At 40.5% G+C, this 115,343-nt stretch carries 102 protein-coding genes (1 of these 102 running past the window's edge); 48 read left to right on the top strand and 54 right to left on the bottom strand.

Annotated elements, in window-relative coordinates; all coding sequences use genetic code 11:
* The 3 genes from PP181_RS10725 to PP181_RS10715 all read left to right on the top strand — a co-directional run.
* Positions 1-628 carry the 3' portion of an MBL fold metallo-hydrolase gene (locus PP181_RS10725; protein WP_154919929.1) on the top strand. Its footprint begins 191 nt before the window's first position, so 628 of the gene's 819 nt are visible here — the last part of the coding sequence; the start codon falls outside the window, past its left edge; the stop codon is at positions 626-628.
* A gap of 72 nt (positions 629-700) precedes the next feature.
* Positions 701-2,107: a M16 family metallopeptidase gene (locus tag PP181_RS10720; RefSeq protein ID WP_272637095.1), complete on the top strand. Its 1,407-nt coding sequence runs from the start codon at positions 701-703 to the stop codon at positions 2,105-2,107.
* The gene (locus PP181_RS10715) at positions 2,107-3,492 is read left to right on the top strand and encodes a M16 family metallopeptidase (RefSeq protein WP_154919936.1); all 1,386 of its coding nucleotides are present in this window, start codon (positions 2,107-2,109) and stop codon (positions 3,490-3,492) included. Before PP181_RS10720 ends, PP181_RS10715 begins: the two co-directional genes overlap by 1 nt.
* Positions 3,493-3,555: 63 nt before the next feature.
* Here PP181_RS10715 and ettA read toward each other — a convergent pair whose 3' ends face one another.
* From ettA to PP181_RS10700, 3 genes are all read right to left on the bottom strand, one after another.
* Positions 3,556-5,247: an energy-dependent translational throttle protein EttA gene (ettA, locus tag PP181_RS10710; RefSeq protein ID WP_272637094.1), complete on the bottom strand. Its 1,692-nt coding sequence runs from the start codon at positions 5,245-5,247 to the stop codon at positions 3,556-3,558.
* Positions 5,248-5,427: 180 nt separating this feature from the next.
* Positions 5,428-5,604 (bottom strand): CAL67264 family membrane protein, encoded by a 177-nt coding sequence (locus PP181_RS10705; protein ID WP_240042728.1) that lies wholly within the window; start codon positions 5,602-5,604, stop codon positions 5,428-5,430.
* A 78-nt stretch (positions 5,605-5,682) separates the two neighbouring features.
* The gene (locus tag PP181_RS10700; RefSeq protein WP_272637093.1) at positions 5,683-6,657 is read right to left on the bottom strand and encodes a Gfo/Idh/MocA family protein; all 975 of its coding nucleotides are present in this window, start codon (positions 6,655-6,657) and stop codon (positions 5,683-5,685) included.
* Positions 6,658-6,730: 73 nt separating this feature from the next.
* On the opposite strand from PP181_RS10700, the gene PP181_RS10695 reads away from it, so the two are divergent.
* Positions 6,731-8,359 carry an acyl-CoA carboxylase subunit beta gene (locus tag PP181_RS10695; RefSeq protein ID WP_272637208.1) on the top strand — a complete coding sequence of 543 codons (1,629 nt, stop codon included), beginning with the start codon at positions 6,731-6,733 and terminating at the stop codon, positions 8,357-8,359.
* Positions 8,360-8,369: 10 nt separating this feature from the next.
* Here the strand turns inward: PP181_RS10695 and PP181_RS10690 are convergent, their stop codons facing one another.
* The 7 genes from PP181_RS10690 to PP181_RS10660 form a co-directional block, all read right to left on the bottom strand.
* On the bottom strand, positions 8,370-9,497 hold the full coding sequence (locus PP181_RS10690; protein WP_272637092.1) for a carboxypeptidase-like regulatory domain-containing protein: 1,128 nt from the start codon (positions 9,495-9,497) through the stop codon (positions 8,370-8,372).
* A gap of 31 nt (positions 9,498-9,528) precedes the next feature.
* On the bottom strand, positions 9,529-11,286 hold the full coding sequence (locus PP181_RS10685) for a hypothetical protein (protein ID WP_272637091.1): 1,758 nt from the start codon (positions 11,284-11,286) through the stop codon (positions 9,529-9,531).
* Between the two features lie 86 nt (positions 11,287-11,372).
* The gene (locus tag PP181_RS10680; protein ID WP_272637090.1) at positions 11,373-13,109 is read right to left on the bottom strand and encodes a carboxypeptidase-like regulatory domain-containing protein; all 1,737 of its coding nucleotides are present in this window, start codon (positions 13,107-13,109) and stop codon (positions 11,373-11,375) included.
* A 171-nt stretch (positions 13,110-13,280) separates the two neighbouring features.
* A complete protein-coding gene (locus PP181_RS10675; protein WP_272637089.1) occupies positions 13,281-14,630 on the bottom strand; it encodes a M24 family metallopeptidase in 1,350 nt (449 codons plus the stop codon).
* A gap of 10 nt (positions 14,631-14,640) precedes the next feature.
* A complete protein-coding gene (locus PP181_RS10670) occupies positions 14,641-15,717 on the bottom strand; it encodes an AMP-binding protein (protein WP_272637088.1) in 1,077 nt (358 codons plus the stop codon).
* A 6-nt stretch (positions 15,718-15,723) separates the two neighbouring features.
* On the bottom strand, positions 15,724-16,671 hold the full coding sequence (locus tag PP181_RS10665; protein WP_272637087.1) for a CPBP family intramembrane glutamic endopeptidase: 948 nt from the start codon (positions 16,669-16,671) through the stop codon (positions 15,724-15,726).
* The gene (locus tag PP181_RS10660; RefSeq protein WP_272637086.1) at positions 16,662-17,714 is read right to left on the bottom strand and encodes an o-succinylbenzoate synthase; all 1,053 of its coding nucleotides are present in this window, start codon (positions 17,712-17,714) and stop codon (positions 16,662-16,664) included. The genes PP181_RS10665 and PP181_RS10660 overlap by 10 nt, the downstream gene beginning before the upstream one ends.
* A gap of 94 nt (positions 17,715-17,808) precedes the next feature.
* On the opposite strand from PP181_RS10660, the gene PP181_RS10655 reads away from it, so the two are divergent.
* On the top strand, positions 17,809-18,603 hold the full coding sequence (locus tag PP181_RS10655) for an SDR family oxidoreductase (protein WP_272637085.1): 795 nt from the start codon (positions 17,809-17,811) through the stop codon (positions 18,601-18,603).
* Between the two features lie 2 nt (positions 18,604-18,605).
* On the opposite strand, the gene PP181_RS10650 is transcribed toward PP181_RS10655, so the two are convergent.
* The 9 genes from PP181_RS10650 to PP181_RS10610 form a co-directional block, all read right to left on the bottom strand.
* Positions 18,606-20,558: a sensor histidine kinase gene (locus tag PP181_RS10650; RefSeq protein WP_272637084.1), complete on the bottom strand. Its 1,953-nt coding sequence runs from the start codon at positions 20,556-20,558 to the stop codon at positions 18,606-18,608.
* Between the two features lie 429 nt (positions 20,559-20,987).
* Positions 20,988-21,752, bottom strand: coding sequence for a LytR/AlgR family response regulator transcription factor (locus PP181_RS10645; protein WP_138258336.1), 765 nt, complete (start codon positions 21,750-21,752; stop codon positions 20,988-20,990).
* A 34-nt stretch (positions 21,753-21,786) separates the two neighbouring features.
* Positions 21,787-22,638 carry a 1,4-dihydroxy-2-naphthoate octaprenyltransferase gene (gene menA, locus PP181_RS10640; RefSeq protein ID WP_330072480.1) on the bottom strand — a complete coding sequence of 284 codons (852 nt, stop codon included), beginning with the start codon at positions 22,636-22,638 and terminating at the stop codon, positions 21,787-21,789.
* Positions 22,639-22,696: 58 nt separating this feature from the next.
* The gene (locus PP181_RS10635) at positions 22,697-23,299 is read right to left on the bottom strand and encodes an SPOR domain-containing protein (protein ID WP_272637082.1); all 603 of its coding nucleotides are present in this window, start codon (positions 23,297-23,299) and stop codon (positions 22,697-22,699) included.
* Between the two features lie 186 nt (positions 23,300-23,485).
* Positions 23,486-24,319: a CvfB family protein gene (locus tag PP181_RS10630; RefSeq protein ID WP_272637081.1), complete on the bottom strand. Its 834-nt coding sequence runs from the start codon at positions 24,317-24,319 to the stop codon at positions 23,486-23,488.
* A gap of 104 nt (positions 24,320-24,423) precedes the next feature.
* Positions 24,424-24,762 carry a DUF2853 family protein gene (locus tag PP181_RS10625; protein ID WP_138258332.1) on the bottom strand — a complete coding sequence of 113 codons (339 nt, stop codon included), beginning with the start codon at positions 24,760-24,762 and terminating at the stop codon, positions 24,424-24,426.
* Positions 24,763-24,789: 27 nt separating this feature from the next.
* Positions 24,790-26,550 (bottom strand): 2-succinyl-5-enolpyruvyl-6-hydroxy-3-cyclohexene-1-carboxylic-acid synthase, encoded by a 1,761-nt coding sequence (gene menD / locus PP181_RS10620; RefSeq protein WP_272637080.1) that lies wholly within the window; start codon positions 26,548-26,550, stop codon positions 24,790-24,792.
* 49 nt (positions 26,551-26,599) lie between these two features.
* Positions 26,600-27,706, bottom strand: a complete 1,107-nt coding sequence (locus tag PP181_RS10615; RefSeq protein ID WP_154919986.1) for a chorismate-binding protein — start codon at positions 27,704-27,706, stop codon at positions 26,600-26,602.
* 1 nt (position 27,707) lies between these two features.
* Positions 27,708-28,130, bottom strand: a complete 423-nt coding sequence (locus tag PP181_RS10610; protein WP_154919988.1) for a PaaI family thioesterase — start codon at positions 28,128-28,130, stop codon at positions 27,708-27,710.
* Positions 28,131-28,192: 62 nt separating this feature from the next.
* Here PP181_RS10610 and PP181_RS10605 point away from each other — a divergent pair, with 62 nt between their 5' ends.
* On the top strand, positions 28,193-28,840 hold the full coding sequence (locus PP181_RS10605) for an alpha/beta hydrolase (protein WP_272637079.1): 648 nt from the start codon (positions 28,193-28,195) through the stop codon (positions 28,838-28,840).
* A 1-nt stretch (position 28,841) separates the two neighbouring features.
* A complete protein-coding gene (locus PP181_RS10600) occupies positions 28,842-29,393 on the top strand; it encodes a GNAT family N-acetyltransferase (protein ID WP_272637078.1) in 552 nt (183 codons plus the stop codon).
* A 16-nt stretch (positions 29,394-29,409) separates the two neighbouring features.
* On the opposite strand, the gene PP181_RS10595 is transcribed toward PP181_RS10600, so the two are convergent.
* Together PP181_RS10595 and dnaK are read right to left on the bottom strand one after the other, a co-directional pair.
* A complete protein-coding gene (locus PP181_RS10595) occupies positions 29,410-30,312 on the bottom strand; it encodes a hypothetical protein (protein ID WP_272637077.1) in 903 nt (300 codons plus the stop codon).
* Positions 30,313-30,494: 182 nt separating this feature from the next.
* Complete coding sequence (gene dnaK, locus PP181_RS10590; protein WP_272637076.1) at positions 30,495-32,411, bottom strand: molecular chaperone DnaK; 1,917 nt, start codon at positions 32,409-32,411, stop codon at positions 30,495-30,497.
* Positions 32,412-32,798: 387 nt separating this feature from the next.
* Between dnaK and PP181_RS10585 the strand changes: the two genes are divergently transcribed.
* The 3 genes from PP181_RS10585 to PP181_RS10575 all read left to right on the top strand — a co-directional run bounded on the left by PP181_RS10585 (position 32,799) and on the right by PP181_RS10575 (position 37,000).
* Entirely contained in the window at positions 32,799-34,232 is a 1,434-nt protein-coding gene (locus tag PP181_RS10585) for an L-serine ammonia-lyase (protein WP_272637075.1), read from the top strand.
* Between the two features lie 201 nt (positions 34,233-34,433).
* Positions 34,434-36,350 (top strand): DUF294 nucleotidyltransferase-like domain-containing protein, encoded by a 1,917-nt coding sequence (locus PP181_RS10580; protein ID WP_272637074.1) that lies wholly within the window; start codon positions 34,434-34,436, stop codon positions 36,348-36,350.
* Positions 36,350-37,000: a 3'-5' exonuclease gene (locus PP181_RS10575; RefSeq protein WP_272637073.1), complete on the top strand. Its 651-nt coding sequence runs from the start codon at positions 36,350-36,352 to the stop codon at positions 36,998-37,000. Before PP181_RS10580 ends, PP181_RS10575 begins: the two co-directional genes overlap by 1 nt.
* On the opposite strand, the gene PP181_RS10570 is transcribed toward PP181_RS10575, so the two are convergent.
* Both PP181_RS10570 and PP181_RS10565 read right to left on the bottom strand, forming a co-directional pair.
* The gene (locus PP181_RS10570) at positions 37,001-37,954 is read right to left on the bottom strand and encodes a phosphoribosylaminoimidazolesuccinocarboxamide synthase (protein ID WP_272637072.1); all 954 of its coding nucleotides are present in this window, start codon (positions 37,952-37,954) and stop codon (positions 37,001-37,003) included.
* A gap of 5 nt (positions 37,955-37,959) precedes the next feature.
* Positions 37,960-38,913 (bottom strand): PhoH family protein, encoded by a 954-nt coding sequence (locus PP181_RS10565; protein ID WP_272637071.1) that lies wholly within the window; start codon positions 38,911-38,913, stop codon positions 37,960-37,962.
* A 129-nt stretch (positions 38,914-39,042) separates the two neighbouring features.
* Between PP181_RS10565 and PP181_RS10560 the strand changes: the two genes are divergently transcribed.
* Both PP181_RS10560 and dnaN read left to right on the top strand, forming a co-directional pair.
* Positions 39,043-39,873: an SAM hydrolase/SAM-dependent halogenase family protein gene (locus tag PP181_RS10560; RefSeq protein WP_272637070.1), complete on the top strand. Its 831-nt coding sequence runs from the start codon at positions 39,043-39,045 to the stop codon at positions 39,871-39,873.
* Positions 39,874-40,152: 279 nt separating this feature from the next.
* Positions 40,153-41,271 (top strand): DNA polymerase III subunit beta, encoded by a 1,119-nt coding sequence (dnaN, locus tag PP181_RS10555; protein ID WP_154920000.1) that lies wholly within the window; start codon positions 40,153-40,155, stop codon positions 41,269-41,271.
* 66 nt (positions 41,272-41,337) lie between these two features.
* Here dnaN and PP181_RS10550 read toward each other — a convergent pair whose 3' ends face one another.
* Positions 41,338-41,703 (bottom strand): DUF4870 domain-containing protein, encoded by a 366-nt coding sequence (locus PP181_RS10550; protein WP_272637069.1) that lies wholly within the window; start codon positions 41,701-41,703, stop codon positions 41,338-41,340.
* A 72-nt stretch (positions 41,704-41,775) separates the two neighbouring features.
* A complete protein-coding gene (locus PP181_RS10545; RefSeq protein ID WP_272637068.1) occupies positions 41,776-42,186 on the bottom strand; it encodes a hypothetical protein in 411 nt (136 codons plus the stop codon).
* A gap of 292 nt (positions 42,187-42,478) precedes the next feature.
* Here PP181_RS10545 and mnmE point away from each other — a divergent pair, with 292 nt between their 5' ends.
* A complete protein-coding gene (gene mnmE / locus PP181_RS10540; RefSeq protein ID WP_272637067.1) occupies positions 42,479-43,885 on the top strand; it encodes a tRNA uridine-5-carboxymethylaminomethyl(34) synthesis GTPase MnmE in 1,407 nt (468 codons plus the stop codon).
* A gap of 1,790 nt (positions 43,886-45,675) precedes the next feature.
* On the opposite strand, the gene PP181_RS10535 is transcribed toward mnmE, so the two are convergent.
* From PP181_RS10535 to PP181_RS10520, 4 genes are all read right to left on the bottom strand, one after another.
* Positions 45,676-46,335 (bottom strand): hydrolase, encoded by a 660-nt coding sequence (locus PP181_RS10535; protein WP_154920084.1) that lies wholly within the window; start codon positions 46,333-46,335, stop codon positions 45,676-45,678.
* Between the two features lie 110 nt (positions 46,336-46,445).
* Entirely contained in the window at positions 46,446-46,847 is a 402-nt protein-coding gene (locus tag PP181_RS10530; RefSeq protein ID WP_272637066.1) for a hypothetical protein, read from the bottom strand.
* Between the two features lie 479 nt (positions 46,848-47,326).
* Positions 47,327-48,163, bottom strand: coding sequence for an RMD1 family protein (locus tag PP181_RS10525; protein WP_272637065.1), 837 nt, complete (start codon positions 48,161-48,163; stop codon positions 47,327-47,329).
* Positions 48,164-48,313: 150 nt separating this feature from the next.
* Positions 48,314-48,604, bottom strand: coding sequence for a hypothetical protein (locus tag PP181_RS10520; protein WP_272637064.1), 291 nt, complete (start codon positions 48,602-48,604; stop codon positions 48,314-48,316).
* Positions 48,605-49,519: 915 nt separating this feature from the next.
* Between PP181_RS10520 and PP181_RS10515 the strand changes: the two genes are divergently transcribed.
* Positions 49,520-50,851 (top strand): phosphoribosylamine--glycine ligase, encoded by a 1,332-nt coding sequence (locus PP181_RS10515; protein ID WP_246160916.1) that lies wholly within the window; start codon positions 49,520-49,522, stop codon positions 50,849-50,851.
* Positions 50,836-51,348 (top strand): GNAT family N-acetyltransferase, encoded by a 513-nt coding sequence (locus tag PP181_RS10510; RefSeq protein ID WP_161598251.1) that lies wholly within the window; start codon positions 50,836-50,838, stop codon positions 51,346-51,348. Before PP181_RS10515 ends, PP181_RS10510 begins: the two co-directional genes overlap by 16 nt.
* 116 nt (positions 51,349-51,464) lie before the next feature.
* On the opposite strand, the gene PP181_RS10505 is transcribed toward PP181_RS10510, so the two are convergent.
* Complete coding sequence (locus tag PP181_RS10505) at positions 51,465-52,418, bottom strand: hypothetical protein (RefSeq protein ID WP_154920096.1); 954 nt, start codon at positions 52,416-52,418, stop codon at positions 51,465-51,467.
* 541 nt (positions 52,419-52,959) lie between these two features.
* Here PP181_RS10505 and PP181_RS10500 point away from each other — a divergent pair.
* From PP181_RS10500 to PP181_RS10475, 6 genes are all read left to right on the top strand, one after another.
* Positions 52,960-53,469 carry a hypothetical protein gene (locus PP181_RS10500; protein WP_154920098.1) on the top strand — a complete coding sequence of 170 codons (510 nt, stop codon included), beginning with the start codon at positions 52,960-52,962 and terminating at the stop codon, positions 53,467-53,469.
* 21 nt (positions 53,470-53,490) lie between these two features.
* Positions 53,491-54,756 carry a sodium:proton antiporter NhaD gene (nhaD, locus tag PP181_RS10495; RefSeq protein ID WP_272637063.1) on the top strand — a complete coding sequence of 422 codons (1,266 nt, stop codon included), beginning with the start codon at positions 53,491-53,493 and terminating at the stop codon, positions 54,754-54,756.
* A 102-nt stretch (positions 54,757-54,858) separates the two neighbouring features.
* Complete coding sequence (locus PP181_RS10490; RefSeq protein ID WP_272637062.1) at positions 54,859-55,149, top strand: amino acid permease; 291 nt, start codon at positions 54,859-54,861, stop codon at positions 55,147-55,149.
* A gap of 153 nt (positions 55,150-55,302) precedes the next feature.
* Positions 55,303-55,653 carry an amino acid permease gene (locus PP181_RS10485; protein WP_272637061.1) on the top strand — a complete coding sequence of 117 codons (351 nt, stop codon included), beginning with the start codon at positions 55,303-55,305 and terminating at the stop codon, positions 55,651-55,653.
* 28 nt (positions 55,654-55,681) lie between these two features.
* Positions 55,682-55,852 (top strand): hypothetical protein, encoded by a 171-nt coding sequence (locus PP181_RS10480; protein ID WP_161598252.1) that lies wholly within the window; start codon positions 55,682-55,684, stop codon positions 55,850-55,852.
* A gap of 12 nt (positions 55,853-55,864) precedes the next feature.
* Positions 55,865-56,320: a DUF6730 family protein gene (locus tag PP181_RS10475; RefSeq protein WP_272637060.1), complete on the top strand. Its 456-nt coding sequence runs from the start codon at positions 55,865-55,867 to the stop codon at positions 56,318-56,320.
* 32 nt (positions 56,321-56,352) lie between these two features.
* Here PP181_RS10475 and arsB read toward each other — a convergent pair whose 3' ends face one another.
* The 5 genes from arsB to PP181_RS10450 all read right to left on the bottom strand — a co-directional run bounded on the left by arsB (position 56,353) and on the right by PP181_RS10450 (position 59,561).
* Entirely contained in the window at positions 56,353-57,408 is a 1,056-nt protein-coding gene (gene arsB / locus PP181_RS10470; RefSeq protein ID WP_272637059.1) for an ACR3 family arsenite efflux transporter, read from the bottom strand.
* A 2-nt stretch (positions 57,409-57,410) separates the two neighbouring features.
* Complete coding sequence (locus PP181_RS10465) at positions 57,411-58,043, bottom strand: arsenate-mycothiol transferase ArsC (RefSeq protein WP_272637058.1); 633 nt, start codon at positions 58,041-58,043, stop codon at positions 57,411-57,413.
* A gap of 20 nt (positions 58,044-58,063) precedes the next feature.
* Positions 58,064-58,531, bottom strand: coding sequence for a DUF6428 family protein (locus tag PP181_RS10460; RefSeq protein WP_272637057.1), 468 nt, complete (start codon positions 58,529-58,531; stop codon positions 58,064-58,066).
* Positions 58,528-59,085: a hypothetical protein gene (locus tag PP181_RS10455; protein ID WP_272637056.1), complete on the bottom strand. Its 558-nt coding sequence runs from the start codon at positions 59,083-59,085 to the stop codon at positions 58,528-58,530. Before PP181_RS10455 ends, PP181_RS10460 begins: the two co-directional genes overlap by 4 nt.
* A gap of 143 nt (positions 59,086-59,228) precedes the next feature.
* A complete protein-coding gene (locus PP181_RS10450; RefSeq protein ID WP_154920116.1) occupies positions 59,229-59,561 on the bottom strand; it encodes an ArsR/SmtB family transcription factor in 333 nt (110 codons plus the stop codon).
* A 411-nt stretch (positions 59,562-59,972) separates the two neighbouring features.
* Here PP181_RS10450 and PP181_RS10445 point away from each other — a divergent pair, with 411 nt between their 5' ends.
* From PP181_RS10445 to PP181_RS10405, 9 genes are all read left to right on the top strand, one after another.
* On the top strand, positions 59,973-61,061 hold the full coding sequence (locus PP181_RS10445) for a sensor histidine kinase (RefSeq protein WP_272637055.1): 1,089 nt from the start codon (positions 59,973-59,975) through the stop codon (positions 61,059-61,061).
* 2 nt (positions 61,062-61,063) lie between these two features.
* Complete coding sequence (locus PP181_RS10440) at positions 61,064-62,389, top strand: sigma-54-dependent transcriptional regulator (RefSeq protein WP_272637054.1); 1,326 nt, start codon at positions 61,064-61,066, stop codon at positions 62,387-62,389.
* A 188-nt stretch (positions 62,390-62,577) separates the two neighbouring features.
* A complete protein-coding gene (locus PP181_RS10435; protein WP_154920123.1) occupies positions 62,578-62,940 on the top strand; it encodes a hypothetical protein in 363 nt (120 codons plus the stop codon).
* A gap of 131 nt (positions 62,941-63,071) precedes the next feature.
* Positions 63,072-63,677: a hypothetical protein gene (locus PP181_RS10430; protein WP_154920125.1), complete on the top strand. Its 606-nt coding sequence runs from the start codon at positions 63,072-63,074 to the stop codon at positions 63,675-63,677.
* Positions 63,678-63,709: 32 nt separating this feature from the next.
* Positions 63,710-64,129 (top strand): transcription elongation factor GreAB, encoded by a 420-nt coding sequence (locus PP181_RS10425; protein ID WP_272637053.1) that lies wholly within the window; start codon positions 63,710-63,712, stop codon positions 64,127-64,129.
* A 289-nt stretch (positions 64,130-64,418) separates the two neighbouring features.
* The gene (locus PP181_RS10420; RefSeq protein ID WP_272637052.1) at positions 64,419-65,231 is read left to right on the top strand and encodes an AraC family transcriptional regulator; all 813 of its coding nucleotides are present in this window, start codon (positions 64,419-64,421) and stop codon (positions 65,229-65,231) included.
* Between the two features lie 86 nt (positions 65,232-65,317).
* On the top strand, positions 65,318-67,792 hold the full coding sequence (locus tag PP181_RS10415) for a TonB-dependent receptor domain-containing protein (RefSeq protein ID WP_272637051.1): 2,475 nt from the start codon (positions 65,318-65,320) through the stop codon (positions 67,790-67,792).
* 797 nt (positions 67,793-68,589) lie between these two features.
* Positions 68,590-68,808, top strand: coding sequence for a type II toxin-antitoxin system ParD family antitoxin (locus tag PP181_RS10410; protein WP_154920133.1), 219 nt, complete (start codon positions 68,590-68,592; stop codon positions 68,806-68,808).
* 3 nt (positions 68,809-68,811) lie between these two features.
* Positions 68,812-69,105 (top strand): type II toxin-antitoxin system RelE/ParE family toxin, encoded by a 294-nt coding sequence (locus tag PP181_RS10405; protein WP_154920135.1) that lies wholly within the window; start codon positions 68,812-68,814, stop codon positions 69,103-69,105.
* A 143-nt stretch (positions 69,106-69,248) separates the two neighbouring features.
* On the opposite strand, the gene PP181_RS10400 is transcribed toward PP181_RS10405, so the two are convergent.
* The 11 genes from PP181_RS10400 to PP181_RS10350 form a co-directional block, all read right to left on the bottom strand.
* A complete protein-coding gene (locus tag PP181_RS10400) occupies positions 69,249-70,964 on the bottom strand; it encodes an efflux RND transporter periplasmic adaptor subunit (RefSeq protein ID WP_272637050.1) in 1,716 nt (571 codons plus the stop codon).
* Between the two features lie 103 nt (positions 70,965-71,067).
* The gene (locus PP181_RS10395) at positions 71,068-71,415 is read right to left on the bottom strand and encodes a four helix bundle protein (RefSeq protein WP_272637049.1); all 348 of its coding nucleotides are present in this window, start codon (positions 71,413-71,415) and stop codon (positions 71,068-71,070) included.
* A 406-nt stretch (positions 71,416-71,821) separates the two neighbouring features.
* A complete protein-coding gene (locus tag PP181_RS10390; protein ID WP_272637048.1) occupies positions 71,822-72,535 on the bottom strand; it encodes a heavy-metal-associated domain-containing protein in 714 nt (237 codons plus the stop codon).
* 33 nt (positions 72,536-72,568) lie between these two features.
* Positions 72,569-73,132 (bottom strand): DUF3347 domain-containing protein, encoded by a 564-nt coding sequence (locus tag PP181_RS10385; protein ID WP_272637047.1) that lies wholly within the window; start codon positions 73,130-73,132, stop codon positions 72,569-72,571.
* A 16-nt stretch (positions 73,133-73,148) separates the two neighbouring features.
* Positions 73,149-74,369, bottom strand: a complete 1,221-nt coding sequence (locus PP181_RS10380) for a TolC family protein (protein ID WP_272637046.1) — start codon at positions 74,367-74,369, stop codon at positions 73,149-73,151.
* Positions 74,366-78,199 carry an efflux RND transporter permease subunit gene (locus PP181_RS10375; protein ID WP_272637045.1) on the bottom strand — a complete coding sequence of 1,278 codons (3,834 nt, stop codon included), beginning with the start codon at positions 78,197-78,199 and terminating at the stop codon, positions 74,366-74,368. The genes PP181_RS10380 and PP181_RS10375 overlap by 4 nt, the downstream gene beginning before the upstream one ends.
* A 116-nt stretch (positions 78,200-78,315) precedes the next feature.
* Positions 78,316-78,738 (bottom strand): HYC_CC_PP family protein, encoded by a 423-nt coding sequence (locus PP181_RS10370; protein ID WP_272637044.1) that lies wholly within the window; start codon positions 78,736-78,738, stop codon positions 78,316-78,318.
* 111 nt (positions 78,739-78,849) lie between these two features.
* The gene (locus PP181_RS10365; RefSeq protein WP_240042723.1) at positions 78,850-79,059 is read right to left on the bottom strand and encodes a hypothetical protein; all 210 of its coding nucleotides are present in this window, start codon (positions 79,057-79,059) and stop codon (positions 78,850-78,852) included.
* 153 nt (positions 79,060-79,212) lie between these two features.
* Positions 79,213-79,716 (bottom strand): peptide-methionine (S)-S-oxide reductase MsrA, encoded by a 504-nt coding sequence (gene msrA, locus PP181_RS10360; protein WP_272637043.1) that lies wholly within the window; start codon positions 79,714-79,716, stop codon positions 79,213-79,215.
* 106 nt (positions 79,717-79,822) lie between these two features.
* On the bottom strand, positions 79,823-80,077 hold the full coding sequence (locus PP181_RS10355) for a peptide methionine sulfoxide reductase (protein ID WP_272637042.1): 255 nt from the start codon (positions 80,075-80,077) through the stop codon (positions 79,823-79,825).
* A 10-nt stretch (positions 80,078-80,087) separates the two neighbouring features.
* Positions 80,088-81,650: a protein adenylyltransferase SelO gene (locus PP181_RS10350; protein WP_419776382.1), complete on the bottom strand. Its 1,563-nt coding sequence runs from the start codon at positions 81,648-81,650 to the stop codon at positions 80,088-80,090.
* A gap of 868 nt (positions 81,651-82,518) precedes the next feature.
* On the opposite strand from PP181_RS10350, the gene PP181_RS10345 reads away from it, so the two are divergent.
* The gene (locus PP181_RS10345) at positions 82,519-83,259 is read left to right on the top strand and encodes a tyrosine-protein phosphatase (protein WP_272637040.1); all 741 of its coding nucleotides are present in this window, start codon (positions 82,519-82,521) and stop codon (positions 83,257-83,259) included.
* A 210-nt stretch (positions 83,260-83,469) separates the two neighbouring features.
* On the opposite strand, the gene PP181_RS10340 is transcribed toward PP181_RS10345, so the two are convergent.
* The 4 genes from PP181_RS10340 to PP181_RS10325 all read right to left on the bottom strand — a co-directional run bounded on the left by PP181_RS10340 (position 83,470) and on the right by PP181_RS10325 (position 89,785).
* Complete coding sequence (locus tag PP181_RS10340) at positions 83,470-85,761, bottom strand: GumC family protein (RefSeq protein WP_272637207.1); 2,292 nt, start codon at positions 85,759-85,761, stop codon at positions 83,470-83,472.
* A 113-nt stretch (positions 85,762-85,874) separates the two neighbouring features.
* Positions 85,875-86,678, bottom strand: coding sequence for a polysaccharide biosynthesis/export family protein (locus tag PP181_RS10335; RefSeq protein WP_272637039.1), 804 nt, complete (start codon positions 86,676-86,678; stop codon positions 85,875-85,877).
* A gap of 42 nt (positions 86,679-86,720) precedes the next feature.
* Positions 86,721-88,664, bottom strand: a complete 1,944-nt coding sequence (locus PP181_RS10330; RefSeq protein WP_272637038.1) for a polysaccharide biosynthesis protein — start codon at positions 88,662-88,664, stop codon at positions 86,721-86,723.
* Positions 88,661-89,785: a DegT/DnrJ/EryC1/StrS family aminotransferase gene (locus PP181_RS10325; protein WP_272637206.1), complete on the bottom strand. Its 1,125-nt coding sequence runs from the start codon at positions 89,783-89,785 to the stop codon at positions 88,661-88,663. The genes PP181_RS10330 and PP181_RS10325 overlap by 4 nt, the downstream gene beginning before the upstream one ends.
* Positions 89,786-90,025: 240 nt before the next feature.
* Here PP181_RS10325 and PP181_RS10320 point away from each other — a divergent pair, with 240 nt between their 5' ends.
* The 7 genes from PP181_RS10320 (at position 90,026) to PP181_RS10290 (ending at position 100,148) form a co-directional block, all read left to right on the top strand.
* A complete protein-coding gene (locus PP181_RS10320; RefSeq protein WP_272637037.1) occupies positions 90,026-91,420 on the top strand; it encodes a nucleotide sugar dehydrogenase in 1,395 nt (464 codons plus the stop codon).
* Positions 91,421-91,676: 256 nt separating this feature from the next.
* On the top strand, positions 91,677-92,711 hold the full coding sequence (locus PP181_RS10315) for an NAD-dependent epimerase (protein ID WP_272637036.1): 1,035 nt from the start codon (positions 91,677-91,679) through the stop codon (positions 92,709-92,711).
* 49 nt (positions 92,712-92,760) lie between these two features.
* Complete coding sequence (locus PP181_RS10310; RefSeq protein ID WP_272637035.1) at positions 92,761-94,182, top strand: MBOAT family O-acyltransferase; 1,422 nt, start codon at positions 92,761-92,763, stop codon at positions 94,180-94,182.
* Between the two features lie 68 nt (positions 94,183-94,250).
* Positions 94,251-95,132, top strand: a complete 882-nt coding sequence (locus tag PP181_RS10305; RefSeq protein ID WP_272637034.1) for a hypothetical protein — start codon at positions 94,251-94,253, stop codon at positions 95,130-95,132.
* Positions 95,129-96,124: an SDR family oxidoreductase gene (locus tag PP181_RS10300; protein WP_272637033.1), complete on the top strand. Its 996-nt coding sequence runs from the start codon at positions 95,129-95,131 to the stop codon at positions 96,122-96,124. Before PP181_RS10305 ends, PP181_RS10300 begins: the two co-directional genes overlap by 4 nt.
* A gap of 250 nt (positions 96,125-96,374) precedes the next feature.
* Positions 96,375-97,655 carry a nucleotide sugar dehydrogenase gene (locus tag PP181_RS10295; RefSeq protein WP_272637032.1) on the top strand — a complete coding sequence of 427 codons (1,281 nt, stop codon included), beginning with the start codon at positions 96,375-96,377 and terminating at the stop codon, positions 97,653-97,655.
* Between the two features lie 609 nt (positions 97,656-98,264).
* On the top strand, positions 98,265-100,148 hold the full coding sequence (locus tag PP181_RS10290; protein ID WP_272637031.1) for a hypothetical protein: 1,884 nt from the start codon (positions 98,265-98,267) through the stop codon (positions 100,146-100,148).
* 11 nt (positions 100,149-100,159) lie between these two features.
* Here the strand turns inward: PP181_RS10290 and PP181_RS10285 are convergent, their stop codons facing one another.
* On the bottom strand, positions 100,160-100,735 hold the full coding sequence (locus PP181_RS10285) for an acyltransferase (RefSeq protein WP_272637030.1): 576 nt from the start codon (positions 100,733-100,735) through the stop codon (positions 100,160-100,162).
* A 151-nt stretch (positions 100,736-100,886) separates the two neighbouring features.
* Between PP181_RS10285 and PP181_RS10280 the strand changes: the two genes are divergently transcribed.
* The 10 genes from PP181_RS10280 (at position 100,887) to PP181_RS10235 (ending at position 111,987) form a co-directional block, all read left to right on the top strand.
* Entirely contained in the window at positions 100,887-101,990 is a 1,104-nt protein-coding gene (locus PP181_RS10280; protein WP_272637029.1) for a glycosyltransferase family 4 protein, read from the top strand.
* A gap of 1 nt (position 101,991) precedes the next feature.
* Complete coding sequence (gene murJ / locus PP181_RS10275; protein WP_272637028.1) at positions 101,992-103,332, top strand: murein biosynthesis integral membrane protein MurJ; 1,341 nt, start codon at positions 101,992-101,994, stop codon at positions 103,330-103,332.
* Between the two features lie 8 nt (positions 103,333-103,340).
* A complete protein-coding gene (locus PP181_RS10270; RefSeq protein ID WP_272637027.1) occupies positions 103,341-104,294 on the top strand; it encodes an ATP-grasp fold amidoligase family protein in 954 nt (317 codons plus the stop codon).
* 8 nt (positions 104,295-104,302) lie between these two features.
* The gene (locus tag PP181_RS10265) at positions 104,303-105,460 is read left to right on the top strand and encodes an O-antigen ligase family protein (RefSeq protein WP_272637026.1); all 1,158 of its coding nucleotides are present in this window, start codon (positions 104,303-104,305) and stop codon (positions 105,458-105,460) included.
* 62 nt (positions 105,461-105,522) lie between these two features.
* The gene (locus PP181_RS10260; RefSeq protein WP_272637025.1) at positions 105,523-106,602 is read left to right on the top strand and encodes a glycosyltransferase family 4 protein; all 1,080 of its coding nucleotides are present in this window, start codon (positions 105,523-105,525) and stop codon (positions 106,600-106,602) included.
* A gap of 21 nt (positions 106,603-106,623) precedes the next feature.
* Complete coding sequence (locus tag PP181_RS10255) at positions 106,624-107,769, top strand: glycosyltransferase (protein ID WP_272637024.1); 1,146 nt, start codon at positions 106,624-106,626, stop codon at positions 107,767-107,769.
* An 8-nt stretch (positions 107,770-107,777) separates the two neighbouring features.
* Positions 107,778-108,953: a glycosyltransferase family 4 protein gene (locus PP181_RS10250; protein WP_272637023.1), complete on the top strand. Its 1,176-nt coding sequence runs from the start codon at positions 107,778-107,780 to the stop codon at positions 108,951-108,953.
* Between the two features lie 105 nt (positions 108,954-109,058).
* Positions 109,059-110,102 carry a hypothetical protein gene (locus PP181_RS10245; RefSeq protein ID WP_272637022.1) on the top strand — a complete coding sequence of 348 codons (1,044 nt, stop codon included), beginning with the start codon at positions 109,059-109,061 and terminating at the stop codon, positions 110,100-110,102.
* 16 nt (positions 110,103-110,118) lie between these two features.
* Positions 110,119-110,766, top strand: coding sequence for a sugar transferase (locus tag PP181_RS10240; RefSeq protein ID WP_272637021.1), 648 nt, complete (start codon positions 110,119-110,121; stop codon positions 110,764-110,766).
* A gap of 87 nt (positions 110,767-110,853) precedes the next feature.
* Positions 110,854-111,987 carry a glycosyltransferase family 4 protein gene (locus PP181_RS10235; RefSeq protein WP_272637020.1) on the top strand — a complete coding sequence of 378 codons (1,134 nt, stop codon included), beginning with the start codon at positions 110,854-110,856 and terminating at the stop codon, positions 111,985-111,987.
* Between the two features lie 18 nt (positions 111,988-112,005).
* Here PP181_RS10235 and PP181_RS10230 read toward each other — a convergent pair whose 3' ends face one another.
* The 3 genes from PP181_RS10230 to PP181_RS10220 form a co-directional block, all read right to left on the bottom strand.
* Positions 112,006-113,091, bottom strand: coding sequence for a GNAT family N-acetyltransferase (locus PP181_RS10230; RefSeq protein ID WP_272637019.1), 1,086 nt, complete (start codon positions 113,089-113,091; stop codon positions 112,006-112,008).
* Between the two features lie 71 nt (positions 113,092-113,162).
* Entirely contained in the window at positions 113,163-114,188 is a 1,026-nt protein-coding gene (locus PP181_RS10225) for a glycosyltransferase family 2 protein (protein WP_272637018.1), read from the bottom strand.
* 508 nt (positions 114,189-114,696) lie between these two features.
* Positions 114,697-115,343, bottom strand: a 647-nt coding sequence (locus tag PP181_RS10220; protein ID WP_272637017.1) for a malectin domain-containing carbohydrate-binding protein, incomplete at its 5' end; no start/stop codon positions are given.

Here is a 115,343-nt window from a genome sequence, read left to right as displayed (position 1 = left end):
CGAATGGAACGGTGTCACCATTTATGTGGACCCTACCGGAGGGGCGAAAGCTTTTGAAGGTCAAAATGAGCCTGATCTACTATTAATAACCGATATACATGGCGACCATCTCAATGTGGAAACCTTACAGGAACTGAATACGGACAATGTTGCCATCGTAGTCCCGCAAGCCGTAGCCGACCAACTTCCGGAAGCATTCCATCCACAGTTGAAAATTTTGAATAACGGTGAAACTGCAGCGCTGGAAGGTATAAAAATTGAGGCAATCCCCATGTACAACTTGCGAGAAGAGGCCAAGGATTTTCATGTAAAAGGTAGGGGCAACGGTTATGTCCTCACCTTGGGGGATGAACGCGTTTATTTTTCCGGGGACACTGAGGACATTCCTGAAATGCGAAACCTTCAAAATATAGATAAGGCCTTTGTTTGTATGAACCTGCCGTATACGATGACGGTGGAGAATGCCGCCTCGGCCGTTTTGGATTTTAAACCCGCAGAAGTTTACCCTTATCATTACAGGGGCAGACCAGATGTAAGCGATGTTTCAAAATTCAAGGAACTGGTAAACGCCGGCAATACCAATATTGAAGTGGTCCAATTGGATTGGTACCCAAATGAAGAATATTGATAAAATGTAACATCGCAGTAAGAAATGAGTCTTACTAAATGAAAATTGTTTAATCACCTAAAATAAAACTGTATGAAATTAAAATTCGGAATGTTTCTACTTCCTGTGTTATTTCTTTGCATACTTGGTTGTCAAAATCAAGAAGAAAAGAAGGATGCCGATAGTCAGAAAATGGCACAATTCAAGGTACCCGTAGAATATTACACCTTGGACAACGGACTCAAGGTAATCCTTTCGCAGGACAAAACCTCGCCAACGGCCATCGTGGCGGTGTACTACAACATCGGGTTTCGGATAGAACCGAAGGATAGGACCGGATTCGCCCACCTTTTTGAACACATGATGTTCCAAGGCTCCAAAAATTTGGGGAAAATGGAATTCATAAAACTCGTTCAGGAAAACGGAGGCGTCCTTAACGGTTCAACCAGATTTGACTTTACCAACTACTTTGAAATTGTCCCTTCCCATAAATTGGAGACCATGCTATGGGCAGAAGCGGACCGAATGCGAGGTTTGGACATCACCCAGGAAAACCTGACCAACCAACAAGGTGTGGTAAAAAACGAGGTGAAAGTAAACGTTCTAAATCAGCCGTATGGCGGATTCCCATGGTTGGATATGCCACAATATGCCAATTCCAATTGGTATAATGCACACAACTTTTATGGGGACCTGGAAGATTTGGACGCCGCCAATCTAGAAGATGTATCGAGTTTCTTTAAGACCTATTACGCTCCCAACAATGCGGCACTTTCCGTGGTGGGTGATTTTGAAATGGAAGAGACCAAGGCTTGGATTCAAAAATATTTTGGAGATATTCCTGCATCGGATCTACCAGCAAAACCAGATATTTCAGAGCCAAAACAAACGGAGGAAAAAACCTTTGTAAAGGATGATCCCTTGGCCAATAAACCGGCCATAGCCCTAGCCTATCATATGCCGGAAAGAAACTCGCCGGAATATTTTGCCATGGGCCTTTTGGACCAAATTTTGGTTCAGGGAGACAACAGCCTTTTGGCCCAAAAACTGGAAAAGGAAAAAGGGTTTACGTCAAACGTGAGCGGCGGCATCAACTACTTGGGCAATATGTTCAATTACCAAGGTCCCATGCTTTGGATGTACGACCTTACCTATGATACGGATACATCGGAAGAAGAAATTTTGATGTCCATTGATGAAGTCATGAACGGACTAAAGGATTCCATAGACCAACCCACAATAGATCGGGCCATCGTTAAAATCAGGTCACAACTCTATGATGACATTGGCGGAACTTTTGGTTTGGGCCGTGCAGACCTACTTGCTTCCTTTGCATTATTTGATGACAACCCTCAAAGGATAAATACCTTGGAGGATTCCTTTAAGGAAATTACCCCAGAAATCGTCAAGAAAACCATTGACGAATTTTTGACCAAAACAAATAGAACCGTGCTAAGGGTAAATCCCCTTTTGGCAGATAACGATAAAACACAATCCTAATGAAGCGTTCCATTTTATTTATTGTTGCATTAACATTCTCCATGGGAGTTTGGGCACAGGAAAAAGAGATGCCCCCAAAAGGAGGCGAACCTAAAAATTTCACCTTACCTAAAAAAGAAATTGTTTCCTTTGACAACGGACTAGAATTGGTAATGATTCCATACGGATCTATTCCAAAAGCTACGATCCGCTTCAGTATAAAGACTGGGAATATCGATGAGAACGAAAACCAGGTCTGGTTGAGCGATCTTTTGGCCGATTTGCTGGAGGAGGGAAGCATCACGAAAACGAGCAAGCAAATTGCCGACGAAATGGCTGGAATGGGTGGGAACCTGAACATTGGCGTTGGGTTACACACTTCGTCCATAAGCAGTTCCGTACTGTATGAATTCGCCCCGGAAGCGATAAAAGTAATGGCCGATGTCCTTCGAAACCCTAAATTCCCGGAAAGTGAACTGGACAGGTTAAAGGATAACATGAAACGGGACCTTTCGGTACAATTATCCCGACCCCAGGCACAGGCAAACAGGGACTTTTACGCTACAATTTACCCTAACCATCCGTACGGAAGGGTATATCCAACGGATGAATTGATAGATTCCTATACCGTTGCCGATATTAAGTCCTTTTATGACAACCATTTTGGTGCCTTGAGGACTACGGTCTATGTGGCCGGTAATTTTAACGCCGATGAAGTCAAAACAGCGGTGGAAAGTGCCTTGGGCGATTGGAAAAAAGGTACGGAGGCCCAATACAACGTGGCGGAACCCGTAACCGCCAATGAGATAAAAATCATTGACAGACCCGATGCTCCCCAATCTACCATATACTATGGACTCCCCACGGTTGGCCCTTCGGATGCCGATTTTGTGGCATTGGATGTTACCAATTCCATTCTGGGAGGTTCCTTTGCTTCCAGGATAACAAGCAATATCCGTGAGGACAAGGGATATACGTATTCACCTTATAGTAGTTTGGACACCAATTACAAGAGTGGCGTTTGGTACGAATCCGCGGATGTAACTACCGAACACACAGGTGCTTCCTTGGCCGAAATACAAAAAGAAATCAAACGCTTGCAGGATGAACCCCCAACCCAGGAAGAATTGGATGGTATCATTAATTATGAGTCCGGTATCTACGTACTTCAGAACTCAACCCCCAATGGTATCATTGGCCAATTGATATTTTTGGATACGCACGATCTTGACGAGTCCTTTTTGACCAATAAAGTTCAGAACATGCATGCCATTACCCCTGAAAAGGTACAGGAAATGACCCAAAAGTATATCAAGCCGGAAAATATGACCTTGATCGTCGTGGGAGATAAGGCCAAAATACAGGACCAAGTAATGGAAACGGTTCAAAAACCGTTGAAGCAATAACAAAATAGACCTGTCAGGTTTTGAAAACCTGACAGGTCTTAAATAGGTACCTCGATGAGGGTTCTACCGAATCAATTTTTTATACTTAATTCGCTTCGGCATTAAATCACCACCAAGTCGTTTCTTCTTATTTTCCTCATAGTCTGAGAAGGAACCTTCAAAGAAATAAACTTGTGAGTTCCCTTCAAAGGCCAGGATGTGGGTACAGATACGGTCTAGGAACCACCTATCGTGGGATATCACCACGGCACAACCTGCAAAGTTCTCCAAACCTTCTTCCAAGGCCCTTAAGGTATTTACATCCAAATCGTTCGTAGGTTCATCCAACAACAGCACGTTTCCTTCCTCTTTGAGGGTCATCGCCAAATGGAGTCGGTTTCGTTCCCCACCGGACAACATGTTTACCTTTTTGTTCTGTTCGCTTCCGGAAAAGTTGAACCGACTTAAATAGGCCCTGGAATTTACCTGTCTTCCCCCCATCATGATCAATTCCTGCTCGTCACTGAAATTTTGCCAGATAGTTTTTTCGGGGTCAATATTGGAATGGCTTTGGTCCACGTAGGCAATTTTTGCAGTATCGCCAACCACAAATTCACCTTTATCAGGGGTTTCCTCACCCATGATCATCCTAAAAATGGTGGTCTTACCTGCTCCGTTGGGACCTATGATTCCCACAATTCCGGCTTGCGGTAACTTAAAGTTTAAATCTTCATATAATAGTTTGTCGCCATAAGCCTTGCTAACACCTTTCGCTTCAATCACATTCGTTCCCAAGCGAGGGCCATTGGGAATATAGATTTCTAGTTTCTCGTCCAGTTGTTTTTGGTCCTGACTCATCAACTTATCGTAATTATTGAGTCGGGCCTTCTGTTTGGTCTGTCTGCCCTTTACACCTTGTCGTACCCATTCCAACTCTCGTTCCAGGGTCTTCTGGCGTTTGGAGGCCGTTTTGCTTTCTTGGGCCAAGCGTTTTGATTTTTGATCCAACCAAGAGGAATAGTTTCCTTTCCAAGGGATACCTTCCCCCCTATCCAATTCCAAGATCCAACCGGCCACATTGTCCAAGAAATATCGGTCGTGGGTCACGGCAATGACCGTACCCTTGTATTGGGCCAAATGATGTTCCAACCAGTGTACGGATTCTGCATCCAAATGGTTGGTAGGCTCATCCAACAAAAGAATTTCGGGTTCCTGAAGCAGCAATCGGCACAGCGCTACCCTTCTTCTTTCCCCTCCGGACAATATCCCTATTTTCTTATCACCTTCAGGGGTTCTGAGTGCATCCATGGCAATCTCCAGCTTGGTGTCCAATTCCCAAGCGTTGGAAGCATCTATCTTATCCTGAAGTGCCGCCTGCTTGTCCATCAACTTCTGCATTTTATCGGCGTCCTCATATACCTCTGGAAGGCCGAACATGTCGTTGATTTTATTATATTCATCCAGAATAGCCACCGTTTCCGCTACACCTTCCTTTACCACTTCCAAGACGGTTTTGTTATCGTCCAATTCAGGTTCCTGTTCCAAATAACCCACATTGTAACCTGGGGAAAAGACCACATCCCCCTGAAAATTCTTGTCCTTACCGGCGATAATTTTGAGCAACGTGGATTTTCCGGAACCATTGAGTCCCAAAATCCCGATTTTGGCACCGTAAAAGAAACTCAAGTAAATATCCTTTAAAACAGGAGTATTGGCCGTTTTGAACGTTTTGGTCACACCGGACATTGAGAAAATGACCTTCTTATCGTCAGACATAAAAATCTATAAGTTAGTTGTTAGTGAATAGTAAGTCGTTGTTGGTTGTTGGTTGTTGGTTGTTGGTTGTTGGTTGTTGGTTGTTGGTTGTTGGTTAAAGAAAAAACAGTTATATACAATAGCTTTTTGCTTTTTTCAAAAAAAATAAAACTCAGAACTCTTAACTCTTCACTTGTAAACCTAAACCCTTCCTTTTAGGGCATTAAAAACCCAGGCAATGGCAAAAAATCCTATGCCGACCGAAGCAAAGCCCCATCCTGCAACTTCATTATATCGAAAAGCTCCAAGAGCTATTAAAATCAACCCGACCAAAATCATGATAAAAGTGGCCCATGCCAACACAGTGTTCTTGTTCATTCCCATCTTTCCTTAAGTTTTAAGCGAACATCAAATATCGTAATTTTTAATATGCCTTTCCAATTTTAAATCTGATTATTATAATTCAAAAGGAAATTTAATGTCTGTTTTCTGTCGTATGGTATCCATCAAATAAATCAGGTCCAAACTATTTTGATGGCTCCATAAATCGCTTTCCAACTTGCCGGCTTGTAAACACTTATGTACTTCTTCGATTTCATGTGCATATCCCTTCCCTATTTTAGGTAATTCCAAGGTCTTTGTTTCCCCATCCTTGACCAACGTGTAACTGGTAGCTTCGTGCCACCTTGGATTGATAAAAACCGACCCTTTGTTTCCTGAAATTTCACTTTTCATTTCTGAGTCGGAAGTTAGTCCGCTATATAACATAGCGTGTGCATTGTGATAGTCGAAAATCATACTACATTGTTTTTCTACACCCGTTTCATGAAAATGAACTTTCGCCAAGATATCGGCAGGCATTCCAAGCATTAAATATGCTAAAAAAATTGGGTATAGGCCTATATCCAATAAAGAACCGCCGGCCAATTCAGGATTGAGCAATCGTCCCTTTTCATCGCGATCTAAGGCATAAAATGCAAAATCTGAATATAGGTATCCAACATCCCCTATCTCACCTGAGTCAACAAGTTCCTTAACGGCATTTATAGTGGGGTTGAATCGGGACCAAAGGGCCTCCATTAAGAATACCTTGTTCTTTTTGGCAGCTTCTATCATTCGCTCTACTTCCGACTTGTTAACACCCATAGGCTTTTCACAAAGTACATGTTTACCTGCCTCCATTGCACTGATGGCCACCTCGGCATGATACGTATGCGGCGTAGCGATATATATAACGTCAACCGTATCACTTTCAAAAAGAGCATCATAACTCCCAAATACATGGGGAGCCCCATATTCGTCAGCAAATTTCTTAGCCCTTTCAAGACTTCTAGAACCTACAGCTGTAAGTTTACCTCCGGAAACCAAGGCTAAATCCTTTGAAAACGAATGTGCTATTTTACCGGCACCTACAATACCCCATCTTACCATACTTTTATATTTTGTTTACAATTTACCCAAATTTAACTCCTTATCTTTAGCCTAAGAAATGAAAACGGACAGAATGGACCTTAAATTCAATCAAAACGAGGATAAAAATAAACTCCTATTATCCGAATTACGGAAAAAGCTTGCCCAGGTTCAACTTGGCGGCGGAAAGGCGAAAATTGCAAAACAACACGAACAGGGAAAATTAACCGCTCGAGAGCGAATTGCCTATTTATTAGATCCAAAATCCGAACAGATTGAAATTGGGGCATTTGCCGGGGAAGGCATGTACGAGGAACATGGAGGATGCCCGTCAGGCGGGGTCATAGTCACCATCGGATATATAAAGAAGATACTATGCATCGTGGTCGCCAATGATGCAACGGTAAAGGCCGGAGCATGGTTTCCCATTACTGCCAAGAAAAACCTTCGGGCTCAGGAAATAGCCATAGAGAATAAACTTCCTATTATTTATTTAGTAGATAGCGCAGGGGTTTATTTGCCCATGCAGGATGAAATTTTTCCCGATAAAGAACATTTTGGGCGCATCTTCCGGAACAATGCTATCATGAGCAGCATGGGTATTACCCAGATATCGGCCGTTATGGGCAGCTGTGTGGCCGGTGGCGCGTATTTGCCCATCATGAGCGATGAAGCCTTAATTGTTGACAAAACAGGAAGTATTTTTTTAGCCGGTAGCTACTTGGTAAAGGCGGCCATTGGGGAAAGTATCGATAACGAAACCCTTGGGGGTGCCACGACACATTGCGAAATTAGTGGGGTTACCGATTACAAATCCAAGGACGATAAGGATGCCTTGGATACCATCAGGAACATCATGGACAAAATTGGGGATTTTCCACTGGCCGGATTCAACCGTTCCAAAGCTATAAAACCAAAAGAAAACCCTGAAGATATTTATGGAATACTACCCGGTTCCAGAACCGAGCAATATGATATGATGGAAATCATCAAGCGATTGGTGGACGATTCTCAATTTGAACCTTACAAGGATAGCTACGGACAGACCATTATTACAGGCTATGCCAGAATCGACGGGTGGGCCGTGGGCATCGTTGCCAACCAACGCAAGGTGGTGAAAAACGGAAAGGGTGAAATGCAGTTTGGGGGCGTCATCTATTCCGATTCTGCAGATAAAGCCACCCGATTTATCGCCAATTGCAACCAGAAAAAAATACCCTTGGTGTTTCTACAGGATGTTACCGGATTTATGGTGGGCAGCAAGAGTGAGCACGGAGGCATTATAAAGGACGGGGCAAAAATGGTGAATGCGGTGAGCAATTCGGTGGTGCCAAAATTTACGGTCGTTATTGGAAACAGCTACGGTGCCGGTAATTATGCCATGTGCGGAAAAGCTTACGACCCCAGATTGATCGTAGCCTGGCCCAGTGCGGAATTGGCGGTAATGAGCGGTAATTCGGCAGCAAAGGTATTACTGCAAATTGAAACGGCCTCCTTAAAAAAGAAAGGCGAAACAATCACCGAGAAAAAGGAGAAAGCCCTATTCGACAAAATAAAGAAGCGCTATGATGATCAGGTGTCACCGTATTACGCTGCTTCACGTCTCTGGACCGATGCGGTCATCGATCCATTGGAAACGCGAAAATGGATTTCCATGGGAATTGAGGCCGCCAATCATGCGCCTATTGAAAAACCGTTTAATATGGGGGTGTTGCAGGTTTAGTAGTAAAGCTTCAATCAACTAAACGCATCAGTGCATTGGCAAATTGCTGGTCCCCAACTTCCAAAACCATTTTTTTATACCCTTGCTTTGAAAACATAATGACATCCTTTTTTTCTGCATGGATGACATATCTACCCGAATCATCCGTTTCTGTAGTTTCCCTGGTACGCTGGTTTTTAACGGTTACATCGGCAAGCATGGACCCATTGTGAATCGCAAAACCGGATAGCATGCGTAATTTTCTTCTAGCTTTCTCTACCTTGACTTCATATCGCTTCGCCTTTTCTTGGGAAACATATGGGGATGTTTCTAAATAATAGGCCATATTGACATCGCTTACCTTTTGCCACTTGTCCTGACTGGTGTATTTTCTATAGGAGCCATAATCACTGTCCGCAGCCGCCAAAACCAATTCAATTTCACTGTCGCCATATACTTTTAATAGTTCCAACGATATGTAAAAGTCATCGGTCGCATGGATATAATAAGGCTCTAAATCCACATCATTGAACCCCCTACCTTTTATAAGTGTCTTTAGGATATCCTTACCGGATTTGTTAAGGTTAGTAAGGGGTCTTCCTAAAGGACCGTCACTATCATATACGTTAATACGGATTAAGATACTATCAGATGGATTACTCCACACTTCAAATTCAAGGGAATTCAATTGCCTCGGTCCTTTTGAAGTTCTAATTTTAGTGGCCAATTCCCCTCCCAATGCCACATTATCCTTCCAATAACCCAAACTTGGAGAACCGTTGTTTTGATAGCCAATATATTCCTTTATTGGAACTAAAGTAGTATTTGTTACCTCAACCTCATCCAAACTAATTTCTGCTGGATTCAAGATTTGTTTTGGATATTCGTTGTATTCAAACTCAATTTTTGAAACTGGTATCCGAATTGTTTCATAACCCAAACAAGATATTTGGATGTAGTCCCCATTCCCATATTTTGAAGTCTCCAAAGGAAGATGAAAAATCCCATTTTCATCCGATACGGTACCTACGCCCTTATCCAAAATACCAATATTCACATAAGGAACGGGTTCTCCTGTTTTTGCATCAACCGTTTGTCCCTTGTAATCTCTTTGCGCAAAACCTGCATAAAACAGGGCGAAAAAAAGTACAAGGGACAATTTTTTAGAACAAATAATATCCAAATTTCAATTAATTTAGTGCAACGCCTATGGCTTTGGAAAAACTAAATAGTTTTTGATTTACCTCTTTTAACTGAAGGGGAAACAGTTTTACTTCCTTTTGCTGCTTATCACTACCATAATCACTGTAGATAGTTGCCTTCAAGTATGTTGGTGTCAAACTTTTATTTCCTAAATATTTAGCATTCACCACCAAAGTACCAGGCAAATCCTCATCTATAGTAACTTCCATGGTGGAAAAACCATATTTTTTCTCCCTTTCTATAAGGTCACCATTGTCCCGTAAAGTATGTTTCCAAACATGGGATTGTCCCACTGGACCAACAAATTGCAGTTCAAATTCAGCCTCACCATCGTTCCATTCAAATACCAGCCGAGTACCTTTTATTAGAGGTATTTCCAAATTAGACTCATTGTTTAATTGTCTCTCTACCAAAACATTTTCCATGGATATCAGATTATTGAATTCCGTGGACATAATCTCTTGTACACTTTGAATATCCGCTTCCATAAAACCTTCATCCAATAGGTAGTTGTATCTGGCATGAATGGCCGCCGCTTGATTAAATTGGCCCAAATCCCTATAACTCCTTGCCATATCCAAGTAGCTTTGTGCATAATGAGGTCTTAACAAGAAAATTTCCTTATAAATGTCATTTGCTTTCTTCCTTTCACCTTGCACTTCGTATTGATAAGCCAAAGCTTTTAATAAAACAGGATTATTTTGAAACTCAGAATAATGCTCTTCAACTATTTGTTGTGCAAATTCCGGATCATTCATTTCAGTTGCAAAAAAGTGTTGGGCATCTAGAATAAAATAAGGTGCACTACCATATTTTTGTGACCATTCTCCATACAAGGATTTTGCCATTCCCAATGATGTACTTGCGTACAATGATTTTTTATATTCTGGCCAATTGTTACGAATGACGTCCATTCCTACGGCATCCCCCTCATAAAACTCGCTATTACCCAAATATTTTTTTGAATGGGATTCAGGGGTCGGTGGTCCCGAAAATGTATTGATAACAACGACACCACCAGAGCCCAAAGACCCGTATTTAACGGTCATGGACAAACTTGTAATTATGGCAATACGTTTTATGTTTCCTATGTCAAGCCAATTGGGAAAATTTGTAAAAACTTGGCCATCAACATCAAATATCGCAGGCTGTGGCGCAGCGGTCATTGAGGCTCCTCTCATCAAAAATACGGGCACCCCGCTTGCAAGATTTTGTAAAATACCTGTTGAAACTCCTGGAAACCTGTTTTGCAAAAGATTTGCCAACCCAAGGTTTACCGGCATTATATCTTCTTGCCCCAAAAAAAGTATGTTTCCTGCGGTCCTATCCCCATCTATAAAGCCGTAGGCACTTTGGATACCATTTCTGCGCTCAAAATATCTTTGGGCCATCACATTTGCAGATATTCTGTTACTGCTTTCCACGATTACCTCATCCAATTGATTCACATATGGGTACATGATAGGATTAATAAAACGTGTAACATCCTCGATTTGAATAGAAACGGTCTTCATTCCTGCATATGTAAATAAGAGTATATCGCCAGTTTGAGCTTTTATGGTATAGCTCCCGTCCAAACTTGAAAATGTTTTGGAATCAACCTTATCCTTAATGCTTATCCTAACATCTTCCAAAGGGCCCGAACTATCTGATACTTTACCAGAAATTTCCCGAAGGTTTTGTGCCCAGCCCAATGGAAAGGACAATAATAACAGAAATAATGTAGTAAGCTTAGGGTTTTTCATGACCGTAGTTTTAAAATTATTCAAATGTTTTACATCTATGATAGTATTTGTAATTCAAAAAGGTTATTTAATGTTCAAATCAAATGTTACCTTGATACAATCCTGGAAGCAATATTCAAGGAGAACAGTTCCTGGTTTACTTCCCTAGTCGACAACTTGAACACCTTGATCTCCTTGCGTTGGGAGGCGCTTCCGTAATTATGGTAGACCGTTGCCTTCAGATAGGTAGGCGTAAGGCTTTTGTTGCCCAAATAGTTAAGATTCACTTTCCAGGTACCGGGCAGGGAATCGTCTATCAGGTATTCCGTAACGGAGTAGCCCACCTTCTTTTCGTCCTTTATGCGGTCGGCGTTATCCTTCAAGCTATGTTGCCACTTGAAATATTGGTTCTCCGGATTCACGAACTGGAGGTCAAACTCCGCCTCGCTATCCGCCCACTCGAAGACCAGGCGCGTTCCCTTAAAATCATCCTCCAGGGCATACTTCCTTAAGTTTTTCTTGGATATCAAATCTCCGCCCTTAAGGGCGATGAGATTGTTGAGCTCCCTGTCCATAAGACCCGTAAACTCCCCGCGCTCGTCGCTCATGAAGCCGTTCTCCAATAGATAACCATAACGGGAGTGCAGGCCTACCGCCTTCTGGTAGTCCCCAATCTGCCTATAGCTATTGGCCAAGTCGAGGTAAGACTGCGCATAATGCGGCCTTAATATGAAGACTTCCTTGTATAGCTCATTGGCCTTACCATATTCATCGAAACTGTCATGGACATAGGCCAGGGATTTTAGGGCCACGGAGTTATCATTGAAACGCCCAAAATTCTCCCGGATTAAAGTCTCCGCAAAGGTTTCATTACCTCTCTCCATGAAGAACCGGTAACTATCTACCAAAAAATAGTACGACCCGGAATATTTGGAAAGGTAGTTCCTAAATACCGTTTCCGCTGCATCATCCGTCGTACTGGCATGGAGCTCCTTTAGGTATTCCGGAGCATTTTTCATAAGACTTTGCTGGCTAACAGCTCCGTGGTCATAAAAGTTGTTGCGTAGCCTGACCTGGTCCACTAGGGTTTTGGGGTACTGTGTACCGGAGACCGTGTTGATAACCACTACCCCGCCAGAGGCAAGTCCGCCATACTTTGTGGCCGTAGCGAAATTGTTAAGGATGGCCAGCCTCTTGATGTTGTTCACGTCCACCCAAATTGGGGTGTTTGTGAAAATTTGCCCATCTATATCATAAATTGCCGCCGCATCAAATGATATAGACCCCACACCCCGAATAATAATGTCACCTCCATTATAACAGTCTCCATTTACAATAACACCTGGAAATTCGTTTCTAACAACATCCAGGATACAGATTCCAATAGGCATTATATCATTCTCGTTAAGCATCATGATACGACCTGGGGCCCTATCCGCATCCAAGATTCCATAAGCCGTTTTAATCAAACGTTTGTTCGTGGCATATTCCTTTTGTAAGTCTTCTTGTGATTTTCGACCACTTTTTGTGACCGTCACCTCTTCTAGCTGCTCTATTTTTGGATACATGGTAATATTCAGGATACGGGTTACATCCTCGACCATGATTTCCACCGGTTCCATGCCGGTATAGGAAAAAGTCAAGGTCTCACCTGAAACAGCTCCTATACTGTACTTACCATCCTTATCCGTGTACACCGCGTTTTGCGTAGCCGATGTCGTTATGGCAACGTTTGCCATTGGAGCGGAATTATCTTTTACAATTCCCTTAATATTTTTAGAATCCACTTGTTGCGCAAATGACATCAATGGAATAATGCAGAAAAAAAGAAGCAATTTTTTCATAATGTATTGATTTAGTGTATAAAAGTTACTAATAAATCAATACAGCCGATGAAAAGATTTAACTATTAACACATTGTTAACAGTAATAATCCCAATATCAATAGTATTACTATTGAATCAATCGATATTCTACTTTGTATTTTTTTGCCCAGTGAAAATAGTAATGTAGCATCAATTCCCTTGATGCCCTTTTACCCTGGGAATGAGTAAAAGTTCGGTTTGCCTACCATTAACATATCTGAAACCATCCTTTCCATAGAATCCTGCTTCCTCCAACATGATGCGTATGTCCCGTTTCCATTCTGGAATCGTAATGGTCGTATTGAGTTCAATGGCATACACTGTATTGGGATTCAAGGGATAGTTTTCCCCATCATCCTTCATCACACCGCCCTGGGCATCCCACATTCCTATCGTTGTACCGGCCGAATGTCCATACATTCCCAAAGGATGTGTATAAATGGATGGTCTTAATCCGGCTGCCTTTGCTTCGGCAAGTGATTTCATAAGAATCTCATTTCCGGTTCTCCCGGCAATCATATTTTTGGTCAGGAAATCCTGTACCCTATTGCCATCCTTTAAACCATTGACCAGAAAATCGGGAGCCTGCTTTTCTTCCGGTTTTAGTACATAGGCCAATTCCTGACAATCCGTATTTAATCTCAGATATGTTATTCCAAAATCACAATGCAATAAATCTCCGGGCAAGATGACCATTTCGTCCGGTTTATTGGAAAACGAATAAAATTCGGAATTTTCACCTGTGTTATTGCTCCTTTGCACGTCCACCGTAGGATGAAACCATGTTTCCAAACCTAGATCCGTAACCTTTTGGCGCATCCACCAGACAACATCAGAAGTCGTGGTTATACCCGGGGTAATTACTTTTTCCGAAAAGGCTTCAGCTATGATATCGTGGGTAATGTCCACCAACTGATTGTAAATGACCATTTCGCGTTCCGTTCTAGTTTCAATCCAGCGTACGGCCAATTGTTCCGCTGACACCACTTTTGAGGTGTATTTTTTGGGGAGGTTAGACATGAATTCATCATAATCGGTCTTGTCGAGTCCGTCCGCAATATTATGGTCCTTGGAATAGTTAAGACCTATTTGCTTCGGGTTTCGTTCCGAAATCAATTCCATCAATCGTTTCCATTGGTCCGGCTGGGTCTCCTTGTCCCAAGCCGATTCAATATTTTTCCCCACGTTGTATCGGGCTACCGCAAATTTTTCAATTTTATTGTTGGCCTTATCCCTGTAGAACAGTAGAATCGTTCGTCTCCTGGCATTGAGCCAAGTGGCGGGCAACATCGTCCGCAGGACAGGATCCTCATTGTATTCCCTTGAGATGACCACCCACATATCAATATTGGCCTCGTCCATGAGTTTTGGCAAAAGATTGTTAAATCGGTCATCCAACAGTTCGTCGATTACGGTCGCTCGTTCTCTTTCTGGCAGGATATATTGTGCTTGAACTCTTATAACGAAAGTGAATACTAAAAGGAATAAAATGCTTCGCATAAAAAATAGATTATTGATTATTAATTGCTTTTTGAAGGGTCAATTCTCTCTGAATTTTCCCGTTCTTGGTTCTTATAAAAGTAGGAAGATAATAGATTTCTTTTGGTCGTTCGTAGGGCGCCAGCATTTTTATTTCCTTGAAAAGGTCCAAATCAATTTTTTGTGTGGAATCCGATTCCATGACCAATACCAATTTTTGCCCCAGACGTTCATCCTCAATTCCAGCAACGATACAGGCATCTTGCAGATACGTGCTCAATTTCTCCTCTATGGCTTCTGGAAACAGTTTCACCCCACCGGAATTTATGACATTGTCATATCGGCCCAACCAAAGAAATTCAGTGTCCGATATCAACACAACTCGATCATTGGTAACTATTTTGTTCGAAGCGATTTTTGGTGCGTCTATCACCAAACATTCCCTATCATCCAAGGAGAAATGCACGTTTTGTAAAGCTCGAAAGGGATTCTTGGATACTTCCGATAGTTCCCTGACCGCCACGTGCGTGATGGTTTCCGTCATACCATAGGTTTCAAAACAGCATGTTTTCTTGGGAAGCAGTTCTTTCTTCAGCGCATTCGATACCGACGCACCCCCAATAATCAAGGTCTCTATGCGCTCCAAAGCGTCCAGCGAAGCTTGCACCTGTAAGGGTACCATAGCGCAAAAACGAAATGTTTGGAGATGGTCAATTTGTTGCAAAGGTGTGGCAGTGGGCTCTGCTATATAAATATCCAGCCCCAATACCATAGCGCGTACGAGCATCATTTTGCCGGCAATATAGTCACAGGACAAACACAACAAACAGGTATCTCCCGATTTTAAATTGAAAAACGCCCCTGTGGCAAGTGCACTGTTTCGCATGTGGTTTTTTAGGAGCTCTATTTTTTTTGGTTTTCCTGTGGAACCCGATGTGTTTACATGGATTTTTGCCGATGGTGATATCCAATCCAATAGAAACCGACCGACGCTTTCCTGATAACCATGACCTTCCTTGATAAAACTATGTGCAACTTCCCATAGTCCATCTCCGGAAACTGCTTTCCCATTAATCTTAAAATTAGGATGTACCAAGGACTCGGTCATATAAAACTACCCATTTTCTTGGGACAAAAATTCCTCACGTGTCAACACCTTCCCTGTCAAGCGCTCTTTCCAATTCCTCCATTTGTATTTTTTTGAAAACAACCATAGCAACAAGGGAAATATTACAAATACAGGGACCAGAACGTCCCATCCCAATACCGGATTAGAAATATCCCGATAAACGGAATCTGTCTGAAAAGCCGTCCAATCCGCGGTGACCAACAAGGCAGCCGTTAAATTATTAGCAGCATGAAAACCAAGGGCCAATTCCAAACCTTCATCCATTAGGGTAAGAATGCCCAGAAAAAACCCTGTCCCGATATAGAATACGAGAATACCGTATCCCAGCTTTTCAACTTCTGGATTGAAGATATGTAACATTCCAAATAGTAGCGAGGTAAAAACTAGGGGAAACCATCTATTTTTGGTCAAGATTCCAAGTCCCTGCATCAAATAGCCACGCATAAAATATTCTTCCATACTGGTTTGTATCGGAATAAAAATGATTGAAATAGCAGTCAAAATTAGAAATGGAACCAATTTGAAATTAAAGGCATAATCTTCTGGTGCCAACCATATATCGAGAAATATCAATGCTATGGAAATGGATGCCCAAAGTCCGAATGCGTAAAAAATTCGGCTCCAATCTATTTTCTTTCGGGAAGTCGTTAAAGAAGTAACCGACTGTTTGTGTACCAGTGCTACGTAGGCCAACAAACAAACCAATCCAATAGCAAAAGTGAGCAACATCAAAAACAAAAAGGTATTGGAACCCAAGGCTTCGGACATACTTCCCAAATCCCCCGTCACCAGCGTCCCTGCTGCATCGGCTGCAATAAGAGCTACAAGTAAAGGAATGCCGCCAAAAATCTGCCAAGCCCCAAATACCACAAACACCCCCAGTATAAACCTCCAACTTTCACTTAAACCCTTATACGCCTGTTCTATGTACATATTTGTTCAATTAAATTTGCTTCCCAATTTTTATGTTTTTCGTAATACAATCCGCCATTTTTTACGACTAGCGGACTCTCAAAATTATTAGTGAACAGGGACCCCGTTCCCAAGCCCTGGGGCATTTTGTTCTCTAAGGAAGCGGTCCATTGCGCAATGGCGTTCAATCCAATATTGCTCTCCAAGGCACTGGTGATCCACCACCCAATTCCCCCCTTTTCGGCCAAATCTATCCATTCCTGGCTACCCGCAAACCCACCTACCAAACTAGGTTTTAAAATTATATATTGGGGCTTAATGGTGTCCAAAAGTTCCTTTTTTTTCGAAATCTCAGTAATACCGATCAGTTCCTCGTCCAACGCAATGGGCAACGGGGTTCGCTTACAGAGCTCCCGCATGGCCCTCCAATTTCCCTGTTTAATGGGTTGCTCAATGGAGTGCAACTGAAACTCCGCTAGGGCCCCGAGTTTCTTTAAGGCCTCGTCAGGAGTAAAAGCGCCATTGGCGTCTACCCTGAGCTCAATTTCATCGGAAGAAAAATCCTTTCGAATAGTTTCCAATAGTGCCAATTCGACCTCAAAATCGATGGCCCCAATTTTCATTTTTATACAGGAAAAACCTTGTTCCAATTTCTCGCTGATCTGAGCCTTCATGTAATCGGCATCACCCATCCAAATAAGGCCATTGATTGGAATTGGTTTATTTTCAAGTAGAAATGGTGTATTAAAAAGGGTAAACGGATTTTTCCTTTCCAAGGAAATAAAAGCTTGTTCCAAACCAAATTGGATACTGGGAAAATCCCTAAGTTCCGTCAATAAGGCCGACTTGCCCATTTGAATGTTCCGCTCCACCCATCTACACTTTTCCTCATAGCCCGGAACATCGTCGTAACTGAGGCCCTTAAATAATCCGCACTCCCCTATTCCCTTTTTTTCCCCGTGTTCCAGCACCACGAACCAAGTCTCCTTGGTCCTTAAAACCCCTCTGGACGTCCCGCTAGGAGTCTTAAAATTGAGTACGTATTTTTTAAAGGTGGCCTTCATGGGGGTTCTTGAAACTTTCCAACATAAAATACCCCATAGGTATCCTAGTCGAATCCTTCAAATTTAGCTATATTTTGACTTTCAATAAAGTTGTATGGGCGGTATAAAAAATAAAGTTGTCTGGATTACGGGTGCCTCTTCCGGTATTGGGGAAGCGTTGGCGTACCAGTTGAATGATCTTGGGGCCAAAACGATCCTATCGGCCCGAAGGGAAACTGAACTGGAACGCGTCAAAAAGAATTGCAAATTTCCCGAAAACGTTGCCGTTCTCCCGTTGGATTTGGCAAAATTGGCCGAACTGGAAACCATGCCCAAAAAAGCGATTTCGTGCTTCGACAAAATAGATATTTTGATAAATAACGGGGGCATCAGTCAACGTTCTTTGATAAAAGACACCGCCTTTAAAGTATATCAGAACCTAATCAATATCAACTATCTGGGAGCTATACAGTTAACCCGATGCTTGCTCCCCCATTTTACAGAGAAGAAGTCGGGTCATTTTGTCACCGTAACAAGTTTAATGGGCAAATTTTCCTCACCCTACCGATCGGGTTATTGCGGGGCGAAACATGCCTTGCATGGTTTCTTCGATGCCTTACGAATGGAACATGCAAAAGACGGAATCTTAGTAACATTGATTTGCCCTGGTTTCGTACAGACCAACGTAGCGAAAAATGCTTTGGTTGGTGATGGAAGTTCTTCCAATACGGAGGATGATGCCACCAAAAACGGGATTTCCCCAACGGTATGTGCGCAAAAAATAATCGCGGCGATTATTGATAAAAAATTCGAAGTCTATATTGGTGGAAAAGAAAGATTTGGTGTATATCTGAAACAGTTTTTCCCAAAACTATTGCACAAACTCGTTTTGAATAGTAAGGTTAGGTAATCCTACTTGAAGTGAAACCAAAAACGCACCCCTTTGGCGGTTCGGTCGGTATTTAGGGTCGTCTGCAGCTGATTGGCCAAACGATTCATCAAACGGATACCCATGGAGGAATTCGCCCTTTCTTCTGAATCTTCCGGTAAGCCCACACCGTTATCGGTATATTCAAAAAATCCTTCCTGCCCTTGCGTCTTACGCACGTGAATGTAGATTTTACCGTTTTCCTCATCGTTAGGAAAGGCATATTTGAACGAATTGGACACCAATTCGTTCAACATGAGTCCAAAGGGTATGGCCCGGTCAATATCCAGCTCCACACCTTCCGCATCGATGGTGATATTAATATTATGCCCACCTTTTTTATAGACCGATTGTACGCTATTGATCAGACTTTCAATATAGCCCTGCATTTCAATAACGGAAAGATCTTCGTTCTGATATAGTTTTTGATGTATCAAGGCCATAGCCTTTACCCTACTTTTTCCTTCTTCCAAAGCCTCAATGGCCGCCTTGCTTTTTGTATTCTTGGTTTGTAGGCTCAACAAGCTAGATACCATTTGAAGATTGTTCTTTACCCTGTGATGTATCTCCTTCAAAAGCGAATCCTTTTCAATGAGGGAATTTTCTATAAAATGCTTTTGCTCCGCGATCAATCGCTGGTTCTTTATACTTTTCAAGTAGGTATATACCAGCCCGGAAAATCCTAAAAGGGTAAAAATCAAGGAAATAAAAACAAGACTGATTTTCTCGTCCTTTTCGATAATCTCATTTCTGGATTTCTCCAAGTCGGCCTTTTGGGCTTCCACCATCTTTCTGGAATTCTCCAAGTCCTGTTTTAGAACCGACTCCAATTGCTGACTTTTGATGTTGGTGTCATTATCGTCCAAGGAATCTCGTATCCTATTATTCTGCTTTAAATACTCGTTGGCGCTTTTATAGTCTCCGGTCCTGTCATAATAGGAAGCGTAAAGTCTATTTCTTTTGATGACGTTCCTAATTTTTTTTGGGGCGAGGTCATTGCTCAGGTAGTCCGTGGCTTTTTCAAAATTGTTCAATTGAAGGTAACATTCTGCGATTTCCAAGGTATTCTCTACAAGTTCCGTGGAAACCTTCCCCGTATTGTATTTATTGATAAGGTCAATACTCTCTTCCAAATAAGGGATGGCCTTTTGATATTCCTTTAGTTGCACATAACACTTTCCAATGTTTCCAACGATTACGCCCTTTAAATGATTGCCCTCGTTTATTTGATTTTCAGTCTTTGTATTGATGATATCGCTAAAATAGACATCTATCAAAGCCTTTGCCTTTTTAAAATAACCCAATGCCGTAGGGGTAGATTTATCCAGTCGCAGGTAATTTCCAATGTTATTGTTGTAGACCGCCTGGGCATAAAAATCGCCATCTTCCAAGTTCTTTTTTTCCTCGGTCATATAGTCTTCCATAGCCTTTCTATGCTGACCTAGACTTGAATAGATGTCATAAAACGAAACATTATCAGTGAGTCCTAATTCCCTTTTAAACCTTCTGATTTCAATCTGTTTATCATAAAGTTCCAACTTGGAATAGTCATCGTCCATGATATTGAGAATGAGCGCTTTCTTTTCCATGGGAAATTTTTCCATGTCATCGAACAATTCTTTGGCAATGGCCAAACTCTTCTCATAATCACCCAAATCATAGTATATTTTCGACTGGATCAATTGATAATCGGACACGGAAGTACTATCGCTGGTCTTTTGGGAACTGTTCAAATAAACATTTACGGCATCCAACCAGTCGTAAGCGGAATTTTGGTTATACCTGTTGGAAGTATCAAAGAAAAAATCGATTCGACTTTCTGAATCGGGAAGTTGCTTGAACTGCTCAAAATAATTCTCGCCTTGTAATGGTACATCCTGTGCGTTTACCTCCAAAGAGGTAAACAGAAGAAAAAATACACCTAATAATAGTACCAAAAAACCTCTTTTCATATCATGCTCAAAAGAAGGTAATAGACGTATTGCGATATTCGTTCTGATAATCTATACAATTGCAACTGAAATAATTGTTATTTCTGCCCTAACAATTTACGCCGTAAACCCCATCAATTCAAGTAATTTTAGTAGATATCCGCATGTTTAAAAATCCCACCAAAGACATAAATCTATATCCCAAAGAGAATTCACAATAACTATTTCCCAACAATCATTCGAAAAATCGTATTGCGGAATATCTTATTATTACAAAAATATTACTTAGAAGGGCCGGTCCTGATTTAATGTTGTATAATGTCGATTTTTTGTTGTGAAGATGCAGTTAAACGACAATCATGCCATTTCAACCGATTTTTTATACACTTTATCGATAAACGGAACTATGAATATGATTAAATCCTAATGAAAATTCTAAGAATTCATAGCTGAAATGATAAGCTCCTTAAAATCCTTTGAAATAGGAATCAAGGTATTGTTTATCATAATATCCTTTGAATTGATAGCATCTATATGGTCTACATTTACGATATACGATTTATGAGCTCTGTAAAACTTGTTCTGAGGTAATTTTTCCAAATAATCCTTAAGGGGAGAGCGTACCAAGAACTTTTTGTCCGCAGTATTTACCTCTAAATAGACATTATCGGCCTTTATAAATTGGATATCACCAAATTGAATTCTATAATAAAGATGCTGTTTTTTAACAAAAATGGAATCCTTTAGAATCGAATTGCTCATGGGCACATCCTCGTTGGATTCTTCCAAATTATTGGTAGTCTTACCTGAAGCCTGTTTACCATAGATAAAATTCGAAAGGGCTATTTCTATGGAAGTGTACAAATCTTGCTGCTCAAAGGGTTTTACCAAATAACCATTGGGTTTAACCGTTTTGGCGTTTTCTACAGTAGCCCTGTCCGAGTTTGAGGTTACGAAAATAAAAGGGATGTCATAGTTTTCTCTAATATGTTTCCCTAGGTCGATTCCTGTTTTATCGGAGGCAAGAATAATGTCAATCAGGACAAGGTCTACCTGTTTTGTCTTAAGAACCTCAACAGCTTGCTCATAAACGATAACATTATCTACAATTTCATACCCAATTTCCTCCAACATGGACTGCATATCATCTGCGATGATTACGTTGTCCTCTACGATTAGTATTTTAATAGGTTGTTCCAAAATTGTAAATTGTTTAGTGGGTTAACGTTCAAAACTACAAAAAATTGTAATAACTAAAATAAAAGAGCAATGCCAGCGCAAAGGTACTCAAGGCGACCTTCTTGAGTTCCGGGTCCAACATTGCAGGAGATTTATTGTCCCACACCGTGACCATATGAATAAAAATTGGAACAAAGGCCAATAAACTTATCCCATGTTTCCATTCCGTAGCGGTCACTAGTATAAAGGCCGACCATGAAATGAAAGCTAGTATTAAAATGGTAAAATGGTAAAATTTCCCTTTTTTAAAGCCAATCTTAACGATCATCGTAATCTTGCCGGAATCCTCATCAGACGCATGGTCCCTCAAATTATTCAGGTTTAGGACTCCAACGCTTAAAAGGCCTACCGTAATCGCGGGCAGAAAGGAAATCCAAAAAATAGTCTTGACGAACAAAAACATGCTACCTATAACAGACAATAATCCAAAAAAGAGGAATACAAAAACATCTCCCAATCCCTGATAGCCATATGCATTTTTACCAACGGTATATCTCACCGCTGCCCAAATACTCAGCACACCCAAAAGTAGAAAAAGCAGTCCCCATACTATTTCCTTAATGCCAAATGAAAAATAAAGCAATGCCAATATTAATAATAAATCAATTATAATGGATATAAGGATTCCTTTTTTCAAAGAACCTTGGGTCAATAGCCCGCTTTGTAGTGCACGCTTGGGACCGATCCTATTTTCGTTGTCCGTGCCTTTTACGCCATCACCATAATCGTTGGCAAAGTTTGAAGTAATCTGAAAACCTATGGTGGTCAAAATGGCCAACCAAAAAATAAGTGGGCTGGAGTGGCCAAAGTACGAGGCCAAGGTAGCACCAACTAATATACCTGACACCGATAATGGAAGGGTTCTTAACCTTGCGGCGTTTATCCACGCCTTAAACTGGGTCACTCTAATATGGATCTTCTATTTGAATTCTTTTCCCTTCTTTGTAAGATGCCACAAAGGCGTCCTCAAAACCAAGGTTTACCAGTTGCTGCCTAAACGATCTGGCCTCTTCCAAAGTCTCGAAAGTTCCCAAGGAATAGGAATAAAAAGGATTCGTTTTTACAAATAAGGTATTGGTCAAGGCTTCAGAAGCAAGTGTTACATTGTTGTCTACAAAGGACTTAACCTGCACCGAATATATTTTTTCCTTCTCTAGGAATTGTTTCGCCAGATAAAACTCCTTTACCAAGCTTAGCTCATCATTTTGAGCTTTTAAATTGTCGATACGGGTTTTTATAGCATCCAAACTATCTATGGATACCAATAAATTATTGTTTTGTTTGTCCAACGAATTTGAGGTTTTTAGACCAGCCGTAAAAGAAGTAAGGGCCAACCCTCCTATCAAGAAAAAAGCGGTAATCCCCGCGAAAATATTTCGCTGTATTTTACTGCGTTTAAGCTCCTTGTTTTTAAATTTTATTTGATCTAGAAGGCGCTCATTGATTATTTGGGCCTTATCTATGTCTTTATGCAACTCTAAAAGATCGCTTTCTTCGATAAAGGGCATATGATGAAGTATTTTGGTCTAAAAAACTACCTTAAATTTAACAAATAAAAGAGTTCGAATCACACTTCTAACTCTGTAATGGAACAAAAATAGGACTAACGGCAAACTACACAAAAAATAAGGTAACAATTTTCTGATAAAAAATTGAACACCAAGCGTTTACTTACTACAACCCACAATTACAGCCTATTGGGCCAAACGTATACCGTCCTTCTCCAAAGCAACCTTTCTTTCCTTATACAAGGTCCCCAAACCCTTCTTAAAGGTTTTCTTGCTCATTTGAAACATGTCCATAATATCTTCTGGGTCTGATTTATCGTGCAAGGGCAAAAAGCCTCCCTTTTCCTTCAATACATTGTAAATCTTATTGGCGGCCGGCTCAAGAACCTTTGTCCCAAGGGGCTGCAAGGATATATCCAATTTATTGTCCTTCCTTATTTTTTTCACGCAACCCGGTATCACGTCCCCAATATTGATCGATTTGAAGACTTCGTTGAAATATACCAAACCTTTGTGCTTTTCGTTCACAATGACTTCCCAGCCTAACTCGGTTTGACGTATAATGACCAAATCCACTTCCTCCCACTCCTTTAGATTTAGGTTTTCATTGCTCAAAAATTTATCCAGTTTATTGGATGCGACCAAACGGCCCGTCTTTTCGTCTAAATAACAATGTACCACGTACCACTGGCCTTGCTTCATTTTGCTTCGTTGTTCCCTAAAAGGCACTAACAGGTGTTTCTCCAAGCCCCAATCCATAAAGGCACCAAACTCATTGACTTCGGCAACCTGAAGCAATCGAAACTCCCCTAACATAATATCCGGCTCCAAGGTAGTGGCTACGGGCCTTTCGTCATAATCCAAATAACAGAACACCTCTATTTGCCCCCCGATCTCGTAGGATTCAGGCACATATTTATTTGGCAACAATACATCATTGCCTTCATCGTCACCAAGAAACAGTCCTACACTGGTATCCCTAAGGATTTTTAAGACATTTTTTCTTCCTATTTCTATCATGTTGCAAAGTTAGTACAATAAATAACGGGGCAATTGAACAAAGTCGTAAATAAAAAAGCTGCCCCAAAGGAAGCAGCTTTTTTAATACTTTACTATTCTATCTATTAATAAACGGATGCCTTATTGAAATGCTTACATAGCATGTAATATACAACAGCTCTATGCTTGTTCTTATTGGATGAACCATATTTATCCAAAACGGATTTGATAGCCTCCATTAATTGAGGACCGTCACTTAGTCCCAATTTCTTTATCAGGTAGTTGTTCTTTACCGTTTCAAGTTCCTTTTCGTCACCTCCAGACACTTTGGAGGCGTCAAGGTTGTAAATTGATGGCCCTAAACCAACGGTTACTTTGGTAAGCAAATCCATGTCTGCAGTCTCACCGAATTTATCCTTGATGTCGGCTGCATATTTTTCAATAAGCTCGTCTCTTTTACTCATAATTTTAGTGTCTTATTTAATTAATAGTTAATATTCCTTACAAGATATGAAATGAAAATAATCCGTCAAAATTTTATTATTGATAAGTCTAGGGGTATGTACTTCCAAAAGTTTTGGTAAGTCGGCAGGTTTGTAGAATTCTTCCAAGGCCTTTTCCAAACTATTCCCGTCGTCCGCGGTACTATAACCAACATGGAACATTTCACATAATTGGGAAGCTTTCAGCGCATGCTTGGTCTCAAAAAAACGTTCGTACGCCTCGGTATCCTTCCTGCCAGGGAGTATCCGAAAGATTCCTCCTCCCCCATTGTTTATCAGTATAATTCTAAAATCTGACCTTATATAGTCATTCCATAGGGCATTGCTATCATAGAAAAAACTAAGGTCGCCCGTTATCAATAACGTGGGCGATTCATTATATACCGATGCACCCATTGCCGTGGACGTACTGCCGTCAATACCACTGGTGCCCCTGTTACAAAACACCTCTAGCGTAGGGTCCAATTCAAAGAGCTGTGTATACCGTATCGTTGAGCTGTTGGCCAACTGCAACTGATAGTTTTTAGGAATTGATTGTAATAGCTTATCAAATACAAGAAAATCCGAATATGGAATCTTCTTCAAATACGATTTCCGCCCTTTCATATACTGCAACTTTACGTGGTTCCATTTTTCAAAATAAGGAGAAGACTTTTTACCATTCTGGTCGTATAACTTGCGGAAAAAATCATTGACCGAATATTCAAAGTGCTTACCCAAACAAAAGAAGGTATCATTTGCCTTGGTGGCACCTACATGCCAATGGTACTTTGGGGTATATTCCCTTAAAAACGCTTTTATTTTTTTGGAGACTACATGTCCACCGACAGTGATCAGCACATCAGGTCTTAGGTTTTCGAATAAGGTATGCTTTGAACCACTTAATTCAATAGGAGCTAAAATGGAATCAATGCTGTTAAAAAAATTTGGGTGATGGATATTGGAGGTGGTTTCAGTAAAAACCACAACCGAGGCGTCATTACCCAAGGTATCCAACACATCCTTTGAAATGGAATTTGGATGGTTTACCCCCACCAATACTATCTTTTTTTCGGCATTGTTCCAGCTATCCAAGACTTCATCAGGAAGGTTCAATGGGTTTTGCATAGGAGCCGGAATGGCATCGGGAAGCATCAAATCCATTTCTTCAAGATCGTATAAAGGTTCCTCAAACGGAACGTTCACATGTACGGGAAGCTTATTTTGGATCACTATGGAAAATGCCTTGTTCAGTTCGCCATGATTAAAGGTATCCACAAGTTCCTGTTCCGTCTTTAAATCCTTACCCTCCAACCACTCGGGTCGGTATCTGTTAATTCTTCCCGTCGCGTGGATAAGGTCTTGCCTTAGATTTGCCGAATATCCAATGTGCCTGTCATAAACATGGTCCTGACGGATGGTCTGACCATCGCCAATATCAATTTTATAGGAGGGTCTATCCGCAGAAATGACAACGAGCGGAATTTCACTGTAGAAAGCTTCGGCAATGGCAGGATAGTAATTCAACAACGCACTCCCCGAAGTGCAAACCAAAGCCACGGGCCGTTGCAAATTCTGGGCCATACCCAATGCGAAAAATGCTGCACAACGCTCATCAACGATGCTAAAACAATCAAAAAAAGGATCCTCTGTAAAAGATAAGGTTAACGGTGCATTTCTGGAACCGGGCGAAATGATTATATTATTAATCCCATTGACTTTACAATGCCCAATAATGGATTGGGCCACGGGTATGTTGGAGTAATTCATCAACTACAAAATTAAGACCTATGGGCTTCAAAAACCAATTGTTAAGCACTTAATCCAAGAGTACCTTTAAAATGGTCTGGCTTTTATTTTCTGTCTCCTCCCATTCTTTCCAAGGGTCTGAATCTGAGGTTATTCCACCCCCAATAAAAATACTTGCCGCCGTGCCGTCCAGTTGCATGCAGCGCAGATTGACAAAAAGTTCCGTCGATTCCAACACGGAACGATATGCTTTTTGTTCCGTATTCCGAGGGTTCGTGCTTCGTTCCACTTCATTTTTCAGGTTTAATTCCCCCAAGTATCCCGTATAGAACATTCGGTCATAATGCTCGTTCTCCAAAATGAACTTTTTTGCCCTTTTGGTTGGAATACCACAAACCGCAGGTGTAGGATGTAACGCCCTTATCAAAGTCCCAAGCTTTTCCCTTTCGAAACGACCCGAAATCTTGGTCCTTAAATGCCATAGTTGCCCCGCCCGGACGGACTCCAAATCCCCAATTTTTAAGTCGGTCGTAGTGTCCTGTAAAGCCGTCGCTATATAATCCGTCACCAACTGCTGTTCGTGCAGTTCCTTCTTCTCCCATTCGGGCATTTCCACTTCCTCCCGTACCATTTGCGTTCCTGCCAAGGACATGGTTACAAAGGAATTTCCCCTACTCTTTAATAGAATTTCCGGAGTGGCGCCCAACCATGTCCCGATCTTTGGGTGATGCCATAAATAGCACAGGGCATTTTCATAAGCATGTACCAGACGTTGAAAAATGACCAGTGCGGAGGCGGCAACACGCACCTCCTTTTTTCTTGAAAGCACCACCTTTTCCAGTTGGCCGGATTTGATAGCTTCGATGGCCCTGGAAACCATTCTTTCATAGGATTCGGATGCCCCAACTTCCTTTTTTAGAGGGTTTTTGGTCGTACTTATGTTCCCGGGGGTAAAAACTTCGGAAAGGACTTCATCGCATTGTATTAGAATCGGACTTTGCACGGTATCGAATGGGGCAAATACAAAACCACTTTCGGTAAAATCGGTAACGGAATGGAGTTGTGTATCCCGCTGAAAAACACCCTTAATTTCAAATTCTTTCGGTTTTTTATAAATCACGAAAGGGAGACCTTGCTCCAATTGACCTTGGGCCCTATTTAAAATTGGATACGCCATCTTACTTCTTTGGAAGGGCAATCGTGGTGAGTTTACAGACCGATATCAATTGGTCCTCCTCGTTCGTTATGCGAATATCCCAAACCTGTGTAGTCCTCCCCTTATGGATAAATGAAGCCTTCGCATACACAAAGCCCTCCTTCACACTTTTAACGTGATTGGCGGAAATCTCGATTCCCCTAACAAAGAACTCCGCTGCATTCAAAAATACATAGGAGGCCATACTCCCTACACTTTCGGCCAATGCTACCATAGCGCCTCCGTGGAGCACCCCGTCCGGCTGATGCACCCTTGGGTTTACCGGCATTTTAGCAATTAGGAAATCCTCCCCTACATCTACATACGAAATGTTCAAGGTTTCCATGAGGGTATTCTTTGAGGAGTTATTGCAGACCTCAAGTATCTTATCTTTGTGTTCGCCCATGCTTTTTTTTTGTAAAATTAAGCAATAGAACACCAAGAGGCAGGAATAGACACCATGGATTTATGCAGACCACAATAAAAAATGTCCAATACCAACATACCAATTCCTATGAAACCCTGAATGATCTGGGGCCCAAAACCAAAAATGTTTGGTTGGCCTTTCATGGCATAGGTTTTCTAAGCAAATACTTTTTGAGATATTTCGAGGATTTGGATAGTGACCAAAACTATATAATCGCGCCCCAGGCGCCTTCAAAGTATTATTTGAACGGAAAATATAGGCATGTGGGAGCAAGTTGGTTGACACGGGTGGACAGGGAGCAAGAAACCCAAAATATCCTCAATTATGTAGGTAAGATTTTGGAATCCGAAAACATCCCGAGTCATTGCCAATTAATCGTCTTCGGGTTTTCGCAAGGGGTATCCGTTGCAACACGACTTTTGGCAAAAACAAACCTAAAATGTTCCAAGTTGATTTTATACGCGGGGGGTATCCCCGATGAATTGAAAGCGACCGATTTTGAAAGATTGATAAAGGATGGTACAGCCGTGTATTCCGTGGTTGGTACAGAAGACGAATACATCAACGCCAAAAGATTGGAAGAGGAAACCGAAAAATTAGACCAACTTTTTCAGGGCACCGCAAAACAAATTACTTTTAACGGTGGCCACGAACTGAAAAAAGAAATCATTAATTCCTTTGCCTATTAATATGGAGATTGTTCTGGAAAACGACCGGGTGAAACTATCACCATTGACTTTGGAGAACTATGAAAACCTCCTTCCCATTGCTTCCCAAAAGAAACTGGTCCAATACTCCCCTTCCGATATCGAAACCCCAGAAGCCCTCAAGAATTACGTTCTTTTGGCCTTGGAGCAACAGGCACAAAAGTTGGGCATTCCCTTTATCATTTTTGATAAGGCCGTACACAGATACGCGGGCAGTACCCGATATATGAACATACATTGGAAAAACAAAGTGCTTCATATTGGTTCCACATGGATCGGGAACGAATTTCAAGGAACCGGTCTAAACAGCGAAATGAAACGGCTCATGCTACACCATGCCTTTGTGGACATGGATTTTGAGAAAGTAGAGTTTCGGGTGGACGAAAGAAACATAAAATCCAGAAGAGCGGTCGAAAAATTGGGATGCAAACTGGAAGGTATTCTTAGAAAGGATGTCTACCTATTGGACGGGTTTAAAAGAAACACATGCTGTTACGGGCTTTTGAGGGAGGAATGGGAACAGCGTAAGGTTTGATAGATTCCCGGACACCTCATTCGTAATAGGTGATTTTCCGGGTTGTATAGGTATTTTCAGGGGTTACGATTTGCTTCACCCAATTACCTTCCCCCTCCCTATCGTATTGATAGATATACTCCTTTTTATCCAAAATAGTTTCGCCCCTTTTAATTTCCTGTACCAACATACCGTTTGTATCATATTCAAAGGTAGTCCTTACGGTAGGGACGAACTTTTTGGTCTCCAAATCATATTCAAACTCCTGTTGGGCCAACAATTTCCCATTGGGTCCAAATACTTCCTCATAGGCCTTGGTGGCCTCCCCTTTTAAAAATTCCTTGGTAAGTACGATTTTTTGCTTCTCCCCATTTTTTGTCTGAAAGGAAGTCCGTATCGATTTTAAGGGTACATCGTTCAGTAAATAGGTGATGGTATACTCGCCTTTGTCTTTCTTGTATTCGACCTGTGTTTCATCCGTGCCTTCATCGTTGGTCCTAACAATTTTGGTCAGATCGCCCTTATCGTCATAGGTGTAGATATATTGGTCCAAAAACTCCTTATCATAAGAGATGATGTTCTCCGTAATCTTTGTTTGCCCGATGGTATCCAGTTTAAAAAAGTGCGCTATGGAAGTTCCTGGGTCGAATTTATTGTCCCGGTAGGTTTCGGACCGTTTTTCGACCAAAAGGCTGTCCTGATATTTGTAATAGACTACGTCATAGTCCGATTCATTATATCGGGTAACCGTTTTGGTAAGCAACCCCCTCTGATTGAAATCATACTCCTCCTTACCATATTTTGTACTGACAAGACAGGTTTTGACGCTATCCTTCAAATCAAAATCCGATACCGTAAAGATTCGTATCTCCTGGGTAAAGGAAGTGGTGGGAAAAGCCAATAAAACCAAAAAGAATATATGGGGATAGTTTTTTACCATAGTACAAAATTAACTCAATTACCTCCCCAAACAAATTACATTCCAAAATAAAAAAGGAGCGATGATTATCGCTCCTTTTCTTGATAGTATGATATTAAAAATATATCTAAGTTACTTGACTTCTTCCAAGTCTACCCTTCGACGAAGTTTACCTTGAGCCAAGCCGAAAGGCTCAGGACAGGCTACTTGACTTCTTCGAAGTCTACGTCCTCAACGTTATCGCCTTCGGTTGCGTTACCGCTACTATCAGCAGTAGGTTCGCCTTGGGCAGCACTTCCTCCACCTTGTTGCGCTTCGGCCTGTGCCTTGTACATCTCTTCAGAAGCTACTTTCCAAGCCTCGTTGATTTTATCCAAAGCCGGTGTAATTACGGCCAAATCTTTGGATTCATAAGCCGTTTTTAACTCCGCCAACGCATCCTCGATCGGTTTTTTCTTGTCCGCGGACAGTTTATCGCCAAACTCGGCCAACTGCTTTTCGGTCTGGAAAATCATGCCATCGGCCTCGTTCAATTTATCGGCCTTTTCCTTCGCTTTTTTATCGCTTTCGGCATTCGCCTCGGCTTCGGCCTTCATCTTTTTGATTTCCTCCTCTGTCAATCCGGAAGATGCCTCAATTCTTATATCTTGTGATTTTCCTGTGGCCTTGTCGGTCGCGGAAACCTTGATGATACCATTGGCATCTATGTCAAAGGTTACTTCTATTTGTGGAGTTCCCCTTGGTGCAGGTGGTATCCCGTCCAAATGGAACTTACCAATGGTCTTGTTATCGGCCGCCATGGGTCTTTCCCCTTGTAACACGTGTATTTCAACGGATGGCTGATTGTCAGCAGCGGTAGAGAACACTTGGGATTTCTTGGTAGGAATCGTAGTATTCGCCTCGATTAATTTTGTCATAACGCTACCCATAGTCTCGATACCTAGGGATAATGGCGTAACATCTAACAACAACACATCTTTTACGTCCCCTGTCAATACACCACCTTGAATTGCGGCACCAATGGCAACCACCTCATCTGGATTTACACCTTTGGAAGGTTTCTTTCCAAAGAATTTTTCCACAGCTTCCTGAACGGCCGGTATCCTTGTGGAACCACCTACCAAAATGATTTCATCGATATCGCTTTTTGAAAGTCCGGCAGATTTCAATGCCTTTTCACATGGCTCAATGGTTCTTTTGACCAAATCCGCTATCAATTGCTCAAATTTGGATTTTGTCAAGGTACGCACCAAGTGCTTAGGTCCTGTAGCCGTAGCGGTTACGTATGGCAAGTTGATTTCCGTTTGGGAAGAGGAGGACAATTCAATTTTGGCTTTCTCCGCTGCCTCGCGCAATCTTTGGAGTGCCATGGAGTCGTCACGTAGGTCCAAGCCTTCCTCGGCCTTGAATTCCTCGGCCAACCAATCGATTATCTTTTGGTCCACGTCATCACCACCCAAGTGGGTATCACCATCGGTAGCCAAAACTTCAAAAACGCCATCACCCAATTCTAGGATGGAAACATCATGCGTACCACCACCAAAGTCGAATACCACAATCTTCTGGTCGGTGTCCTTTTTGTCAAGACCATAGGCCAAAGAGGCGGCCGTAGGCTCGTTGATGATTCGCTCTACGGTAAGTCCGGCGATTTCTCCCGCTTCTTTGGTGGCTTGTCTTTGGGAATCGTTAAAGTAGGCAGGTACCGTAATAACGGCCCTTGTAACATCCTGACCCAAATAATCCTCGGCGGTTTTCTTCATTTTTTGAAGAATCATGGCCGATAGCTCCTGAGGTGTATACAAACGTCCATCGATATCTACGCGGGGCGTGTCGTTATCTCCTTTGGTTACTTTGTAAGGAACCCTTTTGGCTTCTTTCTCAGATTCGGAGAACTTGTTCCCCATAAAACGCTTTATGGAGTAAATGGTCTTATGCGGATTGGTTACTGCCTGCCTTTTTGCAGGGTCACCCACCTTGATTTCACCCCCCTCCACAAAAGCTATGACGGACGGTGTTGTTCTTTTACCTTCTGCGTTTGGAATTACTACTGGCTCATTACCCTCCATCACGGAGACACAAGAGTTGGTAGTACCCAAATCTATTCCAATAATCTTACTCATTGTATATGTTTTAAAATTTAAGTGCTTAATTTTTCATTCAACCTTTAAATGACAAACAATATGCCAAGGGACAAAAACTGACAGGATGTCATTCAATCCTTTTTGAACCCGAATGATTGGGCTTGGAGTGAAATAAAGAATTTCTTGAAACCAATCATCCCCAAAACGAACCATTGGGGTATTTAACGAATTTCATGTTGATCCGTATGGTCAAAAACCGATTCCAATAGCTATCGGAACTGTTATTTGGATTCCCGCAAAGCGGGGATGACAATTAATCGGAAACCCCGACGCAGGTCGTTGGGGAATTCTTTTCGATTCAGAATGGAAAAACAATTTGCACCTCGATCTAACTTTGTACATTAGTATTCGACTTTTTAAAAGATAATGGAACAAAGAGAAAGCATAAGCATTTTTGACATGCTCAAAATAGGCATAGGCCCATCCAGCTCCCATACCTTGGGACCTTGGCGAGCCGCGGAACGTTGGATCTTAGAGCTTAAGGAAGAGGGCAAATTTGAAAAAGTAGCTTCAATTTCTGTCCATGTCTATGGTTCCCTTTCGTTAACGGGGAAAGGCCATGCCACGGATTATGCCATTATTTTAGGGCTATTGGGCACCGATCCGGAAACGATTGCCATAGAATACATTCAGACATATGTCCAAGATGTAAAAAGTACCCGAAAGTTGAATTTTGGGGGAAGTAAAACTTTGGATTTTGACCCGGAAAAAGACATCGTTTTCCATAAAAAGTTCCTTCCCTTCCATGCGAACGGTTTAAAGTTTGAGGCGATTTTGGCAGATGGAAAAAAGACCGCCAAAACCTATTATTCCATTGGTGGAGGTTTCGTTGTCGTGGAGGAACGTAAAAATGCCAAAAGAAAGAACAGTGTTTTTAACAGCTTTCCCTATCCCATGGAAAATGGACAGGAATTATTGCTAATCTGCCAAAAAGAATCAAAATCCATCTCCCAAATTGTTTTGGAGAATGAACGGTCCTTACGATCCGATGATGAAATCGACCATCAGATAAATCGGGTTTGGAACACCATGCTGGAGTGTGTGTACCTTGGCTGCCACACCGAAGGAAAACTGCCCGGGGGTCTCAATGTAAAACGAAGGGCCTTCGAACTGCATGAAAACCTGAAAGGGGACCTGCCCTACTCCAATCCGGAAGAATGGCTGCAATCCATCCGACAGACAGAGGTAAAATTCAGGCAAATCCTGCAATGGGTAAGTTGTTTCGCCTTGAGCGTCAATGAAGTAAACGCCTCCTTGGGAAGGGTGGTTACCGCACCTACCAACGGCAGTGCCGGGGTAATCCCCGCAGTCCTTATGTATTATATGGTCATTGAAAACCACGCGGGGAATTTTGAACACATAAAACAGTTCTTGTTGGTTGCGGGGGAAATAGGCAGCATCTTCAAAAAAGGGGCGACCATTTCTGCAGCCATGGGCGGTTGCCAGGCGGAAATTGGGGTTTCCTCGGCAATGGCCGCTGGTGCTCTTACCGAACTACTAGGTGGAACTCCTGAACAAGTTTTGATGGCCGCAGAAATTGCCATGGAACATCACCTAGGTCTAACATGTGACCCAATTGGCGGATTGGTTCAAATCCCCTGTATAGAACGAAACTCTATGGGGGCCATCAAGGCCATAAATGCCGCGGAATTGGCCTTGGGTTCCGATCCGGCCGAAGCCAAGGTCCCCTTGGACAAAATAGTCCAGACCATGTGGGAAACCGCCAAGGATATGAGTTCCAAATACAAGGAAACCTCCGAAGGCGGATTGGCCGTTGGTGTATTCCTAAGCGATTGTTAAAAACAAATTATGCGGGACATGAAACCCTCATCGAGGGATTTATTATGACAAATTAAATACCTCTACAAAAGGAAATATTTAAAAATCCATCTGTTAACCTTATTTTAAACGATTGAAATGAGCCATAACAATTCTTGATACCCCCTGAAATGGACATTGGCGAATTACATCTGACCTATGACAAATCATAAAAATAAACAGATGAAAAACTTAATTTCTGAACGGGTTGCCGATTTTCTAAAAAACTATCCGCCATTTAATATCATGGATACAGATCTTTTGGGGGAACTATCCCAACAGGTTTCCATCATTTATAAGGAAAAGGGAAGTTTGGTGTTCTCCTTTGAAGAGGAAGCGCATCCCCATTTCTATGTGGTGCATAAAGGGGCTATAGAGCTCACGAATCCAAATGTAAAATCCATTACCGATTATTGTGACGAAGGCGATATTTTTGGTCTTAGACCCCTTATTGCCAAGGAGAATTACAGACTGGAGGCCCGGGCCTACGAAGAATCGATTCTCTATGCGATACCCATCGCCGTTTTTAGGCCCATATCAGAATCCAACCAGCGGGTTTCCAATTTTCTTACCGAAAGTTTTGCATCCAATCTACGAAATCCCTACCAATCGCGTAAACTGGAAAAATCGGGAATATCGACAAGCCTCAATGCCCAAGGAAACTTGGTCATCGATGATTTTCAGCCCATCCGCTATTCCAAAAAATTAATAACCTGCGGACCTAACACCACCATACAAAAGGCTGCGGAACGAATGACAAAAAACCGCATCGGATCCATATTGGTCTGCGAGAACAATCTTCCCGTGGGCATCGTTACGGATAAGGATTTAAGAAACAAGGTGGTGACGGGAACGTTTCCCATTACCGCCAGCGTCAGGAACATTATGTCCGCTCCGCTAATTACCTATCCGGAGAAAATGACGATTGCACAGGCCCAAATGGCCATGATGAAAAATGATATAAGCCACCTTATTTTGACCAAGGATGGAACTTCCAACAGTAAATCCGTAGGAATTATTTCGAAAAACGACATAATGGTATCGCTGGGAGACAATCCGGCCGTAATCGTAAAGGCCATCAAAAGGGCCAAAAAAATAAACCAAGTAAAGGAACTTCGTAAAAGTATCATGATGCTTTTAAGAGGCTATTTGGACCAAAACCTACCCATGGCACTGACCTCCAAGATTATTTCTGAACTGAACGATACCTGTATCAAACAGGTAATAAGGCTTTCCTTGGAGAAAATGAAGACACCGCCACCGGTACAGTTTGCGTGGCTGGCATTGGGCAGTCAGGGACGAGGCGAACAATTGCTCCATACCGATCAAGACAATGCACTGGTTTTTGAAGATGTGCCCGAAGAAGCATTGCCAAAGACTACGACCTATTTTTTGGAACTTTCCAAAAAAGTGACCAAAGGACTTAACAAAATTGGATATGAGTATTGCCCGGCGGATATGATGGCATCCAATCCCAAATGGTGCCTGAGCCTCAAGGAATGGAAGAACAAAATATCCTATTGGATCATTAATCCCGGCCCCAACGAGGTTTTGATGTCCTCCATTTTTTTTGATTATAGTTTGGCATATGGGCACAGGGAATTGTTGAACGATATGTCCGACTATATTTTTTCCAACGTCAAGAAATATCCGATTTTCTTGGTGCACATTGCCAACGGGGCCTTGCAGAGTCCATCCCCATCCGGTTTTTTTAGGTCTTTTTTAGTGGAACAGGACGGACAGCACAAGGACTTCTTCGACTTAAAGAACAGGGCGTTACGACCGCTCATCGATGCGGCACGCGTACTCATCCTTTCACATGCTGTCAAAGGAATCAGCAATACGTGGGAACGCTATGAAAAATTGGCAGAGTTGGAACCGAACAATCAAGACCTCTATTTGGCCTGTTCCTACGCCACCAAAGCACTTTTGAAATTTAGAACAAAACAGGGCTTGCTCCACCACGACTCCGGCAGGTATATCGAGTTGGAATCCTTGACAAAGGAGGAAAAAATGAAGTTAAAACGAACCTTTAAGGCCATCAAGGAAATACAGGATGTAATTTCCATTCGCTTTAAGGTTTCCAATATTTTGGGCTGATGGGCATATTTGATCGTTCCTCAAAATACCCTGACTACTGGCAGGCGTACGTAAAGTCCTTCAAACGGCCCTTGGAGAAGGACTTCAACAAGCTCACCTTTGTGGTTTTGGATACGGAAACCACAGGCTTTGACAAGACAAACGACCGTATCCTTTCCATTGGTGCCTTGAAAATACAGGGCAATCGTATCAATGTCGACGATATCCTAGATGTGTACATATCACAGGAAACCTTCAATAAAGAAAGCGTCCCTATCCATGGTATCCTTAGGAATGGACAGCAAGATTGCATTTCAGAGGAAGCGGCAATGAAAAAATTTCTGGGCTATGTGGAAAACCATATTATTGTGGCACATCACGCGGGTTTTGACATAGGCATGATCAATAGCGCGCTCAAAAGATTGGGACTTCCCAAATTAAAAAACACCCCTTTGGATACGGGCGTTTTGTATAAAAAAACGCTCCTAAAATCCTATCTCGTACAACCGAAGGAGCACTATTCCCTGGATGATTTGGCCGAGAAATTCTTGATATCCAAAAAGGATAGACACACGGCTTTGGGCGATGCCTATATAACCGCTCTAGTATTTCTAAAAATCCTTGTAAAAATCAAGGAAAAAAAGGAACTGTCCTTAAGGAATTTGAAATGATTAGGAATTTTTCAAATAGTCCAAAATATTTCTTTCTATCCGTTCGTGGATTTTGGAAGTATCGGCCTTTTGAAAGGACTCGCCCGTAATGTTTTCGTAGAGTTCGATATACCTTTCGGATACCGATGTAATATATTCATCTGACATTTCGGGCACTTTTTGCCCCTCCAACCCTTGAAAACCATTGGTAATAAGCCACTGCCTTACAAATTCCTTGGACAATTGCTTTTGGGGCTCATTTTTATCCTGTCTTTCCTGATATCCTTCCGCATAAAAGTACCGGGAAGAATCTGGGGTGTGTATCTCATCAATAAGCACAATAGTGCCATCCTTGGTCTTTCCGAATTCGTATTTGGTATCCACCAAAATTAGACCTCTTTTGGCAGCAATTTCCGTTCCCCGTTGCAAAAGTGCCTGGGTATATTTTTCAAGTACTTCGTAATCGGCTTTGGAAACGATGCCCCTTTTTATAATATCCTCCTTGGAAATATCCTCATCATGATCGCCCATTTCGGCCTTGGTGGCCGGAGTTATTATCGGCTTGGGAAACGGATCGTTTTCCTTAAGACCTTCTGGCATGGGGACCCCACAAAGCATTCTTTTACCAGCTTTGTATTCCCTGGCCGCGTGACCGGACATGTAGCCCCTTATGACCATTTCTACCTTGAAAGGCTCACAGGCATGGCCAATGGCTACATTTGGATCAGGGGTAGCGGTCAGCCAATTTGGTACAATATCCGCTGTTGACGCCATCATTTTGGTAGCTATTTGGTTCAGAATCTGACCCTTGAAGGGAATACCTTTGGGCATTACCACATCAAAGGCGGACAGTCTGTCCGTGGCGATCATAATCAATCGGTCGTCCTCAAGGGCATAGACTTCCCGCACCTTTCCTTTGTAAACACTTTTTTGTCCGGGGAATTTGAAATTGGTATCAAAAATGGTATTCTGCATGCCCTTTAATTTTGATGTTCAATGGTTTTGTACGCCTCAATGACCTTCTTGACCAATTTATGGCGAATGACGTCCTTATCGTCCAAATAAATAATTTCTATGCCTTCTACATTTTGCAGAATCAATAAAGCCTCCTTTAATCCGGATATGGTCCTTCTGGGCAAGTCTATTTGCCCTGGGTCACCGGTCAACAAAAACTTGGCGTTTCGACCCATACGCGTCAAGAACATTTTCATCTGTGCGTGCGTGGTGTTCTGGGCCTCGTCCAAAATTACAAAGGCATCATCCAAGGTCCGCCCGCGCATAAAGGCCATGGGAGCAATCTGTATGGTACCGTTTTCGATGTAATGGGCCAACTTTTCCGCCGGGATCATATCCCTAAGCGCATCGTACAAGGGCTGCATGTAGGGATCCAGTTTTTCCTTTAGGTCACCCGGTAAAAATCCAAGGTTCTCCCCTGCTTCCACTGCAGGTCTTGTCAGGATGATTCTACGTACCTGCTTTTCCTTCAATGCCTTTACCGCAAGTGCCACTCCGGTGTAGGTTTTCCCTGTTCCGGCAGGCCCAATGGCAAAAACCATATCGTTCTTTTTGGCCGCATCCACCAACCTACGCTGATTGACGGTCTGTGCCTTGATCAACCTTCCACTTACACCGTGTACCAGCGTTTCACCGCTGTTCTCCGGCCCTGTGTAATCCTTGGAATCGCCACTGGTAAGTACGCGCTCAATGCTATTTTCGTCCAGTTTATTGTACTTGATGAAATGCTCCGTTAGCATATCAAAACGCTTATCGAATTCCTCAAGTTGGTCCTCGTCCCCGTAGGCCTTTATTTTGTTGCCACGGGCAACTATTTTTAATTTGGGAAAATACTTTTTAAGTAGTTCTATATTTTCATTTTGTTGCCCAAAAAACTCTCTTGGACTTACTTCTGTGAGTTCTAATATGATTTCGTTCAAACAGTGGGATTTTGAAGATTTTAATTGGGCCAAGTTTAATTTCGCTCGGCTATTTTTTTGTTTAATTTTGTATATCAAATTTAAGCAAAAATTAAGTTTGGCTAACCAAAAACATATCAACATTGCTGCATGGCAATCATTACCCTTACAACCGATTTTGGACTGAAAGACCACTTTGTTGGGGTGTTAAAAGGTTCTATTTACAGTGAGTTGCCCGATGCCAAAATTGTTGATATTTCCCATGACGTTGCACCGTTCAATATTCAGGAATGCGCCTACATCCTAAAAAACTCCTACAATAGTTTTCCCAAAGGCTCCATTCATATAGTGGGCGTAGACTCAGAGGCTACCCAGGAAAACCAGCACATAGTAGTCCTAATCAACGGCCACTATTTTGTCAGTGCAAATACCGGTGTCATTGGACTTATAACTTCAGAAATCAAACCGGATAAAATCGTAGAGATCAACATTCCCGATTCCTTGCACGGTTCCTTTCCGGTGTTAAGTGTCTTCGTTCAAGTAGCGTGCCATATAGCCCGTGGCGGTACTTTGGAGGTCGTGGGCAAGCCTTTCAACGATCTCAAGGATTTGCGGGAATTCATGCCGCGAATCGTGGACGATGGCAAGAAAATTATTGGAAGTGTCATTTATATAGACAACTACGGCAACGTTGTCACCAATATCCAAAAACATCTTTTTGAAGCCTACAGAAAAGGACGCGATTTTGAGCTATTGGTGCGGAACCACAAAATCAAAAAAATACACAAGGCCTATAACGACATTATTGATTTTTCCATTGAAAAAAGCAAACGAAAGGGTGATGGTGATTTGTTGGCGCTTTTCAATTCATCGGATTATATAGAACTCGCCATTTACAAAAGCAACCTTAAAACGGTGGGTGGGGCATCCACCCTTTTGGGACTCGATTACAGGGACACTATCATGATCGATTTTTTATAATCCGATAAGCCGACGTCTTGCCTAAAGATTTTCTTAATCGGCCTTCTAGAGATGCACATAGTTAATAACTCCGTCCCCATTTTTCGCCAAAACGCCTAGTCAACCCCCATAAAACGGGAAAATAAAGTTATAGGTAGCCTTGCCCGACTGTTGATAAGTTTGTTTCCGATAAATAAGCATTTAAAATATCTTTGTTTGATAGCAAAAGCGCCAACCTAATCGGCATTTTCCTTTAGGTTTATAGGGCCTTTCGGATTGAAACAAAACATAGAACGACCAATGAAATTTATTGTCTCCAGTACGTATTTATTAAAGCAACTTCAAATATTGGGTGGTGTTATAAACAATAGCAATACCCTGCCTATATTGGACAATTTCCTGTTCGATCTGAACAAGAATAAACTAACGGTTTCTGCCTCGGACCTGGAGACCACCATGAGTTCCGTTTTGAACGTGGATTCAGACAATGAAGGAACCATAGCGGTTCCGGCAAGATTGCTATTGGAAACCTTAAAGACCTTTCCGGAACAACCGCTGACCTTTATCGTGGCGGATAACAACACGGTGGAAATCAGTTCCAACCACGGCAAATATGCCTTGGCCTATGCCGATGGTGCCGAGTTCCCAAAAGCCGTAGAGCTTACAAACCCAAGTTCAACTACCTTGTTGGGCGATATTCTTGCAACCGCCATCAATAAAACGATTTTTGCAGCGGGCAACGACGATTTACGTCCGGTTATGAGCGGGGTATTTTTTCAGTTTTCTACGGAGAACCTAACCTTTGTGGCCACTGATGCCCATAAATTGGTAAAATACCAACGAGAAGACGTTTCGGCTTCCGAAGTTGCGGAATTCATCATGCCCAAAAAGCCGCTTACCCTATTAAAGGGCATTTTGGCAGGAAGCGAATCCGATGTCCTTATCGAATACAACGAAAGCAATGCCAAATTTACGTTTGACGATACGGAACTGATTTGTCGTTTGATCGATGGTAAATACCCCAATTACGAAGCGGTAATCCCCAAGGAAAACCCTAACAAATTGACCATAGCAAGAAACCAGTTTTTGAGCTCGGTCAAAAGGGTTTCCATATTCTCAAATAAGACAACGCACCAAATCAGGCTTAAGATTGCCGGGGCCGAATTGAATATTTCCGCAGAGGACCTCGATTATTCCAATAAGGCCGAAGAACGGTTGACCTGTTCCTATCAGGGAGACGATATGCAGATAGGGTTCAATTCCCGATTTTTGATAGAGATGTTGAACAATCTTGGCTCGGATGAGGTTGCCCTTGAAATGAGCTTACCGAATCGCGCTGGAATCTTAACGCCTATTGACGGTTTGGACGAAGGTGAGAATGTAACCATGTTGGTCATGCCGGTGATGTTGAACAACTGATTCTAAAAAACATGGAAACTAAAAAGGGAGCCAAGTTTGGCTCCCTTTTTTATTCTTTTTATTATGTTATGATATAAATCGTATCGTCCCAAAATGACTGGGGGCTTCGCCATTGGCAGCTTTGACCGCATTTACTATCGGCATTATAAAAGATAGGATTCCAGCGAAGACCAAAAGTAGGATACCGGCCCCTAAAAGCAAAATAGCTGGTATTCCAATGATGACATAAAGAATTAGACTGAGCTGCAGATTGATAATGGCCTTACCATGTTCGTTCATTCCAATGACGGAATCCTTTGTGCTTAACCATAATACCAAAGGAACAATGAGTCCGCCAAAACCTGTAATGTAATCCAGATACTGACTTAGATGTGCAACCACCAAAAGGTTCCTATCCTCCCGTAAAGCTATATTTTGATTTACTACTTCCATTTTTTGATTGATTTTAAGATGAATAATTACCTATAGGACGCTTAAAAAGCGGATTTGTTACAATGCGTGTCCCTATTTCTTCCGTTCCAGCTTTTCCAGTTTTTTGCCCTCCTTCAGGAGCTTCGTATTCAACTTTTCTATTTTCTTGTTCAGTTTTTCAATATCATTTGGGGAGAGCTTCCCTCTTTGTAGGTCCTTTTCCATTTTCTCCTGAATGGATTGCAGCTGTTTTTCCATTTTGGAAATACCCTTTTCCGTGGATGTTATTTTTTTCTTTAGCTTTTCCGCTTCTTCCGCCTCTTTTTCAAGACGCGCTTCCTTTTTCTCCTTTTTTTCCCTTTTATCGACCTTTCGCTTAACTTCCTTTAATTCCTTTTGCCGCTCCCTTTCCAAAACGGATTCGGTAGGCATTGTTGCCTCCTGTGCGTACACGGAAAATAGGGACGTAAATACTAAGAGAATGCATGTAAATCCGATTTTCATCTGTTTATTTTTATTGTTTTTCATAGGTCAGCTTTAATTAGCCATCCCGATAGCTATCGGGACATCTCGATGGATATCAAGACTTGTTATGGCTCATTTCATAGTTGTGTTCATTAATGCCGTCATTTGAATGTACTAATAAAAAGCGTCATTTAAAAATCAAGGGAAGACTACTTTTTAATTGATTATTTTTGCGGCATGAAACCCTTAGCAAGGGATTTGGTATAGCAAGTTCAGTACTTTTACAAAAGTAAGTATTTAATAATCAGTCTATTGACCTAATTTTAAACGAATGAAAAGAGATGAGACCATAGTAGCGTTAGCGACCGCCTCAGGGGCTGGAGCCATTGCCGTTATTAGGGTTTCAGGAAAAGAAGCGATTACCATTACCTCCAAGCTATTCAAATCCGTTAGCGGTAAAAACCTGGAGACACAAAAAACACATACCATTCATTTGGGGCACATTGTTGATGGCAACAAGATTCTGGATGAAGTCCTAGTTTCCGTCTTTAAAGGTCCCAATTCCTACACCGGCGAAAACGTTGCTGAAATATCCTGTCACGGGTCGCCCTACATTCAGCAGGAAATCATTCAGCTTTTTTTACGAAACGGCTGCCGAATGGCAGAAGCCGGAGAATTCACCTTGCAGGCCTTTCTGAACGGCAAGATGGATTTGAGTCAGGCCGAAGCCGTTGCCGACCTTATAGCCTCTGACAACGAAGCCAACCATCAAATCGCCATGCAACAGATGCGGGGCGGGTTCAGTAACGAAATCCAGAAGTTACGCGAACAACTGTTGAACTTTGCTTCCTTGATAGAATTGGAACTCGACTTTGCCGAAGAGGATGTTGAGTTTGCGGACCGTACCCAATTCAAATCCTTGGTGAACCGGATTCAGGAAGTTTTGAAAAGACTTGTAAATTCCTTTGCCGTGGGCAATGTAATCAAAAACGGCATCCCCGTGGCCATTGTAGGGGAACCGAACGTGGGCAAATCTACGCTGTTGAATGCACTGCTCAACGAGGAGCGAGCCATCGTTTCGGATATTGCGGGTACCACAAGGGATAGCATAGAGGACGAAATCAATATTGGCGGAATAGGTTTTCGGTTTATCGATACGGCAGGCATACGTGAAACCGAGGATATCGTAGAAAGTATCGGCATTAAAAAGACGTTCGAAAAAATTGAACAGTCACAGGTCGTAATTCTTCTAGTGGACGGTAGCACTTTACATTCAGATACTTCCTTGGATGAAAAACTCCGACAAATCCAGGCCGAAGCAGAAAAAATCCGAAGTAAAAGTCCTTCGAAACCCTTTTTGCTGTTGATTAATAAATCCGATATGCTATCGGAGAATGAAATTTCCAGTATTGGCGAAACATTGCAGGAAGTCCATTTTATATCGGCAAAAACGGGAAAAGGAGTAGAGGATTTGCAAAACCGATTGTTGAATTTTGTAAATACCGGGGCTTTACGAAACAATGAGACCATCATAACCAATAGCCGCCATTACGACTCCCTATTAAGGGCCTTGGAGTCCATCGAAAAAGTCCAGATGGGCCTAACGGAGGAGCTCTCAAGCGACCTTATGGCCATCGATGTAAAGGAAACCCTTTATCACCTTGGGGAAATAACCGGGGAAGTCACCAATGACGAGTTATTGGGAAATATTTTTGCCAATTTCTGTATCGGGAAATAGACTAAGAAAACAAAGGTCATCAAAAGAAACTAAACACCTCTATTTTCAGCTTATTAATCATTTTTTATTTTTCCATTATTTCCTATTTCAGTACTTCTTAAGAGTATTCAATCCAGAATTTTGTCCTTTAAGTGTCCTCTTTTTACGGAATAACCAATTATCTATGAAGTATAAATTCAATATAGTAAAAGAGCAATATTGCGTTAGAAAATAATATACTTTCACAACTTGAATAACTGCAAACTTTTGAGGGGTTGAAAGAGGCAATTTTAAAAATAAAAAGACTGTCGTTGCCCTCTATTCTGAATGCAGTATTCGTATTTGTCATTTTTAAGATTCATATGTCGAGTGATGTTGATAGTATGTTAAATGAAAAAAACAGTATAATCTCAAATGGTTTCATTACTTCACAAATTAAGTATCACACCGAATTTGCCCCTTTTGCCCGAAGACCTTTAACGTCCTATTTGGTAAAAAGTACTTCGACCAGTATGGGAGTATCTTTGGGCGAGGCATTTGTTATGGTCAACTTTTTTCTACTTTTCCTAATTGGTCTTCTGCTATTTCGGCTATCCAAGGTCATAGGTTCAGGGTTTCAAAAAGGAATTGTGAACCTAATAATTTACTATCTTTCCTTTACCGTACTATTTGCATTTTTCCCCCAATTTTTAGCTATGATGAACCTTTACAATATTGTTTGATTTTTGCGGGATTAACGAGTTTTCACAAAAATAAATGGGGAGGCTACATTTTCTTGTTTTCGGCTGCTATGATCTCAAGGGAAAATACCATTTTCGTAATTCTAGGGATTGCGATTTCAGCCTTGTTTGGGAATTTCAGTTTTGGAAGGTCTACTCAAAAAGTGAAACTGATTCATTAATTGCTCATTGGTCTTCCAGTACTTTTCTACGCTGTGTTCGTTATGTTATTTATAAATTATCATGGACTCTGGGAAGCTACTCAAGATGAAGTTCAATTAAGGTTTTCTTGCTTTAGGGAAAATTTTAAGGATATGCGAAGTTCCGTTGAGACGATAATTTCATTTGTGGTTTCTTTAGGGCTATTCATCTATTTTTTATCTGCTTCTTCAAAGCATCATCATCCATCTATTAAGGAAAAATGGTTCATTGAAGCCTTTATTCCAAGTTGTTTTTTGAATACCCTTATTGTATTGTTGGCCGCTTTTTCAAAAGAAGCTAGGTTGTTTGCTATTCCTTTATTGTTTTTATGGCCAATAATGGCCCAATGTTGTATCAATGAAATTCGTTTACTACTCTCATTTAATCACTATCTTCTATGTTTTTCAAATTGGAAGTACGCTGTTTTATTAGGTTTTCTGACCTTTTTGAATTACCTCATGTCCTTTGTTTTGTATATACCCAGTTTTCCTTCTGTCGACAATTATTTCAATGAATATCTATTTCTTTCATTGCAATTGATTATAATACATTATCTGCTGAGAAATTTTATTGGTCAAACTCTTTGGATAAATACCCAAATTTCAATAAGCTAATGCAAAAACTCAGGAATAAACTTCACACCATGCTTTTTTGAATTTATTATTGATACATCATTTAATTCCGGCTTTAAGTACTCAAAATCCGATTTCTTGAGATTTGAAAATGTATTCCACTTAAAAAAAGTTCCTTACCCCCTTTGGTCCATCACCCGATGAACTTTATTTTCAGAGTGTATGCAAAAGGAGATGAATAAAAGTTAGGTATCAACAAGAATTTGCGTAGAATAGTTATACCACTGGTTCCGTAAATCCAATTGCCACATTTAGAAGGTCAATACTCATTTCTGTATCTGGTCATAATTACCTTGAACAAATCAGCAGAGCTAGGTGGAGTATATGATATGGCGTTCGCACCGGCCTCTATGCATTTTGAAATGGTCTCGTCCATTTTGCCGCCGGTAGCCAATATGGCTATGTCAGCATCAATGTCCCTTATCCTTTTTACAATATCCGGGGTCTTTTCTGCGCCAGAAACATTGAGAATATCTACCCCTGAAGCAATCCGCCCTCTGATGTCATCTTTCTCAGATACAATAGTTATAAGTACGGGAATATCGACTTTCTCTTTAAGCTTTCCTATAAGTTCATTGGGAGTAGGCTTGTTCAAAACGACACCTAATGCACCCTGAAATTCGGCATGAATGGCCAATTCAATCGATCTATCGCCCGAGGTGAGTCCGCCACCAACTCCGCAAAAAATTGGTTTGTCCGCTGCAAGGATGAGGGATTGTGATATCATGGGCTGCGGCGTAAAGGGGTAAACGGCTATAACGGCATTGGCGTTAGTATTGCGAATAATGGCTACATCTGTTGAAAACAAAAAGGATTTTAATAATTGACCAAAAACACGGATTCCGCTGCATTTATTAATTGCTTCTGGAACGATTACAATATTGTTCCTGAGCCTGCTTCCAAAGGTTGGTGTTTCCATTCTAATTTTATCAGATATACGTAAAATGAGCCTCTAAGGACTTTCCATGGAAGCACCATCAAATATTGGCAAACCACTAGAAAAACTTAGATTGACAATCTATCTCCAAATTATAGGACACTTCCTGTTTGGATTAAAACCTTTGCTCTAAAATCATCAAAATCTTTGCAGAATTTTTCAAAACGGATGTTTAAAGTCTCATGCCGCTCCACATGAACCTTATTTTTTCGGAGATGCTCCGTTGAGGCCAGTTTCGTTAGAATGACCTGGTAACTATCCAATTCCGCCTTGAAATCGGCAAGGAAGTCCGCTTTAATCCTGATCATTTTCTTAAACAGTTCCCTTTTTTCTCTCATCGTTCGGGTCAACACCTTTCCAAATGCCTCCGAAGCCAACAACCTTTCCAAGAAAACAATTTCATTTTCCATATGTTTAACACGGGTTTTCCAACGTCTTAAATCGTACTTAAAATCCGAAAGGATTTCATCAAAAGTTTCATCTTGCAGATTCATATTATTTTTTGTTATTAATCCGAGATTTCCCCTCAATGGGAATACCTTTTATTTCTTAACCAACTTTATATACTCCCTAAAATGTAATCTACCCATAAAAAGCCTAGTAGAATTATCAACAATCTTCTTTGCAATTTCATTTGAATAACCTAGCCATATAGCATATCCTATCATCAATTTCTGCTCATGGGCATTCATATAGTGGTATTTATAGACCAAACTGAACAGCTTATATATTCGTACCAGCTTTTCCTCTTCATTTTTTGGAGCAAGAGGGATAAATTTTTTAGGGTCGGCCAGGATAAGAGTATAATCCTCAGGTCTTAAACCCAGCTTCTACGAAAATCTTTTGATTATTTTTCCTTCTTCAGGATTGACGAGCCATTTTCAATCATCATTTTAAAAATGGCGGCCCAATGGCCAACCTTGTTTTTGTATTCCTTTGATTCAAAAAAAATAACAATTTCCATATTTCTATTTTAATCGATGAATTTGGTAAGCAAAAGGTCAAGTACGTCAACGAGAATCAATATTATAATCACCCATTCCAACCGGCTATTTTCGCGATGAAAGGTCATGTCCTTAAAGAGTTCCAGATTGTCCTTAATGATATCTATTTGATGGTGGATATTTCTGTACCTGTTTTTAAGATCAAAGGTGATTTTAAGGTCATGGTCCAGTCTGTTTAGGATTTCATCCTCCCATGTGGCCTCCGGTGAATCAAATATATAGAGGTTCTCCGAAATCTTATTCTTAACGTTCAGTACGCGGCCGATATATTTTTTGAGCTTTGCCCCACTAATACTCAATCGACCATTTATTTCCAAATTGGCAGTATGTTTTTCGGTATCGGCAAGAATTTCGGAGGTTATTCTCGCATATCGGTTCAGTGCAACGGATTGGGATACGTACAGCATGATCAAACGAATTGAATCAATACTGAACAAGGTGAGGTTCACCTTATCAAAGGTCACTTTATTCTCCTTTTTATCCATACAGACCTCTATTTTTTCTATTAGATGGCTATTTAAAGGATTCTTACAGCATGAGAGAACTTCCTTGATCACTTTTGCCCTTTCCTCAGCATCGGCGTTATAAGTACATACCACACCATACTTAAATATATGCACAAACTCACCCTTATACCGTTCAAAAAAAAGTTCATCATGGTCCGAATATAGTAGCTTGCCCTTGAAGGTTGATCTACAACAAGGTATTGAAACTGCCTCGGCAATCTGATGGGCATAGGCAAAATACCTAGATGATACTGGCAATTTTCTTACTCCTGTGGCTATCAAATCCGATGTGGTTTTCATAATAAGTAAGTTTTAAATTGATGTTGGGTGACTTCGATAATAATGTATAGGGGAGGAATCAATACCTCATTAATTCTTTGCCTTTAGATGTTTATGAGGGCTATTTGGTGGTTATAAGGTTATTTATAAAAATGGTGTCTATTCTCAAAATCACTTAGTGGCAATGGTCTTGTCATCGTCTTCACATTGAAGTATGGTATTAGGACCATTTCTCATTTGGAGACTTTTACTATTTCCATACTGTCCAATTTGGATATGGATAGTTTTCCCTATTTCGGTTTTCATTTCTGAAAACTTAGGGTATTGATCTTCTTTTCTTGGTATCAAAATGGCCGTCATTCCCTCCCGCTCTTTAGTTGATGGGAAATCAGAGACCTCTAATACTTTTGACACATATATAGAAGCGACAAGTGCAGTGAACAAAAAAATTGATTTTTTCATGTCCGAACATTTGGTATGATTTTAAAATGAATTCCGCCGAAATTTAAATCACCTCAAGATCAGTCGTTTATAGCGGTAATTTGGTTATTAGTCCGCATGTGATATCCAAGAAAGTTCTTTTACACCAGGCTTTTTGTTGCGTTTATGTTTCCAAAAGAATCACAATCTGCAATGTACTCTGAATAGGGCTCTTACTCCATAAAGGCAATGGGCATGTACCTTAAAACAGCACCTCATCATGGTGGCAATTGATAAAAAATCAATGGATTCCAAGAGATTGCTTTTCCCTTGGTATTTGATATGCACTTTTGAAGATCATCGTTAAGATTCGGTTTCTTTATCCTAAGAACGCTTTTGAAATAGATCTCCTTGTATCCCAAAGCCCGAATCCAAAAAACAGGTTTCATCGGGAGAACGGTCTTTTTTGTATACTTCTGACCACTCAAATTCCAAACTAAAGGTAATGCAAATTCGAACGCAAAGAATTCTTTTATGTTAAATTTAGGAGAAATTCAAATTATTGATTATCAGAATATTTATTACGTAATTTTCTTTTTTGAATCTTGAATGCCATGAGGACAGAGACAAGCTTAAGTCATACAAAATTAACGCATACTACCAATTAAATTTAACCAGTTGTTTTTTTCATATAATGGTCTTGGGTTTCTTCCTGAAACTAATTAGTTAAGGAGCCAAAACAAATGACACCAACTGAATTTTGCTAAAAAAAAATTTGATGTATCCTTTTTTTCGCTTCCTTTGAATTTTGATTTAAGAGCCTATTCTACAATTAAAGGCCATTAATATGAAAAATAGGGTTTATGAGGATTGAGAATTCCAATTCTAAACTTTCGATTCTCAATTAACCTTAGCTCATTTAGTGTATCTTCCCATTTTGGTTTTATATGAAAATTCGTGAAAAATAAAAAGAAGGACCAACTGGCACTTTCCAAAAACGGATTGCCACTTTCCCAGAAAAAAATATTGTTTGTCTCACGCTGGGGTGAAATCTTGGATGTGGCCCTTGCTGTAAAAAATGAGGGCCATCATGTAAAGCTGTTCATTGAGGAAAGGTCATGTCGTGAAATCGGCTATGGTTTTGTCCAAAAATCTGCAGATTGGAGGAAGCATATAGCTTGGGCGGATTACATTGTATTCGACTATACAGGATATGGTGAAGAATGCGAGAAATTAAGGACCGAGGGAAAATTGGTCTTTGGGGGTTCCTCTTATACAGATAGTCTTGAATTGGACCGTAATTTTGGTCAAGTAGAGCTTAAAAGGCACAAAATAAAGACTTTAGCGTCTAAAGATTTTTACTCTTTTTCTGATGCCATAGCCTATATCCAGACCCACCCGAATGCATACGTACTCAAACCCTCGGGCATTACCCAAGAACTTAAGCAGTTATTGTTTGTTGGCAATGATGACCGTGGCTTGGACGTAATCCGAATGCTCTTTGCCTACGAGAAATCGTGGGGTGATCGTTTTGGCACTTTTCAGTTACAAAATAAGGTTAAGGGCGTTGAGGTTTCTATTGGGGCTTACTTTAACGGAAGTAAGTTTTTACAACCTGTGAATATAACTTTTGAGCACAAAAAACTGTTTCCTAAAGAACTGGGGGTTTCCACTGGGGAAATGGGCACCAGTATGTTCTGGACATTGGACTCCCCATTGTTCCAAAAGACATTGAAACCATTTGAAAGTACTTTGGCCCAGAAGAATTTTAGGGGACATATCGATGTAAACTGTATCGTCAACGGAAATGGGATTTATCCTCTGGAGTTCACTTCTAGGTTTGGATTCCCCCAAGTTTTTATTCAGCGGGCAGGTCTTTCTGAACCTATAAGCGCGCTGTTAATGGGTGTTGCAGAAGGGACCAAAAACCAAATCCAAGTAAAAAAAGGGTTCCAGGTGGGTGCATATATTGTGGTACCCCCATTTCCATATGATGATAAAAAGACCTTTGAGCTTTTTTCAAAAGATGCTGTAATAGTGTTTAAAAAGGATCAGAAAGAAGGCGTGCATCCTATGCATGTAAAAATGGTGAACGAACAATGGCTCATTACGGGGAATACCGGAATTGCGGTCTTGGTGACCGGTACCGGGATTACCATGCGTGACGCCCAGCGAAATATGTATAACAGAATGAAGAATGTCATTGTCAACAATGGATACTACCGTACCGATATTGGGGACCGATGGTTGGAAGATTCAGATAAATTATGGTCATGGGGTCTATTATAGATTTATGCCAAAACAATAGGCAATTTCTAAAGTGGCAAGGTCCATTGGATCAATTCTTGGCGGCAATGCCAGAAGAATGGCACTGGGATTTCTTCATTTACATGGATAATGCTAAGGACTGTATAGAGCTATTCGCCATAACAGTGGATGACCAAATTGTGTCAGGAGGAATGGTATTTAAAGGGCTGCCCCCTGAAATGAAAATTTTTGAGAGGGAAGTGGAACATTACCCAGAAAACGGTTATTTATATATTGGATTTCTATTTGTAGTACCAGAATATAGGGGACAGGATATAGGTAGCACTTGGCTGGAATGTATTAGAGCCCTGTATGGTGAAAAAGGATTCTGGCTTACTGTTGAAGAACCTGGCTTAGTTGGGTTTTATGAAAAAAACGGATTCAAATGGACCAGCACCCTAAAACGGGGACCTATTATCGAAGAGCTATTGATATTGGAACCATTGAAGCATATGGGGGTTGAAAAAGCCACTTGTTAATAAGTTCTTTATTTCTTAGTAAGATTATTGGCATGAAGAAAAAATCAACTTCTGGAAAAACCATGGTCCAATCTTGCCCAACTTATCACTGAAAATCAGTTTGGCAAAACGGTAGGTCACGTTCCCAGGTATTTCAAAAAATAGGCCATCAGGATACTAACTATCAAACCTATGTTCACCTTGGCAAAATCCTTTCCAATGACCCTATAGGCAGATTTCATTTCCTTTTTCTTCAAAGAATAGTTGAGGGCCAATTCCCTACCGGCCAAAATACCTACGAAGGCCCAGGTAGTGCTCATGGGAACATTCGTAAAGTTCCCAAAGCCCATTAGAAGAAGGCCGTAGCACAGGTCGATAATTGTAGCGGATCGTATATTTTGTGTGTTCATTTTCTTGCTTACCACCTCTTGGATTCTTCCCCCTCTATTTCTAAATGTATAGGCCATCAAGCCCAAAATCACCAGTAAGGAAATCAATAGTTCGTTCAGGTCAAGTCTTCTGGGCAAGAAGACAAAAATATTGGCAAAATCCTGGATGAGCCATTGTGTCCAAAGAAATGCTGTGGAAATCCATTGCGCCGCCAACCAAAACCTTTTTCGTTTTTTGATATCCATGAGACGTAACGAAGCCTTGGATTCAAGGGTCCTTGCAAGAACGATATATAGAAGGAATGCTAGAACAAAGGCCAGAACATATCCCATGAGCGATTTCAAGAGCATCTTTTCGATCACCTGCGTTGAGGAAAAGACACTTAAAATCATGAAGGTGGTACTAACAGGAATGCCGTATCGGGTAATAATCAATAAAGACAACGGTGCAATCAGATACCACCAATGCAATTGTTCCGGAAGGGGAATCTGGTCCAATCTACCAAAGGAAACGTCCCCGTTATATTGTACATAGCCCACAACCAGGGTAATCAGCAAAATTATACCGGCAAATCCCCACAGAACATACCAAGGTCGCTTATGGTTTGAAGACAGGAAGGTACCCAACGTCTGAATGATATCATTGCCAATTACGGCATAGGCGGCAATGAGAAAGCCCAAATAACCAACAATAGCATCCATAGTTCAAATTTGATACAAAGTAAATAAACACTGGAATGTCAAATTTTTTCTACCCTATATTCTAAAAACAATTAACAATTCCTTAACGAAAGATAATCTACCTTTAACTCAAATTTCGGGTCAGGTGGGTTTCATTAAACTCCTTTTGTTTGTGCACGTTCTGTGGACATTTAACCAACAATGCCCCACTCTTCATTTTTCTAAAAATACAAAGGATTTTAAGCCAAAATATGAATTCGCGCATGAGAGGTCGCAGCATTTTACGCACCAATTGCATGATTCCCATTTAGTAAGTTCACCAAGTCAAGCAAGCCACAAGCCAAAGATCGAGTTCAAATACTCCGTAAATACCTCAATTGTTTTTTCATTCTTTTCTGAAAAAGTAAAAAAGCCGTTAAAAACGGTAAAGGCAATAAGTGTCTTTTACGAAAGACAACTACTTTATCCCTTCCATAGTTTTCCTTGACGTAGCAATCCTTGTACTACACAAGAAGCTTATACAAAAGGATTTTTAACATTTATATAATTCAAAACAAAAACTATGGACTTTTCAATGGGCCTTGTGTCCGCAATCGTAACGGCCTCGATTTTTATGCCGTTCTTCTATGCCGCCTATTTGGGCAAGCAACAACAGAAAATAATAAACAAAGTATTCAAACAAGAGATTGATCTTTTTGGATACTCTTTCGATGACCTTGAACAATGGCGAAACAATTTGATTGGTTGGGACAACACCCATTCAATTTTGGTGTATATGCGCTATTCCTCAAATGTTTTGGATAAACAGGAAATACTAATTTCCAAAATAGTGGATTGCAATGTTTTGGTTGAAGATAGGAAAGTACGAAGAAATGGAAAGATAGATTCCACCCTTCTAAAAGTTGACCTAAGACTTGAAATATCAAAGAGAAAAGAAAATGTAATATTTCTTAACTTCTATGATTGTTATGGCAACTACATGGAAGACCATGAGATCGCTAGGGCAGAAAAGTGGAAGAAACTGATCCTGAGAAATTGCACACCACAAAGGCCCTTAAAATCCGCAGCCTAAAACTTTTCATTATCTCTTAATATGACAATACCTTTGGTTATCATCATCTTTATAGTTGGGTATCTTCTTATTGCCTTGGAGCATAAAATTCATGTTAACAAAGCGGCCACTGCCTTGTTCATCGGCGTAGTTTTATGGGTCATTTTGGCTCTAAATGTAGAAAGTTCTACGGTCTTCAGTGATTTAGCGCATCACTTTGAACAAATAGCGGAAATCCTATTTTTTCTTTTGGGTGCCATGACCATTGTAGAACTGATCGATGTGCACCATGGGTTTGAAATCGTTCAAAACTTCATTCGTACTAAAAGCAGGATTTATCTTCTATGGATTTTGGCCTTTGTGACTTTCTTTCTTTCCGCAGTACTCGATAACATGACTACCACCATAGTAATGGTTGCATTATTGAAAAAGCTATTCTCCAAGACGGATGATCGGTGGTTTTTCGCTGGCTTTGTAATTATTGCAGCGAATGCAGGTGGTGCCTGGTCCCCCATCGGGGATGTCACCACTATTATGCTATGGAATGCCAATTATGTCAGTTCCTTTGAAATCTTAAAGACAGTATTTCTACCAAGCTTGGCATCACTACTTCTGCCTTTGATATTCACGGGCTTTTCAGGTTCCAAGGTCTTTCATGGAACTCTGGAGGCTGATAACCGCCAGATTAATTCTATCAATTCAAAGGATGGTAAATTTATATTGATACTGGGGGTGCTGTTACTTTTGTTTGTTCCTGTTTTTAAAAGCTATACCCACTTGCCACCATTTATGGGAATGTTGTTTGCCCTATCGATATTATGGTTGGTCACCGAGGTTTTACATCGAAAAAAGGATAAAGAGACCCAACGCCAATATTCGGTTGCTGAAACACTAAGGCGAATAGACACGCCTAGTGTGTTGTTCTTTCTGGGAATCTTATTAGCGGTTTCATCGCTTGAATCCCTTGGGGTTTTGGAAAGTTTTGGAAAATCGATGGAGCAAAACTTTGGTAATTTTTATGTCTCCAATGCATTTCTTGGCCTTTTATCAGCTGTTATTGACAACGTTCCCCTGGTTGCGGGCGCCATGGGCATGTATTCATTTGATGTGTATCCTCCCGACCACGCTTTTTGGACTTTTCTCGCCTATTGCGCCGGTACGGGCGGAAGTACGTTGATTATTGGTTCGGCAGCAGGGGTGGCTGCAATGGGCCTTTTGAACATAGACTTTCTATGGTACGTTAAACGGTTTTCGCTCTTAGCCCTGATGGGATATGTGGCCGGCATTTTGGTATATCTCATCCAATGACTAAGAAAGATTTACATAAGGTGACCCCAGGGGCACTTTTGGTCACCTTGGGAATCGTTAAAAACAAAAAAATACGTTGAAACAACTTCTCAGAAAAAAACTTTGGCGCAGCTCCAGGCCGAATCGAAGCAATCTTACCTAAAAAGGTCTTTGGCAGTTTTTGACCTGACCTTGCTCGGTATCGGTGCCATTATCGGCACGGGAATTTTTGTACTTACCGGGGAGGCCGCAGCAGGTACCGAACATGCCATGGGCGCTGGCCCCGCGCTTACCATTTCATTTGTGATCACCGGCCTGGCCTGTCTATTCGCGGCACTTTGTTATGCAGAATTTGCTTCGATGATTCCGGTATCAGGTAGTGCCTATACCTATGCCTACAACTCATTCGGCTAACTGATTGCCTGGATCATCGGTTGGGATTTGGTATTGGAATAATCCGTTGGCAATGTAGCTGTTGCCATTGGTTGGTCAGGCTACTTTAAGAATTTATTGGATGGTTTTGGCCTTTACCTTCCTGGTTGGATTATTGCCCCTACAGGCACGAATATGATACAACTGCCATCTGTTGCATGGACAGAGATGACTCCAGATCTTATTTCGAAATTTGGGGAAATGGTAAACACCATGCCCCAGGTTACATCAATCCTTAATCTACCCGCTTTGGTAGTCACAATTGCTGTTACTCTACTACTTTACATTGGTATCAAAGAATCGGCCAAGGTCAATGCAACCTTGGTCATTGTCAAATTGGTGTTGATCGGGCTCTTTCTCTGGTTCGGCCTTCCCCATTTTAATCCCTCTGAGCATTGGAAAGATTTTGCACCCAATGGCTGGCAGGGCATTATGACAGGGGCAGCTCCAAGGCTTTCGGTTCGAATTTCAAGGGCAAAGCTTTAAGGGCAGTGAAATCAACCGGAATATGTCCATGGCCGGAATTGGTAGGGAATTGACACAATACAACACCCCACAGAAAATCGTTTCGACAAAGAACACCATCAAAATATTGGACAAAGTGGTGCCGGTTCCCGAAAAGCTCTTAGCATCCTTTGTTAAAAAGGCAATCAGAAAATCCATCGACATTGGAATGGGCATTTAAATTTAAAGTGATATGAACAAACTTGAAACCATCACACAACTATTGGTAAACGAGCTGACCGACTTTGATAAGAACGTACAACAATTAAGCGACCAAATGGAAAGAGCTGAATCTCTTCGGGTTAAATTTGATGTGGCACCTATTAAAGGTTTAATCTTACAGTTGGAAGAATTGAGCAAACGTGAAAAGGAAAGAAGTGAACACTACCTGGACCGTTTGAAACGTAACCTAAAACAGGCCAAAATCTATCCGAAATGGGCGGTTGTCACCTTTATGGTATTCTATGGAATTTCATTATCAACCGGGTTCTATGCCTACATGTTAAAATCAGATATGGAGAATGAAAAAAATGAGGCTTTTTTGCAGGGTGAAAGAAATGGAATAATGCATTTAGAACAGTTTTTAAAAGAAACACCTGGTGCAACTAAACTTTACGACGAATGGCGCATTCATAAAAGCAAAAAGTAGATTATCGTGAAAATCCGAATAGAAAGCTATTCTCATTTTACTACCGTACTTGGTTTTTCGTAGTATTTTTTCCGCAACCAAAATGCCACCCGTACTAATAAAATCAATGCGGGAACTTCAACCAAAGGACCGATAACACCTGCAAACGCTTGTCCTGAGTTAAGCCCAAAGACCGCAATAGCAACCGCAATAGCCAGTTCAAAGTTATTTCCTGCTGCGGTGAAGGCTACCGATGCTGTTTTGTCATACTCCGCACCCATCGCTTTAGTAAAGAAAAAGCCGATAATGAACATCACCGTAAAATAGACTAACAATGGAATCGCAATGATGACTACATCCATTGGTATTTCAACAATCAGTTCACCTTTAAGTGAAAACATTACTATAATAGTAAACAATAACGCAATAAGGGTTAAGGGTGAAATGGTAGGTATAAATTTTTTGGTGTACCATTCTTCTCCTTTTAGTTTCACCAAAACCAATCTGCTTAAAATACCCATCAAGAATGGAATACCTAAATAGATAGCAACACTTTCTGCAATTGTTGCAATTGAAATATCTACAATAGCTCCTTCAAACCCATATAATGGTGGTAGCTTGGTTATAAACAACCAAGCATAAAAACTATAAGCAAAAACTTGAAAAATGCTGTTTAAGGCAACTAAACCTGCACCGTATTCACTACTTCCTTCGGCTAGGTCGTTCCATACCAAAACCATCGCAATGCAACGTGCCAAGCCAATTAGGATTAACCCAACCATATATTCAGGATAATCACGTAAAAAGGTAACTGCCAAGATGAACATTAAAACTGGACCAATAACCCAGTTTAGAATTAAGGAAATGGAGAGTATTTTTACATTTTTGAATACTTTGGGCAGTAAGGCATAATTTACTTTGGCCAAAGGCGGATACATCATAATAATTAAGCCAATTGCTATTGGAATGTTGGTTGTACCTGAACTAAAGCTATTTATGACATCAGGAACGCTTGGGAAAAAATATCCTAAACCTACTCCTAAAGCCATTGCAACAAATATCCACAAGGTTAGATTTTTATCTAAAAAACTTAATTTTTTTGCCGCCATAGTTATGCTTTTATTTGAGAGAATATGTAATACATTTCGGTTGCAATTTGCTCACTACGTTCTATATACTTTTGAGCTTGTAGTGGTGTATTGTCAAATGCTTTTGGATCTTCAAACATAATTGGGATGCGCTTTTCTGCTCCTGGCACAAAAGGACAGGCTTCGTTTGCCGAATCACAGGTCATTATTGCGACAAAACCGGATTTTGGATTAAAATCATCATCCAACTTCTTTGAAAAGCCTATGATTGGGTGTTCATTGTCCGCATATTTAATGCTATAAACAGGGTTTTTGTTTTTTGAAATCTGGTATATTTCAAATCCTGAATTTTGTAATGTTTCAGCAATCATTGGAAAAAGTGCCGTGGCCTCTGTTCCTCCAGAATAACAAAACACACTTTTAATATTAAAGTAGTTTGCCATGGTCTGTGCCCATACTTGCGATAAATGGCTTCTACGCGAATTATGCGTACAGATGAAGTTGATTCGGATGTCTTGACCTCTCGAAACTTTTGACTGGATAATATCTATTAGCGGTTGTAAAATTGATTTTCGCTCTTCGGAAATGGTCGCGGGATCTAAATTCTTGATTGTCTTTTCAATTTCCGGAAACACGGTTGACTGCTTTGTCATCATTTTTTGGTTCTATATATTGGTTAACAACAGTTTCCATCTGGGGTACAACAAGGTTCTGCGTCCACCACGGATAAGTTGAATTTTGGATTTTCGGTATGGATGCCACATTTATCCCTAGCAAGACAATCGGTCTGCTTGGAAGTGAGCAGGAAATATTTACCATCGAATTCCAGACCAAACTTCCCTATGGTCTCCCCTTGGTATTCTACCTCAATTTCCAAATCTTCAATACCTAAAACTTTTTCTGAAAGTTCAATGATATTGAGTAGTTTTTCCGGATGTATCCTATGGTCATAATCATCAGCGTTCCAAAGTTGAAAATTGGCAACTTCCTCATTACGTACAGTCCCGCCACAGTCTATAAAGTGTTTGGTAATCCTGCCAACTTCAGTAACGTGAAAATGGCTGGGGACTAAATCGCCATTGGGTAGCTTAAAAGCAATTCTGTCCAATTGGGTAAGCTGTTCTTTAATTTGTGATAGTTTCATAATTCCTTTTGTTTTTGTGATTGGGTCAAATAATCGATTCTAGAAGCTACGTAGAGCATTTCTTTGGCTATGGTTTCAGGAGAATCTAGGGGAACATATACTTGCATTGGATCATCCCCCATTTCCAAATTATCTTCTACGAAAACCTTTAAACTTTTTTCCAAATTTCTAAGGGAACTTAAGTCCTTATAGTATTCATTCCAACTATCGGACCCAAAATTGATAGTATATGAGTATAGCTTCTTGTCGCTCGCATTACTTACCTTGAAGCCATGCTGTTTAAGCGTTGCCAACGCATGTAAGGGCTCGTTTGCAACCTTGATTCCAGCAGATTGAATGTTGTAACCCCCAAGCTCATACTTTATTAAACCCGTTTTCAGCCAAATAGCAGCGAGTTGGCTCTTTGTTTTGTTATTGCTGTCTATGAAAACAAGGCCCGTGTTTTCATTAACCCTGTTTTCCTTATAAATCCTTGAGGCCAATTGGTCAAGCAAAATTTTCCTTTCCTGTTCTATACTGGAAAAACTTGTTTCAATGGGAACTATCGATTTCAAGATCTTATTTCTTAGTTTTTGAGAATGTAGTGCTTGCTGAGAGAGAATCAGCATTATAGACATGACTAAAATTCCTTTGGTTTTCATAATGACATTAATCTATTTATTTATTGCAATAAAACGATTAATTGATGTAAATTTTTTTAGCAGCAGTCTTCATTCTCGGGAAGGTCCTGGTTTAGAAAATCCTCCATAACTGATTTCATCGCCGTCCAATTATCCTTGTCGATACAATAGCATACACTTGTTCCCTCGACATTGCCCTTGACCAATCCCAAGTTCCTCAGCTCCTTAAGGTGTTGTGATATCGTTGGCTGGGCCAAACCAATTTCATCGACCAGACTCCCGCAGTAACAACTGTCCATTTTGAACAATTGTTGCAGAATAGCAACACGCGCCGGATGCCCAAAGGCCTTGGCGAATATCGCAATTTGATTCTGGTGATCAGTGAATATTTCTGTTTTGGCGAGTCCCATTCCTATTATTTAATTGCAATATTACAATTAATAATCATCTCCCACATCAATTTTAACATAATTTACCAGGCATATAGCAAAATTTTAAATTTTTCAGAAACGTCCCTTTGTTGTTTCTTTATATTCATCCAATGGATTGACAATTTTCAGGGCAGAACGTATTGAAAAAGTTAGATTCAGATGGAGGCTAAACTCATTTCGGATAGTCTTATTAACACTAGTTGTTTTTTAAATTTGACTAATGGGACGTCGAGAAAAGTAGAAATCAAAAAGTGCCGATAATGCTTCCTTAAACGAAATTATAAAATGGATAGGGTCTTATGTGTGGATATCATCTTTTAGTACCATATTCTTCTTTTAATCCATCATTTTAATCCCGACCTTTACCTTATAGCCTACAAACAAGTAAGAATGAATTCGGTAGAAGCCAAACTAAAGGAGCGAGTAAAGGAACTTACCTGTCTTTATGAGGTAACATCCATAATCGTGAATTCCGACTATGATCAGTTGGAAGCATCTCTGGAGGCGATTACCTATTGCCTAAAAAGAGGTTGGCAATTTGTAGAAGATACCGAGGCCCACATAAAGGTCAACGAATACGAAGCCCGGACAAAGGGCTATGGATCCGATAGGGTGAGCCTGAGTGCCGATATCAAGATTTTTAATTCCGTGGAAGGCCAAGTTACGGTCGGGTATCCATCATCAAAATATACCTTGGAAGATTTTTTGGAAGAGGAGCGGACCTTATTGCACAATGTCAGCCTGGCCGTGGGGAACCTTATGGAGCGCAAGCAGATTCGTGACAACGACATTGCCACCCGAAAACAAATGGAGCGGGCCGACCGTTTGCATATACTGGGAGAGATAACCGCAGGAATAGCCCATGAACTCAATACGCCTTTGGCAAACATTCTTGGCTTTGCAGAATTATTACAAGAAAGCATTGTAGACCCAGATACTTCCCGTGATCTTCAAAAAATCATGGATAATGCCATTTTTAGCCGTGAAATAGTCAAAAAACTGATGTTTTTTGCCTGTGAGATGCCTCGTGAAATGAGTTCGATTGAATTGGTCCCAGCAATCGAAAACGTACTTAAACTATTGAAGCCCCAATTAAGGGCAAAGAAAATAGAAATCAGTACCTCCTTCGACGACAGAACCTTAAGGCTAAGAGCTGATACGGTCCAATTGACCCAAGTATTGTTCAATCTAATCATGAACGCCGTTTTTTATTCTCCAGAGAAAGGGCGTATCCTAGTACAAGTTCTTCATTATGAAGGGAAAATCAGAATACGCATTGCCGACGAGGGAGCGGGTATACCACCAGAAAACGCTGATAAGGTCTTTGAACCTTTTTTTACCACCAAGCCCGTAGGTGAAGGTTCTGGCCTCGGTCTTAGTGTAGTACACGGTATCATTACCAGCCATAAAGGCACCATTTCCCATAGTCCCAATGAACCAAAGGGAACCGTTTTTACCATTGATTTTCCTAAATTGTAAATATGGCATTGCGAAAGGAAAATATATTGATTGTAGACGATGACATTGACATCCTAGAACTATTGCAACGGCACCTAAAGTCAATGGACTACCATACCTTCAAGGCCATATCGGTCAAGGAAGCCTTGTTTATCCTTAAGGATACGGAAATCGATTTACTGATTACCGATATTCAAATGCCGGAAATCGACGGACTGCAATTATTGAAATATGCCAATGAGCACCATCCTGATATGCCCAAGTTGGTCGTTACGGGCTATCCTTCCGTAGACGGGGTGTTGGAGGTCATCAAGTCGGGAGCGATGGACTATCTTACCAAACCCTTTACCAAAGCAGAGCTAAAAGATAGTCTTGCCAAGGCATTTGCCCATAGACCCAAAAAAACACCTCCAAAGCCAAAACCGGAAAATATTAACAATAATAAGTATGCGGACATGGTGGGTGAATCAGATGCCTTCCATAATGTGACCAATATTGTCGAACGGGTCAAGGATAACAAGGCCACAATACTGATTAGGGGAGAGAGTGGTACAGGAAAGGAACTTGTTGCCAGGGCCATTCATTATTCTGGTAAATATTCCCGTGCGCCCTTTATTGCCGTGAACTGTGGAGCGATTCCCGAAAACCTCCAGGAGGCGGAACTTTTCGGTTACAAAAAAGGGGCGTTCACAGGGGCCAATGAAGACCGAAATGGCTTCTTTCAGGCCGCCGAGGGCGGTACGTTATTTTTGGATGAGATCGGCACAGCTTCACTGACCGTGCAAACAAAACTATTGAGGGCTTTACAGGAAAAGGAGATTACAAAAGTAGGGTCACAGAAAGCGCAAAAAGTGGATATTCGCATTATAGCCGCTACCAATGCAGATCTAATAGAGGAAATTAAAAAGAATACCTTTCGTGAAGATCTGTATTATCGCCTAACGGTAGTCGAAATCAATGTGCCGCCGTTGCGTGAACGCAAATCCGATATTCCGCTTTTGGTAGAGAAATTTTTGAGAAAATATGGGGTCGAGTACAAGGATCGCTTATTGCGAATCGCACCCGAAGCACTTCAGGTATTGGAACGCTATTACTGGCCGGGCAATATCAGGGAACTGGAGAATATCATACAACGGGCCATTATTATGTCAGATGGCATTATAGGGGTAAAAGACCTTCCGGATTTATTGAAATATCAGATAGAGTTTCCCGAAAGGGGCTTCGTACCATTAAGGGAAATGGAAAAAGAATACGTAAAGAGAGTATTGGCACACACCCAGGGCAACAAAAGTAAAGCCGCCGAAATTCTTCAAATAGACCGCAAGACATTACGTGATAAACTTTCTTAATAGTGTTCGGTTTTTCCCCAACTGGGGAATTTTTCCTCACTTTTAAAAATCCCTCTTTAAAAAAAATCAATTTTATATACCTGATATTCAGTTATATGGTTTTTTTGGCACGGCTGTTTCTATTTAGGGGCATAGCGTTTGCCTTTTAATGTGTGAATTTAATCAGTAACCTTTAAAAGTAAATAGTTATGATAAAGTATGTATTTGCCCTCATGTTTTCAGTAAGTGTGTTGAACGCTCAAGTTAGCGATGAACAAACAAGGATAGACGTTAAAGTAGGTGATGTATTTGAGATAGGGAAACCCGAAACCAACAAATACAAGCACATTGAATTTCCTAGAGCAAATTTCATCATTAAGAGAGGCGGTATCGCCAATTACAAGAGTGTATTGGGAGAGAAAGTCGTTGTAAGCTCTATTAAAGAAAAAAGGAACGGCACCACAGAAGTAAGGATAAAGAAAGTCGACGGCCACCGCTTTTTTGGAAGCCATCCTTCCGTTACCGTCGATATTGACGAAGCCCTCAATTCTGGTGAGTTGATGACAAAATAATCATTTTGGTTGGTTGATGGGATCCACCTGTTCAGGTTACTCGAGTGGGAATAGCCGTCAGGTGGATTTTTTATCTGGGGAAAATCTTATTCACGTATCTAAATAGATGTAAGAAACTTAAAATAGAGACCATGTTCGCGAAGCTTTCCATACCCCAACGGTTACATGCAGGGCTTATCCTTGTTATGGCGTTCCTTCTGGTACTAGGTTCCAACCGATTGGACAAAAAACATTTTGAAACGGTACAGAATACCGTAAACTCCGTCTACAAAGACCGAGTAATGGTACAGGATTTCATATATCAACTGAACAACATTTTTCATACTAAAGAGCTTGAACTGACCAGAACAGGACAGTTTACCATGGACGACCATCAAAATGGAAAGATAAGACAGTTGTTGGACGATTTTGCAATGACCGAGCTTACTGCCAAAGAGTCCAATCTATTGTATGATCTTGATAATACCTATCAAACCTTGATCAAGGTAAAAGAAACCGATAACGGTATGGCAATAGAAAAAACGGCACTGGTCAGTAAACAGTTTGATGAAATTCAAACAAAGTTGGATGGTTTGGCCCAAATTCAATTGAACGAAAGCGGTCAATTGACCCAACTTTCCAACAAGTCCTTGGGCATGAACTCGCTAATGTCAAATTTGGAAATCGCCTTTTTGATAGTAATTGGGATATTGATGCTGGCACTCATATTTTATCCGGGTAAAAGCCCCATATACTAAAATCAAATTGTGGATAATGGAATCAAGACACAATGGGTAAGAACGTTCTAATAGTTGAGCAAAAGGAGTATGTTCTGATAAAGCGGGCCATCAACCTTTCGATCTTTATTCAAGACATGACCTTGAAAGCAATTTTGGAAAGATATTCGGTTGCTTTGGAAACCGCCAAAATTATCTCCGAGAGTGATATGCCAAAGAATATAATACGAATCAATTCAAAGGTTACTATCGAATACCCAGATGGCAAATTGGAAACGTTTCAATTGGCATTACCTTCAGAGTTGGGCATTAACCAAAACAAGTTATCCATTTTTACGGACAAAGGAGCATTGGTCTTTGGGCGGATGGAAGGTATAAGTATCAATAGTACCTCCATGCAAACCTCGGAAAGATTTATAATAAAGGAGGTTAGGCAACGGAGCAATAATATTGGGTTGGATATGGTACTTTAAACGATCGTTTCGAGAATCGCAAAGTTCAAACTATTAGGAGACACATAAGAAAACTCTTAATTCTCATCGTAGTTAATTGTTAAACTAAAGGGTTATTCCTATTTTGCTTTTTTATTTCTCCCCCATTTAACCTTACTTAGTTTGAATAATCAATCTCGTTGACATTAATGCCAATATTCCAGACCTCGGTACTCAAAAAATATCTTTCCCAACAGGATAATTTGCTGGTTGAAAAGGCCTACCAAGCCTAAACAAACCCCAAATCCGCCGTAGAAAACGGTTGTATGCCATGAACAAGGACCAAATAAGTATTTACACCAAAATAGATGGGTCTTCCACGATCAAGATAGCGCCCTTTGACGTTTCAAAAAGGTATACCAAGCCGCACAAACACAATAAATATTTGGAACTGGTCTATTTTAGTAAAGGTTCCGGGTTCCATTATGTAGATACGGTAGGCTATGCAATTACGCCTTCCATCGTTTTTTTGATTAAAAAGGACGAAGTGCACCATTGGGAAATAGATGTGGAGCCCAAAGGCTTTGTCATTATTTTCAAGGAGGCCTTTCTTAACGGCACCCTGGATAAGCGCATAAACCAACAATTGGAACAGCTCAGTAACGAACAGAGCCTAAAAATTCCCCATGACCCGCACATAGACAGTCTTTTTGAGGTACTTTGTAAGGAATATGATTCGGGCAGCGCCCTGCAACCAGATGTGGTGGAAGGTACCCTCAAGGCCCTGCTGGCAAAAATCATTGGGCATGCCAACCCAGGAAATACCGCAAACACTGGGGATAGGCTTACTAGATTCCAACTATTATTGGAGGAAAAACTTAAGAACGATGTTACCTTTTATGCGGAAAAGCTCAACACCACGGCCCAGAACCTAACGGCCCAATGCAAGGTGCGATATTCAAAAACAGCTTCGGAGATCATTGCCCAAGAAATCATCAAGGAATCGAAACGTATGCTCCGCTACACCAATGCCACCGTCACCGAAATCGCCTATAGCTTCGAGTTTAAGGACGTTTCCCATTTCGTAAAATACTTCAAAAGAAATACGGGAAAGACCCCTTTGCAGTTCAGGCGTAGGGAATGATACCGTACATTTTTCAAATAGACCACAAATGCCGCTGCCTTGGCCGTATTTTTACGTTTGGTTTTTCCTGTAAATCATACCATCCCATGAGAATTTTTATAGCTGCCTTCCTGTTCTTCATTACGTTTTCAACGAATTCATTCGGTCAGCTTAGCGGAAAGTTTGTAGATGCATCCAACAATTATCCCTTGGAATACGCAACGGCCGCCCTATTCGACCAGGAAAACGGCACCTTGATTACCGGGGTAATCACGGATATAGACGGTCTATTCTTGATAGATGACATTAAGAAGGGAACCTATTATCTGGAAGCATCTTTTATTGGCTACAACTCACAAACGGTTCGCGATATTATAATTGATAGCAAGAACGAAGAAATCGATTTGGGAACGCTTGCGTTGACCATTGGGGAAAACCAATTGGAGGAAGTGGTGGTGGAAGGGGAAATGGCAACGGTCATCAACAAAATAGACCGTCAGGTGTTCGATGCCAAGCAGTTCCAGAATAGCCAAGGGGGAACTGCGACGGACGTGCTTCGGAATGTACCCGCTGTATCGGTCAACGGTCTTGGTGAGATAAGCGTTCGTGGAAGTACCGGCTTCGTAGTGCTGCTCAACGGAAAACCGGTACAGGGCAGTGCATCCACCCTGCTGAACCAGCTCCCCGCCAATGCCATAGAGCGTGTGGAACTCATTACGGCACCATCCGCCAGATATGACCCCGAAGGCAAGGCGGGTATCCTGAACATCCTTACCAAAAAGGGTGCGGCCGATGGCAGCTTTGCACAGTTCAACCTAAAGGGCGGTTTTCCGTCCATCGAGCGGTACGGCAATGCGGAGGCGCACCAACGTTACGGAATAGACGGCACCTATAACATCAGAAAGGGCAACTGGAACATATCCCTTGGAGCGAACTACCAGCGTAACGATCTAGGGGGAAGACGTGAGGGCGACGTGTTCACCATCATTCAGGACACCTTGACACGGTTTCCTTCCAGTGGGGAACGCAGTTTTGACGAACTGAACTACAGTGGTCGTTTTACCGTGGATTTCACCCCAGATTCCCTGAACACTTTTTCATTGGGATTCTATGCCGGAAAACGAAGCAAGGACCGTACCGCGGATATCCTTTATTTTGATAACCATGCCATTACCCCTGCCGATGGAGGGGAACGGCTGTATACCTTACAATATTTCAACGAGAACTTGAGGATAAGACGGGGCGATTTTGTTCTGGGAAGTATAGATTATGCGCACACGTTCGGTGACGGTTCAAAACTTTCCACTTCCTTTTTGCACGAATATACACTGCTTGGGGGACCAACTACCAACCAAAACCTTGGCTTTCCAAATACCAATATTGTGCTGCAGGACGAATTCAATACCAATGACAACCCACTCAACGGCATCCGCTTTCAGGCCGATTATGTCTGGAAACCTTGGTCCATCGGACAACTGGAGACCGGATACCAATATCGCTATCTTGATCATACGGGGGATTTTGTATACGAACGCCTGAACAATACCACCGGAATTTTTGAACTGATCCCGGAATTTTCCAGTGAAGTAGATTTGAGACGCACCCTACATTCAGGATATGCACAACTAAGCGGGTCTAAAGGGAAATGGGACTATACGGCCGGTACCCGTGTCGAGGCAATGCAAAGGGATTTTGATCTGCGTGACAAGACAAATACCATTGATACAACCTATGTTTATAACTACGTAAAATTGTTTCCTTCGGCATCATTACAATACACCTTTGCGGATATTACAAAGCTCAAGGCCGCCTATAGCAAACGGGTGGAGCGTACCACGACCTTTAAGATGAATCCCTTCCCGGAAAGGGAACATTCAGAGACACTCGAACAAGGGGACCCTACCCTAAGACCCGAATTCATCGACCTTTTTGAAGTGGGCATCAGTAAGAACCTGCACCAGGGAAATTCCGTTTTTGCCACTGCCTATTACCGCAACACCGAAAATTTGGTAAATAGGGTGAACACCGTTTTTAACGATACCATTTTGAACCGTATTTACAGTAACGTAGGTAAGGCCAAGGCTTTTGGTGTGGAATTAGGTGCGGAACTAAAACCTTTGAAAAATTGGAAGAATTTTATAGGTGCGAACCTTTACAAATATCGTATCGACGGAAACTTTGACAACAGGACAGTGGAAACGGAAGCTTTTATCTACTCTATCAATGCGAACAGCACTATTGATTTTTCGGATACGGCCTCGGCACAGTTCACCCTCAACTATCTATCTGCTCAGAATACCGCCCAGGGGGAGGATTCACGGTTCTATTCCCCAAATCTGACGCTGCGAAAGACCTTCTTTGATGACCGTCTTACGGCCACACTGCAATGGCAGAACATAGATTTAGGTTTGTTGGATTCCAACGAACAACGGATTACAACCTTTAGGGATGGCGAATTCTTTACTACTACCAATTACGTCTACGAAGTGGATATGGTCATTCTTAACCTGACTTATACCTTCAACAGGAACACGGATAAGTCAAGGTTCATCGATAGTGAGTTTGGAAAGAAGGAGTTTTAGGATAACTTAAAAAGAAGCCCGGAACACGAGGAATAGCTACAAAAGCGATTTTGAACGAAACAAAGGAAAATAATAATTACCTATCCTATAATTCTTTTTCATTTCTATTTTTAGCCTTCTTAAAATCAATTCGCAAAAGGAGTAACCCTAAGTTGAAAGCGACAAATAAAAGCACTTAACATTATATGTTGGCATATCACCACTCTTTTTGCCACCCATTAAAAAACAAACCACTCTAAATAAAAAGCTTAATAGGATTTTCCTTGGTCCCACCTGTATCTGTTTTAATTTTCAGGATTTCTAAGGTAATTTTTGGAATCTCTTGGTGCCTAACGCCACTAATATGGGATTAAAGAAAAAATAGTAACGTTAACAATTTTTCTTGCAATAGATAATCTCCAAATTGACACAAAGCCTAATCCGTATTTTGAAACTGAAAAGCTCGACAGATTTAGCCTTTTTTCATAGGTTTAATGATAACCACACCTATACGTCACCTAGCTCCTAAAACCAACATAGGTAAACACATACGCCATGGGGTAGCTTTTTTTTCCTACCTCATACATTTACATAGATTTTCATTTGGTGGTGTTCATAAATGGGTTTTTACAATGTCCAGTTTTTTAATAAATAAACTGGACACTTAAGATTAAAGTAATTCAAAAAAAAAGATAGCTGAGTACTGAAAAAATACTGGCAAACCATGGCATATTTACTTTTAGTAAGAGCTTTTGGATATATCCATATTTGCTAAATATCATTAAATATCATATCTTCGATATTGTAAAACGTTAAAAATGAATATCAGTTTCACAAAAAAGCAGGAAGAGTATATCTCTAAACAAGTAGCCTCAGGTGAATATCAGAACAATAGTGAGGTAATCAGGGATGCACTTAGGTTACATGAAATTTATAGAGAAAAAGTGATTGCGGATTTGAGAGCTGAGATTGAAAAAGGATGGAATGGTCCTGACAGCGAAATTTCCGTAGCTGACATTATAGCCTCTAGGAAATAATCAATGAATCGTTTTATTCTTTCAGAAGCGGCCAAAAACGACCTTCAAGAAATTTATGATTTTGGAATCTTTAAATTCGGTCGTTCGCAGGCTGCCAAATATTTGGAAGGAATTCAAGTAGGTCTTGAAAAAATATCTAAAAATCCGGACATTGGAAGGCGCAGGAACGAGATAAAATTGGAATTATTTAGTTTTCCATATAGGTCGCACATTATTTTTTATCGAATTTTGCCCGACCGTATTAGGATTGTGAGGGTTTTACATGGTCGACGTGATCTTCCAAAGCACTTAAAATGAGGCACATATTTTTACACCCCATTTACATCCAATACCACTTAACCCCCCGTAAACAGGAGATAGTTACTTCCTGTATCATGGAAATAAGCTAAGTACTCTTTTTAAATCAACAAACACCTCAAATAAAGTAGGTTACCCTTGAATTATTTTAGGGAATCAATTACGGCTCCGCAGGTCAACATGGCATCCCCAAAATAAGGGTTTTTAATTTCTTTCTCAGTACTCAACCATAGGGCACCCTTATTGCTATTCGCCATAGGACATTGCTGGATGTATAGCGTTTTTTCAAAGGTGTTTAAGTTTCTAGTGATCGCTACCAAATGCTCGTTAAACGATACGAAATGGGCTCTTTGATTTTCTATATCCTGATTTCCTAAAATTGCCCGTATCATTTCAGTAATTTTGCCGAAATGGTCCTTTTCCATTTTACCTAATTCCGAATTATCGATTTTCTGCAATGCTTCCATCATCGCTTTGGCTTCCTTAGACGTTTGTTCCGCGTTACCCAATACAAGGGAATTCTTCAAATTTAAATAAGCAGGTAAGGCCATTTTGAATTGGTTTTGAAATGCATCGGTGAATTCCATTTTAGGTATTGTATTAACATAACCTGACAAACTATTTACACCGATTTTATTCATCATACTTCTTTTACCCTGCAATTGGGCTGCGGCATCCACCGTAAAGGTGCCATTGGTGACAATTTCCTCGCCAGCTTCCAACCCAGAAGGCACTTGAATTTGCTCACCGATTCTAGTTCCCAACATCACTTCACGCATCTCAAATACGGGTTCGTCCTTTTTCACCTTTACATAGACCAATGAGCGTTCCCCGGTCCACATAATGGCGGATGTTGGAACCAATAGTTCTTTTTCACTTTCTCCACCATGAATACCTTCGATTGCGCCCGAAACGAACATCCCCGGTTTAAAAATGTCCTCCTCATTCTTTAGAGTGGCCCTAACTGTTACTGTTCTCGTAGCATTGTCCAAAATAGGATCTATAAAGGCTATTTCACCATCAAAGGATTTATTTGGATATGCATTTGTGGTAATACGTATGTTCTGCCCTTTTTTGAATACGGACAGTTGACTTTCATACGCATCAAATTCTGCCCAGACCGTACTTAAGTCACTCAATTTTACAATGGGCTGTCCCTTTTTGACATAATCGCCTTCGGCACTCATAACTTCTGAAACCGTTCCCGAGACCGTTGCATACACGGGAAAAGACTCCGTTACTCTTCCAGAACTTTCAATACCGTCGATTTGTTTCTCGGTCAATTTCCAAAGCTTCAACTTATTTCTGACCGCCTGATATAGTTGGGGCTGTGAGCTTTTTAAGGATGTAGCGGTCAACAGTTCCTGTTGGGCCGCAACCAATTCTGGAGCATAAATGGATGCCAACAATTCTCCTTTGCCCACTTCCTGTCCTTCATAGTTGACATACAACTTTTCGATTCTTCCATCAAAATAGCTGGCCTGAACGGCAATGGCCTCCTCATTGACAGTTATATTGCCGGACAGATTGATGGTACCACTAACATTTGTAGACCTTGGGCCTATCACCATAGTCTGAACATTGGCCAGGGCCAGGGCATTGGCGGTCATGGTAAATTGACCGGCTGCCAGACCATCTTGCCCTGTTTCGGCCGGAATGAGGTCCATACCACAAATGGGACAGTCTCCATGCTCCGGTTGCATTATCTGGGGATGCATGGAGCAAGTCCACATTTCTTGATTAATTGATGCGTTGATGGGTGGATGGGCGGATGTATTTTCCTTACTATTGGAGAAAAAGTACCCCCCAGCAACAATTCCCAATATCAAGATCAGTAGATAAATGACATATTTTTTCATGTTTTTTTATTGTTTTTCAATGGTCAAACTTCGGCTACGATTAGTAAAGGCATGTAACATCCCTGTAATCATTTTATCGACGTCAATGAATGCCATGGATATTTCATTTTGATTTTTTTGAAGTTGAAATTATTTTACCTATCAGTTTTAAACTGGATTTCAAATGGGAAACCAGGTCCTCATCCGGGTTTGGATATGTTTGGGATTCCTGGCATAGTAATAACCAATATTCCGTTTCCTGTGCTTCCTTATATGCGATTTTGAGTTTATGAATGAAATCGGCTCTACTTTCAGCACCTTGTGCTTCCCTGGAGTTGGCCCCTATGGAGGTTCCAGACCGCATAATCTGGCGGGCAATTACGTACTTCCCAGCTTTCTCCAATTCCTCCGAATAGGCTATTATTAATAAAGCAAGTTTAAAAGTGACTTCCAATAACTCGTTCTTTCTCATACCTATATAATTCTTAAACCTTCAATCATAACATCAAACAATCCGCAAATCAAACCATCCGCAAATCTAACAATCCGCAAATCTAACAATCCGCAAATCTAACAATCCACAAATCAAAACATCCGCACATCAAACAATCCACACATCAAACAATCCACACATCAAACCCATCCGCACATCCAACAATCCACACATCAAACCATCTGCACATCAAACCCATCCACACATCAAACCCATCCACACATCAAACCCATCCACACATCAAACCATCCACACATCCAACCATCCACACATCAAACCCATCAGCACATCAAACAATCCACACATCAAACAATCCACACATCAAACAATCCACACATCAAACCCATCCACACATCCAACCATCCGCACATCAAACCATCCTTTTTTAAAGACCGATTAACATACTTATGGCCATTACGATCATAATGGCATTTTCAATAAAAGTTGCCTCTGTCATTGGCAATTTGAGTGCCGTTCCCAAACAGGCGCATTGTATGGATTTCTTATCCAAAAGTGTCCTCGTGACCCCTATCGTTGTAATTCCCAGAACGACCAGTGTGGCAATCAATGCAAAAGGCACATAAAGTCTCATCAAGAATAATACTCCTAAAATGGTCTCTATAAAGGGATATACCCAAGCATAAAAAGGTACGGCCTTTGCCAAGGGGTCGTACATTCGAAAACTATCGGGAAACCCTTTAAGATCGAGCATCTTAAAAAAGCTGAACACAATGTAGAAAAGCCCCATAAAATCAAGCATCGCCCCTTCCCAATTGGGCCTATTGTAATTGAGTAGAATCGAGGCTACGGTTATATATCCCAAGATTAAAAACAACGGCCGTAACTGCTCCAATTTCGATTTTGTTTCCGTACTTGTTTCAGCCATCGTTACCATTCGCTTTTCTGAAATGCTATATTTATCCAGAAGTGACTTTTGTAAGGTATTTACATCGATATGATGCTCCATCTCAATAATTGCTTCGGCCTTTTCCAAATCGACGGAAGCGTTCCTAACACCTTCTATTTTTGAAAGCGTCTCCTCAACATGGGTCCTGCAACCGTTACATGTCATTCCTTGTATATGGTACGTATGTTTCATGCTATTTGTTTAAACCCCTCATCCATTGAAAAGTTACTTAATAATTTCCGTCACCTTCCCACATGTGAGCATCCTATCCCCAAAATAAGGGTTACGAATTTCCTTTTCGGTCGATAACCAATAGCCTCCTTCATTGTTAAATGCCATCGGGCAGTACTGCATATAAACTTCGCCGGAAGAAATGGATGCATCCACTATCTCCATGATTTTCTTGGTTACCTCTGAAAATACGATACGTTGATCTTCAATCGCGTATGATGCTGCAATTTTTGCCAATAGTTCCTTTAAAGCGGCATCCTCCGTATTTTCCATCAGCATTTTGGCAGCCGATTGTGCTTCTACCGCATCCGAATTTACAAGTGCCGTCTTAAGATGGATATAATGCTGAAATTGGTTGCCCACTTTGCTGTCATTAAACGCCAACGCTACCTTCTCTTGACTCACCTCTTCTTTGACCTTGGTTTCACCATTGGATTTTGGTTCGTTTTTGCAGGCAACAAGCACTGCTAAGGACACTATTGCCGGAAATGTTTTGAAAAATGTTCTATTTACCATGGGTTTCCTTGATTTTGCGTGTTCAATACGTATTGATTTCATAGATTTTGAATTTAGGTCATTGATTTATTAAATAGTTGATGATGGCCGATTGCAGGTAGTACGCACGAACCGACTCAATCTGATTCATTTGAAATTTTAACTGTAATTCCTGTATGTCCAACACATCGTTAAAATCGATTGTTCCGGTTTCATAATTCTTTATTAGAATCTCCTCGGCATCTTGGGCCTGTTCCAGGTTTTTTTCTTGGGTATTGAATTTTATCCGTGCCTGATTTTGTTCCGATGTTGCCTTTGCCAAAGCCGCTTCCAGAAGGTTCAATCGTTCCGTTCTCTGAAATTCGATTTCCTTTTGGCGGAGTTCGTTCTGTTTGGATACCGAGGCAAAACGGTTGTTAAAAACCGGTATCGAAAGCGATACCATGGGCATAATGATATCCTTACCGTTGTCGTTAAATGTCATGTCGGGCCGTTCCGAAACGGGCAAGTAATCCAACCCAAACCCCACATTGGGGGCACTTTCCTTCTGGTTCAATAGTTCCGATTGTTCAACAGATTCGTATAGCCTATCATATTTGAGCAATTCCGGATTGAGAGTCAAACCGTTTTGGTCAAAAATAGGGTCTTCCATAGGAATTGTCATTTCCGGGACGACTTCCACGGCAATGGTCCCTTCCCTATTCAAAAGGCTATTAAAGCTTGCCTGCTCCGCCATATAATTTTCCCGTAGGATTTCCTTTTCCTGCTGCAATTCATTTTGCCTAATTTGCAATTTCAGGACGTCCACGGCAGATGCTTTGCCCACTTCAACCGATGTCAAAGCCAATCGTTCATAGGTTTCTAACAATTGGATATTCTCGTCCAAAATATTCTGCTTCGCCCGTATGGCGTATAACTGATAGTAGGACCGTGCGACCGAAAGGGCCAATTTCCGTTTGGCAATGGCTATTTCCACAAATTCCGTTTCCGCCATAGAGCTTGCATAGCTTGACCGTGCCGTAATCGTCCCAAACCAAGGCAGCATCTGAGAAACGGAAAAACGTGCCCGTTGCGCGCCCGTCCTTGTTTCGGGTTCACTCACAAAATATCCGGCGCTGACCGAGGTGTTGGGCAATGCATTGACCTCGTTGACCTTTTCCTTGGCAATGTCATACCTAAGCTCAAAAGCCTGAATATTGGGATTGTTCCTTTCGGCTTCCAAAATATAGGATTGCAGTTCCTGTGCATCAACAAAAAATGAAACAAGGAGCAATCCGGTAAGGGTTACAATTTTTTTCATTTACTCATTTGTTTTAGTTGATGTTCTTTCCTCCAGCTATAAAGTACTGGTAACAAGAAATAAGAGGTTACATCAATGAGCATCCCACCCATGATGGGAATAGCCATCGGGATCATAATATCACTTCCTTTTCCAGTGGATGTCAGTACGGGCAATAATGCCAGCACGGTCGTTACGGTGGTCATCAAACAAGGGCGGATACGTTTTCCAGCAGCTTGTAAAGTAGCTTTACGTACACCCTTTATATCACTGGGCCTTTCCTTTTCAAAAGACTGGTCAAGATAGGTAGCCATTACGACACCATCATCCGTCGCAATACCAAAGAGAGCAATAAACCCAACCCATACTGCAACACTCAGGTTGATGGTCTTTATGTTGAACAGTTCACGCAAGTTCTCACCGAACAAGCTGAAATTTAAAAACCAATCCTGACCATAGAGCCAAATCATGACAAACCCACCGGCAAAGGCTATCGCAATGCCCGTAAATACCATCAATGAGGTGGTAACCGATCTAAACTGAAAGTATAGGATAAGGAATATGATCAACAAGCACAAGGGAATCACGATAGATAGAGTTTTCTCGGCACGCAACTGATTTTCATAGGTTCCCGTAAATTTATAGCTGACCCCCTTGGGTACGGTCAGGTCACCACTTTCGATTCTGTTCTGTATCAAAGCCTGGGCATTTTCCACGACATCCACTTCCGCAAAACCGTCCATTTTGTCGAACAATACGTAGCCCACCAAAAACGTGTCCTCACTCTTTATGACCTGTGGCCCTTGCTCATAGCGAATGTCTACCAGTTCGCCAAGCGGAACCGGACTCCCATTTTCAACAGGGACATATATATTGCCCAAATCTGTTGGATTATCCCGAAGCTCCCTTGGATAGCGGACTCTAACGGCGTAGCGTTCCCGTCCTTCTACTGTCTGGGTAAGGGGCATGCCGCCAACGGCCACTTTTAGGACTTCCTGAACGTCCATGATCGATGCACCGTAACGGGCAAGCTGCTCGCGCTTGATATCGACCAACAAATAGGGTTTCCCCACAATTCGGTCGGCGAATACGGCCTGTTGCTTCACCCCTTTTGCCTGTTTTAGTATTTCTTCAAGCTGAAGTCCAAATGCCTCGATTTCCCGTAGGTCCTGACCCTTTACCTTAATGCCCATGGGCGCGCGCATCCCCGTTTGCAACATGATCAATCGGGTTTCTATGGGCTGTAATTTTGGCGCGGATGTAACTCCCGGGAGTTTTGTCACCCGAACGATTTCATTCCAGATGTCGTCCGGACCTTGGATTTCAGGTCGCCAATTGCGGAAATATTGACCATCGGCATCAGGAATTAGGTTATCTGATGTAATTATGTGAGGATGTGCGGATGATGGGAGTTTTTCATCAGAGTTCATTTTATAATAGACCCCTTCTTCCCAATCATAAACAATACGTGCATCTTCAAATCCACTTATCCGCACATCTCTTAAAATAAAGCGGTCATTATCATCCATTTTGTAGCGTTGGCGTTCCCCAGAGGCGTTTCGCATATATTCCGATTTGTACTGAATCACGTTCTCGTACATGGAAAGCGGTGCAGGGTCCAGGGCAGATTCGGTACGGCCGGCCTTCCCCACCACGGTTTCTATTTCAGGGATAGTCGCTACGGCCATATCCAACTGTTGTAATACCCGTTTGTTTTCGGCAACGCCCGCATGGGGCAAAGATGTAGGCATTAGGAGGAAGGAACCCTCGTTGAGGGCCGGCATGAATTCCTTGCCCGTATTCCGCATAATCAGGAAACCAAGCACCAGCAGTGTTGAAGGGATGGCTAAAAATGGCATCCTATTCTCCAAAGCCCAGTTCAAGATACGATCGTAATATTTTCGGAGTAATGAAAAAATACCCAACACCCCAAAACAGATCACACCAACGAAAATTAAGTTCATGACCAAACTGCGGTCGAAACCAAGCGGTCGCCAGTATTCTGCCAAAAGAAACACTACGGCAATTACGGCAACCAAGGTGTTCAGCAAATTCTTGGTGAGTAAAAAACCCCGATTTAAAATGTTGATCCTGACATCTTCCTTTTTACCTGCTAAATAATACAATCCGATTCCGCCAAAAGCTACAAGCACCAAACCTATCCAATACCCAAAAAGGACGGCCACGATTCCCAAACAGACACCTATGCCGTTTAAAATATATTTTAACCGCTCCTGCAATTCCCTTTTTCTAAAAAAGGTGGCCGCGAAAGGCGGTATTAGAAACAAGGCGATTACGAGTGCCGCAGCAAGGGCCATTGTCTTGGTAAACGCCAAAGGGCTAAATAATTTGCCCTCGGCACCTACCATGGTAAACACAGGAAGGAAACTAATTATGGTGGTCATTACGGCCGTGACAATGGCACCGGATACTTCGGATGTGGCGTTGTAAATGATTTCGTTTGTTGTATAGGGCCGACCATCCGGTTTCAACCGCAAGTCTTGGTCATCCATATGGCGGATCATATTTTCCGCCAGAATCACTCCCACATCCACCATCGTACCAATGGCAATGGCAATTCCCGAAAGCGCCACGATGTTGGCATCCACATTGAAAAGCTTCATTGCAATGAATACCATCAAAACCGCTACGGGCAATAATCCCGATATCAATACGGAAGCCCTGAGGTTGAACACCATAATGATGATGACTAAAATGGTTATCAGGATTTCCATGGTAAGGGCTTCGTTGAGCGTACCCAAAGTTTCCTGAATGAGCTCCGTACGATCGTAAAATGGGACGATGGTCACTTGCGAGGTGCGCCCATCCGCCAATTGTTTTGAAGGTAAACCTGCACTTAATTCGGTAATTTGATCCTTGACATTGTTGATCACCTCCAATGGATTGGCACCATAGCGGGCTACCACTACGCCCCCAACGATCTCGGCCCCTTCCTTGTCCAGGATACCGCGCCTAGGCGCAGGCCCCAGGCTCACCCTGGCCACATCCTTGATTCGGATGGATGTAAAATCTTTGGAATCCACCACCGCATTTTCGATATCTGAAATTGATTTTACATAGCCCAGACCGCGTATGAGGTATTCCGCATTGTTCATTTCCAAGGTTTGTGCACCAATATCCTGATTGTTTTCCTTGACCGCTTTTACAACATCGGCCAGGCCAATATTGTACTGGCGCATTTTTTCCGGGTCTACATCCACTTGATATTCCTGAACATATCCACCTATAGATGCCACTTCGCTTACCCCGTTTGCAGAGGAAAGCGCATATTTTACGTAGTAATCCTGTATGCTGCGAAGTTCCTGCAAATCCCATCCGCCCGTGACATTTCCTTCCTTGTCCCTACCTTCCAAGGTGTACCAAAAAATCTGCCCCAAACCAGTGGCATCCGGTCCCAAGGTAGGGTTGACTCCATCGGGTAATAGGCCGTTGGGAAGGGAATTCAATTTTTCCAGAATCCTGCTCCGAGACCAATAAAACTCGATGTCCTCCTCAAAAATGATATAGATGCTCGAAAACCCGAACATGGACGAACTCCGGATGGTCCTAACACCCGGAATGCCCAATAAAGAAGTGGTCAACGGAAAGGTAATCTGATCTTCGATATCCTGGGGGGAACGACCGTCCCATCTGGTGAAAACGATTTGTTGGTTTTCGCCTATATCGGGGATAGCGTCCACCGCGACCGGATTATTAGGTATCCCGATACCCAACCGGTCAATATTCCAATTAAACGGTGCATGGACAATACCCCAGCCTATAAAAAGTATCAATAGCAAGGTTGCTACCAACTTATTTTCAATCAGAAATTTTATTGCTTTGTTCAGCATACGATTTGATTATTAGACAGTGATTCAAACGTGCGGATAAAAAACACGTTAGGCCCAAATGAAATGCTATCATTGGGCTTGCGGTCTACCAGAACAGTAGACTACCGTCTAATACATCAAATTAAAAAAGTCTGGTGCAGTACCTGCACATCCCGTATCAAGGGGGGTGGGGAATAATCCTTGAAATATACCTCATCAGCCTCAAAACCTTCAAATAGGCTTATGTAAGCATATACAAAGGAAACAATGAATACGTGTTGGTCAAAAGAAAAATGGTCCATTGACAGCTTTAAGTCATCATGGCCTTCGAAGACAACTTCCTCGTCAGAACAGCAGTCCATTTTCATTTCCATCATGGGACAATCACTGGGCGACTTGGTCATTTTGGCATTCATTAAGCAAGTATCCACATTTCTGGACAAACTGAAATCCACCAAGTGGTCCCCACAATAGTGCATGTCCACTGTGAAGGACATTGTGGAGAACAACACCAAAAGTGCCATTGCAATCGCCGCTATTTTATAAATGCTTGCTTTCATTACCGAACGCAAAGTTATAAAATTTCCAATTTGAAATCGGACTTTAAGAAATGTTTAGTTCCATAACGCATTGATATCGAAAAAAGTGTCCCTTTTTTGGGAAGGCACTTTCTAATTTTCAATATCGATAAAACTATTGACCGAGGTATACAGCTTAAATGTATCGAACAAGCGATTCTGGAATTTTCTGGCAATATCTGCATCGTTAAAAATCCATGCTTCGGATATGGACGGGGAAAGAACCAATTCGCCCAAAAGATACTCTACAAAGTAGGAGCCGGATTCGGTGAGTAGAACAAAGTTGGTTTTTGTACAATTCACAATGAGGTGATGTAGCATACTATGAAAGTAAAAATAATCACTTTCTTCAAAATATCCACATCCAAATATTAGAATTTAGGATCACTAAGCTATTACATAAGAAAAACAATTCCTTTCAACCAATTTTTCATGAAATCGTACCGTACAGTTTCGCTATTTTAAAAATGCCTCGCTATCCTCAAAACGAACAAAATGACAGGTATACCCATTGGGGTTTTTCACCAAATAGTCTTGATGGTAGTCTTCGGCAGGCCAAAAAGTGGTCCATGGCTCCAAGGTGGTCACTACTTTGGATGGCCATTTACCCGACTCATCCACTAATTTAATGACATCCTCCGCTTCCTGCTTTTCGGCATCGTTTTGATAAAATATGGCCGACCGGTAACTAGAACCTCGATCGTTCCCCTGCCGGTTTACCGTGGTGGGATCATGCATTCGAAAGAAAAAATCCAACAACTCCTTGAACGAAGTTTTATGTGGGTCATAGGTAATCTCAATACCTTCGGCATGGCCTGGATGATTATGATAGGTAGGGTTTTCGTTCTCGCCACCTTGATAGCCCACCTCGGTATCCACTACCCCGGGACGCTTCCTGAAAAGGTCCTCCATTCCCCAAAAACAACCTCCGGCAATATATGCTTTTTTATACTCGTTCATTGATTTTTATATTATGATACTACTGGTTACTCGCAAAGATACGCCCCATATTGGAAATTTATACCTCTTAGAATTGTTGGACAATGTGAAAAGGATTTCCCCTTTTTCATGATTCCATTTGGTTCAAAAGCTTTACTTTATTTAAAAAATCGACCACCTTTGCTTCGGGCATTTCACAAGGTTTCAACAACTCTTTTTCCTTTGTGCTATAGAAATTCATACTTATAAAATCGCTTCCCCCCAATTCCTCGGCATATAGCTTAAAGGACTTTCCTTTATTGAAGGTAGTCTTGCTTATACCATATTTTTTACCCCGATACATTCCTGTAGAGTACCCCTCTGGAAATTTTTGAAAATCCATTACCTGTTTTTTAGGAACTGCAGGAGAGCATCGAACAACCAACCTTATGTCGGGCCCAATCCGGTCTTTTGGCGAACCATTTTTCCTTTTCGGGTTGTTCATCGTAGGGCCTTTTTAGCAATTGAAACAACTCGTCTATCAATGAATAATCCCCCGTATCTGCAGCATCAATAGCCAATTGGGCCATATAGTTGCGTAAGACATACTTTGGATTTACCTTGTTCATGGCTTTTTTACGTTTGTCATTGGCCAAATTTTCATGTTTCAGCCTTTCGGAATAGTTCAAAAACCATTGGTCCCATTGCTCCTTTATCTTGCCAACTATTTCCTTGGGGAAATAAAAGGCTTCCTGTACGACTTCGATTCCCGGGATACTTCCCTCCACTTTATAGTTCGCCAATTGCCGAAAGAATATGGTCATATCGGTTTCAGAAGCTTGTAGCACGGCTTCCAAATCGGTTATCAATTGGGAATCGGCCTGCTGTTCCGTTGTTAGCCCAAGTTTTTGTCGCATCATGTTTTGATACGCTTTTGGAAGGTCGTTCCTATACCCCATTAAAATTTCTTCCAAGGGTTCTGCCTCCTCGATCAAGGGATATAGGGCATTCGCCAATTGCAAAAGGTTCCACAATACGATTTGTGGTTGTGTCCCAAATCGATACCGCTTGTACGTGCGGTCCGTAGTATTTGGGGTCCAACCATGATCATACCCCTCCAGCCAACCGTAAGGGCCATAATCGATGGTGAGTCCCAAAATGGACATATTATCGGTATTCATCACTCCATGTACAAAACCCACGCGTTGCCAATGAATAACCATTTTAAGACTCCGATGTACCACTTCTTGGAAAAATTTCAAATAGGTTTCCTTAGAAGGCACTCCCAAATGCGGAAAATGGTTCCTAATGGTAAAATCGACCAATTTTTTGAGGGTCTCATGATCTCCTCGGGAAGTGAATATCTCAAAATTCCCGAACCGAATAAACGATTCCGCAACCCGACAGACAATGGCGCCTTTTTCGTATTGGGGGTTACCATCATACAGCATATCCCGCAGGACCTGGTCGCCACTAAGCATGAGCGATAAGGCCCTTGTCGTTGGAATTCCCAAATGATGCATGGCCTCACTGCACAAATATTCCCGGATGGAGGAACGTAGCACGGCCAGCCCATCCGCCGATCTTGAATACGGGGTCTCCCCTGCTCCCTTAAGCTGCAAAGCCCATTTTTTTTCTTCGTGTTCTACTTCACAGAGATTAATAGCCCTACCATCGCCCAGCTGTCCGGCCCAATTACCAAACTGATGCCCTCCATAGCACATGGCGTACGGATTGGTGTTTTTGAGTACTTCTGCTCCTGAAAAAACTTTTAAGAATTTTTCCGAAGCCGCTGTGGAACTATCCAATCCCAAGGCCTCCAACATTTCCGGACTAACATGAAGCAACATAGGATTGCCGGGCTCCTTGGGCCTTACAAAGGAAAAACAAGCTTCCGTTACTTGACGCCGAGCCGTATCGGTCCTTGGGTCTGAAGGTAGTTCTTTGTTGAATTTATCCCGTATATTCAGTTTGATGTCGATCATGATTCTATGCTATTCCCAATATACCAAAATTACCAAGGTTCGCAAACATTTCCGCATGGAGCGTTTGGTTAGACTTAAGGGATTACAAAAACTTACAATGTACGGTTAGGATATTAATCGATGTTCTTATAGTAAACTAGATTCGAATTCGACAGGACCTTATTTTCCTAGGACATAAAAGTTCGAATCGCATTTACAAATTTTAAATATCTAGTACGTGATTCTAACTATGCAAACTCTAAAAACTCAACAGAAAAATGAAGTGATTTAAACTTTTTGGATTGAAGCGAAAATTGAATGAATTATGCCCAGAGGAAGGCTTTTTTTAGCTGCATAGCAGGGCTACGGAGCAAAAAAAAGACAAAATATGGGTGCAATTCTGCAATTTTTTAGCCAATTTGAAAAAGTTTAAACCACTTCAATGACCAAATACACGGAATAAAATATTTATAGCATCGCAAACGAAGTTAAACCCGCATTATGCAGTAGAAAAGCTGTTATAGCTAATAATCCCTTCAAAATAAAAAGCTACGCTGTGTTTTCAATTTCACCATAGCGGTGCTGTGCTAAAATTTCCAAACTACTTTATTGGCACCGCCAATGGGTATAATACTTCGAGGCTTGCCTCGAAATTAAAAATTTGCTTCCTGCGAATGCCTCGTGGGCTTACCCCATGGTAGTTTACTTTTTTGCGCTTTTCACCTTCACGACGCTCCCCTAATGCATATTCCGGGTTAAAAATCTACAAGATTCTTTGTACTAGCTGCCAGAAATAAAATATCTTCGACCCTTAAAACATTTAAAGGACCGATTATAAATAATAGAAAACGATTCCTTAAAAAAATCCTTAACTTGTTAGATGTTCAGTTTTTTTACAAAGAAGCACTTTTTGATCGACCATTTAAATGGTTTTGTGGACATCCACAACCACATACTGCCAGGCATTGATGACGGGGCAAAAACAGTGGAAGATTCCTTGGAGCTCATTAAAGGCTTTGGTGAGTTTGGTGTGTCGGATTTTATCTGTACACCCCATATTATGGAAAATTATTATCCCAATACGCCGGATACCATCCATACTTCCTTGGTGCTTTTAAAAAATGGTCTAAAAATGAACGATTTCAACCACGTTCGTGTAGAAGCTGCCGCAGAGCACATGATCGATGCCGGGTTTGAGGGCAAATTGGGGGACAAACGCATCATGCCCTTGGCAGATAGCTATATCCTTATTGAAATGTCCTATTTACAGCCTTCCTTGAATTTGTTCGATATGGTAGAGAAAATCTCCGAAAGGAGCCTCTATCCCATTCTGGCCCACCCGGAACGCTATAATTTTCTACATGGGAAACTGAAGTCCTTTGAGGAATATAAAAATAAAGGCATGCTTTTGCAATTGAATATTTTGTCCCTATCCGGGTATTATGGCAAGGAGGTCCAAAAAACCGCCATGTTATTACTGAACCACAACCTATTGGACTTTATAGCGACGGATATCCATAACCCCAGACAATTAAAAGCGCTCAAGGAAATGGAACTGAAGCAGCAGACAATTGATTTAGTATTGCCTATCATCGAAAGGACTACTTACAATTTTAAATGACAGCAGAAATTTTGGGAGTTTAAATGAAAGGGGGAAATTCGTATAAAATCAATTTTCATAAATTCTAAAATTCAAGCATTAAGTTCAATGTTTCTAGTTCCAAGTTTAAATAAAAAAACACCCCGTATTTAGGACTCGGTCCTAAATACGGGGTGTTTTTTCTGTAGTACTTATGGCGTTGGGATAGGCGATTTATAAAACTAGACCGACTTAAAACTTCCACCATTTTTTAGTGGTCTTGCTATAGCCGTAGCCATACTTTCCACCATATCCAAGATTGTCCAAGCTAACGTCGTTCACCACAAAGGAAAGGTTTTTCAATTTGCCTTCCGCTTTTAGTTGTAATGGAAACTCAATAGCATTTTTGTCGGTTACGCCCGCACGGGTTACGTAAATTAAGAAATCGGAATACGGTGTTATCAACAAGGTATCGCTCACTACCATTAAGGGAGCCGTATCCACAATAACATAGTCATACATATCTGAAACGGTATTGAAAAGTTCCCCTACCCTGGAACTCATCAGAAGTTCTGCCGGGTTTGGTGGAATCTTTCCAGAGTAGATGACATCGATGGTATTGTGGTGCACCAACATGGGGTTGATAATATCCTTTACCTCAATTTTATCGTTGAAAATAAACTCGGTAAGACCTGCATCCTTGTTATTGCCAGCACCACTTTTCATTTTATCGATTGAATCCCCCGTGAAAAAGGAATAGAACTTTGGGTTTCGAATATCCGCACCGATCAACAGCACCTTTTTATTCGTGCTCGCCAATATCATGGCCAAATTCGTGGATATAAAGGTTTTACCTTCTCCGGGAACGCTTGAACTAATAAATATTTTATTGTTCTTTTTATTATCTACCGACGTTTTCGACTTTATGAGGTAATCCAAGTTTGTTCTAAGGATACGTAAGGCCTCGGCCAGAACGGAGCGATCATCCTTTACGATAAGTTTTTGATCCTTTTTACCTAAACTAGGCAGTTCTCCCAACACAGGAACATCTTTGGTAATATCCTCCAAATTGTGCTTGTTGTGAATTTTGGTGTCGAGCATATCCTTACCATAAATGGCACCAAAAGGCACTAACATACCTAAAATCAGAGCCGCCAAATAGGTTATTGCTTTTTTAGGTTTTACGGGAACAGGATTGGATACATAAGCTCTATCTACAATATTTGACTTTGGTTCAGCAGATGCAAAGGCAATCTGTGATTCTTCTCTTTTCTGTAACAAATAGAGATATAGAGATTCCGTTGTTTCCTGTTTACGGGTTATATTGCGCAACTCTCGTTGATTTTCCGGTGCCGAATAAATGGTTCCTTGAATCCTTCCCAATTGACTCTGCAAGGTACTCACGTTCATCCCCACGTTTCTTTCTAAAGATGAGAGACTTGACTGCATCGTGCTCTTAAGACCATCCAATTGCTCGTCCAGATTAACGATCATAGGGTTTTGCTCATCGGCACTTTTTAGCAAACGCTTGCGTTCCGCAACCAACTGGTTGTATTGCATCGTAGCTTGGGAAATAGCGCCATTACCAACATCTACCACAGGCATTTCTTCATACCCCGTCTCCCCTTCAACGTATTCCTTAAGACCACTCACCATTTGCAACTGTACACGGGCATTTTCCAAATTCTGCCTGCTGCCCGCACTTACCTGTACGGCCGCGCCAACTTCCAGACCGGAACCCGTCATCCCCTTTTGGGTCAGAAGTTCTTGGGCATCCTCATCTACGGATGACAAGGTGCCGGAAATCAATTGAATTCTATTGTTAATAAATTCAGAGGTAGCATCTGCAACACGTTTTTTTTCCTCAATGGCGTTCCCATTGTAGACTTCTATTAATTTATCGATTACGTCCTTTGCCTTTTGTGGAAGGGCACTCGTCATGGTAATATTCAATATATTGGAAAATTCCGCAGAAGGAGTAATCTCAACAGCTAATTTTAAGGAACGTGCTACACTCTCAACAGGTGAAACAGAAACTGTATATTGCTTGCCTACCAAACTTTGTGGGTTCTTTACGTTTGGTGTGATAATCATATCACCAATGGGGGTAGGGATGCCATTTCCATAAGAATATACTTTTGAAGGGAAGTCCTCCTCCTCCTTGAAAGCAAAGGTATTGTCAGACGTAAACTCTATAAAATATCCATATTTGGCATTATTGATAAGGGAATCGGCCGCAATAAAGTTTATTTTAAAGGGAGGGGTACCGTAAACTTCTGAACTTAGTATATTTCCAACCGCTTTAATCTCCGTATTAAGGCCTAACTCCTTTACGACTTCAATAAAATTAGATCTTGATGCCAATATTTCAATTTCATCCTCAACTTGACTAGACCCGCCTCCACCTAATTTAAGATCTTGAAAGACACTTAATTGATTGGTAGTGTTTTTCTCCTGTACAATTTGAATTTGGGCCTGTACGGCATATTCCGGAATGGTATAGCGAATTTTTATGTAGGCCAATACCAAGGCCAAAAATCCCACATAGCACAAACCACTTCCAATGTCTTGTATAGGTGCTTATAATTCTTTTTAAATCCTCAGTTTTATTTGAAAAAGTCATAGTACCCTTTTAAAAGCTACAGATTACGGAACTTCTAATTCCTAGTTAAAATAATGACAGTAGTGGTTATAAGTAGAGAGGCAATGGATACAGCAAGCCCGGCCCTATTATCTAAAGTAGATTGGGATACCGCCGATCTATTGGGTTCTACATAGACCACATCGTTCTGTGTCAAATAATACACCGGTGAGTTTAAGGCCTCTTTCTTGGTCAAATCGATGCGTGTATAGACTTTGCTACCATTAAAGTCCCGTACGACCATTACATTATCACGTTTGCCTTTGATGGTCAAGTCACCAGCCAGACCTATGGCCTCCAGAACGGTTACTTGCTCCCCTATGATTTGATAGGTTCCCGGTCTGGCGACCTCGCCTAAAAGCGTGACCGTAAAATTGACCAAGCGGATATTGATTATGGGGTCTTTCAAATAAGGCTTCAATTTTTCCTTTAACAATTCCCTAGTTTCCTCGGGTGTCAAACCCAAAATCTTGATGCGCCCCAATACGGGAAAATCGATTTCCCCATTTTTATCCACAATGTAGTCCAACTGGCTAGGTTGCATCCCACCATTATTGATGCCCACCAAATTGCTTTCAGGACGCACCCCCATAAAAATGTTGAAAGGTGCGCTTGCGGTCTGATCCAAGGTAGACACGTTGATACGTACAATATCATCTACCTTAAAACTGTAATTGTGATTGTTGTCACTAACTATGGTTTCATAGTTCCGGGCATCTTGAAAATAAACGATATCCTTTCTGGAACCACAGGAGGTAATAAATGCTACGGCAACTATAAACAATAGTGCGGTTCTTAAAAAATTTAAAAATTTTGACATGATTGAATTGGAATAAAAATTAAAACCGCCAGAGTACGGCTATTAGGGTTGTACAATTTTAAGGTTGGGATTATTTCTTTGATTTTGGATGCCGTGCTCATCCTTTTTATCAAACTCGCACAAATCTGAATTTTTAGAAACATATTCAGGTACGATTTCCTTCATTAATTTAATGGTATTTCCATTAAAAAACATATTGGTAATACAAAGCTCGTCTATTTGGGAACGGACTTTTGCATAATCCAATTCCCGTACTTTGCTTATTTTGATTTTTTGATGATAGGTAGGGAGGGTATTTTCCCCGTTGGCCAATAGTTCCTCGTACAATTTTTCACCGGGCCTTAAGCCCGTAATTTTGATATCGATATCCTCTGGGTATCGTAAACCGGAGAGTTTTATCATGTTTTTGGCCAAATCAAAAATCTTAACGGATTCACCCATATCAAAAATAAAGATTTCACCGCCTTCACCCATGGCACCGGCTTCCAATACCAATTGGGACGCTTCCGGTATGGTCATAAAGTAACGTGTAATGTCCTTATGGGTCAAGGTTAGAGGACCACCCTTTTCAATTTGTTTACGGAACAAGGGTATCACCGATCCATTGGATCCCAAGACGTTTCCAAAACGGGTAGTTATGAATTTGGTCCTGTTCTCCTTTTGCATACAGCTAATGTACATTTCCGCGATACGCTTGGAAGCCCCCATGACGTTGGTAGGGTTGACCGCCTTATCCGTGGAAACGAAAACAAACTTCTCAACCCCATGAATCAACGAAAGATCTGCAATGGTCTTGGTACCTGCAATATTTATTTTGATGGCCTCGTAAGAATTATATTCCATTAGGGGCACATGCTTATATGCGGCGGCATGGAATACCATATTGGGTTGATGCTCTGAAAAAAGGGCATTCATACGGTTTTTATCGCGAATATCGCTTACGATGGGTATAAAATTGTGATAGCCATTTTGCTTTAGCTCCTGTTGCAGGTCGTATAAGGCAGATTCCGCAGAATCAATAATGATGAGGGATTTAGGGGAATAGGCGCAAATTTGGCGCACGATTTCGCTCCCAATAGATCCGGCCCCACCCGTTACCATAATGCTTTTGTTTAAAAGCTCCATCTCAATTTTACTGTTCTTGATGGTTATAGGTGCCCGGTCCAATAGGTCCTCTATTTGTACCTGCTTTATTTGCGAAACCTTCAATTCACCATTGATCCAGTTCTCAATAGGGGGAACGATTTTTACTACGACCGGTAAATCCATGAGACCTTCTACCGTTTTTCGCAACTTTAGGGAATCTATGTTCTGTATGGAGAAGATAATTTCAGAAATACTGTTTTTTTCAATAAAGTCCTTGGTTACAGTTTTACGGGCAAAAACAGGAACACCATTGATATTCTTACCAATTTTTTTAACATCCCTATCAATATAGCCCACTACTTTATATTCACTATGCGAATGGTTTGTAATGGCGCCATGGGTAAGCACACCGGAATTCCCAGCACCATATATTAAAACTCTTTTGAAGGGCCTGGCGCTTTGGTTCATGGTACTATAAATGGATTTGTAAACGAACCTGGACGCGGTAAGACCAATAAAGGTCAACAAACTATTGATGATTATAATGGAAAGTGGTATGGTGAATACGTTCAAGACGTCAAAAATCCTATTTGAAAGGACAATAAAAATGACCAGGATACTGGAAAGGCAAACGGCATTGAATATGTTGTAAACATCCCGTACGCCCGTATGCCGTACTACACCCTTATAGGATCCTACCACCAAAAATGAAATTAGGCCTGTTAAAAGCACTAAAGGTAGCTGCACCAAAAGGTTTTCTACTTGAAAATCCAAGGTTAGGTTGAACCGAATCAGATAGGATAATACGAAGGCAAAGGCCACCGTGGCCAAATCAATTGCAAGGACCAACCATTTGGATGCGTAGCGTTCAGCGCTGTAGGTTATGTATTTTTGAATCATGATAAGACGTTTTTAATTGTTTCCACGACCCTGTCCAATTCCTCTTGTGACAAATTGGAACCGCTTGGAAGACATAGTCCTTTTTCGAACAGTGCTTTTGAAGTACCATCCATAAAATGCTTGGAATCCTTAAAAACCGGTTGTAAGTGAAGCGGTTTCCATAATGGCCTTGATTCGATGTTTTGCTCTAATAACGCCATTCTTAAAGTTTCTCGCATATCATAACAAGTTGTCAAGATACAACTTAGCCAGCGATTGGAAAAAAAATCTTTCGGTTCCGGTAAAAAAGAAAGTTCTGTTTGTGAGCTCAATGAATTTAGGTAAAAATCGTAATTTTTACGCCTTGCCGCTACCCTCTTCGTCAAGACCTCCATTTGGCCACGGCCGATGCCCGCAAGTACGTTGCTCATTCTATAATTATATCCCACATGACTGTGCTGGTAATGGGGCGCATCGTCCCGGGCCTGTGTGGCCAAGAATACGGCCTTATCCCTTAGAGCCTTGTTTTTTGTGACAAGGGCGCCACCTCCAGAGGTCGTAATGATTTTGTTTCCATTAAAGGAAAGAATGCCTACATCCCCAAAAGTACCACAGGAAATTCCTCTGAACGAACTTCCCAGTGCTTCCGCACTATCCTCTAAAATGGGGATTTCGAATGCATCTGCAATGGAACGTATCTCTTCAATTTTATAGGGCATACCGTATAAATGTACGGCGATGATGGCCTTTGGTTTTCGATGATGTTTTATTCGGTCTTCGATGGCTTCTCGAAGCAGTGTAGGACTCATGTTCCATGTATCCTCCTCACTGTCTACAAAAACAGGGTGTGCCCCCAAATATAAAATAGGATTGGCAGATGCGGAAAACGTAAAACTTTGACAAAGTACCTCATCCCCCGGTCCTACTCCAAGTAGCTCCAATCCAAGGTGAATGGCAGCGGTACCAGAACTTAGGGCGGCAACGTGTACCTCTTTTCCAAGTTCTTGTTCAATGGCCTTCTCAAATGCATCCACATTGGGCCCCAAGGGCGCGACCCAATTGGTATCAAAGGCCTCATGCACATAGTTCAATTCTTCCCCGCCCATATGCGGAGAGGAAAGCCAAACTTTAGTAGGTGTCATTATGGTTTTCAAACGGTTGTGTAATTTAGGGTTACAGATATACCGTTCAAAGGTAATTATATCTGTACTCATTAAGGAGAATTTATGGTGGAAATCGTCTAACACCTATAATTTATCGGTTAAGGGTTCAGCGCTTACATTTTATCGAAACCTATGTAATTTTCATCCTTTTAAGGTTTATAAATTTTTTTAGTGCCTATTTTATTTTCCATCTTTGTCCTTTTAACCCTAATATCTACAATGAAAAAGATTACAAAAATCTGCTGTATTGGTGCAGGCTATGTGGGCGGACCTACCATGTCCGTTATCGCCAATAAATGCCCAGAAATCCAAGTAACCGTAGTGGATATCAACAAGGCAAGGATTGCCCAATGGAATACGGATAATCTGGATAATTTACCTATATATGAACCGGGACTTAAAGAAATTGTAGGGGAAAGTAGGGGTAAAAACCTATTCTTTTCCACCGATGTGGACAAAGCCATAGACGAGGCGCAAATGATATTTATCTCGGTAAACACCCCCACAAAGACCTATGGTAAGGGCAAAGGCCAGGCGGCCGATTTGAAATTTATAGAACTCTGTGCCCGGAATATAGCCAAGGTTGCCAAAGATGATAAGATCGTTGTGGAAAAGTCCACCCTACCGGTACGTACGGCCCAGGCCATCCAAAATATTTTGGACAATACGGGCAATTCCGTGCACTTTGAAATCCTCTCAAATCCAGAGTTCCTAGCGGAAGGTACGGCCATCGACGATCTTTTACATGCGGACAGGGTCTTGATCGGCGGTAACGATACACCGTCCGGACAGGCGGCCAAGGATGCCCTAAGTGCCGTATATGAGCACTGGTTGCCCAAAGAACGTATTTTACAGACCAACGTTTGGTCCTCCGAACTTTCCAAACTGGTGGCCAATGCCTTTTTGGCGCAACGCGTATCCTCCATCAACACCATATCTGCCCTTTGCGAGAAAACGGATGCCAATGTACAGGAAATCTCCAGGGCCATTGGTTACGATAGTAGGATTGGACCTAAATTCCTGAATGCTTCCGTGGGCTTTGGTGGCTCCTGTTTTCAAAAGGATATTTTAAACCTGGTCTACATTGCACGGTCCTACGGCCTCAATGAAGTGGCCGACTATTGGGAACAGGTAATCATCGCCAACGATTACCAAAAAAGAAGGTTCGCAGAAAACATTATTTCCACCCTCTATAATACGGTATCTGGGAAAAAAATCGTTTTGTACGGTTGGGCCTTTAAAAAGGATACCAACGATACCCGAGAATCCCCGGCCATAGCCGTTGCGGATGCACTTTTAGAGGAACGGGCCGAAATTCTGGTCTACGACCCTAAGGTAAGCGAAGACCGTATCTATGCAGATTTGGACTATTTGGGTACCCGTACCCCGCAGGAAAACAGGAAATTGCTAAAAGTAACCCCAGACCCCATCGAAGCCACCAAAGAAGCCCATGCCATTGCCATTGTTACGGAATGGGACGCCTTTAAAACGTATGATTGGCAGGCTATTTATGACCACATGCTCAAGCCGGCCTTCGTATTTGATGGTAGGCGGATTTTGGATACCCAAACCATGAAAAAAATTGGGTTCAACTATTATAAAATTGGGGAGTAATGGTGCCGACCGAAATCCTGCAGGTTAGCCCCAGGCTAATGCAAATTAAGGACAATGCCGTGTGGGGCAAAGTCGAGATTGTGGGACCAGGACCTTTGGCTACCCTTCGGTTATACCAAGATCGAGACCTCACTAAAAACCCACTTGGATATATTTTTTTGTGTTGGACTCGAACAAAAGACTCATGGCAACCTAAAAGATTGAATTTAACATATTTAAAGACAACACACTTCATAACCAATAATAATTTAAAGATTTGAAAATACTAGTTACAGGCGCAGCGGGATTTATAGGCTATTTTGTATCCAAATCCCTGTTGGATAAGGGACACACGGTTATTGGGCTGGACAACATCAACGATTACTATGATGTCGACCTTAAATATGACCGTCTGAAGCAACTGGGCATTGCGCCAAAGGAGGCGGAAATTTTTGAAAAGGAAGTACACAGCAAAAACCATCCTGGGTTTTCCTTTGTTCGCATGGCCCTGGAAGACCGTGAAGGTCTGCCCCAGCTATTTGAACGGCATGCATTTGACAAAGTTTGCAATTTGGCCGCCCAGGCCGGGGTTCGGTATAGTCTGGAAAATCCGGAAGCCTATATTGATAGCAACCTGGTGGGTTTTCTCAACATTTTGGAATGCTGCAGAAACTATAAGGTCAAGCATTTGGTATATGCCAGTAGTTCCAGTGTGTATGGGCTGAATGAAAAAATCCCTTTTGAAACGACCGATTCCGTGGACCATCCCGTGAGTTTGTATGCGGCCACAAAAAAAAGCAATGAGCTTATGGCGCATGCCTATAGCCATTTGTATGGATTTAAGTCTACCGGACTTCGGTTTTTTACGGTGTATGGCCCATGGGGCAGGCCGGACATGGCCATGTTCCTGTTTACGGATGCCATTATGAACAACAAACCCCTCAAGGTTTTTAATAGCGGTAAGTTGGAACGTGACTTTACCTATATTGATGATATTACAGAGGGTGTAGTTCGCATCTTGGAAACACCAACAAATGAAAATGAGCCTAAAAAAGACCTATATAAGGTGTACAATATTGGCAATAGCAAATCTGTAAAATTGATGGATTTTATTACGGCCATCGAAGAAAGTTTACAGCAAACCGCCCAAAAGCAGATGCTGCCCATGCAGCCCGGGGACGTAGAAAAGACCTGGGCCAATGTGGACGATTTAATCCAAGATTTTGATTATCGTCCCAATACCCCAATAAAATTGGGCGTACAACGTTTCATAGATTGGTATAAATCTTATTATAAAGAATTGGCCAAATAAAAACCAAAAACTTAAAGTTGATAGGCTTTCTGAAATATAGAATCCAGGCATGTTATTCAATTCCATAGATTTTCTTATTTTTTTTCCTGTTGTATTTGTTCTATACTGGTTCTTGAACGAAAGATTGGGTCTGCAGAATATCTTGGTGTTAATTGCAAGTTATATCTTTTACGCGTGGTGGGACTGGCGCTTTCTATCCTTAATTGTAATAAGTTCCATTATTGACTTTGTCGCTGGTTTAAAAATCTATAATTCGCAAGAAAATCAGAAGAATAGAAAATTTTGGTTAATTGTAAGCTTAACTGCGAATCTAGGATTTCTCTCCATTTTTAAGTACTATAATTTTTTTGCAGAATCGTTTACCCAAGCTGTACAAATATTTGGTTGGAAACCAAATAATCTTACCTTGGACATTATTCTACCAGTAGGTATCAGCTTCTACACCTTCCAAACCTTAAGCTACACCATAGATATTTACCGAAGAGATTTTAAGCCTACAAAAAACATTATATCCTTCTTCACATATATAGCGTTCTTTCCTCAATTAGTGGCAGGCCCCATAGAAAGGGCGTCGAATCTACTTCCTCAGATTGAGAAAAAAAGATTTTTCAATAAAGAATGGTTTAAAGAAGGTTTTTTACAAATACTTGTAGGGCTTTTTCGAAAAATCGTAATTGCCGATACCCTGGGCGTTTACGTAGATACCATATATCAAGATCCAGGTCTTTACAACTCTAGCACGGTTTTACTGGCCACTGTTTTCTATGCCTTTCAAATATATTTCGACTTTGCAGGATATTCTGATATCGCCATAGGTACAGCGAAACTTCTCGGGTTCAAATTCAATCAAAATTTCAACCTACCTTATTTTTCCAAATCCTTGACAGAATTTTGGAGAAAGTGGCATATGTCCTTATCCTTTTGGTTAAGGGACTATCTCTATATTTCTTTGGGAGGCAATAGAAAAGGAATAAAAATTACCTATAGAAACCTTATGCTTACCATGTTGTTGGGAGGATTATGGCATGGCAGCTCTTGGAATTTTATGATTTGGGGGGGCATTCATGGAATAATTTTGGGGATTGAAAAATATATTACATCCCAGTCTAAATTTAATTTTAGGAAAAATATTTCTTTTTTAGGATATCCCATTACGTTTTTTATCGTCATACTGGCCTGGATATTTTTTAGGGCGCAAACTTTTTCCACGGCCATCTCAGCTTTAGAAAAAATTTTCCGTTTTGAAATGGCGCCACCTTTTATTGGAGACATAAATATTGTTGTCAATTCTATCTTTGTTCTTTCAATTGGTTTAATATTTGATCTTTACCTATTCAAAACAAAAGTTTCTTTGGAAATACTTGGTAGCCAAGTTTCAACTTTTAGGCTTACTTTTTTGACAAGTATTGTTTTGGTGTTAATAACACTTTTTTACTCCACCTCAAATAACTTTATTTATTTTCAATTCTAGATATGAATAGAAGCTCTCTACTTTTTATAATCAAATTTGCAACCTTGGTATTGATAAGCTCTTTTGTATTGGACAAAATAGTCTATTACGGCATGTCTGAAATAAATAAAGAGGTATTTACTGGTAAAAGCGGTGGAAAAATAAATCATTTTTTACGAGAAAAGGATAACTTAAATTTTATTGTTTTTGGTAGTTCAAGGGCGAACCATCATGTTGACACCAAGACCATAGAAAATAAGTCCTTTAATATTGGTATGGATGGCTCCAATTTAGCTCATTCCGTAACCCTTGTAAAGACACTTCCGTTGGATAAAAAGCAAACTGTACTGTTACATATTTCGCCTAAACATGCTTTTAAAAAGGAATACAAGGGTGAGGATGTTGAAGCATTTGCAAAGCTTTATCACACAAATAAAGTGATGAAAGAAGAAATTGACAAGTTGAATCAGCGTTCGGTTCTAAATAATTTCTATTGGTGCCTTGATTACAACAATTCGATATTGGGCCTGTTGAAAAATTATTTTTTTCCAAATTATAATGCCGATAAATACTATGGCTACGACCCCCTCAAAGTATCTCCTGAAAATAGGGCAACATTTAAAAAAATACTTGACAAGAAAGAGAAGGAAACATGTCCTAAAAACTTAAAGATAAATTCTGTTTATGAACAGTATTTGGTAGAGTTGAAAAACTTTTGTGACCAAAACCATAAAAGACTAGTTATGTATACTTCTCCGGTATTTAGGGATGATTGCAAGGATGATGACTTAATAATTTCTGCTCTTCTAGAGGAAATGGGCATAAATTATTGGAATTACACAGATTTTTTTGAAGGGGACTCCTCTTTACAAAACTGGAAAGACAACACCCATCTATCAGAAGTAGGGGCGGTAAAATTTACCCGCGAAATAAAAAATAGGCTAATTAAAAATAAATTACTGCCAAAATGAATGTACTCAAATTAGACCCAAAATATCATATATTAGTAACCGGTGGAGCAGGTTTTATTGGTTCCAATCTTTGCGAAGCTCTATTGAACAACGGCAACACCGTGCGTTGCCTGGACAGTTTTGCCACTGGAAAACGGGAGAATATTGAACCTTTTCTAAAAAACCCAAATTTCAGCCTTTTGGAGGGGGATATTAGGGATCTGGATACCTGCCAAACCGCTTGCTTTCGAATGGATTATGTTTTGCACCAGGCGGCCCTAGGTTCGGTGCCCCGTTCCATCAATGACCCCATAACAAGTAATGCGGTAAATGTATCCGGTTTTTTGAACATGTTGGTCGCTGCCAGGGACGCCAAGGTAAAGCGCTTTGTGTACGCCGCCAGTTCTTCTACCTATGGGGACTCTACCAACATGCCCAAGGTAGAGGATATCATCGGTAAACCGCTGTCGCCCTATGCCATTACCAAATATGTAAATGAACTCTATGCCGATGTCTTTGCCAAAACCTACGGCATGGAAACCATTGGCCTGCGCTATTTCAATGTATTTGGACGAAGGCAGGATCCCAATGGGGCCTATGCCGCGGTAATTCCAAAATTTGTGATGCAGTTGATGCAGCATCAATCGCCCGTAATCAACGGCGATGGATCTTTTTCCCGTGATTTTACGTATATAGACAATGTAGTACAGATGAACTTGCGCGCCATGATTGGCACCAAGCCGGAAGCGGTCAACACCGTTTACAATGTTGCCTATGGGGAACGTACGGATCTAAAGGAACTGGTTGGTCTTTTAAAGGGATATCTAAGTGAATACGATGCCGAAATAAAAAACGTGGAAACCGTGTATGGTCCGGAACGAAAGGGGGATGTACCCCACTCCTTGGCCTCCATCGACAAAGCCAAAAGCCTTTTGGGTTACGCTCCTAAATATGACATCAAATCCGGACTCAAGGAAGCGGTGGCTTGGTATTGGGAGAATTTGAGGAGTTAGTAGTTAGTAGTTAGTAGTTAGTAAAATGAAATAAATAAAAAATCAAACCTGAAACGTCAAACTTGAAACCTGAAACAGGGAAAAGCGATTAATGCAGCGCGCAAAGTTAGGAGTGAGTAATCTGTAATATAGTAATAAGTAAGATAGAAGTAACTTGAAACTTATGGCTTATAGCCTAGAGCTTAAAGCCAATATATAAAAAACAAAAATTCAGTATAAAGCGAACAGTTTTTAAGAAACAACATACAAAATGAACAACACTAAAATTGCCATTATCGGTCTGGGTTATGTGGGATTGCCCTTGGCCCGATTATTTGCCACCAAATACCCTGTCGTTGGTTTCGATATCAATGAAGCGCGGGTTAAGGAATTGATGGGCGGCCATGACAGTACGCTGGAAGTGGAAGACGATATCCTTCAAAAAGTATTGGTATCGGAGCCTCCCGAACAAACCGGGCTCTATTGTTCCAACAAATTGGAGGACATTGCTGATTGCAACTACTACATTGTAACGGTACCTACTCCGGTGGACAAGACCAATAGGCCCATATTAACGCCCTTATACAAAGCCAGTGAAACAGTAGGCCAGGTTTTGAAAAATGGGGATACCGTTATTTATGAATCTACCGTATATCCCGGGGTTACGGAAGAAGAATGTATTCCCGTTCTGGAAAAAGTAAGTGGCTTGGTATTCAACAAGGATTTCTATGCCGGCTACTCCCCGGAGCGTATCAACCCCGGGGATAAGGAGCATACCGTAGAAAAAATACTCAAGGTAACCTCCGGCTCCACTCCAGAGGTTGGAAAAAAAGTGGACGACCTCTATGCGTCTATCATTACGGCGGGTACGCACCTGGCCTCTAGCATCAAGGTGGCGGAAGCGGCAAAGGTCATTGAAAACTCACAACGGGACATCAACATCGCCTTTGTGAACGAATTGGCCAAAATATTCAATCTTATGGGCATTGACACCCATCAAGTTTTGGAAGCCGCGGGCACCAAATGGAATTTTCTGCCCTTTAAACCCGGGCTGGTGGGCGGCCATTGCATTGGGGTAGATCCGTATTATTTGGCCCAAAAAGCCCAAGAATACGGATACCATCCAGAAATCATTTTGGCCGGGCGGCGTATGAACGATACCATGGGCAAATACGTGGCCTCCGAAGTCGTAAAACTCATGGTTCAAAGGGATATCAAGGTCAAAGGCTCTAAAATTCTGGTTCTGGGCATCACATTTAAGGAAAACTGCCCGGATGTGCGGAATACCAAGGCCGTGGACGTGATTCAGAATTTGGCCAGTTATGGCACCCATGTGTACATTTATGACCCATGGGCCTCTCCAGAAGAGGTGGTTCATGAATACAATCTGCAGATTACCAAGGAACTCCCCAAAGGTTCCTATGATGCAGTGGTGCTGACAGTGGCCCACAACCAATTTTTGAATCTGGACCTGAAAGGACTGTTAAAGGAAGATGGTGTAGTGTACGACGTAAAGGGAATCTTAAAGGAACAGGTAGACGGCAGGCTATAAAAACCAAAGGAAAACGTAAAGAATTGGACCCTATTTTTAGAATACGGTCCTTTTTTTTTTGCCCCATGTAGAATGAGGAGTTGTTGGTGGTTAGTGGTTAATGGTTAGTTAGTAGGTAATAGCGTCATGCGCATAGCGGTAAGCGAAAAGTGAAGAGTGTAGAATGTAGAGTGAAGAGTGCGGAGTGCAAAGTTAGGAGTTAGGAGTTAGGAGTTAGGAGTTAGGAGTTAGTAAAATGAAATGAGTAAAAATTTTAACTTGCAACTCTGAGCTTTAAACTCTGAACTTGAAACTTGAAACTTGAAACTTGAAACTTGAAACTTGAAACTTGAAGCTTAAAGCTAAAACCTAAATCCAACAACAGCGCAGAGCGTATAGCGCAAAGCGAATAGCGTTCAGCCAAAAGACAACGACCACAGAAATATGTTAACATATGTTAACGAAAAGGGCAGTTCATCGAATTCTTAAAAAAAGGGGTGTAGTTCATCGATTAAAAACATCCAATCATCCTAACTTGCCCGTAAGCTTCATAATTACCATTTTTTGTAAGAATGTACTTGCTCCAAAAAAAAGAAGATTAACACTAAAAATAATATCTAAAAATTGACGTTGAACAAAGTATGCCCCAAGCTTAAAATTGCATTTCATCGAAAAAAAAATGTCTTTCATCGTTTAAAAATAATATTACACTATAATTGTATCCCAAATGCAAAAAAAAATAATCCTTTAAAAAATCACCTACTTATGTACCCCATCAAAACCCCGTTAAAGATGCCCCTGGCCTTTCTTGCAGTCATTTCGTTTTTTTCCTGTAGTAAGGATGCCGATCTATTGTCTGATTATGTAATCGCCAAGGACAATGATTTACAAAGTATCGCCTTATTGGTAGATGACAGTTTTTTTATGGCGCCGGGCCAAAATGAAATTGTCATGGACGTATTGAACAATGATTCCTTTGGCTCCAATACCCAAGTAAGGATCATAGAAACTTCGATACCCAGTAGTGGGGAAGTGGTCATTAATAATGATAATACGTTGACCTATACCCCACAAACCCAGGACCCAATTCCAGAAGCAAGTGCTCCTGAGGTTACAACTCCAGAAGAAACAATAGAAACGCCCGCACAGGAAGATACCTTTACCTATACCACGGAAGTGACCACGGAGGACAATACGACGTATAGAGAAGAAGCCACAGTGACTATTACTTCCTCGGACATGGGAGAATTAAAAGCTTTTCCCGGGGCTGAGGGCTTTGGTAAATTTACTACAGGAGGCCGTGGAGGTATGGTGTATCATGTGACCAATTTAAACGATAGTGGCAATGGGAGCCTTAGATATGGCGTAGAAACACTCAAAGGACCAAGAACTATAGTATTTGATGTTTCGGGTTACATAAATTTAACGGAACCCTTAAAAATTAGGGACGGAAATGGAAATCTTACAATTGCAGGCCAAACTGCACCCGGTGATGGGATTACTCTCAGAGGTGCTGCTTTATGGATACATGAAGGAAATGTTATCGTAAGGTACATCAAAATTAGACCAGGCTCAAATGCGTATAATCCTAATGGAACTGGCTTAGACGGGGGATATGAACCAAATGACGCTCTAAGAATTGTTGCTTATGCTGGTAGTTCATTTGAAAATGTTATTGTTGACCATGTTACAGTTACATGGGCCAGAGATGAAACTATTGAGATTAGTTCTGCAAATTCTGATTTTTCTACTTATGCCAGAAATATAACAATACAAAACTGTTTAATAGGAGAAAACATAGAAAAAAATTATGGTGTTCTCGTTCAAAGAGCATATGATGTAACCTTTTATAAAAATGTTTTTACATTCACCATGGATAGAAACGTGGCCGTTGCAAGCGCAGAAGGAAAGGGAGTAGAAATGATAAACAACCTCGTTTATGGGTCAGATAGAGCGGCTTGGCAAGTAAAAGGTACCGTAAATGATTTCATTGGTAACAAATACATAAGCGGTCCTTTTCAAAGACAATATGAGACTTTTAGATTAGAAGATGGGCCCTTTGTTTATGATATTTCTAAACATCGTACCTATTTAAAAGATAATATTGATAATGGTGTTAATGCTGATAATAGTGTACAATCAATGTACAATCAATATCTAACGTCAAATCCCAATTATCAAAATAATGTACCTAAAATTGATCAAAATGAATTGGAGGGCCAACTTTTAAATAAATCTGGAGATAATTTACATTATGACAGTTCTGACACTCGAATGTTCAATAATATAATAAACGGGACTGGAGGTTTAATTTCGAATGAAAGCCAAGTTGGCGGGTTTCCCAATTTGAACAATACAACTAGACCAACCAATTATGATTCTGATAATGACGGCATGGCAGATGAATGGGAAATTGCAATATTTGGCAATCTTACTAGGTCCTCCAATGGTGACGAAAACGGAAATGGCTATACGAATATAGAGGAATTTTTGCATAACTTAACTCTATTATAACAAACTATAAATTATAGTTTCTTCTTAGAATAATCTTTAATTATTTTTATAGGATTCCCCCCAGCCACAACCATGGGGGGAATACTTTTATGAACTACGCTATTAGCTGATATAACACTTCCGTACCCTATCGTTACCCCCGGCAAAACAACGACACCCGTCCCTAGCCATACATTATCTTCAATAACAACTTCTTTAACACCTCCGGTTGTTTTTATTCTATTTTCAATTTTCTCAAATGAAAGGTCGTGACCATTTGAATCCATAATTTGACAATTCGCAGCAATTAGACAATTATCACCAATTATAATTTTTTTCTGAGAATGTATACACGTACCGTGGATTCTGCAATTTTTGCCAATAATAATTTCTGAATTAGGCCTGTCTGCAATTAACTTACAAGGTTTGAACATATTTAAATGATATCCAGAGTTTTGGGAATTTATAACTGTATTATCATTTATTATGATTTTTGAACCTTCAACTAAGATAAGCTGGGGCAAACTTTTAAAGACAATATTACTACCGAACTCCACGTTTAAACCCTTGAGTCTAAAATCAATTAAATATCTATTGAACTTATTCAATGACCAAGTTATAATACTGTTGAAAATCATACTTTGAAATGTGGGTTGAACTTTAGTCTAAAAGAGAACATTCGATAAATGATATTTTTTGATTTATATCGAATTTACTAGTAAACCTAACAATTATTTCATTCATTCGTCCAAAATTAAAATGAAAAAAATAGCTTTTATAATAAACTCTCTCAATTCTGGAGGGGCAGAAAGGGTATTAAGTACTTTGGCCAATTCATTAATTGGAAAATATCAAATTTCAATAATTACATTTACCAATACACCACCTTTTTATCCACTAGATTCAAAAATTGAGGTATTTCCTTGTAAAGAGAAAATTTCTCCTAGTAATAATATTCTTGAAGCACTAAAAACCAACTATCAACTGTATTTGAGAATACGTGAAATCTGTAAAGAAATCTCACCGGATATATTAGTTGCATTTATGACCACAGCAAATGTACTTGGCACGCTGGCAGCTAAATCTTTTGGGGTCCCCATTATTATAAGCGAAAGGAATAACCCAAATATGGATTACACTCCTTTTTTTTGGAAAATAATGAAGAGAATAACTTATCCCAATGCAAATAAACTAATTGTACAAACAGAATTAATTAAGAACTTCTATTCAACATGGATTAAAGAAAGTAAAATAGCAATTTTGCCAAATCCAATATCTTCTATACATATTGATTATAGAAAAAAATATAGCTTAAAGAGAGAAAATATAATTTTAAGCGTTGGTCGTTTATCATTTCAAAAAGGACAGGATGTTGCAATTAAAAGTTTTGCAAGCCTCAATCCACCTAATTGGAAACTTCATATTATAGGAGAAGGACCTGATAGGCAAAAACTTAATGACCTAATCCAGGAATTAAAAATGCAAGACAAAATAATATTGCTAGGAAGGCGAAAAAATATTTCAGAATACTATCTAAAGTCTAAAATCTTTGTTTTCCCCTCAAGGTTTGAAGGTTTTCCAAATGCATTAATAGAAGCTATGTATTTTGGATTAGCTTGCATCTCTGCAAATTGTCCAACAGGTCCATCGGAATTAATTAAACATGGTGATAACGGTTTTTTGTTTGAAACCGATAACGTAGAGGAAATTTCTGGATTGTTAAGTCTATTAATTGAAAAAGAAGGTGTATTATCAAAAATAGGCGATAAAGCTTACAATAGTCTTGACCATTTAGAAGAAGAAAATGTTGTATCAAAATGGAAAGCTCTAATTGATGATAACTTAAACAAAGTCATTCATTGATATGCTCTCAATTATTAAAGACAAAATCTTAAATTATAAATCTAAAAAGGTATTACAAAATATTTTTTTAGTAAGTAGCATTACTTTACTTATAAGTATTTTAGGTTTTTTTAAGGAAGCAGTAATAGCTGCGGAATATGGATTGTCCTTACAATTAGACACTTTTTTTGTCGCAATTATAATTCCTGGTTTAGTGAATAGCGTATTTTTAGAATCTTATAAAAGTGTATTCATCCCAAACTATGTTAATGAAATTGAGGAAAAAGGAAATATAGGAGCTTTTCAGAGTACAAGTTTTATTATCACTTTAGGCATAAGTATACTATTCATAATTATATGTATACTAAGTACTGATATTTATTTAGAATTCCTTTTTCCAAATAAATCGGTTGAATTTTATCAATTGGTAAAAAAACAATTTTATATAATTTTACCTTCAATAATTTTTTGGGGTTTATCTTCGATAATAGCCTCATTATTATATGTGAATGAAGAGTACCGCTTAAGTTCGTTCTCCACAATATTTACACCTTTAATAATTTTAACGGGAATATTTCTTTTTAAAAAGAGCTTACCTCATACTTTATTGGCCTGGGGCACAACTTGTGGAGCAATAATATCATTTTTTTATTTGACTCTTATTGGTTTGAAGAAAAAGATAATAATTTTAGACAAATTAGTTTTTAAAAATGAAAATATTAGGACAACTATTAGACAGCTACCTGCCAAAGTTTCGTCAAGCTTAATGACCTCACTGAATTCAGTTATTGATCAATTTTTTGCGGCCCAACTCGTCATTGGTTCTATAACGGCATTAAACTACGGACAAAAAATACCTGCATTCATAACAAGTCTGGTACTAATAGGTTTTTCAAATGTTTTATTGCCATACTTTTCAAAAATAGTTTTAACAAATAGAGCTAAAGCATTTTCAGATTTATTCAAAAATTTAAAATGGATGTTTTTGGTTTTAGTTCTTTTTAGTTTCATAGGTATCTTAATGTCAGATTTTATTGTTTCAATCCTTTTTGAAAGGAAGGAATTTACAGAAAAAGATACTGAGATAGTTTCTTCTATTCAACAAATTTTTATGGCATATATTCCCTTCAGAATCGCCGGTATGATAATGGTCAATTTTGCAACAAGTATAAATAAAAATTCGATCTTAGCATATATTTCTTTAGTGGCATTAGCTTTAAATTTGATATTAGACTACATATTCATCCAAATTTATGGAATTATAGGAATCGCCTTGTGTACTACTATTGTAATTGCCATGAAAAGTATTTGGATTTTTATTTATTTAAGAAATATAGGTTCTAAAAAATCATACAATATTTAAAATAAACCATGTCATCTATTTTTATGAACTCAATATTTAAATATATCTATCATAATACCGTTCTTGGTAAAGTTTTAATATATATTTATCATGAAAGCAAGAATAAAATATGGCCTGATAAATGGGTAATTAAGCATAATTATCGCAGGGCAATGCGAAGGAAACTTGACCTTAAAAACCCAAAATCTTTAAATGAAAAAATCAATTGGTTAAAACTTTACGACCGTAGACCAATACATACCATCTGTGCTGACAAGTATAAGGTTAGAGAATACATAACTAAAAAAATAGGAGACAAATATTTAGTGCCTTTATTATTTGAAACCAAAAACCCAGAAAAACTTTTATCAAATTATTTACCTGAGCATCCCTTTGTAATAAAAACCAACCATGACAGCGGAGGAGTAATCATCGTTTACGACAAAAAAGAATTGGATTACGGCAAAACCCAAGAATTCTATAAGAAACGACTTAAAAACAATTACTACAATAGTTTAAAGGAGTGGCAGTATAAAAACATTGAACCAAGAATAATAATAGAAAAGCTATTACTTACAAATGATGGTAATATCCCTATGGATTATAAAGTTCATTGTTTTAATGGTGAAGCGCACATGATCCAAGTTGATATCGGTAGAGATACACAAAATCATTATCGAAATTGGTACTATCCTGATTGGTCAAGATGTCCATTTAAATGGACAGTAATTAAAAAGGGTAAACCTACCGATCCCGCAAAATTTGATGTAAATCCACCAAAATCACTTACTAAAATGTTAAAACTTTCCAATATTCTTGCGGAACCATTCGCATATGTTAGGATAGATTGGTATGATGTAGATGGTAAACTATATTTTGGGGAAATAACCTTTCACCATGATAGTGGTTGCAGACCAATTGAACCTGAAAAATGGGACTATTTGCTTGGAGATTTGGTGGACCTAAATATTGAATCTAAATAATTATTGTTTTGGTCTTAAAAGTAGTTAGATATTCTATTCTTTTTTTGGTTCTTCTTAATATCCCGGCTTTTTTGTTGGTTTACACAAGTCCTGGTCCAGCTGCCGCGGCTAGCTATTTAACCTCATTATTGCTACTTTTTTATTTCTACTTCAAAAAACCTTGGCAGCAACCAATAATTCCATTAATTGTGTTTACAATTCTGTATTTCACCATAAGTGGATTAAACTACAATGGTGATTCAGTTTATTATTTAAAAGAATTTATTCGATTTTCGATAACTGTGATATGTATGACTCAAGTCATGTACAATTCAAAATTTAGCGATATTTATTATATCCTTCTAATTGGAGGTGTAAGCATCATAATAAATGGAATTATTTTTCCTCAAACAAATGCGATTTACGGCCTGGTCAATGGAAGATTTGGTGGAATTCTCCTGAACCCGAATACTGCCGGAATAACATGTATGCTGGGTATGGCACTATCTTATTCAATAAAAAATACCTGGTGGAGAATGATTGGTCAAGGTATTTTTACTTTTGCAGGTATATTAACACTTTCCCGTACATTCATTGTAGTATGGTTTTTGATTAATTTTTTAGCAGTTCTTAAAAGTAAGAAAAACTTAATTGCTCCGGTAATTGGTAGTATTGCTCTCATCCTGTTATTCACTTTTGCTGATAACAAAAATTTTGCCACAGACAGATTTGACGCTCTAACTAGTTTTTTTACGGAAGGTGAAATTAAATCCAAAACCTTAGGCCACGACACTAGAGACCAGAGTTGGTCTTTATATTATGAATTAATTTATGATAAACCATTTTTTGGAAATGGTTTTCTAAGCTTTCAGCGACCTTCTAGAGGACTACCTGGGGCCCATAATAGTTACCTAATGATAATTGGTGAAAGTGGTTTTTTGCCATTGCTATTATTCTTAGGTATTTTGGTCTACTTATTGAAAAATAGCATAGCTCTATATAGGAAAAAACCATATATACTTTTTGTCCTTTTAGTTGTTATGTTAAATTTAATGGCAAGCCATACATTCTTTTTTTATTACCAAAGTGTATCCCTCTTGATATTTGTTTTTCTAGAGATTAAAAAGTCCAAATTATCGTTTAAAAAAGAAAATAAATTAAATCCTCATTTACAGCAACAAACATAATAACGCAATTTTCAATGCGTTAATAATTGGGTGTAAGTTTAAAATCTCACTTTAAAAAACAAATGAAAATTGATTTTGTTATAGGTAGTTTATATGCTGGAGGGGCTGAAAGAGTTGTATCGACTCTAGCAAATCATTTTGCTGAAAAAGGTCATTCTGTTAGAGTCATAACTTTCCGTGGTGGAGACCACTACTCTCTGCATCCCTCAGTCAAAAGAATCCATGGAACTAGTAAACTCATTTTTTTTAACTACACTGTTTTAAGGGCATTTTTATTTCTATTAAAGTTCTATTTTAAAAGAAAAAACAGACCGGATATAATTAGCTCTCATATCGATCTAATGGGTTTTGCGACCATACCTGTATCTCGAATTTACGGTATTAAACTTACTGTTTCAGAGCATTTTAATCATTTCAACAGAAAACTAACAATTCAGAAAAAAATTTTATGGAACTTTTTGTACAAGTTTCCCGAAACACTTACCGTTTTGACAAAATTTGATCTTCCCTATTTTAAACCCAAGACCAAAAATGTCGAGGTAATTTTGAATCCAAGTTCTTTTGTACCTATAACTGACTTAAATAGAAGTAGGAATCGGACAATTTTGGCTGTGGGAGATTTAAATCGATTTGAACATAAAGGATTTGACAATCTGTTGGATATAGCTGAAGAGGTTTTGACAAGTCAGCCAGATTGGAATTTAAAAATTGTAGGACAGGGAGAATATGGTATGAATATTTTAATGGAAAAAATAAACACTTCACCAATTAAAAAACAAATAATATTTACCGGTTATAGGAATGATGTCAAAGAACTAATGGCTAACTCAGAAATTTTTATCCTATCATCAAGACATGAAGGTCTCCCGTTGGTGCTTATTGAAGCTATGTCCCAAGGTATGGCTTGTATTTCTTATGATTGTATCTCTGGTCCGTCGGAAATAATAGATAGCGGAATAAATGGGCTTTTGATTGACAACCAGAATAAAGAAGAAATGATAGAGAATTTAAAAAACTTAATAGTTGATGATAAATTAAGAAATAAGCTTCGACAAAACTCCATCAAATCCTTAGACAGATTTTCGATAGATAATATAGGCAATCAATGGGAGGATTTATTCAAAAAAATAGTATATAATTAAATACTTCCTCTATTTATTGATATGATCAGACCTAAAATTGCGATTTTAATATATTCCCTCGCAGGAGGAGGTGCAGAGCGTGTAGTATCCTATTTACTTCCTTTTTTGGATGAAAAAGGATGGGAGGTACATTTGGTGCTTATGAATACCACTATTAAATATGACATTCCAAAGCAGATTCATATACATTATCTAGAAAAATCCAACGGATATGAAAATGGATTTTTAAAATTTATCAAACTTCCACTACTGAGCTATAAATATGCACGTTTACTTAAAAAATTGTGTATTACACATTCTTTTGCCTTACTTACCAGACCCAGTTACATTAGTGTAATTGCAAGTTACTTTCTTTCCAGTAAATCCCAATTTGTAATCAGTGAACGTTCATATCCAAGTATGCAATATGGCTATGGTAACCTACAATCCAGAATAAATAATTTTTTAATAAAGAGACTTTACCCCAAGGCAGATAAAATAATTTGTAATTCCAAAGGGAATGGAATGGACCTCGTAAAAAATTACAATATAGATTCCAATAAGATAGTAGTAGTAAACAATCCCATAGACCTTGAAAAAATCGATACCGTATTACCCGATAATTCAATTTTTTCATCGGAATACATCAATATTTTAACCATTGGGAGGATGGATGCTGGAAAAAATCAAGAATTACTTATTCGTGCCTTAGTGGATTTTCCATCAGTACATTTATACATATTGGGAGACGGAATTCTAAAATCACATTTAGAATCATTGGTTGGAGCGAACAATATTGGCAATAGGGTAACCTTCCTAGGGTTTGATAGTAATCCCTTTAAATATTTGAAGGCCGTAGACATATTCATGTTCGGGTCCAATCACGAAGGCTTCCCAAATGTACTTCTAGAGGCCATGGCCTGCGGTCTGCCCATTTTAACCACCAATTGTAAATCTGGCCCAGATGAGATTATGGAATTAAAAACTCCCAAAATGGATGATATCATGATTACGGACTATGGTATCCTTACCCCCGTAGGCGATTTGGATCTGATGAAAAAAGGCTTGAAATACTGTTTGGAACATCCAGAATATCTAGAACGCTGCCGGATTAGGGTAAAAGAGCGAATCCAAGATTTTAAAAGGGAACCTATTCTAGAAGCGTATACCCAACATATAGTATCCTAATTTTACAAATGTCCTCCACTACCCAACAAAAAGAAAAAATAAAGATTATCCGTACTGCTGCTGTGCCAGGTTCTCTTTACACCCTCTTAAAAGGTCAATTGGCCTATTTGAACCAGGAGTACGAAATAATAGGAGTGTCCTCTGATGGCCCACTATTACAGGAAACTTCAAAAAGGGAAGGTATTAGAACCATTGCAGTTCCCATTGAAAGAAATATAAGCCCCCTAAAGGATTTGCAAGGACTTTTTAAATTGTACAAAGTCTTTAAAAAGGAAAAACCTTTTATGGTGCATAGCATTACCCCAAAAGCTGGTCTATTATCCATGATCGCAGCCTACTTTGCCAGAGTACCAAAAAGAGTTCATATGTTCACAGGATTAATTTTCCCCACTCAAACCGGACCTAAAAAACAGCTATTATTATTTTTTGACAAACTCATCTGTAAATTTGCGACCCATGTATATCCAGAGGGGAACGGGGTCAAAAACGACTTGATCAACTACGGGGTTACCAAAAAACCTCTTAACGTAATAGCCAATGGGAATGTAAATGGATTGAATCTAGAATATTTTTCACCTGGTCATTACTCAGAAGAGGATACTTCTGCCCTAAAATCACAACTTAATCTTTCAAGCTCAGATTTTTTATGGGTATATGTAGGTCGTTTGGTCAATGACAAAGGTGTAAACGAATTAATGGAGGCCTTTAATAGTTTGACCAAAAAATATAAGAATACCAAACTTATATTGGTAGGTTCAGACGACGGGGAAACAGATATATTACCGTTGGCTACACGCGAGATAATTCATGGCCATCCAGATATTGTGGCAATAGGCCAACAAAAGGATGTTAGGCCCTTTTTGGCATTGGCAGATGCTTTTGTTTTTCCCAGTTATAGGGAAGGTTTTCCAAATGTAGTCCTGGAGGCGGGTGCCATGGGCTTACCGGCGATAGTCACGGATATTAATGGAAGTAATGAAATTATTATTGATGGGGTGAATGGATTGATCATTCCCTCCAAAGATTCGTTGGCTCTAAAAAAAGCTATGGAAAGATTTTTAACGGATTCCTCCCTAGTTAATTCCATGAGCCAAAAAGCACGTGATCTTGTTGTGAATAGATATAACCGTGACCTTGTATGGGCGGCGCTTAGCGAAGAATACAAAAAAATAATTGCCAATTAAATGTACCTTAGGGTTACTTTTATTTAATCAACCCTTTACACATATTTATTGAGTCTTTGTGCAATCATAATGATCTAACTTAGTAATTTTTGGTTTCTTTGTCCTATGAAAAGTAACATTATCGGCTACGGTTCCTTCTTCCATAAAACCGATCTTAAAAAGCTACCAGCCGTTTCGAATTCCTTTTTAAACGGGCACCAGCTTTTTTATGCTGGCAGGTATGCCATGAAGTACGTTTTTGACAAATTGATCCAAAACCATGAAATTGTCCACATCTGGTTACCACAGTATTACTGTCCCTTTGTTAAGGAGTGGTTGGAAACAGCATATTCCAACCTAAAATATTATGACATTGATCCGTTTGACCCCTATGCTCAAATAGACTATTCCACATTCAGCACCAAGGATATTGTATTGGCAAATAACTATTGGGGCCTTAAAAAAAATACCATTCCCACCAGGGCGCGTCCCCTGATCGTGGAGGACCACTCCCACGGTTGGCTCAGCCCTGGCTGTATAGAAAGTGAAGCGGACCTGTGTATTGCATCCTTACGGAAAACCGTGCCCCTTCCTTTGGGCGGTATTGCTTGGAAACCCTTAAAGAGCTCCCTTCAGCTTTCCCTTCCCCAACTAAAAAGCCTACCCAATGCCCATGAAATGGAGGTAGCCTGGAAATTGGTAGATACCGCTATGGCCTTAAAGGCCAATTGCACCACAGAAAAGGACAAGACCCAATTTTTGGAGGACTATGGAAAAGGCGAACAGCTTTTACGTACTACGCAGGAAATCGTTCCCTTGAATCCAGATCATGAAAAAGTAATGGCCCAGGCCCTATGTAAAGACTATAACGCCTATAAACTTAAAAATTGGGACACCATGCAGACCTTGCTTAAAGGAAACGATGCTTTTAAAGTGCTTCCAAAAGCGCAAGGGACTCCCTTTGGACTCCTTTTGGCATTTAAAAAGGAAGATGATTTAAAACGTCTAAAACAACATTTAATCTCCAAAACCATTTATCCGGCGGAACTTTGGCCCAAAAACAATATTCACCATGATTATAAGTTCTTATTGAACATACATATCGATTTCAGATACGGAAAAGCGGATATTGCGTATATCGCCTCCGCTATCAACGAATGGAACAACTAAGAAAGCAGAATCTTCTATGTACAAAAAATATTTTAAAAGACCCCTCGATTTTTTACTTTCCCTTTTTGGGCTACTTATTACCTCCCCTATTCTTATTTTGGCCATAATCGCGATTGCCATAAGCTTTAGGGAAAATCCATTTTTCACCCAAAAAAGACCGGGGAAACATGAGAAGATATTTTCCGTTCTTAAACTGAAGACCATGAACAGTAAAAAGGACAAGGATGGAAAATTGCTACCTGACAAATACAGACTTACGCCCTTTGGAATATTTATTAGAAAGACCTCTATTGATGAGCTACCGCAATTGATCAACGTATTAAAAGGAGACATGAGCCTGATCGGCCCAAGGCCCTTGCTGATCCGGTATCTGCCCTATTATAGGGAAAATGAAAAGCCACGATTCCTGATCAGGCCCGGTATTACGGGTCTGGCCCAAATTTCCGGTAGAAATTACATGACCTGGGAGGAACGTTTTGAAAAGGATATCGAATATATGCACAACATGAGCTTCAAACAGGATTTGTTCATCATTTGGAAAACCATTCAAAAGATATTCAACCCCGGTGAGATAGAAGTGGACCCCAATTCCAATCCGGCCATGCTGGCCATGGACCTTCAGAGAAAGGAATGGCCAGAATTTAAACACGTTCAAAAATCGTAGTAGGAAACATCCCTTGCTATCCCTAATCAACTAGGTTTAGTTAGTTGGATGTTACCTATGACCAATGCAACCATTAAATAGAAACACATGAAAATCGTTTTCATTGTAATGCGGTTGGGAAAGGATGGCCTGGCCACCAATATTAGGGATTTAGCCCAAGGCATGGTGGAAAGGGGGCACGAGCTCCACATTATTACCAGTGGATTTAAGATTAAGGAGGCATCTGACAATTCTTTTTTTGACGAGCTCAAAAGCCGCTTTCAATCCTTGGGAATAGTAATTCATTACTTCAAGGAGCCAATAGGCAATCCTTTAAAAAAAGGAATGGCTTCTTTCTCAAGCCTGTTCAGGATTTCTTCACTGTTTCGAAAAATTGATCCGGACGTAATCCATTGCCACTCCCCCAACCTAACCTTTATACCGTACCTTTTGGGAAGGAAGTATGTGTCCACCGTCCACGCCGATACCATACGGCCCAATATGCGGTACAAGCATCCTACCTTATTGATTGCGGTCAGCGAAGGTTCCAAGGAATTTACAAAAAGAGTCATGGGTTCACCTGAAAGCTCCATTAGAATGGTGTACCACGGCATTTCGGAGAGGTTCGCAGTACAGGAGGACAAAGCAAATCTGGAAAGACTTAAAACGGAGTTCAAAATCCCACAGGATAAATTCCTAATTGGTGTCGTGGGCAGAATTACTCCCCAAAAGGGTACGGATATTCTGGTTGAGGCCTTGGGCAAATTTTTGCCGGCAAAAATCCTGGACCAGGTGCACGTTATCATCGTAGGGGATTATCAATCCGAAAGCCAAAAAGTATGGCTGGATACCATGCTACGCGAACATCAATTGTCAGATAAATTCAGTGTTCTTGGCTTTAGAGATCCCAAACCATTCTATCAACTGTTCGATGTTTTTGTCCTCCCTTCCCGATCAGATACCTTCGGCTTGGTGGCCGTGGAATCCATGATGAGCGGTTGTTGCACCATAAGGTCCAATGCCAACGGGGCCTATGACCAAATTGATCCCGGTGTTGATGGCCTAATCTTTGAAATGGACAATGCACAGGAGTTGGCACTACATCTAGAAAATGTATTTCTGGATGGGGCCTTCAGGTCCAAATTGGCGCAAAACGGAAAACAAAAGGCTTTGGCCAATTTTACAGTAGCGAAAATGGTTGACAACACGTTGGAGATTTATAAGGAACTGGAACGTATGTAGTAGACCTGGACTATAGTGTTAGCCCATTTTCTCCCGATATTTAGGGAAAAAACCTTGCGCCACGTTGAGGGCATCCATTTTGGAACTTTCGGCCCTGTTTAGTTCACACAACTTCAGGTAAGCCTCATGATCGATAATTTTTCTACCCGTGTAAAAGTGAATATCATCATCATAGGGAAAATACTTCTTTTTGTACAGGTACAGGTTATCCGTTTCGCTATTGGACAAACCCCCGCCTATCATGTAATATTCCAAACCAACGCCCCTTGCCCACTCAATGGCATTTATTTTAAGGTACTCGTTGGGGCGCAATTTAAAATGGTCCGAGCTTGTGCCCCCTAAATAAGAGTACATGGTGTCGTTGGAAATCAAAAATAGCTCACAAGAAATAGGCAAATCCCCTTCATACACCAAACCTACGGCATATTTTCCCGGGTTCTGCGCTGCAAAATTGGTAAAGTATTCCAAGGGATGATAGAATGAATCAATGGCATCCCTGCGGTCCATAGTCCCTATATACACATCATAAAAGGCCTTTACCTTTTCCAATGCAATATCTTTGTAGTGGATTTCAAAAACTAGACCTTCCTTTTTGGCCTTTCTAAACTGGTTTCTGGTATTTGATTTTAGGTTGGACCAGAAATTATCCCAATCCGCTATGTTACCCCTAACATTACGTAAGGTATGAACCTTGGTACCCGTATAACCTTCATAGTTATGCTTGAAATTAAATCGGATAAATTCAGAAACGACTTTGTTTTCCTTATACCAATTGTCTACCAATTTCCAAAAATCCTCAATAAGTTCCTGGCTCATCACGGTGTCAAAAAGAGGGCCGTTGTACCCCCAAGGGCTGGTCACGTCAAAATATCCGGTTTCCTTTCCATGCATTATAATTTGTCTTTGGATAAAAGGCATTACGGCCTTTAAAGCACCATTTATCTTATAGGTGAAGAAATTAAGTTCTTGATGGTCCAGGTGATTGTTAAGTAACTCCAGGCTATAATAAGGATTCGTGTTATCAATAAGGGAAATAGAATGTTTATAATTGGATATAGCTTCTGGTGTAGTAAGGGAAATGGATTCTAATGTTGATTTAGACATAATTATAGTAATTTCTCTAATTTAATTTTGAACTAATTAAGATTGTTGTGAATTGGTTTTAACATACTGTCTCATTTCTTTTTATTCATACGTGAGGCAAGAGTTATCAATAATGATAAAATCCACTTTTTGTTTAGGCATACATTCATAATTTTAACCACCAAAGAAGGACTACCATGAATTGGTATCGTACTTTTAATTGGATACATGTTACGCTGCTCGAACGTATTTACAACGTTTATTATTTTATCACGGTCCTTTTCAAATCTCAAATATTTTAAAATCATAAAAAAGGCATAATAGTCCCGCTTTTGAACAAGATCGCCCATAGCAGTACTATCCACCATCAAATGGTATTTATTGGGATTTTGAATAAGGTCGTTAAATCCCAACAACATGGCGTATGTAGCATCTGCGAGGCGTAACTTATGGGCGGCGATGTTGTCACTGGTCCGCATAATGGAAACGGGGGACTGAAAATACCAATGGGCGTGTATTGGCAGGATCGCCATTCGTTGGCTTGCAAGCACCAATTTATAGGTAAAGGAAACGTCGGCCATGATTAGGTCATCCATTTTTATGGCAAAGTCCCTTAAAAGTTCCCTTTTGGCAAAATACCACCAAACTTCAACTTTAGGAAGGGAATTTTCCCTTAAAAAAGAGGCCCCGGAGGCTATCTTAATTTCAGGTAAATCCAATTTGGAAGGGATACGGTCTTCATTTGATATAGATGTTTCCCGGGATTCAAAACCTATAAAATCCAAATGATTTCTCAAAGCAAAATCCAAAATTCCCGATAATGTATTGGGTACCAAATAATCATCGGCATCCAAACAATATATATATTCCCCTTTGGCAAGATCAAACAACCTGTTTCGCGTTGCAGCGTTCCCTTGGTTTTTTTGATTTTCCAGAACCATATTGGGCTTACCCGCAATAAAATCCTCGATTATTTCCCCACTACCGTCCGTACTCCCGTCATTCACCAATAGCACCTCGTAATTTTCTTCAGAAATCCCTTGCTTTGAAACACTTTCCAGACAATTTATGATGTGTTTCTCAGCGTTATAAACAGGAATAAGTATACTTAAATGCATAGTTGGGGATATTGGAACTCAAAGTAAATTATAAATTTGAGGTCAAAATTAAGATAATGTTTTAAACGGAATAAAGGTTGTTGGTTGAAAAGCCTTATTAATGGGCCAAGATTACCTATGCACTAAGGTATACCGTGGAAATTGTCCATTACTCAAATATGAAGCCATCGTTTAGGAAAACACGTGTTTGATATATTTTGACACATACGGCACCGTCAACGCCTTGCACTGTAAGGGGCGTCAAGAAGAAATATTACTGTTCCCCGGCCAAAAAGCAGATACGTTGACAGGTGGGGGATTTTGTCCTTGAACCCACAGTATGCTTGCCGATATTTGCCTGCAAAAGGAATATAGGCCAAGGGACCAAAGGACCAAAACAATATGGTACGTCCAATAAGGTAAACGACCTATGGGTAATCATGAAAGGTAGTGTAGCACCTTTAAATTACCTTTCAACGCAAACTTTGGAGAATTTAAATCTCAATTATCGAGCAAAAAAACAAGTACCTCAGTTCCCTACGATGATCTTTTTAAATACGGTTTTTCTTAAGGTGGATATTTGGATCAAGTACATCCCGGGGCTTAAATACTCAGGTGCTATTTCTAGTTGATTATAACCTTGTACGGCATAAAAATCATCCTGATAAACCTTAGCACCATTAATATCATAAACATAGATAAAAAGGAAGGTTTCCGATGCACTCGTAAACTGTATCCCAATCCTTTCATTTTGTAAAACCGGGTTTGGGGTTACGGTGAGGTCATGAAAAGGGCTAGCCTTTACCTCTTTTCCTAGGTTTGTTTTTAAGGAAACCGTACTTATGTTTTGTTCGTTTCTAATGATTTCTATGGCGTTTATCAAGGGGTTCTCCGAAGCCCCGTGCAAAAAGCCTACCTCCAGTGATCCACCGCTAACCGTCACCGGATAGCTCAGCATTCCGCCCCTGCGGTGGCCGAACTCCGAGACAAGGTCAAGATCGCCGCGCACCACGGTGCCCTCAAGGGCCACCGAGAACACCCGGTCGCCCACCGCGTCCGTAGCATAGTAATGGTCACCCAGGTACAGGTTCACCACATAATCCCCGTCCGCCAGTGGGATGCCATAGGTCATCTCAGGACCTGTAGCGGGATCCCAACGCTCCCTTGAGAAAAGCG

This window comes from Maribacter sp. PR66 (assembly GCF_028464205.1).
In the GTDB taxonomy this organism is placed as follows: domain Bacteria; phylum Bacteroidota; class Bacteroidia; order Flavobacteriales; family Flavobacteriaceae; genus Maribacter; species Maribacter flavus.
Note: the sequence above shows the minus strand (reverse complement) of the source record. Positions and strands in the feature narration are given on the sequence as shown.

Excerpts from the sequence above, each read along its gene's own strand:
- PP181_RS10345 (WP_272637040.1), top strand. The coding sequence starts at position 82,519 with ATGTTCAGTTTTTTTACAAAGAAGCACTTTTTGATCGACCATTTAAAT.
- PP181_RS10405 (WP_154920135.1), top strand. The coding sequence starts at position 68,812 with ATGAATCGTTTTATTCTTTCAGAAGCGGCCAAAAACGACCTTCAAGAA.
- dnaK (WP_272637076.1), bottom strand. The coding sequence starts at position 32,411 with ATGAGTAAGATTATTGGAATAGATTTGGGTACTACCAACTCTTGTGTC.
- PP181_RS10520 (WP_272637064.1), bottom strand. The coding sequence starts at position 48,604 with ATGAAAAAATCAATTTTTTTGTTCACTGCACTTGTCGCTTCTATATAT.
- PP181_RS10610 (WP_154919988.1), bottom strand. The coding sequence starts at position 28,130 with ATGGGCGAACACAAAGATAAGATACTTGAGGTCTGCAATAACTCCTCA.
- PP181_RS10450 (WP_154920116.1), bottom strand. The coding sequence starts at position 59,561 with ATGGGACTCGCCAAAACAGAAATATTCACTGATCACCAGAATCAAATT.
- PP181_RS10380 (WP_272637046.1), bottom strand. The coding sequence starts at position 74,369 with ATGAAAAAAATTGTAACCCTTACCGGATTGCTCCTTGTTTCATTTTTT.
- arsB (WP_272637059.1), bottom strand. The coding sequence starts at position 57,408 with ATGGCGGCAAAAAAATTAAGTTTTTTAGATAAAAATCTAACCTTGTGG.
- PP181_RS10600 (WP_272637078.1), top strand. The coding sequence starts at position 28,842 with ATGGAGATTGTTCTGGAAAACGACCGGGTGAAACTATCACCATTGACT.
- PP181_RS10605 (WP_272637079.1), top strand. The coding sequence starts at position 28,193 with ATGCAGACCACAATAAAAAATGTCCAATACCAACATACCAATTCCTAT.
- PP181_RS10270 (WP_272637027.1), top strand. The coding sequence starts at position 103,341 with ATGTCATCTATTTTTATGAACTCAATATTTAAATATATCTATCATAAT.
- PP181_RS10415 (WP_272637051.1), top strand. The coding sequence starts at position 65,318 with ATGAGAATTTTTATAGCTGCCTTCCTGTTCTTCATTACGTTTTCAACG.
- PP181_RS10300 (WP_272637033.1), top strand. The coding sequence starts at position 95,129 with ATGAATGTACTCAAATTAGACCCAAAATATCATATATTAGTAACCGGT.
- PP181_RS10665 (WP_272637087.1), bottom strand. The coding sequence starts at position 16,671 with ATGTACATAGAACAGGCGTATAAGGGTTTAAGTGAAAGTTGGAGGTTT.
- PP181_RS10715 (WP_154919936.1), top strand. The coding sequence starts at position 2,107 with ATGAAGCGTTCCATTTTATTTATTGTTGCATTAACATTCTCCATGGGA.
- PP181_RS10475 (WP_272637060.1), top strand. The coding sequence starts at position 55,865 with ATGAACAAACTTGAAACCATCACACAACTATTGGTAAACGAGCTGACC.
- PP181_RS10250 (WP_272637023.1), top strand. The coding sequence starts at position 107,778 with ATGTCCTCCACTACCCAACAAAAAGAAAAAATAAAGATTATCCGTACT.
- PP181_RS10460 (WP_272637057.1), bottom strand. The coding sequence starts at position 58,531 with ATGAAACTATCACAAATTAAAGAACAGCTTACCCAATTGGACAGAATT.
- PP181_RS10280 (WP_272637029.1), top strand. The coding sequence starts at position 100,887 with ATGAAAAAAATAGCTTTTATAATAAACTCTCTCAATTCTGGAGGGGCA.
- PP181_RS10295 (WP_272637032.1), top strand. The coding sequence starts at position 96,375 with ATGAACAACACTAAAATTGCCATTATCGGTCTGGGTTATGTGGGATTG.
- PP181_RS10355 (WP_272637042.1), bottom strand. The coding sequence starts at position 80,077 with ATGGATTTTCAAAAATTTCCAGAGGGGTACTCTACAGGAATGTATCGG.
- PP181_RS10400 (WP_272637050.1), bottom strand. The coding sequence starts at position 70,964 with ATGAAAAAATATGTCATTTATCTACTGATCTTGATATTGGGAATTGTT.
- PP181_RS10440 (WP_272637054.1), top strand. The coding sequence starts at position 61,064 with ATGGCATTGCGAAAGGAAAATATATTGATTGTAGACGATGACATTGAC.
- PP181_RS10255 (WP_272637024.1), top strand. The coding sequence starts at position 106,624 with ATGATCAGACCTAAAATTGCGATTTTAATATATTCCCTCGCAGGAGGA.
- PP181_RS10625 (WP_138258332.1), bottom strand. The coding sequence starts at position 24,762 with ATGAGTAAAAGAGACGAGCTTATTGAAAAATATGCAGCCGACATCAAG.
- murJ (WP_272637028.1), top strand. The coding sequence starts at position 101,992 with ATGCTCTCAATTATTAAAGACAAAATCTTAAATTATAAATCTAAAAAG.
- nhaD (WP_272637063.1), top strand. The coding sequence starts at position 53,491 with ATGACAATACCTTTGGTTATCATCATCTTTATAGTTGGGTATCTTCTT.
- PP181_RS10660 (WP_272637086.1), bottom strand. The coding sequence starts at position 17,714 with ATGAAGGCCACCTTTAAAAAATACGTACTCAATTTTAAGACTCCTAGC.
- PP181_RS10230 (WP_272637019.1), bottom strand. The coding sequence starts at position 113,091 with ATGTCTAAATCAACATTAGAATCCATTTCCCTTACTACACCAGAAGCT.
- PP181_RS10245 (WP_272637022.1), top strand. The coding sequence starts at position 109,059 with ATGAAAAGTAACATTATCGGCTACGGTTCCTTCTTCCATAAAACCGAT.
- PP181_RS10240 (WP_272637021.1), top strand. The coding sequence starts at position 110,119 with ATGTACAAAAAATATTTTAAAAGACCCCTCGATTTTTTACTTTCCCTT.
- PP181_RS10385 (WP_272637047.1), bottom strand. The coding sequence starts at position 73,132 with ATGAAATCAATACGTATTGAACACGCAAAATCAAGGAAACCCATGGTA.
- PP181_RS10370 (WP_272637044.1), bottom strand. The coding sequence starts at position 78,738 with ATGAAAGCAAGCATTTATAAAATAGCGGCGATTGCAATGGCACTTTTG.
- PP181_RS10485 (WP_272637061.1), top strand. The coding sequence starts at position 55,303 with ATGATACAACTGCCATCTGTTGCATGGACAGAGATGACTCCAGATCTT.
- PP181_RS10505 (WP_154920096.1), bottom strand. The coding sequence starts at position 52,418 with ATGGATGCTATTGTTGGTTATTTGGGCTTTCTCATTGCCGCCTATGCC.
- PP181_RS10310 (WP_272637035.1), top strand. The coding sequence starts at position 92,761 with ATGTTATTCAATTCCATAGATTTTCTTATTTTTTTTCCTGTTGTATTT.
- PP181_RS10675 (WP_272637089.1), bottom strand. The coding sequence starts at position 14,630 with ATGCGAAGCATTTTATTCCTTTTAGTATTCACTTTCGTTATAAGAGTT.
- PP181_RS10535 (WP_154920084.1), bottom strand. The coding sequence starts at position 46,335 with ATGGAAACACCAACCTTTGGAAGCAGGCTCAGGAACAATATTGTAATC.
- msrA (WP_272637043.1), bottom strand. The coding sequence starts at position 79,716 with ATGAACGAGTATAAAAAAGCATATATTGCCGGAGGTTGTTTTTGGGGA.
- PP181_RS10655 (WP_272637085.1), top strand. The coding sequence starts at position 17,809 with ATGGGCGGTATAAAAAATAAAGTTGTCTGGATTACGGGTGCCTCTTCC.
- PP181_RS10585 (WP_272637075.1), top strand. The coding sequence starts at position 32,799 with ATGGAACAAAGAGAAAGCATAAGCATTTTTGACATGCTCAAAATAGGC.
- ettA (WP_272637094.1), bottom strand. The coding sequence starts at position 5,247 with ATGTCTGACGATAAGAAGGTCATTTTCTCAATGTCCGGTGTGACCAAA.
- PP181_RS10390 (WP_272637048.1), bottom strand. The coding sequence starts at position 72,535 with ATGAAACATACGTACCATATACAAGGAATGACATGTAACGGTTGCAGG.
- PP181_RS10320 (WP_272637037.1), top strand. The coding sequence starts at position 90,026 with ATGAAAAAGATTACAAAAATCTGCTGTATTGGTGCAGGCTATGTGGGC.
- PP181_RS10615 (WP_154919986.1), bottom strand. The coding sequence starts at position 27,706 with ATGGCGTATCCAATTTTAAATAGGGCCCAAGGTCAATTGGAGCAAGGT.
- PP181_RS10330 (WP_272637038.1), bottom strand. The coding sequence starts at position 88,664 with ATGATTCAAAAATACATAACCTACAGCGCTGAACGCTACGCATCCAAA.
- menD (WP_272637080.1), bottom strand. The coding sequence starts at position 26,550 with ATGAATTACTCCAACATACCCGTGGCCCAATCCATTATTGGGCATTGT.
- PP181_RS10225 (WP_272637018.1), bottom strand. The coding sequence starts at position 114,188 with ATGCATTTAAGTATACTTATTCCTGTTTATAACGCTGAGAAACACATC.
- PP181_RS10510 (WP_161598251.1), top strand. The coding sequence starts at position 50,836 with ATGGGGTCTATTATAGATTTATGCCAAAACAATAGGCAATTTCTAAAG.
- PP181_RS10430 (WP_154920125.1), top strand. The coding sequence starts at position 63,072 with ATGTTCGCGAAGCTTTCCATACCCCAACGGTTACATGCAGGGCTTATC.
- PP181_RS10525 (WP_272637065.1), bottom strand. The coding sequence starts at position 48,163 with ATGAAAACCACATCGGATTTGATAGCCACAGGAGTAAGAAAATTGCCA.
- PP181_RS10545 (WP_272637068.1), bottom strand. The coding sequence starts at position 42,186 with ATGAAAATCGGATTTACATGCATTCTCTTAGTATTTACGTCCCTATTT.
- PP181_RS10685 (WP_272637091.1), bottom strand. The coding sequence starts at position 11,286 with ATGAAAAACCCTAAGCTTACTACATTATTTCTGTTATTATTGTCCTTT.
- PP181_RS10575 (WP_272637073.1), top strand. The coding sequence starts at position 36,350 with ATGGGCATATTTGATCGTTCCTCAAAATACCCTGACTACTGGCAGGCG.
- PP181_RS10325 (WP_272637206.1), bottom strand. The coding sequence starts at position 89,785 with ATGACACCTACTAAAGTTTGGCTTTCCTCTCCGCATATGGGCGGGGAA.
- PP181_RS10595 (WP_272637077.1), bottom strand. The coding sequence starts at position 30,312 with ATGGTAAAAAACTATCCCCATATATTCTTTTTGGTTTTATTGGCTTTT.
- PP181_RS10550 (WP_272637069.1), bottom strand. The coding sequence starts at position 41,703 with ATGGAAGTAGTAAATCAAAATATAGCTTTACGGGAGGATAGGAACCTT.
- PP181_RS10630 (WP_272637081.1), bottom strand. The coding sequence starts at position 24,319 with ATGATAGAAATAGGAAGAAAAAATGTCTTAAAAATCCTTAGGGATACC.
- PP181_RS10465 (WP_272637058.1), bottom strand. The coding sequence starts at position 58,043 with ATGATGACAAAGCAGTCAACCGTGTTTCCGGAAATTGAAAAGACAATC.
- PP181_RS10680 (WP_272637090.1), bottom strand. The coding sequence starts at position 13,109 with ATGAAAAAATTGCTTCTTTTTTTCTGCATTATTCCATTGATGTCATTT.
- PP181_RS10260 (WP_272637025.1), top strand. The coding sequence starts at position 105,523 with ATGAAAATTGATTTTGTTATAGGTAGTTTATATGCTGGAGGGGCTGAA.
- PP181_RS10695 (WP_272637208.1), top strand. The coding sequence starts at position 6,731 with ATGGACCTTAAATTCAATCAAAACGAGGATAAAAATAAACTCCTATTA.
- PP181_RS10500 (WP_154920098.1), top strand. The coding sequence starts at position 52,960 with ATGGACTTTTCAATGGGCCTTGTGTCCGCAATCGTAACGGCCTCGATT.
- PP181_RS10410 (WP_154920133.1), top strand. The coding sequence starts at position 68,590 with ATGAATATCAGTTTCACAAAAAAGCAGGAAGAGTATATCTCTAAACAA.
- PP181_RS10580 (WP_272637074.1), top strand. The coding sequence starts at position 34,434 with ATGAAAAACTTAATTTCTGAACGGGTTGCCGATTTTCTAAAAAACTAT.
- dnaN (WP_154920000.1), top strand. The coding sequence starts at position 40,153 with ATGAAATTTATTGTCTCCAGTACGTATTTATTAAAGCAACTTCAAATA.
- PP181_RS10420 (WP_272637052.1), top strand. The coding sequence starts at position 64,419 with ATGAACAAGGACCAAATAAGTATTTACACCAAAATAGATGGGTCTTCC.
- PP181_RS10530 (WP_272637066.1), bottom strand. The coding sequence starts at position 46,847 with ATGAATCTGCAAGATGAAACTTTTGATGAAATCCTTTCGGATTTTAAG.
- PP181_RS10235 (WP_272637020.1), top strand. The coding sequence starts at position 110,854 with ATGAAAATCGTTTTCATTGTAATGCGGTTGGGAAAGGATGGCCTGGCC.
- PP181_RS10720 (WP_272637095.1), top strand. The coding sequence starts at position 701 with ATGAAATTAAAATTCGGAATGTTTCTACTTCCTGTGTTATTTCTTTGC.
- PP181_RS10425 (WP_272637053.1), top strand. The coding sequence starts at position 63,710 with ATGGGTAAGAACGTTCTAATAGTTGAGCAAAAGGAGTATGTTCTGATA.
- PP181_RS10670 (WP_272637088.1), bottom strand. The coding sequence starts at position 15,717 with ATGACCGAGTCCTTGGTACATCCTAATTTTAAGATTAATGGGAAAGCA.
- PP181_RS10560 (WP_272637070.1), top strand. The coding sequence starts at position 39,043 with ATGGCAATCATTACCCTTACAACCGATTTTGGACTGAAAGACCACTTT.
- PP181_RS10375 (WP_272637045.1), bottom strand. The coding sequence starts at position 78,199 with ATGCTGAACAAAGCAATAAAATTTCTGATTGAAAATAAGTTGGTAGCA.
- PP181_RS10445 (WP_272637055.1), top strand. The coding sequence starts at position 59,973 with ATGAATTCGGTAGAAGCCAAACTAAAGGAGCGAGTAAAGGAACTTACC.
- PP181_RS10480 (WP_161598252.1), top strand. The coding sequence starts at position 55,682 with ATGGCCGGAATTGGTAGGGAATTGACACAATACAACACCCCACAGAAA.
- PP181_RS10700 (WP_272637093.1), bottom strand. The coding sequence starts at position 6,657 with ATGGTAAGATGGGGTATTGTAGGTGCCGGTAAAATAGCACATTCGTTT.
- PP181_RS10335 (WP_272637039.1), bottom strand. The coding sequence starts at position 86,678 with ATGTCAAAATTTTTAAATTTTTTAAGAACCGCACTATTGTTTATAGTT.
- PP181_RS10395 (WP_272637049.1), bottom strand. The coding sequence starts at position 71,415 with ATGAGAAAGAACGAGTTATTGGAAGTCACTTTTAAACTTGCTTTATTA.
- PP181_RS10570 (WP_272637072.1), bottom strand. The coding sequence starts at position 37,954 with ATGCAGAATACCATTTTTGATACCAATTTCAAATTCCCCGGACAAAAA.
- mnmE (WP_272637067.1), top strand. The coding sequence starts at position 42,479 with ATGAAAAGAGATGAGACCATAGTAGCGTTAGCGACCGCCTCAGGGGCT.
- PP181_RS10435 (WP_154920123.1), top strand. The coding sequence starts at position 62,578 with ATGATAAAGTATGTATTTGCCCTCATGTTTTCAGTAAGTGTGTTGAAC.
- PP181_RS10635 (WP_272637082.1), bottom strand. The coding sequence starts at position 23,299 with ATGCCCTTTATCGAAGAAAGCGATCTTTTAGAGTTGCATAAAGACATA.
- PP181_RS10705 (WP_240042728.1), bottom strand. The coding sequence starts at position 5,604 with ATGAACAAGAACACTGTGTTGGCATGGGCCACTTTTATCATGATTTTG.